This is a genomic window from Nitratireductor sp. B36 (assembly GCF_020833685.1).
Lineage (GTDB): Bacteria > Pseudomonadota > Alphaproteobacteria > Rhizobiales > Rhizobiaceae > Nitratireductor.
The window spans coordinates 262,997-375,569 of record NZ_JACKZY010000003.1 but is presented as its reverse complement, the minus strand read 5'-3'; the positions used below and the strand labels follow the sequence as shown (position 1 = coordinate 375,569).

General features: G+C 60.3%; 112 protein-coding genes and 1 tRNA gene. 52 read left to right on the top strand and 61 right to left on the bottom strand.

The genetic code is table 11. The features are described from left to right. Positions 1-169: 169 nt before the first annotated feature. A complete protein-coding gene (locus H7H48_RS13535; protein WP_229449587.1) occupies positions 170-1,063 on the bottom strand; it encodes a LysR substrate-binding domain-containing protein in 894 nt (297 codons plus the stop codon). Positions 1,064-1,176: 113 nt separating this feature from the next. Further along, positions 1,177-2,208, bottom strand: a complete 1,032-nt coding sequence (locus H7H48_RS13530; protein ID WP_229449586.1) for a sugar-binding transcriptional regulator — start codon at positions 2,206-2,208, stop codon at positions 1,177-1,179. A gap of 130 nt (positions 2,209-2,338) precedes the next feature. Between H7H48_RS13530 and H7H48_RS13525 the strand changes: the two genes are divergently transcribed. Further along, positions 2,339-3,097 carry a hypothetical protein gene (locus H7H48_RS13525; protein ID WP_229449585.1) on the top strand — a complete coding sequence of 253 codons (759 nt, stop codon included), beginning with the start codon at positions 2,339-2,341 and terminating at the stop codon, positions 3,095-3,097. A gap of 9 nt (positions 3,098-3,106) precedes the next feature. Here the strand turns inward: H7H48_RS13525 and ptsP are convergent, their stop codons facing one another. The 5 genes from ptsP to H7H48_RS13500 all read right to left on the bottom strand — a co-directional run bounded on the left by ptsP (position 3,107) and on the right by H7H48_RS13500 (position 7,976). After that, complete coding sequence (gene ptsP / locus H7H48_RS13520) at positions 3,107-5,095, bottom strand: phosphoenolpyruvate--protein phosphotransferase (RefSeq protein ID WP_229449584.1); 1,989 nt, start codon at positions 5,093-5,095, stop codon at positions 3,107-3,109. A 37-nt stretch (positions 5,096-5,132) separates the two neighbouring features. Further along, positions 5,133-5,516, bottom strand: coding sequence for a PTS glucitol/sorbitol transporter subunit IIA (locus H7H48_RS13515; protein ID WP_229449583.1), 384 nt, complete (start codon positions 5,514-5,516; stop codon positions 5,133-5,135). Between the two features lie 174 nt (positions 5,517-5,690). Continuing rightward, on the bottom strand, positions 5,691-6,701 hold the full coding sequence (locus H7H48_RS13510) for a PTS glucitol/sorbitol transporter subunit IIB (RefSeq protein WP_229449582.1): 1,011 nt from the start codon (positions 6,699-6,701) through the stop codon (positions 5,691-5,693). Positions 6,702-6,715: 14 nt separating this feature from the next. Further along, positions 6,716-7,456 carry a PTS glucitol/sorbitol transporter subunit IIC gene (locus H7H48_RS13505; RefSeq protein WP_007009751.1) on the bottom strand — a complete coding sequence of 247 codons (741 nt, stop codon included), beginning with the start codon at positions 7,454-7,456 and terminating at the stop codon, positions 6,716-6,718. A gap of 82 nt (positions 7,457-7,538) precedes the next feature. Beyond that, a complete protein-coding gene (locus tag H7H48_RS13500; protein ID WP_229449581.1) occupies positions 7,539-7,976 on the bottom strand; it encodes a transcriptional regulator GutM in 438 nt (145 codons plus the stop codon). 180 nt (positions 7,977-8,156) lie between these two features. Here H7H48_RS13500 and H7H48_RS13495 point away from each other — a divergent pair, with 180 nt between their 5' ends. Both H7H48_RS13495 and H7H48_RS13490 read left to right on the top strand, forming a co-directional pair. Further along, a complete protein-coding gene (locus H7H48_RS13495; protein WP_229449580.1) occupies positions 8,157-8,804 on the top strand; it encodes a hypothetical protein in 648 nt (215 codons plus the stop codon). Positions 8,805-8,861: 57 nt separating this feature from the next. Continuing rightward, a complete protein-coding gene (locus H7H48_RS13490; RefSeq protein WP_229449579.1) occupies positions 8,862-9,548 on the top strand; it encodes an HAD family phosphatase in 687 nt (228 codons plus the stop codon). A gap of 171 nt (positions 9,549-9,719) precedes the next feature. Here H7H48_RS13490 and H7H48_RS13485 read toward each other — a convergent pair whose 3' ends face one another. Genes H7H48_RS13485 through H7H48_RS13470 form a run of 4 tightly spaced genes read right to left on the bottom strand, consistent with a single transcriptional unit; the run spans position 9,720 to position 14,407 of the window. Beyond that, positions 9,720-11,030 carry a pyruvate dehydrogenase complex dihydrolipoamide acetyltransferase gene (locus tag H7H48_RS13485; RefSeq protein ID WP_229449578.1) on the bottom strand — a complete coding sequence of 437 codons (1,311 nt, stop codon included), beginning with the start codon at positions 11,028-11,030 and terminating at the stop codon, positions 9,720-9,722. Position 11,031: 1 nt separating this feature from the next. Next, positions 11,032-12,042, bottom strand: a complete 1,011-nt coding sequence (locus tag H7H48_RS13480) for an alpha-ketoacid dehydrogenase subunit beta (protein ID WP_229449577.1) — start codon at positions 12,040-12,042, stop codon at positions 11,032-11,034. Next, positions 12,042-13,076, bottom strand: a complete 1,035-nt coding sequence (locus tag H7H48_RS13475) for a thiamine pyrophosphate-dependent dehydrogenase E1 component subunit alpha (protein ID WP_229449576.1) — start codon at positions 13,074-13,076, stop codon at positions 12,042-12,044. The genes H7H48_RS13480 and H7H48_RS13475 overlap by 1 nt, the downstream gene beginning before the upstream one ends. Positions 13,077-13,090: 14 nt before the next feature. Further along, positions 13,091-14,407 (bottom strand): NAD(P)H-dependent oxidoreductase, encoded by a 1,317-nt coding sequence (locus H7H48_RS13470; RefSeq protein ID WP_229449575.1) that lies wholly within the window; start codon positions 14,405-14,407, stop codon positions 13,091-13,093. Between the two features lie 333 nt (positions 14,408-14,740). Here H7H48_RS13470 and H7H48_RS13465 point away from each other — a divergent pair, with 333 nt between their 5' ends. Further along, the gene (locus H7H48_RS13465) at positions 14,741-14,986 is read left to right on the top strand and encodes a hypothetical protein (RefSeq protein ID WP_229449574.1); all 246 of its coding nucleotides are present in this window, start codon (positions 14,741-14,743) and stop codon (positions 14,984-14,986) included. 98 nt (positions 14,987-15,084) lie between these two features. Here the strand turns inward: H7H48_RS13465 and H7H48_RS13460 are convergent, their stop codons facing one another. Continuing rightward, a complete protein-coding gene (locus tag H7H48_RS13460) occupies positions 15,085-15,960 on the bottom strand; it encodes a lytic transglycosylase domain-containing protein (protein WP_370633383.1) in 876 nt (291 codons plus the stop codon). 167 nt (positions 15,961-16,127) lie between these two features. Here H7H48_RS13460 and H7H48_RS13455 point away from each other — a divergent pair, with 167 nt between their 5' ends. Further along, positions 16,128-17,087: a DUF3137 domain-containing protein gene (locus tag H7H48_RS13455; RefSeq protein ID WP_229449573.1), complete on the top strand. Its 960-nt coding sequence runs from the start codon at positions 16,128-16,130 to the stop codon at positions 17,085-17,087. A gap of 23 nt (positions 17,088-17,110) precedes the next feature. Here the strand turns inward: H7H48_RS13455 and H7H48_RS13450 are convergent, their stop codons facing one another. Then, entirely contained in the window at positions 17,111-18,451 is a 1,341-nt protein-coding gene (locus H7H48_RS13450; RefSeq protein ID WP_229449572.1) for a hypothetical protein, read from the bottom strand. Between the two features lie 181 nt (positions 18,452-18,632). Between H7H48_RS13450 and H7H48_RS13445 the strand changes: the two genes are divergently transcribed. The 3 genes from H7H48_RS13445 to H7H48_RS13435 all read left to right on the top strand — a co-directional run bounded on the left by H7H48_RS13445 (position 18,633) and on the right by H7H48_RS13435 (position 22,259). Next, complete coding sequence (locus H7H48_RS13445; protein WP_229449571.1) at positions 18,633-19,208, top strand: LemA family protein; 576 nt, start codon at positions 18,633-18,635, stop codon at positions 19,206-19,208. Next, complete coding sequence (locus H7H48_RS13440; protein ID WP_229449570.1) at positions 19,205-20,230, top strand: hypothetical protein; 1,026 nt, start codon at positions 19,205-19,207, stop codon at positions 20,228-20,230. The genes H7H48_RS13445 and H7H48_RS13440 overlap by 4 nt, the downstream gene beginning before the upstream one ends. A gap of 211 nt (positions 20,231-20,441) precedes the next feature. Beyond that, positions 20,442-22,259 (top strand): serine aminopeptidase domain-containing protein, encoded by a 1,818-nt coding sequence (locus H7H48_RS13435; RefSeq protein ID WP_229449569.1) that lies wholly within the window; start codon positions 20,442-20,444, stop codon positions 22,257-22,259. A gap of 28 nt (positions 22,260-22,287) precedes the next feature. Here H7H48_RS13435 and H7H48_RS13430 read toward each other — a convergent pair whose 3' ends face one another. From H7H48_RS13430 to H7H48_RS13415, 4 genes are all read right to left on the bottom strand, one after another. Continuing rightward, entirely contained in the window at positions 22,288-23,322 is a 1,035-nt protein-coding gene (locus H7H48_RS13430; protein ID WP_229449568.1) for a hypothetical protein, read from the bottom strand. Further along, positions 23,319-25,277 carry a VWA domain-containing protein gene (locus tag H7H48_RS13425; RefSeq protein WP_229449567.1) on the bottom strand — a complete coding sequence of 653 codons (1,959 nt, stop codon included), beginning with the start codon at positions 25,275-25,277 and terminating at the stop codon, positions 23,319-23,321. The genes H7H48_RS13430 and H7H48_RS13425 overlap by 4 nt, the downstream gene beginning before the upstream one ends. A gap of 29 nt (positions 25,278-25,306) precedes the next feature. Next, a complete protein-coding gene (locus H7H48_RS13420) occupies positions 25,307-26,632 on the bottom strand; it encodes a hypothetical protein (RefSeq protein ID WP_229449566.1) in 1,326 nt (441 codons plus the stop codon). Between the two features lie 385 nt (positions 26,633-27,017). Continuing rightward, the gene (locus tag H7H48_RS13415; RefSeq protein WP_229449565.1) at positions 27,018-27,407 is read right to left on the bottom strand and encodes a RidA family protein; all 390 of its coding nucleotides are present in this window, start codon (positions 27,405-27,407) and stop codon (positions 27,018-27,020) included. 83 nt (positions 27,408-27,490) lie between these two features. Here H7H48_RS13415 and H7H48_RS13410 point away from each other — a divergent pair, with 83 nt between their 5' ends. From H7H48_RS13410 to H7H48_RS13375, 8 genes are all read left to right on the top strand, one after another. Continuing rightward, the gene (locus tag H7H48_RS13410) at positions 27,491-28,321 is read left to right on the top strand and encodes an ABC transporter ATP-binding protein (protein WP_229449564.1); all 831 of its coding nucleotides are present in this window, start codon (positions 27,491-27,493) and stop codon (positions 28,319-28,321) included. Then, positions 28,318-29,046: an ABC transporter ATP-binding protein gene (locus H7H48_RS13405; RefSeq protein ID WP_229449563.1), complete on the top strand. Its 729-nt coding sequence runs from the start codon at positions 28,318-28,320 to the stop codon at positions 29,044-29,046. Before H7H48_RS13410 ends, H7H48_RS13405 begins: the two co-directional genes overlap by 4 nt. Then, positions 29,046-29,954, top strand: coding sequence for a branched-chain amino acid ABC transporter permease (locus tag H7H48_RS13400; protein WP_229449562.1), 909 nt, complete (start codon positions 29,046-29,048; stop codon positions 29,952-29,954). The genes H7H48_RS13405 and H7H48_RS13400 overlap by 1 nt, the downstream gene beginning before the upstream one ends. Continuing rightward, entirely contained in the window at positions 29,951-30,895 is a 945-nt protein-coding gene (locus H7H48_RS13395; RefSeq protein ID WP_229449561.1) for a branched-chain amino acid ABC transporter permease, read from the top strand. Before H7H48_RS13400 ends, H7H48_RS13395 begins: the two co-directional genes overlap by 4 nt. Before the next feature lie 4 nt (positions 30,896-30,899). Next, complete coding sequence (locus H7H48_RS13390; protein WP_229449560.1) at positions 30,900-32,237, top strand: FAD-binding oxidoreductase; 1,338 nt, start codon at positions 30,900-30,902, stop codon at positions 32,235-32,237. After that, positions 32,234-33,496, top strand: a complete 1,263-nt coding sequence (locus tag H7H48_RS13385) for an ABC transporter substrate-binding protein (RefSeq protein ID WP_229449559.1) — start codon at positions 32,234-32,236, stop codon at positions 33,494-33,496. Before H7H48_RS13390 ends, H7H48_RS13385 begins: the two co-directional genes overlap by 4 nt. Positions 33,497-33,572: 76 nt before the next feature. After that, entirely contained in the window at positions 33,573-34,742 is a 1,170-nt protein-coding gene (locus H7H48_RS13380) for a pyridoxal phosphate-dependent aminotransferase (protein ID WP_229449558.1), read from the top strand. Positions 34,743-34,820: 78 nt separating this feature from the next. Beyond that, entirely contained in the window at positions 34,821-35,528 is a 708-nt protein-coding gene (locus H7H48_RS13375) for a GntR family transcriptional regulator (protein WP_229449557.1), read from the top strand. A 9-nt stretch (positions 35,529-35,537) separates the two neighbouring features. Here H7H48_RS13375 and H7H48_RS13370 read toward each other — a convergent pair whose 3' ends face one another. The 14 genes from H7H48_RS13370 to H7H48_RS13305 form a co-directional block, all read right to left on the bottom strand. Beyond that, positions 35,538-35,975 carry a hypothetical protein gene (locus tag H7H48_RS13370; RefSeq protein WP_229449556.1) on the bottom strand — a complete coding sequence of 146 codons (438 nt, stop codon included), beginning with the start codon at positions 35,973-35,975 and terminating at the stop codon, positions 35,538-35,540. Beyond that, positions 35,972-37,126, bottom strand: coding sequence for an aminotransferase class V-fold PLP-dependent enzyme (locus tag H7H48_RS13365; protein ID WP_229449555.1), 1,155 nt, complete (start codon positions 37,124-37,126; stop codon positions 35,972-35,974). The genes H7H48_RS13370 and H7H48_RS13365 overlap by 4 nt, the downstream gene beginning before the upstream one ends. Positions 37,127-37,137: 11 nt before the next feature. Continuing rightward, positions 37,138-38,430 (bottom strand): TRAP transporter large permease, encoded by a 1,293-nt coding sequence (locus H7H48_RS13360; protein WP_229449554.1) that lies wholly within the window; start codon positions 38,428-38,430, stop codon positions 37,138-37,140. Continuing rightward, a complete protein-coding gene (locus tag H7H48_RS13355) occupies positions 38,427-38,909 on the bottom strand; it encodes a TRAP transporter small permease (RefSeq protein ID WP_229449553.1) in 483 nt (160 codons plus the stop codon). The genes H7H48_RS13360 and H7H48_RS13355 overlap by 4 nt, the downstream gene beginning before the upstream one ends. Positions 38,910-38,911: 2 nt before the next feature. After that, positions 38,912-39,913, bottom strand: a complete 1,002-nt coding sequence (locus H7H48_RS13350; protein ID WP_229449552.1) for a TRAP transporter substrate-binding protein — start codon at positions 39,911-39,913, stop codon at positions 38,912-38,914. 551 nt (positions 39,914-40,464) lie between these two features. Continuing rightward, positions 40,465-41,238: an SDR family NAD(P)-dependent oxidoreductase gene (locus H7H48_RS13345; RefSeq protein WP_229449551.1), complete on the bottom strand. Its 774-nt coding sequence runs from the start codon at positions 41,236-41,238 to the stop codon at positions 40,465-40,467. Further along, positions 41,235-42,722 (bottom strand): FGGY family carbohydrate kinase, encoded by a 1,488-nt coding sequence (locus tag H7H48_RS13340; protein ID WP_229449550.1) that lies wholly within the window; start codon positions 42,720-42,722, stop codon positions 41,235-41,237. Before H7H48_RS13340 ends, H7H48_RS13345 begins: the two co-directional genes overlap by 4 nt. A 121-nt stretch (positions 42,723-42,843) precedes the next feature. Beyond that, positions 42,844-43,182, bottom strand: a complete 339-nt coding sequence (locus H7H48_RS13335) for a carboxymuconolactone decarboxylase family protein (RefSeq protein ID WP_229449549.1) — start codon at positions 43,180-43,182, stop codon at positions 42,844-42,846. Next, positions 43,175-44,431, bottom strand: coding sequence for an alpha/beta fold hydrolase (locus H7H48_RS13330; RefSeq protein ID WP_229449548.1), 1,257 nt, complete (start codon positions 44,429-44,431; stop codon positions 43,175-43,177). The genes H7H48_RS13335 and H7H48_RS13330 overlap by 8 nt, the downstream gene beginning before the upstream one ends. After that, positions 44,428-45,417 carry an alpha-ketoacid dehydrogenase subunit beta gene (locus H7H48_RS13325; RefSeq protein WP_229449547.1) on the bottom strand — a complete coding sequence of 330 codons (990 nt, stop codon included), beginning with the start codon at positions 45,415-45,417 and terminating at the stop codon, positions 44,428-44,430. Before H7H48_RS13325 ends, H7H48_RS13330 begins: the two co-directional genes overlap by 4 nt. 4 nt (positions 45,418-45,421) lie before the next feature. After that, positions 45,422-46,477: a thiamine pyrophosphate-dependent dehydrogenase E1 component subunit alpha gene (locus H7H48_RS13320; protein ID WP_229449546.1), complete on the bottom strand. Its 1,056-nt coding sequence runs from the start codon at positions 46,475-46,477 to the stop codon at positions 45,422-45,424. 10 nt (positions 46,478-46,487) lie between these two features. Continuing rightward, entirely contained in the window at positions 46,488-47,483 is a 996-nt protein-coding gene (locus tag H7H48_RS13315) for an ABC transporter permease (RefSeq protein ID WP_229449545.1), read from the bottom strand. Beyond that, a complete protein-coding gene (locus H7H48_RS13310; RefSeq protein ID WP_229449544.1) occupies positions 47,480-49,006 on the bottom strand; it encodes a sugar ABC transporter ATP-binding protein in 1,527 nt (508 codons plus the stop codon). Before H7H48_RS13310 ends, H7H48_RS13315 begins: the two co-directional genes overlap by 4 nt. An 81-nt stretch (positions 49,007-49,087) precedes the next feature. Continuing rightward, on the bottom strand, positions 49,088-50,044 hold the full coding sequence (locus tag H7H48_RS13305) for a substrate-binding domain-containing protein (protein ID WP_229449543.1): 957 nt from the start codon (positions 50,042-50,044) through the stop codon (positions 49,088-49,090). Between the two features lie 156 nt (positions 50,045-50,200). Here H7H48_RS13305 and H7H48_RS13300 point away from each other — a divergent pair, with 156 nt between their 5' ends. After that, positions 50,201-51,187, top strand: a complete 987-nt coding sequence (locus H7H48_RS13300; protein WP_229449542.1) for a sugar-binding transcriptional regulator — start codon at positions 50,201-50,203, stop codon at positions 51,185-51,187. A gap of 114 nt (positions 51,188-51,301) precedes the next feature. Here the strand turns inward: H7H48_RS13300 and H7H48_RS13295 are convergent. Next, positions 51,302-51,377, bottom strand: a tRNA-Ala gene (locus H7H48_RS13295). A gap of 249 nt (positions 51,378-51,626) precedes the next feature. Here H7H48_RS13295 and H7H48_RS13290 point away from each other — a divergent pair. Genes H7H48_RS13290 through H7H48_RS13280 form a run of 3 tightly spaced genes read left to right on the top strand, consistent with a single transcriptional unit; the run spans position 51,627 to position 52,913 of the window. Further along, positions 51,627-51,917, top strand: a complete 291-nt coding sequence (locus H7H48_RS13290; protein ID WP_229449541.1) for a YggT family protein — start codon at positions 51,627-51,629, stop codon at positions 51,915-51,917. A 3-nt stretch (positions 51,918-51,920) separates the two neighbouring features. Continuing rightward, positions 51,921-52,247 carry a DUF167 family protein gene (locus tag H7H48_RS13285; protein WP_229449540.1) on the top strand — a complete coding sequence of 109 codons (327 nt, stop codon included), beginning with the start codon at positions 51,921-51,923 and terminating at the stop codon, positions 52,245-52,247. A 54-nt stretch (positions 52,248-52,301) separates the two neighbouring features. Continuing rightward, on the top strand, positions 52,302-52,913 hold the full coding sequence (locus tag H7H48_RS13280; protein WP_229449539.1) for a hypothetical protein: 612 nt from the start codon (positions 52,302-52,304) through the stop codon (positions 52,911-52,913). 12 nt (positions 52,914-52,925) lie between these two features. Here the strand turns inward: H7H48_RS13280 and ppa are convergent, their stop codons facing one another. From ppa to H7H48_RS13255, 5 genes are all read right to left on the bottom strand, one after another. After that, complete coding sequence (gene ppa, locus H7H48_RS13275) at positions 52,926-53,459, bottom strand: inorganic diphosphatase (RefSeq protein ID WP_007010652.1); 534 nt, start codon at positions 53,457-53,459, stop codon at positions 52,926-52,928. 205 nt (positions 53,460-53,664) lie between these two features. Next, positions 53,665-54,171, bottom strand: a complete 507-nt coding sequence (locus H7H48_RS13270; protein ID WP_229449538.1) for a GNAT family N-acetyltransferase — start codon at positions 54,169-54,171, stop codon at positions 53,665-53,667. Positions 54,172-54,259: 88 nt separating this feature from the next. After that, complete coding sequence (locus H7H48_RS13265; RefSeq protein WP_229449537.1) at positions 54,260-54,904, bottom strand: TPM domain-containing protein; 645 nt, start codon at positions 54,902-54,904, stop codon at positions 54,260-54,262. Positions 54,905-54,906: 2 nt separating this feature from the next. Then, positions 54,907-55,746 (bottom strand): YgcG family protein, encoded by an 840-nt coding sequence (locus tag H7H48_RS13260; protein WP_229449536.1) that lies wholly within the window; start codon positions 55,744-55,746, stop codon positions 54,907-54,909. A gap of 13 nt (positions 55,747-55,759) precedes the next feature. Then, positions 55,760-56,398: a LemA family protein gene (locus H7H48_RS13255; RefSeq protein WP_229449535.1), complete on the bottom strand. Its 639-nt coding sequence runs from the start codon at positions 56,396-56,398 to the stop codon at positions 55,760-55,762. A gap of 128 nt (positions 56,399-56,526) precedes the next feature. Here H7H48_RS13255 and H7H48_RS13250 point away from each other — a divergent pair, with 128 nt between their 5' ends. The 3 genes from H7H48_RS13250 to H7H48_RS13240 all read left to right on the top strand — a co-directional run bounded on the left by H7H48_RS13250 (position 56,527) and on the right by H7H48_RS13240 (position 58,445). After that, positions 56,527-56,775, top strand: a complete 249-nt coding sequence (locus H7H48_RS13250; RefSeq protein WP_229449534.1) for a hypothetical protein — start codon at positions 56,527-56,529, stop codon at positions 56,773-56,775. Positions 56,776-56,783: 8 nt separating this feature from the next. Beyond that, positions 56,784-57,668: a pyridoxal kinase PdxY gene (gene pdxY, locus H7H48_RS13245; RefSeq protein ID WP_229449533.1), complete on the top strand. Its 885-nt coding sequence runs from the start codon at positions 56,784-56,786 to the stop codon at positions 57,666-57,668. A 132-nt stretch (positions 57,669-57,800) separates the two neighbouring features. Next, entirely contained in the window at positions 57,801-58,445 is a 645-nt protein-coding gene (locus tag H7H48_RS13240) for a carbonic anhydrase (protein ID WP_229449532.1), read from the top strand. A 9-nt stretch (positions 58,446-58,454) separates the two neighbouring features. Here the strand turns inward: H7H48_RS13240 and H7H48_RS13235 are convergent, their stop codons facing one another. Together H7H48_RS13235 and H7H48_RS13230 are read right to left on the bottom strand one after the other, a co-directional pair. Beyond that, positions 58,455-59,717 (bottom strand): multidrug effflux MFS transporter, encoded by a 1,263-nt coding sequence (locus tag H7H48_RS13235; RefSeq protein WP_229449531.1) that lies wholly within the window; start codon positions 59,715-59,717, stop codon positions 58,455-58,457. Next, positions 59,714-60,181: a MarR family winged helix-turn-helix transcriptional regulator gene (locus H7H48_RS13230; RefSeq protein ID WP_229449530.1), complete on the bottom strand. Its 468-nt coding sequence runs from the start codon at positions 60,179-60,181 to the stop codon at positions 59,714-59,716. Before H7H48_RS13230 ends, H7H48_RS13235 begins: the two co-directional genes overlap by 4 nt. Before the next feature lie 142 nt (positions 60,182-60,323). On the opposite strand from H7H48_RS13230, the gene H7H48_RS13225 reads away from it, so the two are divergent. The 6 genes from H7H48_RS13225 (at position 60,324) to H7H48_RS13200 (ending at position 68,749) form a co-directional block, all read left to right on the top strand. Then, positions 60,324-62,378 (top strand): M3 family metallopeptidase, encoded by a 2,055-nt coding sequence (locus H7H48_RS13225; RefSeq protein WP_229449529.1) that lies wholly within the window; start codon positions 60,324-60,326, stop codon positions 62,376-62,378. A gap of 104 nt (positions 62,379-62,482) precedes the next feature. Continuing rightward, positions 62,483-64,051 carry an alkaline phosphatase gene (locus tag H7H48_RS13220; protein ID WP_229449528.1) on the top strand — a complete coding sequence of 523 codons (1,569 nt, stop codon included), beginning with the start codon at positions 62,483-62,485 and terminating at the stop codon, positions 64,049-64,051. A 195-nt stretch (positions 64,052-64,246) separates the two neighbouring features. Continuing rightward, entirely contained in the window at positions 64,247-65,176 is a 930-nt protein-coding gene (locus H7H48_RS13215; RefSeq protein ID WP_229449527.1) for an MBL fold metallo-hydrolase, read from the top strand. 127 nt (positions 65,177-65,303) lie between these two features. Continuing rightward, positions 65,304-67,127: a translational GTPase TypA gene (gene typA, locus H7H48_RS13210; RefSeq protein ID WP_229449526.1), complete on the top strand. Its 1,824-nt coding sequence runs from the start codon at positions 65,304-65,306 to the stop codon at positions 67,125-67,127. Between the two features lie 394 nt (positions 67,128-67,521). Then, complete coding sequence (locus H7H48_RS13205; RefSeq protein WP_229449525.1) at positions 67,522-68,133, top strand: LysE family translocator; 612 nt, start codon at positions 67,522-67,524, stop codon at positions 68,131-68,133. A 4-nt stretch (positions 68,134-68,137) separates the two neighbouring features. Next, positions 68,138-68,749: a LysE family translocator gene (locus H7H48_RS13200; protein WP_229449524.1), complete on the top strand. Its 612-nt coding sequence runs from the start codon at positions 68,138-68,140 to the stop codon at positions 68,747-68,749. Between the two features lie 199 nt (positions 68,750-68,948). Here the strand turns inward: H7H48_RS13200 and H7H48_RS13195 are convergent, their stop codons facing one another. From H7H48_RS13195 to ccmA, 6 genes are all read right to left on the bottom strand, one after another. Further along, complete coding sequence (locus tag H7H48_RS13195; RefSeq protein WP_229449523.1) at positions 68,949-69,983, bottom strand: DUF2332 domain-containing protein; 1,035 nt, start codon at positions 69,981-69,983, stop codon at positions 68,949-68,951. A gap of 102 nt (positions 69,984-70,085) precedes the next feature. Further along, positions 70,086-70,670 (bottom strand): DsbE family thiol:disulfide interchange protein, encoded by a 585-nt coding sequence (locus tag H7H48_RS13190; protein WP_229449522.1) that lies wholly within the window; start codon positions 70,668-70,670, stop codon positions 70,086-70,088. Further along, positions 70,667-70,834 carry a heme exporter protein CcmD gene (ccmD, locus tag H7H48_RS13185; protein ID WP_007010672.1) on the bottom strand — a complete coding sequence of 56 codons (168 nt, stop codon included), beginning with the start codon at positions 70,832-70,834 and terminating at the stop codon, positions 70,667-70,669. Before ccmD ends, H7H48_RS13190 begins: the two co-directional genes overlap by 4 nt. After that, on the bottom strand, positions 70,831-71,619 hold the full coding sequence (locus tag H7H48_RS13180; protein ID WP_370633381.1) for a heme ABC transporter permease: 789 nt from the start codon (positions 71,617-71,619) through the stop codon (positions 70,831-70,833). Before H7H48_RS13180 ends, ccmD begins: the two co-directional genes overlap by 4 nt. 43 nt (positions 71,620-71,662) lie before the next feature. Continuing rightward, positions 71,663-72,328 carry a heme exporter protein CcmB gene (ccmB, locus tag H7H48_RS13175; protein WP_229449520.1) on the bottom strand — a complete coding sequence of 222 codons (666 nt, stop codon included), beginning with the start codon at positions 72,326-72,328 and terminating at the stop codon, positions 71,663-71,665. Between the two features lie 49 nt (positions 72,329-72,377). Further along, entirely contained in the window at positions 72,378-72,989 is a 612-nt protein-coding gene (gene ccmA, locus H7H48_RS13170) for a heme ABC exporter ATP-binding protein CcmA (protein ID WP_229450080.1), read from the bottom strand. Between the two features lie 282 nt (positions 72,990-73,271). Here ccmA and acnA point away from each other — a divergent pair, with 282 nt between their 5' ends. The 3 genes from acnA (at position 73,272) to H7H48_RS13155 (ending at position 77,816) form a co-directional block, all read left to right on the top strand. Beyond that, a complete protein-coding gene (gene acnA / locus H7H48_RS13165; protein ID WP_229449519.1) occupies positions 73,272-75,968 on the top strand; it encodes an aconitate hydratase AcnA in 2,697 nt (898 codons plus the stop codon). 173 nt (positions 75,969-76,141) lie between these two features. Beyond that, complete coding sequence (locus H7H48_RS13160; protein WP_229449518.1) at positions 76,142-76,906, top strand: thioredoxin family protein; 765 nt, start codon at positions 76,142-76,144, stop codon at positions 76,904-76,906. Between the two features lie 526 nt (positions 76,907-77,432). After that, on the top strand, positions 77,433-77,816 hold the full coding sequence (locus H7H48_RS13155) for a DUF2794 domain-containing protein (protein WP_229449517.1): 384 nt from the start codon (positions 77,433-77,435) through the stop codon (positions 77,814-77,816). Between the two features lie 7 nt (positions 77,817-77,823). Here the strand turns inward: H7H48_RS13155 and H7H48_RS13150 are convergent, their stop codons facing one another. The 4 genes from H7H48_RS13150 to H7H48_RS13135 form a co-directional block, all read right to left on the bottom strand. Then, positions 77,824-78,396, bottom strand: coding sequence for a GNAT family N-acetyltransferase (locus H7H48_RS13150; protein ID WP_229449516.1), 573 nt, complete (start codon positions 78,394-78,396; stop codon positions 77,824-77,826). Between the two features lie 86 nt (positions 78,397-78,482). After that, positions 78,483-79,223: a Bax inhibitor-1/YccA family protein gene (locus H7H48_RS13145; RefSeq protein ID WP_007010679.1), complete on the bottom strand. Its 741-nt coding sequence runs from the start codon at positions 79,221-79,223 to the stop codon at positions 78,483-78,485. 203 nt (positions 79,224-79,426) lie between these two features. Next, positions 79,427-82,000 (bottom strand): ABC transporter permease, encoded by a 2,574-nt coding sequence (locus tag H7H48_RS13140; RefSeq protein ID WP_370633380.1) that lies wholly within the window; start codon positions 81,998-82,000, stop codon positions 79,427-79,429. Further along, a complete protein-coding gene (locus H7H48_RS13135; RefSeq protein ID WP_229449515.1) occupies positions 81,997-82,698 on the bottom strand; it encodes an ATP-binding cassette domain-containing protein in 702 nt (233 codons plus the stop codon). The genes H7H48_RS13140 and H7H48_RS13135 overlap by 4 nt, the downstream gene beginning before the upstream one ends. An 80-nt stretch (positions 82,699-82,778) precedes the next feature. Between H7H48_RS13135 and H7H48_RS13130 the strand changes: the two genes are divergently transcribed. After that, positions 82,779-83,450 carry an arylesterase gene (locus H7H48_RS13130; RefSeq protein WP_229449514.1) on the top strand — a complete coding sequence of 224 codons (672 nt, stop codon included), beginning with the start codon at positions 82,779-82,781 and terminating at the stop codon, positions 83,448-83,450. Between the two features lie 79 nt (positions 83,451-83,529). Further along, on the top strand, positions 83,530-84,129 hold the full coding sequence (thpR, locus tag H7H48_RS13125) for an RNA 2',3'-cyclic phosphodiesterase (RefSeq protein ID WP_229449513.1): 600 nt from the start codon (positions 83,530-83,532) through the stop codon (positions 84,127-84,129). Here the strand turns inward: thpR and H7H48_RS13120 are convergent. Continuing rightward, complete coding sequence (locus H7H48_RS13120; RefSeq protein ID WP_229449512.1) at positions 84,078-84,551, bottom strand: low molecular weight protein-tyrosine-phosphatase; 474 nt, start codon at positions 84,549-84,551, stop codon at positions 84,078-84,080. The genes thpR and H7H48_RS13120 overlap by 52 nt on opposite strands. A gap of 58 nt (positions 84,552-84,609) precedes the next feature. On the opposite strand from H7H48_RS13120, the gene H7H48_RS13115 reads away from it, so the two are divergent. The 4 genes from H7H48_RS13115 to rlmN all read left to right on the top strand — a co-directional run bounded on the left by H7H48_RS13115 (position 84,610) and on the right by rlmN (position 87,441). Then, a complete protein-coding gene (locus H7H48_RS13115; RefSeq protein ID WP_229449511.1) occupies positions 84,610-84,906 on the top strand; it encodes a 4a-hydroxytetrahydrobiopterin dehydratase in 297 nt (98 codons plus the stop codon). Between the two features lie 72 nt (positions 84,907-84,978). Next, on the top strand, positions 84,979-85,359 hold the full coding sequence (locus tag H7H48_RS13110; RefSeq protein WP_229449510.1) for a YkvA family protein: 381 nt from the start codon (positions 84,979-84,981) through the stop codon (positions 85,357-85,359). A 216-nt stretch (positions 85,360-85,575) separates the two neighbouring features. Beyond that, positions 85,576-86,076: an invasion associated locus B family protein gene (locus H7H48_RS13105; RefSeq protein WP_229449509.1), complete on the top strand. Its 501-nt coding sequence runs from the start codon at positions 85,576-85,578 to the stop codon at positions 86,074-86,076. Between the two features lie 138 nt (positions 86,077-86,214). Then, positions 86,215-87,441, top strand: a complete 1,227-nt coding sequence (rlmN, locus tag H7H48_RS13100) for a 23S rRNA (adenine(2503)-C(2))-methyltransferase RlmN (protein WP_229449508.1) — start codon at positions 86,215-86,217, stop codon at positions 87,439-87,441. A gap of 12 nt (positions 87,442-87,453) precedes the next feature. On the opposite strand, the gene H7H48_RS13095 is transcribed toward rlmN, so the two are convergent. The 3 genes from H7H48_RS13095 to H7H48_RS13085 form a co-directional block, all read right to left on the bottom strand. Beyond that, the gene (locus H7H48_RS13095; RefSeq protein WP_229449507.1) at positions 87,454-88,095 is read right to left on the bottom strand and encodes a LysE family translocator; all 642 of its coding nucleotides are present in this window, start codon (positions 88,093-88,095) and stop codon (positions 87,454-87,456) included. Between the two features lie 94 nt (positions 88,096-88,189). Beyond that, a complete protein-coding gene (locus tag H7H48_RS13090) occupies positions 88,190-89,221 on the bottom strand; it encodes an SIS domain-containing protein (RefSeq protein WP_229449506.1) in 1,032 nt (343 codons plus the stop codon). Positions 89,222-89,259: 38 nt separating this feature from the next. After that, positions 89,260-90,150 carry an N-acetylmuramic acid 6-phosphate etherase gene (locus tag H7H48_RS13085; RefSeq protein ID WP_229449505.1) on the bottom strand — a complete coding sequence of 297 codons (891 nt, stop codon included), beginning with the start codon at positions 90,148-90,150 and terminating at the stop codon, positions 89,260-89,262. Positions 90,151-90,393: 243 nt separating this feature from the next. Here H7H48_RS13085 and H7H48_RS13080 point away from each other — a divergent pair, with 243 nt between their 5' ends. Beyond that, positions 90,394-91,185, top strand: a complete 792-nt coding sequence (locus tag H7H48_RS13080) for a GntR family transcriptional regulator (RefSeq protein ID WP_229449504.1) — start codon at positions 90,394-90,396, stop codon at positions 91,183-91,185. Here the strand turns inward: H7H48_RS13080 and H7H48_RS13075 are convergent. The 8 genes from H7H48_RS13075 to H7H48_RS13040 form a co-directional block, all read right to left on the bottom strand. Beyond that, positions 91,182-92,702 (bottom strand): di-heme oxidoredictase family protein, encoded by a 1,521-nt coding sequence (locus H7H48_RS13075; protein ID WP_229449503.1) that lies wholly within the window; start codon positions 92,700-92,702, stop codon positions 91,182-91,184. The two genes, H7H48_RS13080 and H7H48_RS13075, sit on opposite strands and share 4 nt — an antisense overlap. Before the next feature lie 58 nt (positions 92,703-92,760). After that, the gene (locus tag H7H48_RS13070; protein WP_229449502.1) at positions 92,761-94,017 is read right to left on the bottom strand and encodes an imelysin family protein; all 1,257 of its coding nucleotides are present in this window, start codon (positions 94,015-94,017) and stop codon (positions 92,761-92,763) included. A 140-nt stretch (positions 94,018-94,157) separates the two neighbouring features. Beyond that, complete coding sequence (locus H7H48_RS13065) at positions 94,158-95,372, bottom strand: beta-ketoacyl synthase (RefSeq protein ID WP_229449501.1); 1,215 nt, start codon at positions 95,370-95,372, stop codon at positions 94,158-94,160. Continuing rightward, positions 95,373-95,648 (bottom strand): acyl carrier protein, encoded by a 276-nt coding sequence (locus H7H48_RS13060; protein WP_223022149.1) that lies wholly within the window; start codon positions 95,646-95,648, stop codon positions 95,373-95,375. A 146-nt stretch (positions 95,649-95,794) separates the two neighbouring features. Further along, complete coding sequence (locus H7H48_RS13055; RefSeq protein WP_229449500.1) at positions 95,795-96,292, bottom strand: hypothetical protein; 498 nt, start codon at positions 96,290-96,292, stop codon at positions 95,795-95,797. Between the two features lie 79 nt (positions 96,293-96,371). Further along, entirely contained in the window at positions 96,372-97,055 is a 684-nt protein-coding gene (locus H7H48_RS13050) for a D-lyxose/D-mannose family sugar isomerase (RefSeq protein ID WP_229449499.1), read from the bottom strand. Between the two features lie 78 nt (positions 97,056-97,133). Continuing rightward, positions 97,134-97,370 carry an Lrp/AsnC ligand binding domain-containing protein gene (locus tag H7H48_RS13045; protein WP_007010700.1) on the bottom strand — a complete coding sequence of 79 codons (237 nt, stop codon included), beginning with the start codon at positions 97,368-97,370 and terminating at the stop codon, positions 97,134-97,136. Between the two features lie 55 nt (positions 97,371-97,425). After that, a complete protein-coding gene (locus H7H48_RS13040; RefSeq protein ID WP_229449498.1) occupies positions 97,426-98,256 on the bottom strand; it encodes an alpha/beta hydrolase in 831 nt (276 codons plus the stop codon). A gap of 205 nt (positions 98,257-98,461) precedes the next feature. On the opposite strand from H7H48_RS13040, the gene H7H48_RS13035 reads away from it, so the two are divergent. The 13 genes from H7H48_RS13035 to H7H48_RS12975 all read left to right on the top strand — a co-directional run bounded on the left by H7H48_RS13035 (position 98,462) and on the right by H7H48_RS12975 (position 111,852). Beyond that, on the top strand, positions 98,462-100,753 hold the full coding sequence (locus H7H48_RS13035; protein ID WP_229449497.1) for a bifunctional salicylyl-CoA 5-hydroxylase/oxidoreductase: 2,292 nt from the start codon (positions 98,462-98,464) through the stop codon (positions 100,751-100,753). A 166-nt stretch (positions 100,754-100,919) separates the two neighbouring features. After that, entirely contained in the window at positions 100,920-101,678 is a 759-nt protein-coding gene (locus tag H7H48_RS13030; protein WP_229449496.1) for an SDR family NAD(P)-dependent oxidoreductase, read from the top strand. Continuing rightward, complete coding sequence (locus H7H48_RS13025; RefSeq protein ID WP_229449495.1) at positions 101,672-102,148, top strand: MarR family winged helix-turn-helix transcriptional regulator; 477 nt, start codon at positions 101,672-101,674, stop codon at positions 102,146-102,148. The genes H7H48_RS13030 and H7H48_RS13025 overlap by 7 nt, the downstream gene beginning before the upstream one ends. Then, on the top strand, positions 102,145-102,957 hold the full coding sequence (locus H7H48_RS13020) for an enoyl-CoA hydratase family protein (protein WP_229449494.1): 813 nt from the start codon (positions 102,145-102,147) through the stop codon (positions 102,955-102,957). Before H7H48_RS13025 ends, H7H48_RS13020 begins: the two co-directional genes overlap by 4 nt. Next, positions 102,957-104,096, top strand: a complete 1,140-nt coding sequence (locus tag H7H48_RS13015; protein ID WP_229449493.1) for an acyl-CoA dehydrogenase family protein — start codon at positions 102,957-102,959, stop codon at positions 104,094-104,096. The genes H7H48_RS13020 and H7H48_RS13015 overlap by 1 nt, the downstream gene beginning before the upstream one ends. Before the next feature lie 10 nt (positions 104,097-104,106). Beyond that, positions 104,107-105,726 carry an AMP-binding protein gene (locus tag H7H48_RS13010; protein WP_229449492.1) on the top strand — a complete coding sequence of 540 codons (1,620 nt, stop codon included), beginning with the start codon at positions 104,107-104,109 and terminating at the stop codon, positions 105,724-105,726. A 2-nt stretch (positions 105,727-105,728) separates the two neighbouring features. Beyond that, the gene (gene kynA, locus H7H48_RS13005; RefSeq protein ID WP_065816803.1) at positions 105,729-106,562 is read left to right on the top strand and encodes a tryptophan 2,3-dioxygenase; all 834 of its coding nucleotides are present in this window, start codon (positions 105,729-105,731) and stop codon (positions 106,560-106,562) included. 185 nt (positions 106,563-106,747) lie between these two features. After that, positions 106,748-107,884 (top strand): ABC transporter substrate-binding protein, encoded by a 1,137-nt coding sequence (locus H7H48_RS13000; protein ID WP_065816802.1) that lies wholly within the window; start codon positions 106,748-106,750, stop codon positions 107,882-107,884. Between the two features lie 175 nt (positions 107,885-108,059). Continuing rightward, positions 108,060-108,980 carry a branched-chain amino acid ABC transporter permease gene (locus H7H48_RS12995; RefSeq protein ID WP_229449491.1) on the top strand — a complete coding sequence of 307 codons (921 nt, stop codon included), beginning with the start codon at positions 108,060-108,062 and terminating at the stop codon, positions 108,978-108,980. A gap of 10 nt (positions 108,981-108,990) precedes the next feature. Continuing rightward, positions 108,991-109,962: a branched-chain amino acid ABC transporter permease gene (locus H7H48_RS12990; RefSeq protein WP_229449490.1), complete on the top strand. Its 972-nt coding sequence runs from the start codon at positions 108,991-108,993 to the stop codon at positions 109,960-109,962. Continuing rightward, positions 109,955-110,704 carry an ABC transporter ATP-binding protein gene (locus H7H48_RS12985; RefSeq protein WP_229449489.1) on the top strand — a complete coding sequence of 250 codons (750 nt, stop codon included), beginning with the start codon at positions 109,955-109,957 and terminating at the stop codon, positions 110,702-110,704. Before H7H48_RS12990 ends, H7H48_RS12985 begins: the two co-directional genes overlap by 8 nt. After that, a complete protein-coding gene (locus tag H7H48_RS12980; RefSeq protein WP_229449488.1) occupies positions 110,701-111,387 on the top strand; it encodes an ABC transporter ATP-binding protein in 687 nt (228 codons plus the stop codon). Before H7H48_RS12985 ends, H7H48_RS12980 begins: the two co-directional genes overlap by 4 nt. 57 nt (positions 111,388-111,444) lie before the next feature. Continuing rightward, positions 111,445-111,852, top strand: a complete 408-nt coding sequence (locus H7H48_RS12975; RefSeq protein WP_007010714.1) for a RidA family protein — start codon at positions 111,445-111,447, stop codon at positions 111,850-111,852. Positions 111,853-112,573: the final 721 nt, after the last annotated feature.

Below are 112,573 nucleotides of genomic sequence, written 5' to 3'. Positions count from 1 at the left end.
TGGGTAAGCTTTTCTCGAGACGCGGATGATTGCCGCGCGGCCTGACCGGCCCCTGCCGGGAATGTAGGGAGGGCCGCTCAGGAATGGAAATGGAAAAACGGACTGTATTCATGATGTAGGGTCATGCAAAACAGCCAGAACGGGCGCAAAACGACACAGGACCGTGCCGCTAAACCTGGGCGAGGATCCATGAAACGAAGGCATCCGCCGAGGGGTTCTCTACACCCAACGGCCGCACGATGAAGTAGCTGTTCTGCGTCTTGAGAGCGGTATCCCCCACCTGAACCAGCACGCCGGAGCGCAGCTCCTCTTCAATCAGGTAGGCTGGCACCAGACCAGCCCCAAGCCCTGCCGCAGCCCCGGCGATGACCATGGTGAACTGATCAAACTGCTTGCCGGGAAGCGCCGGGACGTCTTGTAGCCCCGCCTCGTGCATCCAGTCTCCCCAGGCACCGGGTCGGCTCTGGAGATGAAGAAGCGGCGCATTGAGAAGATCTGCCGGGCCATGGACTCCGTTTGTCTCCATGAATTGCGGCGATGCTACTGCAATCATCTCCTCATCGCAGAATTTGGTGAGCTGCGCATCCGGCCAGTTATCACGCCCGAAATGAATGGCGACGTCGAAACGTTCGTGAGCCAGGTCGAAGGGATTAATGCGTGCGGTCAGATTGATCCCAATTCCCGGATGCGCCTTTTCAAATCCCGGCAATCGCGGAATGAGCCAACGGCTGGCGAAGGTCGGGAGGCTCGCCACATTGAGTGTGGCCCCCGACATCCCGGCTGCAATGGCTCGATGCAGGGTCTGGGTAATGCGGCTGAGATCGTCTTCCAGTGCATCGGCGAGATTTTTGCCGGCTGGCGTCAGAACCACACGCCGCCCCACGCGCCGAAACAGACTGAACCCGAGCGCCGTTTCCATGTCGCGAATATGGCGACTGACGGCGCTCTGCGTCAGATTGAGTTCCTCCGCAGCCAGGGTAAAGCTCTGATGCCGCGCGGCGGATGCGAAGCTGCGCAGAACCGAGAAGGACGGCAAAAAGCGCCGCGCAAACCTGTCCACCATCGTCGAATAATGCTCCCCTGTGCGACCCGCCGCAGACCTGAACGCTTTTGATCTTATAGCCGCGTGGACAGCGAATTCACACATCCAGCAGGAAATTCATAGACGTGCGCCGATCAGGCATAAGCGAGGATGCTGCGAGCACTCTCCTCGTCCGTGATGAACACTGTCGGCTCAACCAGTTTCATGGCTCCGACGAGCGCCTCGATCTTGTCTTCACCACCTGAGGTCAGGATTCGCATCGGCGCCCGCCGCAGACGATCGACATCGACAGACATCACTCGGTCGTTGATCGGGTGATCCACCAATTGGCCCTCAATGTCATAGAAGTGGTAAAGTATGTCTCCGACCGCGCCCTTCTCCTCCAGGGCTGCCCGAACGGCCTCAGTGAGGTAACCACCTCGATAAAAGGTGGTGGCCGAAGCCAGACCGCCAATGGAAACGATGACCGCATCGAGCGTATCAGCCAAAGCCAGGATCTCATGCAAACCGCATCGCTCGATCAGGGCCGTCTTGGTTTCAACGCTGTCGACGACTGCAGGTGCTGGAATGAGATAACCGTCCCCCTGAAAGGCGCGCGCAAAACGCCAGGCAAACTCGGCCGGATTGAACCGTCGCGCCACGCCGACGCCACCCAACAGTGAGATCACTCTGAAATCCGCCAGTGGTCGAGCGCGAATGAACGGCAAGGAACCGAACAACGTTCGGCCCCAGCCGACACCAACCGACATGCCCGTTGCCATCACATCCGAGACAAAACTTCCAGTAGCCGCACTGATGGCCGGTATCGGGTCTGCATCAGGATCTGAGAGCGGCGCGACCACTGCACGTTCCAGACCAAAGCGTTTCTCAAGCGCCCGCTCGATACGCGTTATCTCTGCAAGATCACCTTCGATTGTGATCTTCACCTCGTTGCGGGCGCGCGCATCGGCAAGCATGCGCACCACGCTGACCCGACCAATGCCGAGGATCTCCGCGATTTCGTTTTGTGTCTTCTGCTCAACGAAATACATCCATGCGGCGCGCACACGCAGTCGATCCGTCTTGCTGGTCACGCCTCCCCTGCCCGGTACGATCGCAAGCTCTCCAGAACTGGTCGTACCGGCGGGCTGCCCAGCGGACTGTTTGTGCGCTTTGGCCTTGGTCATATAGTCTTCCTGCGTTGTCCCCGGGACGGATACAAGCATCTCGCTTGATTTCCGGGAAGACCAAAACAATGATGTCGCCATCGGGTCAATGCCCGGTAGCGGAAAAGTGCTTACCTGAGGATACTACTTTATGCTTCGTGATGCCTCGCAGGATATGGCGATTCACCTTAAGGACCGCTTGCGGGACATACGCGATTTTCTGCGTTCTCATAGGCATGAGCGGCAGGCGACAGCCGCCACAGGCAGAAATTTCAGCGATATGGAGACGCTTCTGGCACGCGCTGCGAGCATGCTCGATGACACGCTGACACTCGCCGAAACCACGTCTCGGACTGTTCTGCCTGGAGCGCAGCAGCACGAACTGGTCTTATGGCCGCTCGGCGATTACTTCACTGACTCCGGCGCGGGTGAACGCGCTTTCAGACGTCACATGTATCGCACAGCAAAAATCCTGGCGGCCACCCTCGAGCCTGCCGAGCCACCAGTGATTCGCGAAACCGGGTTCACCGCGGCCCATGAGGCGCTACGTCAACGGCAGGGCCACATGGTTCTGGCTCTGAAGAATGCCACCGGACATGAAACGAAGCGTGCACTGATCGCGGGCATGCTTGCACACCTCGTTCAGGACATTTGCCGCAGCGCTTTGAACGATCCGGCAGCGTCGCCTTCCACCCGGGATGCGAAAGCAGTCCTACTTGTCTTTGCACCGGGGCTCCTCGCCTCGGCGCTGATCGGGTCCGACGAGAGTCTCCCCGCTTCGGATTTGCTCGACATCGCCACGATGGCCATTTCAGCGCGTCGGGACCGGATGGCCCGCAGCCTTGCGGCGGACCAACCGATCACCGACCTGACGGCCGTCTTTGAGAGCCTGCTCACCCATCTTCCATAGACGGTTTGATCAGGCAGCGGTCTCCAGCAGCTCCGAAAGCTGTTTCTTGGTTGCCTGAATGGACGCCGGGCTCATGCTGAGCTCCGTCAGCCCCATGCGAATGAATTCCGGTATGAGATCTGGGCGCGCGGCGGCCTCACCACACATGCCAATCTCGATCCCTGCTTCCTCCGCAGCCTTTGCAGCCTGCTCAACGGCTGCCATCACGGCCGGATGAGCCGCGTCGTTAAGATTGGCGACCGAGGGATTGAGGCGATCCGCAGCCATCACATACTGGGTCAGGTCATTGGTGCCGATCGAGAAGAACGAAACCTCCTTTGCCAGTGCTGCTGCACCGAAGACCGCAGCCGGCGTCTCGATCATGACCCCCAGCGGAAATTCGCCGCAGGCGACCCCCTCAGCTTTCAGCTCGGCTGCGCATTCTTCGATGAGGGCGCGTGTGCGGCGCACTTCCTCAACATCCGAAACCATCGGCAGCATTACGCGCAGATTGCCGTGAACGGCGGCGCGCAGAAGCGCCCGCAGCTGCACCTTGAAGATATCCGGCCGATCAAGGCACATGCGAATGCCACGCCAGCCAAGGAAGGGGTTCTCTTCTTCCGGAAACTCCACGCCGGAGATCGGCTTGTCACCGCCGATATCGAGTGTGCGCACGATCACCGGATGATCCGGAAAGGCACGGGCGAGTTCCGCATAGGTTTCCGCCTGCATGTCCTCGGAAGGCAGATGCATGTGACGCATGAAAAGCAATTCGGTACGGAACAGGCCAACGCCCATCGCACCGGCCTCCTGGGCGGCTTCGACCTCTTCCAGCGAACCGAGATTGGCGGCAACCTGGATGACCGTTCCATCCGCCCGACGCGGCACCACATCCTTGTAAGCCTTGAGGGCTTCCTTTTCACGCGCGGCGGCTCCGATCATCTCCGCAAAACGGGCACGGGTCTCCGCATCCGGCTCGACCACAACCTGCCCTGTATGACCGTCGATGGCTGCTTCCTTGGCTTCACGCAACTGGTTGACTGCCTCACCAAGACCGAGCACTGCCGGTATGCCATGGGTGCGGGCGATGATCGCCACATGCGAGGTAGCGCCGCCATGTCCGCATACCACACCGCCAAGACGCTTGAGTGGTGCACGCGCCAGGTCCCAGGCTCCGATGTCCTCGGCAACCAGAATTGCACCTTCGGGAATGTCATCAAGGCGGGCGTCTTCCTGCCCAAGAAGCGTCAGGCATATCTGCCGCGCGATGGACTCCATGTCCTCTGCGCGGGCCGCCATATAGGCATCATCCAGCTTGCGGAACTCGTCCGCGAGATTTGACGAGGCCGCGATAACGGCGGAAACCGCATCAAGCCCACCGTCTATGGCGGCAAGCGTCTCATCGCGCAGCGCGTCATCAGACGCAATATCACGCAAGGCCGCGACAATTCCACGGTCACTTTCCTGCATACCGTCGGATGCAAGCGAGCGGTCGAGCTTTTCCTGGAGCCGCACCACAGCATCCTCAAAGCGTTTTTTCTCCGGGCCGACTTCCTCGGCTGAAAGCGTCTTGTTGGCAGGCACGATCTGTTGCGGGAAATGCGCAAAGACGGGGCCAAGCCCGAGGCCGGCGCTGGCAGCGACACCATGCAACCCTGCCTCAGCTACCGGGCTTTCGGCACTCGTGGCCGCTTTTTGAGGCGCGGCCTCTTTCTGAGGTTCAGACGGCTGCGCCGAAATCTCGCCGGCACCCTCTTCAATCCCCGAAAGCGGGTTTTCCAGATAGGCGATGAGTGCATCGACGGCCTCTATGGCATCGGCACCTTCGGCGCGGATGGAGACTTCGTCATTTTCCTTCACGCCAAGCAGCATCAGCTTGACCGAACTCTTGGCACTAACGGCCTTCTCTCCCTTTACGATCTCCACCTCACTCTCGAACCCCTTGGCGAGGCGTACAAAGCGGGTGGCTGGTCGGGCATGCAGGCCATCCTGCACTCGGACGATGGTCGAGCGTTCCATACCGGTCTCGTGTCTTTTCTTCGATTTCGTAACGGCGTCAGGCGCCGATGGTGATCACGGCATCCGCCTTCAACGCCGCGACAAGCTTGTCAGGCTCTACTACAGACGCGCAAATCTCACCAGGACGCTCCACGGCGGTCGCACCGTTAAAATTCACCACAACATGCCCGATCTCGCGCACCTTGTTCCAGGCTGCATCGCCCATGGCGGTAATCTCTGCAGATACACTGTCGCCAACGCTGACACGCGTGCCGGGCACCGGTGCATCGGTAGACGGTCCATCCTGAACCGCATGAAGAACGGAAACCTCGGCAAGTTCCTCCGGCGCACCATCAGCGAACAGAATCAGGACACCACCTTCCGCCAGATCCGCAACTTCCGGACCGACTGCGGTTATGCGCGTTTTGAGAAACACCGACATTCAAGAAAACTCCATGCAAACCGGAGCATCGGACCGAAAAGTGGAATCCGGTTTTCGGGCTATTCCGATGCTCCATCAATAGTTTAGATCGTCCGTTGTGCGTCCGGATGGACGCGCGGCGATCTGGTAATCGAGAGGCAGCGGCCGCCCCAAGGCAGCCGCCGCCTCCGAGGGTTACAGCACCACCAGGCTGACAGCCCAGGCGAGTGCCACGGAAACGGGACCCATGATCTGGCGGCTGATCAGCACCGCCGGGACGCCGATTTCGATCGTTTTCGGCTTTGCTTCACCCAGCGCGAGGCCCACGGGCACGAAGTCACAGCCCACCTGTGTGTTGTAGGCAAACAGGGCCGGCAACGCCATGGCGGGCGAAATCGTGCCATTGGCAATCTGCGGGCCGATGATCGCCACACCGATCACCTGCGCAATAACCGCACCCGGCCCGAGAATGGGTGACAGGAACGGCAGGCCACAGATGGCCGAAATGATGAGCAGGCCGATAATGTTGTTGGCCAGCGGCCCCATGGGCTGGGCAAGCACATCGCCGATGCCCGTGTAGAGGATTAGACCGATCAGCATGGTCACGAAGGCCATGAATGGCAGAACGTTACGAACCACCTGGTCGATGGTGCGACGGCCGGCGTTGAAGAAGATGCCCACCACGCGGCCCATCACGCGGCCAACGCTGCTGATAAGACCGACAAGACCACCTTCGTTGGACGGTGCAGGTGCCGCCGCGGAGGCAGTGGCCTGTTCGCCAGCTTCTGCGCCGCTGGCAGCGCCGCCAGCAACGGTCGCCGCCTCGCTACCGTCCGCCATCTCAATGTTCTCCGGCTTCACACCGGACACATAGATGTCCTCGGTGATGAACTGGGCGAGCGGCCCAGCCTGGCCGACGGGTGTGAGATTGACGGTCGGAATGCGCTTGCGCGGATACACACCGCAACGCGCCGTGCCCCCGCAATCGACAACGACCACCGCCATCTCGCTCTCAATCGGCGGGCTCTTGAAGCCGTCGACAACTTCGGCGCCGGTCATGTCCGCAATGCGCTGTGCGACCGGATGGATGCCACCACCGGTAACGGACACAACCTTGTTGCGCTGTGCCGTCGGTTCGATGACCAGCGGGCCACCCCAACCGGAGGAACCCTTCGTGATCTTTACTGCTTTGTATGTTTTCGCCATGTCCTGCCCCTCCCCTAGAGCTCAACGCCCTGGCGGCGCGCCATGATGGCGGTGATCTTCTCGGTCAGCATGCCCTTGAGCAGGATGACGACGAGGCCGACGAGCGCATACCAGATGGCCACGGTGATGTGGTAACCACCGGGAACAACGCCCTGGCTCTCAAGCTCGAGCAACGCGACAAGAATGCCGCCCCAGACAAAATACTCACCTGGATTGATATGCGGGAACAGGCCGAGCGGCGGATGCACATAGGACACCGCAGCATCATAGAATGCCGGCTTGTGCTTCTCTTCCAGGAATGAACCGAACGTGTACGCCATAGGGTTGGTGAGGAAGAAAACCGCAAGCACCGGAAGAACCGTGTAACGCGTGAGCGCAATCCGGCCCGCGCTCTGGGCCAGGCCGTGAACGCGCTTCTCGCCCACCAGTTCGGTGATGGCGTAGAAAGCCGTCATCAGAACAACCAGTGTCGGAATGATTCCGGTGACGAAGCCGGCGAACACTTCGCCGCCTTTCTGGAAAATGCCGATAAAGTATTTGCCCGCGGCTGTGAGCCAGCCGAGTTGCTCTTCCTGGGCGACCGAATCCAGCTTCTGCCGGAATTCCTCGACCGAGATGTCGCTGCCCGCCTGGGCCAGAACGACGAGATCATTTGCTGCCGCCTTGGCGGCCAGCTTGCCGGTAAGTGCGGCATCACCGGCCACAGCACCAGCCATATGCAGCCCCTGCATAGCCGTATCGGCATGCTGGGCCATTAGTGAAATGACAGACATAGTCCTCCCTCTCTCTTCTGCTCACCCCGGTGATTGAGCCCCGGTGAGCGTGCAGTCCCGTATGTCATGCGTTTGCTGCGGCCAGGGATTCCCGCAGCGGCGGTTCATCGCCCGCGCGCGTACGGTCTATCTGTGCCACCGCCTGGGTAATCGCCGCAGTAAGCCCCGGCTTGTCTTCGCCGAACAGCGCCGGCTCGGCCCGCAGCTGATCGAGGGACATGCCCTCGAACTCTTGATGTCGTTTGAACTTTGCAAAAACGGAGCGACCGCTCATGGTCAGAATGCGACGAACGGAAAGATCCGGAGCAACAACGACGATGGCAATCGCTCCACGCTTCAGAAAGCGCCCGTGAAAGGCGCCCGTCCCGACGAACCCGTCCGTGTATTTGTGGGTAATGCCCTTGAAGACATCGGAGTAGTGTCGCATCTGCAGCCACACGCCGTAGGACTGCAATGCCCATACGACCGCGAGGAGCAAAAGCCCCCATTGCCATATTGCCATCAGGCCGTTCCTCCCGAAACGCTCATCCCAAGCGTACGCACTGCAAACACCTCAATCCTGAAACTAAGAACATTTGTTTTTTGAAATGTCAAATTGTATATTCCTCCGAGCCCGAACGCGCCGCTTATTTGATTGGAACCAGCCTGCGGCGTGCTATTGTTCAGGCCAAGGAGTTCACCGTTGGATCTGGATTTCAAGAACGAACTTGCCGTCATGCCCGATCTGCGCCACCGGCTGCGCCAGTTGCGCTGGTTTCGCGCCACGTTTCGCGGCAATGCGAGAGCCGTAACGCAGCATTACGGTGTCGCGTTTGAGGTGAACGAAGAGAAGCTGACCCGAGTCTTCCTCGATTGGGTGGAAATGGTCGATGCCCACAAAGCCTACGCCCAGCTCGATCGAGCGGATTTCATCATTTATTCCGCAGGCCTCGCTCTCAAGGAGTTGATCCGGAACGCACCGGTCACCGTCGCGGACGGGAGCAGTGTGTCTCGCGGTGCCGACAACGCAGACATTGTGAAATTCTGGCCCGAGGGCTTTCTCTATACAAACTATTGTGTCTGCGCCATCGCAGCCATCTTTGAGCAAGAATTCGGCCAGGCGCCAAGGCTTGACCACTGCGCCGACGATCTGCGGACGTGGTGGTCTTACCGTGAAAACACGCGTGAGATGCCCGCCACAGCGGTTGCCTTTCTCGACCGGTTTCTCGGAGCAGAGCCGAACTGGGTCGCCCCTGACCTCGTGGAAGGGAGACACGCCATGCGCTCCGCGGTCGAGGCCGGGCGGAAAAGCATCGCCGCTCCCTCCATCTTCCCCGACCCGGCCAGCTGAAATTCAGCACCGGTCATCTCCCTTTCACACCAGCTCTACGTCAATTCTGGAGTTTCCATGAGCAAGCCCCTGATCATATTCGATTGCGACGGCGTCCTCGTCGACAGCGAACCGCTGGCCGCGATCGCCTATGAACGCGTCTACAACAAACATGGCCTCGCACTGACCCGCGATATCGTTACCCAGTGCATCGGCATGAAGCAGGCCGACATCATTGTCCGCATCGAGGAACTCACCGGTCACGCTTTCCCTGCCCATGCCGAAGGCGACATCTGGCTGGAGACCAGAGCCCTTCTGGAAGAAGAGCTAAAGCCGACAAGGGACATATTGCCGTTTCTTCGTAACCTTGAAGCCGCCCGCTGTGTTGCCTCATCATCATCGATGGAACGCATTGCCCTCAGCCTTGAAGTGACTGGCATTGCAGATTTCTTTGCCGACAATGTCTTCAGCACCTCAATGGTCCAAAACGGCAAGCCGGCACCTGACATTTTTCTGTTCGCAGCGGAAAAGCTGGGTAGCGAGCCTGCTTCTTCGGTGGTGATCGAGGATTCCCCCTTCGGCGTACAGGGTGCCGTTGCAGCCGGTATGACCGCCATCGGCTTCACGGGAGGAAGCCATACTTTCGAGGGTCACGCCGAAAAGCTGCTGGCCGCCGGTGCCCATGCAGTATGCACAAGCTGGAACGCGGTGGAAGCCGAGTTGACCCAGCGCGGCTTCATCCGTGAAACCGTGGCGGACATGTAAAGAAAATGGCGCTGCCCGTGATGATCCAGGCAGCGCCAGTTGACGCGGTCAAAGTTCCAGGGCTGTCCCCCGGTTACCCACCCCAATAGCGTCCCTCATCCCACAAGGAATGCCGGACGCTCCCCCTCTGCTTCCCCGGCAACGAGCCCCTCTGCGAACCGGGGATGCATATCAGACGAGCATTGTCATCGGATTTTCGATGACCTGTTTGAAGGCGGCGAGGAGTTCGGCGCCGAGCGCGCCGTCCACCGCGCGGTGATCGGTCGACAGCGTCACCGACATCACCGTTGCCACCTTCACCTCGCCATCCTTCACCACCGCCCGCTGCTCGCCAGCGCCAACCGCAAGGATCGTCGCATGCGGCGGGTTGATGACGGCGGCAAAGTCCTTGATGCCGAACATGCCGAGATTGGAAACGGCCGTGTTGCCGCCCTGATACTCTTCCGCCTTCAGCTTGCGCGAGCGCGCCCGTGTGGCCAGATCCTTCATCTCGTTGGAAATCGCCGACAGCGTCTTCTCGTCGGCGCGGCGGATGATCGGCGTGATCAGGCCGCCAGGGATCGACACGGCAACGCCCACATCGGCATGTTTGTGCTTCACCATGGCGCTCTCGGTCCAGGAGACATTCGCCTCCGGAACCATGGCGAGCGCCTTCGCATGGGCCTTGATGACCATGTCGTTGACCGACAGCTTGTAAGCCGGCTTCTCGCCATCCTCGGTCTTCACCTTCGGCGCGGCATCGTTCAACTGCTTGCGCAGCGCCAGAAGCGCGTCGATCTCGCAGTCGAGCGTCAGGTAGAAATGCGGGATGGACGACTTCGCCTCGACCAGACGGCGGGCGATGGTCTTGCGCATGCTGTCATGGGGGATGAGCTCGTAGGAGCCTTCCTCGAACAGTTTCATGACCTGATCGTCGGACATGGCCGGCTGTGCGGACGGAGCGGCAGAAGGTGCTGCATCGGCGGCTTTCGCACCACCATCCTTGCCAGCGGCTTCCACATCGGCCTTGACGATCCGGCCTTTCGGGCCGGAGCCCGAAATCGCCGCAAGATCGAGACCGGCTTCCTTCGCCAGACGGCGCGCGAGCGGAGAGGCGCGAACGCCTGAAGACGCTTCCACATTTGCTGCCGGTACAGCCGCAACGGGCGCGGCGGCCTCGACGGGGGCCGGCGCTTCAGCCTTTGCGGGCGCTTCGGCTGCGGCTTCGGCGGGCGCAGAAGCCGGTGCATCGGCCACCGCCTCGCCCTCCTCATAAATCCAGGCGACAACCTCACCGACGGCAATATCGACGCCTTCCTTGCCGGTGATGTTTCGAACGATGCCGGCGGCAGGAGAGTCGATCTCCATGGCCGCCTTGTCGGTCTCGATCTCGAACAGGAGATCGCCCTTCTTCACGGTCGCGCCTTCTTCCACATGCCAGGAGGAGATGCGGCCGGTCGCCATGTCCATGTCGACCTTGGGCAGGATGACTTCAACGGCCATGTCAGCGCGCTCCCGTGACAAGATCGCGGGCCGCCTTGACGATGCCGTCGACCTGCGGGACCGTCGCCTTCTCCAGCTCCGGATTGTACGGGATCGGCGTTTCCGCGCCGCCCAGACGGACAACCGGTGCGTCGAGATAATCGAAAGCCTCGCTTTCGGCGATCATGGCGGAGATTTCCGCGCCGACGCCGAGCGTTTTCACGCCTTCATAGACGCACATCAGACGGGACGTCTTGCACACGCTGTCGATGATCGTCTGGCGATCCATCGGGCGGATCGTGCGCAGATCGATAACCTCGACGTCGATATCCTCTTCGGCAAGCTGCTTTGCAGCGTCCAGCGCCTTGTGCACCATGATCGACGTGGCGACGATGGTGAGATCAGCGCCCTCGCGCCGGACCTCGGCCTTGCCGATAGGCACGGTGTAATAGCCTTCCGGCACCTCGCCCTTCATCTTGTAGAGGAGCTTGTGCTCGTAGATCATCACCGGATCGGGATCCTCGATGGCCGCGAGCAGCATGCCCTTCACATCGTGCGGGGTTGCCGGCTGGATGACCTTCAGACCCGGCACATGGCCGAGCCACGCTTCAAGGCTCTGGCTGTGCTGTGCGGCAGCACCCGTGCCGGAGCCCGCCGGAAAGCGCATGACGACCGGCACCGAAACGGCACCACCCAGCATGTAGCGCATCTTGGCGGCCTGGTTGACGATCTGCTCCATGGCGAGCGTCGCGAAATCGGAGAACTGAAACTCGAAGATCGGGCGCATGCCGGTGACAGCGGCACCGACTGCGACACCTGCGCCGCCCAGTTCCGAAATCGGCGTGTCCATGACACGGTCGGTGCCGAAACGCTCGACCAGATCGCCGGTGACCTGAAAGGCGCCACCGTAAACGCCGATGTCCTCGCCCATGAGGAACACGCGCTCATCACGCTCCATGGCTATGGCCATGGCTTCCTGGATGGCCTGCGCGTAGCTCAGTTCACGCGTGGCTGTCTCGACTTGCGCGTCCATCAGGCCTGCTCCGTGTAGACGTATTTCTCAAGATTGGCGACTTCGGGCATCGGGCTTTCCTTGGCAAACTCGATACCGGCCTCGATTTCCTTGCGGACGGATTCGCGGATGTCCTCGATGCCTTTCTGATCGATGACACCGAATTCCATCAGCTGGGATTCGAAGGCCTCGATCGGATCACGCTCGGTCATCCACTCCTCGATCTCTTCCTTGGTGCGGTAGCGGTTGCGGTCGCTCTTGGAATGGCCGCGATAGCGATATGTCTTGCATTCGATGAGCGTCGGACCCTCGCCATTGCGCGCGCGCTCGGTTGCCTCGTGCATAGCCTCGGCCACATCCGACACGACATTGCCGTCGACGATCACACCGGGCATCGCATAGGCGGAAGCGCGGTCGGCAATGTTGGGAACCGCTGTCGCACGGGCGACGGAGGTCGACATGCCATAGCCATTGTTCTCGCAAACGAAGATCACCGGAAGCTTCCAGATGGCCGCCATGTTCAGCGCCTCGTGGAACGCGCCCTCATTGTTTGCACCGTCGCCGAAGAAGCAGACGACCACATTGCCGGTCTTCATCTTCTTTGCGGTCAGCGCGGCACCAACGGCAATCGGCAGACCGCCGCCGACAATGCCGTTTGCGCCAAGATTGCCCGTCGACACATCGGCGATGTGCATGGAACCGCCGCGGCCGCGGCAATAACCGGTGATCTTGCCGAAGAACTCGGCGAACATGCGCGAGACATCCGCACCCTTGGCAATGCAGTGACCATGCCCCCGGTGCGTGGAGGTGATCTGGTCTTCATCGGTGAGGCCAAGACAGATGCCGACGGCACTTGCTTCCTGCCCGATGGAAAGATGCATCGTGCCGTGGATCAGGCCGCGCATATAGCTTTCTTCCGCGCCTTCCTCAAACTGGCGGATCAGATACATCTTGCGCAGCGCATCGCGCAGCTTTTCCTGATCATAGTGCCTGTAGATGAAAGGCTGGTTGGCGCCGTCTTTTTTTGCGGCGCCCTTCTTGGCCGTGGCCGACATATTCATGCTCCTGTCTAGCCGTAAACGAGCTTGTCCTGACGCGCGCGCAGCTCGGCGATCTTGGAACCGGCCGGCGGTGCAGCATTCTCGGACGTGATGAGTTCACCCTTCTTGATGGGTTTGGTGACCGTGCCACCCTGAAGCAGGCCGCATGGGATCGCCTTGGAAGCGCGGGCTTCGGGAACCGTCATGATCCATGCGCGGTAGCAGTATTCGCCGATCGCATCGAGCGTATCGCCCGGCTGCATGTCCTTCTTGGCAACGGCGCAGACTTCCGCCACCGGCTTGTCCAGCGGGACCATGTCGGCCTTGCCATAGAGCACCACTCGGGCGCAGGTGAGCGGCACTTCAAGAGAGGTGAGATGATAGGGACGGTGGAAGGTGAAGTAGGGCCCCTTGCCCATCTTCAGGTCTTCCATGCGCTCGGAAATGCGCGGATGCGACATGTCGGCCACAACGAAGACGCCGGGCGCAACACCCTTGCCGATGGAATAGTCCACCACGCCGACGCGCGACAGCACACCGCCATCCTTTTCGGGCACGAGCACCGAGGACAACTCATCGAGCGTCGCCTTGGGGCCATGCATGCCCGGCTTATCCGGCACGAGGCCCGTGGCATTGGCGATTGCCGCCATCTCGACCATGGTCTTGGAACCGTCGACAAACTCGACCAGCATGCGCACATTCATGTTGCGGCGCGCTGCTTCCTCGGCATAGTCGTCCGGGATCGCATCGATGTTGAGCGGGTTGTTCTTGCCCTTGCCGGCAGCGACGATGGGATGCCCCATGGCCGAAACGAACTCGATCAGCTCCATACAGGAAGACGGCTCGTCGCCAGCGCCGAGCGAATAGGTCACGCCCAGACGATCAGCTTCGCTCTTGAGATAAGCGCCGATGGTGACATCCGCCTCGACATTCATCATGACAAGATGCTTGCCATGTTCCATGGCCTTGAGACCGATCTCCGCGCCGACAGCCGGAACGCCGGTTGCATCGATCACAACATCGATCAGATCGTTTTCAAGAAGAAGATCGGCATTGTTGGTGACGGCCACCTTGCCGCCTTCCATGGCCGTGGTCATAGCCGACTGGCTGTCCACTTCCTTGGCATGGCCTTCTTCCTGATAGGCGATATCCACGGCACGGCTGGCCGCAGGCAGGTTCAGCTCCGAAATGGCGCCGATTTCGATACCCGGCATATGAGCCACGCGGGTAACAATATCGGTTCCCATTTCGCCAGAGCCCACAAGGCCGATACGGATCGGCTTGCCGGATTTGGCCCGATCCTCGAGATCCCGGGCAAGACCGGTAAGCGCAACATTGGCAGACATTTCTGACCACTCTCCCAGATGGACGTTTCCTCGACCCGAGGCTTATTGAACATCTGTTTTGGTGTCAATACGAATGTCCACTCATTTGACCCGCTGCGAGAGTGCCATGACCTGCCGCTCGTGGCTGCTGGTTCACGAGACAGACAGTCCTGCAAACTTGATCGTAACATTCCAACATTTGTGAACGCTCTGTTTCAAAATTCCGATCTGACAGAACGAACAACCACTCCCTAAATGAGGAACCAGCAAGGGATCACCCCATGCTGATAGTAATATCATGATTTCCCTGACGGGAATGTGAATGGCTTGTTGAAAGCTATTAGGAGTTTTAAAATGAAAACTGTTCTTTCTGCCCTCGTTATTTCGTCTTTCGTTGCCGCTCCCGCATTTGCAATTGAGCCAATCAAGGGGAGCATCAATTTTGATGGTCCTTCTCAGGAAACTCTCAGCAAAACCCCGGTTGGCTCAGTTCTTAAGCACCAATTTACTTCGAACGGAAATGATTACGTTGAGATTTATGTGGTTGGCGCGGACGGTCGTCCGGAGCTCGTAAGCCGCACAATCTCGAACAACAGCTAATACTTGCGAAATCAATTTAGAAAAGGCTCGGAGATTATCCCGGGCCTTTTCCTTTACGTCTCAAATTTACGACGCGACCGAGTAGTTTTTTGGAAAGACTATTTGTTTCGCAAGACCACACAGGGCAGGCCGCCTTTGCGGAACTGATCACAGACCTTGACCGCTTCCCCACGGCTGCCCGCACCGATGCGCACGGCATAAATTCCACGCCACCCTCGAGAGGAGCGCACTCTCGTGATGACGGGCTCATGATTTCTCAAAAGTGTTGAATGTCGACGCAACACCATCTGCCACAACCTGATCGCCACATCACGGCGAAAATGCCCTGCCACCTGTACCCCCCAAGGTTGCGTATGGGTGCTGGTCATGGCCATCACGGCACGAGCTGAAACAGGCAGTTCGCGACAAGCCGCCTCAAAAGACTTTTCCGGGTGTAGAGGTTCGACTTCAATGACAACCTGGCGGTTGGAAAACGTATCGGCCGGCGCACCCAAAATCGCCATGACGTAGTTCTCGGTTTCCAACGGCAGAAACCCGCCTTTGTCGAGCCAGCGGGACACGCGCCCTTCCCCGGCATTGTATGCTGCAGCGGCCAAGCCCAGATTTCCGAACTTTTCTCTCAACTCCGCCAGATACGCGGCCGAGGCCGGTATCGCCTTCTCAATGTCGAATGCATCGTCCAGCCCGCGCAGCGCCGCAGTGCCCGGCATGAACTGCGCCACGCCTTCAGCCCCTTTCGGGCTGACAGCATTGGGATTGAAGCGGCTCTCCTTCCATAGAAGCCGCGCCAGAAATGCTGGATCCAGCAGATTTTCTCGGGCATTGACCTCTACCAGCCGACAGATCGAGGCAATCAGTCGGTTCTTCTCGGTCTCGCCGGATGCTTCCTCGGCCCCTACGGCAGAGATCCCCAGCAGAAACAGCCCAAAACAGGCAAACAGCCTGAACTTTCTGCAAGGACGCGGATACCGCATCGCCAACCCCTCTCTTCAAGAAAAGCCTATGCCCCGCAATGCAGTCGGACAAGGTCTCGATTCGCCCCGTCATCTGGCTCTCCAATTTGGGAGAGGCAGAAAATTAGCGGCCCGGGAAATGTCAGGGGACAGCCAAGCCCAATCCGTGCAGACAAAGTCGGGATCCCATGAACATCTCCTCGCCGATGAACAATACCAATGAAGAGTTCGACCGATATTACGCCGATGAAATCAAGCCGGGCCTCGTCCGCGCAAACCAGCGGCGGAAAAACAGGATGCGGGTTGTGATCGGCCTGGCCGCTGTCGGCGCCATCGGGTTCTGTGCCATCGCAGCCCTCGCATCGTTGGGCCTGGCCAATCATCCGGGCGCGTTGGCCGCCTTTGTCGTGGGGTTCGGCGGTCTATTGGGGGCAGGGCTTTTATATCGGGGCCTTACCAACGAGTATAAGCGGGTTCTAACAGGAGGCGTCTGCTCCTATCTGGGTTTTGACTACAAACTTGGTGGCTTCGATTTTCCGCTGGCTCGCTTCCATCCACTTCTCCCGCGTTTTACAGGGGCCAAACTGGAGGACCGGATAAGCGGCCGAGTAGGAGATGTGAACTTCGAGCTATGCGAGGGGAAGCTCTCCAGAAAAGACGCCAAATGGCGCAGCATCATGCTTGCCTACAGCTTCTCAAAACCATTCAAGGGCAAGACCTGCGTGGTCGCAGACACTGATTGGATCGGCAACGCAATCGAGCGATTGCGTCAGACTGGTGAAAAGGTCCGACTTGAAAACCCGGAATTCGAAGAGCACTTTGAGGTGTTCTCCACCGACCAGCTTGAAGCCCGATATCTTCTCACGCCACGTTTCATGGAGCAGATCCTTGAGCTCACCCAACATTTTAACAACAAGCGCGGTGTGGCACTGGCATTTCAGGAAAGCCAATTACTGATAACCATACGGATCGGGTCGATGGCCCGCCGTTTCGAGATCGGAAACGTGTTCGGTGAAGTCCGGGACGGTAAAGAACGGGCCTATAAAATTCTGGCCGAGCTCAATCTGGTGGCCGACATAGTCAGCATCCTTGGTTTGGCCGGTTCCAGACCAGCAAAGACCGTCCAGGGCAAAAGCGTGGACAGTTGACCGCGCAACCTGCAAAGCCTCTCTTATTGGCTATCGGTGCTGATTGAACGCTCGAGATTTGCCTGCGGCCGCATGCTTTTGCGGAGCGGCCACGCCCAGGCAACAGCATATGCCACAAGCGCAACTCCAAAGCCGAGAAAGGCAGCATAATTCAAATCGATTCCCACCAGGATAAGGCTGACCGCTACGCCGAGATTCAATGAAAGAACCGCCGATGCAGAGCGAAGATTACGCAAGAGCAACGCGGCTAGCACAGCAGGCAGGAACACCACGAGTGAGCTGAATGCAGCGATGATGGAGTTGAGAAGAGGTCCCAGCGCGTAGGCGACGACGGCAAGCAGGACAAACAACATCAGTACCATCAACTGGAGCTGTCGCAAGGTATAGCGTGTCTGCTTCAGACTGGTAAGCAACGGCATGACGAATGTGTCCATTGTGGACATGAGCACCGCAATAAGCATGACATCAGCCAGCCAGGCCCAATTAGCCGGCATGGTTTCGCGCAGCACTGTGAGAACCTCTTCACCGGCATGGCCTTTGAGCCCCAACCAGACGATACCCAAATAGCAGAAAAGGCACAGCGGGGCGGCAAGCAGAAAGGCTCTTCGCGCGACGCCCGGGGCTCTGGCCGTGGCCATTCTTTGCCAATTGTCGATCGCAAGGACAGCACTGACCGGAATGAAGAGCCAGACGCCAACAAGCAGCGGAAACTTATAGGGTCCCAGATCGAAGGGGTTTTCGATATGCGGTGCGCCACCGGCATTTGAAACCGTGAGCACACCGAGCCCTAGAAGAATGACGCCTGCCTGAAAGACATCCGTCTCTGTTGCCACACGATACCCGCCAATGGCGGTATAAATCCCAGTGAACGCGCTCGCCAGAACCAACGCACCCAGGTTCGAAACCGGCATAATCGCGGATAAAATGGCGGCTAGCGCCAGAAGCTGCACCGCCGTGCGCAACAGGAAGACGAAAGCGATTGGGATCCACACCGCCAGCGGATGACGAACCCTGTGCGCTGCAACGATCAGGTCAACCAGCCCGTGAACGCCGTATTCTTGTGACTGCCGGTGAACACGCGGAGCAATGGCGCCACAGATTACGAGTCCGAGTGCATACGCAAACGCAAGGGATACGCCGAGTATCGGGCTTGCGTCCGAAAACAACAGAAGCGCTACAAACGTGCCTGCACCGATATTTCCACACACGATTCCGGCGATGGTCGCAAGCAATCCGGTTCGTCCTGAATTGAAGATGAAGTCATCCCGTGTGGCGTTGCGTGCGCGCATGAGCGCATAGACGAGAGGCGCAAACAGGACAAAGACGATCGGGGCGAGTTCAAACAGGTCGGAAGGCGAATGCATTTGAGATGGGTATCACTCATCAATACGAGCTAGCCAGTTTTACTGCAGTTTAAATGTGGTTCCCACCCATTCCGGCAGATTTGCATGCTCCCTCATTTGGGGGACGCGATCACGCCCGCGCGCGGCTAGGTCTGACTGCACAATACCAGGCACCGTGGCTGGAAAGGCATTCGGAACAGGCATGATCACAACCATTCTTATAATAGCAGCAGCTATACTCTTGTTCATTTACCTGCAGAACCGTCTGGCAGCAGCGAAGAACGCGGTGGCCAACGGTTACTCAGGCATCGATGTTCAGCTCAAGCGCCGTCACGACCTCATTCCTGCTCTGGTTGACGCGGTGCGGGGCGCAATCTCGCAGGAGAATCGAGTATTCGACGCACTGCTGGAAGCCCGGCAAACCGCAATGCATGCGCGTTTGAGCGACATCGAAACCGTCCAAAAAGCAGAAAGCGGCTTATCCGCCGCGCTCCACGCCTTCCTTGCATATTCTGAAGACACCCCGGAGATCAGCTCAACGGAAAATGTGCGGGAACTTCAAAGGCAACTGGAGGAGACGGAAGACCAGATCAGCGCGTCAAGGCGGCTCTACAACGCCAATGTCGAGCGCTACAACACGCTTCTCGACGCGATCCCATCGAATTGGGTTGGACGTGCGATGGGGCTTGAACATGCAAAGCCTTTTTCCCTCACCGCCACGGAAAGTGAAGCCGTCCGTGCGATGCCCGAAATCAGTTTGCCAGGCAGCCGTCCATGAGTGCTCGCCGGCACTGGGATCCGTTTGAAGGGGAGATTTTGGTCGAGACGCCAGATGCTTCCAACACCCGGCAGGGCGTAGTGCTTCCGATATGGCTAAAGCGTCTCCCCCTCCCATTCGCGCTTCTTGGTATGGTCTGGACAATGGTGGCGGGCGTCATGAGTGACAGCTTTCCCATTGTTCCCGTCGCCATCACCACGCTCGCTTTTGGCTCGATATTTCTGGTCGAAATCTTGGAGAACGCTGATGGCCGTCGGCTCGTTCGCCGTGTGAGCTTTGCGCGAGAAAAAGGCTGGTCCTACACTGGAAAGTTTCTCGAATGGCAGATGGCGCGAACCCCTGTTCGCGACTCCGAAGGCAATTACGAACGCCGTTCGCAACGTGTGAAACCGCCGAGACTGGAGAAGATCGAGGCGCGCATACCCGAACTGACCAGGTTACAGGCGGGATCCTTTATGGGAGTTCGGCTCGATGGTGAGTTCTGGGGCAAGAGCGAACAGGATCATATGCCTTTGTGGGTTGCGGTGGGCGCCATGCAGATGGAGGCCGGGCTCGGCACGCCTGAAATGCGAAGGGATGCACGCGGCGGCAGAGGCGGCTTTGGCCAGTTCTTCTCGCTACTGGGTGCCTATTGGATCGATCGGAAAACCGGGATTCGCGCTGTGATCCGCCCGGAGAACATTGTCAACAAGGGACCGCTGGATCGCGACATCAAGACGGAATCGATACAGTTCAACGAGAGATTTCATATCTCGGGCCGACCGCTATCACCCGGCAATGGGCACGACATTGCACAGGATGTCTTGCGCATTCTCACACCGGCAACCCAGGCCACAATGCTTGATCTGGAAACCCGTTTTCACAATGTCGGTTTCATCGTGGACGATGATGTGCTGTTCTTCATGGCGCAGGATACCCTGGTTGGAGAAAATGCTTCCGAGGGTGGCATTGATCGCCTCTTGCCTGGCATGTTGGAAGAATTCGAAGCAGCCAAGCTTTCAATCAAGCGCTATGTCGAGTGATCTCGCCATCGCGCCCTGCCCCATCAGCGAAGCAAGCTCCTACCGCAGTGTTGTGGGGCCGCTTTCCTCCTCAGCGGACCTTTTCTATAGTCCTCCCCAGATGGCATAAGGGCTGACAGCGCCATTCAGGTGCAGTTCACACGAGCACGGGTAAACAACCTCAAAGTTGTTTCAAGTGCTGCGGATGTCTGAGTGGCTTGGGGGATGAAACATGGATGCCGCCTTTCTGGTTGGAGAAGACAACCAGCCCTTGCTTTTGCGCAAGTGGGTGGTCGACCCGGGGCATAGGTCCACGGGGGGCGTCAAAGCGGTTTTTCTTGGCCATAGCCAGCCCACCCACTCAGGCATGCTCTCTGATCTGGGGTCAGCTTTCCAGAAATTGGGATGGAATGCTTATTCAGGAGATGTGCGCGGACATGGCAAGTCCACGGGCCGCCTGAACCCTCTGGGCCACCTGGACTATAAGGACGGGTGGCAGCGCGCCGTGGCCGATATGCGGCTTTTCTATGAAGCAAGTTTCGCCGATATCCCATGGGAGCATCGCCTCGTCGTCGTCCCTAACATCACCGCTCTTCTAACACTCGAAGTGCTCAAAACCTGGCCGGACCTTGCGCGCCACATCGTGCTGATATCTCCGCCACCGAACCAGCGTGCCATCGCCATGTTCGGCAAAACCTTCTCACAGACACGCTGCAAGCTCGGTTCCGCGGATACGCCTGACGAGCAGTCGCTACATCATCTCTACGCCTTTCTTGGCTCACATCTGAAGGAGCGTCGGCATCCAGCAGACGTGATGAGCGCGGACCGCGCCTTGATTGATTCCGTGATCGCCGACCCTTTGGGATGGCCCACGCCTACACCTTCCTATTGGTACAACATCTTCTCGGGCATGCTCTCGGCCTGGAAGTGGCCAAAAGGCGCATCGGTTGTTCCCGGTACACGTGGGCTGATCTTGTTTGGTGGCGAAGACGCCATGTTGCGAGACGGTGGCTTTCTCCCGCCTGTCGAACGCTTCCTGGAACGGGTGGGTTTTGACGATATCGCCTCAGCGCGCATCGAAGGAGCTCGCTCAGCTCTTTTCCTGGAAGAAAAACGCTTCGGGATTGCGGAACGCATCATCCAGTGGGTCGGCGAGGAGTGGCACCCGGAAGAAGGGAGCGACGAGATCGGCGTCGCAGAACTCACATCCGAGTTGCTCGCCATGACCGGGAGCCTCGGATCAGCCGAAGACATGAACCCCGGCGAACTCGTTGAACTTTGCTACAATGCAATAGACGACGAAAGCCGCTGGAATGAGATCATCTATCGCATGATTTACGAGGCCGAACGCTCCGGCGATCTGGCCGAGGCCGCTTTGCACAAGCGTATACTTTCGTTGATGCCCCACTGGGAGCGTTCATTCAATCTCAACCGCCAGGTCATGATGAACGCCACGCTAGGCGTGCTGCTGCAATCGGTCATTGAACGACTTCAGATCGGTGTCGCAATACTCGACAGCGAAGGGGGATTGCTTCATTCCAACCGAACCTATTTCGAGGCACTGTCCCGATTGTTCCCCACCAGCGGACTATTGGAGACCGATCAACGCAGCCTGAATCAGCTCACCCGGGAGCTATTGACCGGGGAGTTGATCGATACCGCCAGCCGAAAGGGCAATCGCGAGACGCTTATCGTTCACGATGATGTCCCGGTTGGTTTCCGCTTTCATCCGGACGCCCTGAAGCAAACAAGTCTCCAGCGGCAGGGGCCCGCTTCCGTCCTGGTGCTTCGCACAAGCGAAGAGCGAAAACTCGCTGCGGATTCGCGCCTCGCGCTGGTCGAGCTTGCTTATGGTTTAACAGGCAAGGAAGCCGAAATCGTGCTTCTGATCGCCGGTGGAAAATCCCCCGAAGAAGCCGCCGAAACCCTTGGCATTCTGGTAAGCACCGTGCGTGGACATTTGAAAAAGGCATTTTCGAAAATGAACGTCCACACCCAGTCGGAGCTGACCTCTCGGATATTGTCTGGACCGGTGGGCTGGCTTGGTTAGAGCCGGGTACCAGGCGGCAGCGCGTCATTCACCGGTTGGGGTTGGCCAGATGCGACATGATCCGAAGCGCATCGTTCAGTGAGATCCCCATTTCGTCACAGGCGCCGGGCGCATTGGTGGCGCATGCCGCCAGCGGCCATTCATAGGAGTATTCGGGCAGACCCAGACGATGCAGCGCCTCATGCGGCGTGAGGCCCGAGGCAGCCCCCTTGCAACCAAACGCCGCAGCGCATGCCCACAGCTCATCCTGCTCTCGCGTGAAAGAAGCGATTTCCGCATTCGTGAATTTCTCGCCGGACAGTCCGCTGTCTTCATCGCTGCCGACCTCTTCCTCGGTGAACGACATATCCCCGCCGCCGTCGGTAGCCTCATCCTCGGTGAACGACATGCCTCCGTCTTTCACGTCGACCGAGAGATCCTGTCTTGCCCCCTCCTCTTCGGATTCGGGCTCTGGATTTCCGTATACCTCCTGATAGGCTTCACGGGCATCTTCTGCAGTGTTGTGCCCTGTCAGGACAAGCGCTTCATCCTGCGAAACCGCCAATCCCTCGCACCCGAGGCCCGCCGCGCACGCCAGGGCGTCGTGTTCCGCCACAGAAGCCTCGTCGAACTCCACTGCCTTTTTGCCGCTTTCGGACCCCTCCACCCGCTCGAACAGGCTGTCTTTACCCTGAGGCACATCGCCTGCGCTATCAGCCCCCCCTTCGCCTGCCTCATTCGAAGGTTCCGGCTCCAGAGCATCTGCATCTCCGTATTGCTCTATGTAAGCCTCACGTGCGCCTTCGGCGTCATTGTGCCCCGTCAGGACAAGCGCTTCATCCTGCGAAACTGCCAATCCCTCGCACCCGAGGCCCGCCGCACACGCCAGGGCGTCGTGTTCCGCTACAGAAGCCTCGTCGAACTCCACTGCCATTTTGCCGCTTTCGGAGCCCTCCACCCGCTCGAACAGGCTGCCTTCCCCTTCAGCAGACGGATCAACTCCCTGCGCCTGGACCGGAGACATCGCCACCGCCCAGCAGGTGAGCATCATGCATGCGTGAACGAGGGCAGGACGGCGCCTCATGATTTTGGAACCTCTATGGCGAACCGATCAAACTCAAAATGGCTCTCCCCGGGTACGGCCTTGTGCCCATGGCCACCCAGCAGACTGGCTGCTCCCGACAAACGAAGCATGGTGATGGATTCGGTGGTGTAGCCCAGCGATTCCCCAGTGGCAGGGTCGCGCATCTCCAGAGAAGCAGTGATTTCCCGGCCGCGACGTTTCAGGAGCAACCGCGCCCCATCCTGCCCCAGAGCTTCCACGATGGCGTCCCCGCGCGCCCGTCCCTCCGCATCGCAAACACCGTCGACCCATGGTCCACCAAAGAGGTTGGTGTCGAAAGACGTTTTTTCGGGGTCTTCATCAGTTCCCGAAATCCGGAAAAGCGAAAGGTTCAGCAGAATGCCGCAGCCCTTTGGGTCCAGCCACATATGTGCGCCTACCTGATCATGGGCGGCGTTGAACAGCGACAACGTCACCCCCTCACGCATGGTCTGCACATTCAGCTTGAAATCGAGAACAAGATCGAAATCACCCTCAGGCAAAGGATGGTCCAGAACGAAACGGTTGGTTGCCTCGGCCTTCTGGAAATGCGGTGCCTCTCCAATTGCGGCGACGAAAAGGGAGCCCGGAGGCGTGAACGCCGTGAGCTCGGGAATGGGGTTTTCCACCCGCCATTCCGCCTTCAACGCCGGGCCGTCAAACGTCTCTTCAAATACGGTTTCGACGGTTGGCTGCGAAACAGGTGTAGGCACAGGCGCCACGGTCTCGGATTCCCGAACCGCCTCCTTGACCGCCGCGACGAAACTCTGGGCGTCATTTGCGGGATAGTAGGTGCCGTTGCCGTTCTCGGCGATGCATTGCAGCGCCGAATGTTCTTCCTCATTCAGATCGAAGCCCACCACGTGAACCCGCGTATCGATTCCAGATTCTGCCAGCCGGGCAGCCGCGGCACAGGGATCGCCCCCACAGGTTTCCAATCCGTCCGAAATCAAAAGAACACTCGAGGACCGGCCGGATTTCGGCATCACGGAGGCCGCCTGCTCCAGTGCGTTGGCGATCGGGGTTTTCCCGAGTGGTGAAATTCCTTCTATGGCGGGAATGAGCCGGCCCGCCGCATAATTGGCGACAGGATAGAGAACTTCCGTATCCGAACAATCCCCTTCACGCCGATGGCCATAGGCCATGAGCCCGACATTTGTCGATGGATCGAGATCGCCCACTATTCCAGCCAAGGCCTGACGGGCTGTCGTTATCTTGGCAACGCCTTCCATCTGACCCCACATCGAACCCGACGCATCGAGAATAAGCAGGAGGTTGCGTCCATCGGGATTGATGCCATTTCCGGGCAGGTCACCTTCTTCCATTCCGGGGACGATGACCGCTTCCTGGCCCTCCTCAGCGTCGGCGGCCGTAGGGTTCCCGCATGCGAAAGCGCACGGAATGGGAAACCCCGCATTCTGGAGCGTGACCTCGCTTCCTGTATCGCGCCTGAGGTCTATCCCGAGATCGGCCGCCATATCGGCCAGCGACCAGTCATTATTTTCCGAGTAAATGTCGGAAATCTGCCAGACATTGTCGGGCTGTACTGGAACCAGCGTATAAAGGAATTTCTGGCGCTGCCCGAAATTAACGAGTTCGACCCACACCTGGGCCGCCCCGCGCAGGATAGGTGCATCGGCGTCTGCGAAGACCTCGATACTGGAAATATCGTAGTCCTGAGCATTGTATACAGGATCGAAGCCAAGGCGGCCCTGCAGCCCGTCGACCGCCAGCACATCCACCACATAAGGTGCCGCCGCCCGCGCATCGTTGAGCAGCGGACCTTGCATGCTGTCGAGATGCGTCTTGTGCGCGGTGATGAATTGCTCCACCAGAGCAACGGCAGCGTTGACGTCCTGAGCGTGGGCATTTCCCCCAAGGACAACCGCCAGGGTGGTGGTCAGTCCGCAGAGAGCGATTCTTGATTGTCGAAACATGGCCGGAATTCCCATCATGATGGCCGCGGTCAATTGACTGGCGCCGATATCGAGAAGCTGTCGAATTGTGCGACCGATTCCCCGTTTCGGGCGCGCTGAAGCTGACCCAACATGAAAGCGGGGCTGCCGGCGCTGGTTGTGCGGGCGACTTTGCGTGTCTTGAAGCTCACGGGTCCGCCCGGATTGTCGCCAAATGCCGGCAGATTGATTTCGGCTGTCGCGAAATATTGCAGCCCCCGCCGGGAAAGGGTCAGGGAGAAACCGCTCTCGTTGAGACGTTGCAGTATGGCGTCGCCGATGTCCCGGTTGCCGGCACTGCAGTAGTCGGAGAGAATGGGCCCCTTGTCGAAAAGATTGTCGTAAAACTCACTGGTCAGGGGCTCTTCGACGCCCGCGACATGCTGCCGATTGACGATCCTCAAGGTCAGGTAGGGACCACACCCACTCGTATAGACGTGAAGAGTACCTGCAAGGAAGCTGGTGGAATCTTCATAGAGGCCCAACCAGACGCCCTCCCTCCCCGTCTTGGCTTCGAGAAGCCCCTTCAAGGTCATATCGAAGTCCCCTTCCGGCACCTTGCCGAGCCGGAAGATGTTTTCGCTCCCCTCGTTGCGGAAACTGTCGTCGCCACCCGTGGCGATCTGGTAGATGACACCGTTTTCCAAGACGAACTTGTCAGCGGCTTCCCCGATCACGCTCCATTGTGGCCCCAGCGTTTTTCCGTCGAATTCATCCTGAAACGGAAGCTCCAGCGTTGCGTTGGAACCTGAAGGAGCACCTGCTCCGGTGTCGTTCTCATCCGCCGCCGCAAGCGCTTTCTGTCGTTCTTCGCTCGGAGAGTGTTTGCCCGAGGGGGCGCGCGCGGCGCTCCCGCCGCCCATGCCAAGGGACCAGCCATCTCCCCATATCCGAACGATCAGCGGATGCCCGCTCGTCCTTGCAAGCGCAAACGAAACCAATCGGACCTTCCCACCAGACTCAACCGCTGCCTCCACGACGGATCCTTCTCCTGGCTGAACCGTCGCCATCCGCAATTCATAGTTCTCGACAGTGCCCTCCTGTGCTCCGACCAGAGGACGGAATCCTCCGCTTCCCGTGGCAATCTCCTCAATGAGTTCCGGTGCCAGAAAGGCGCGGAAGGATGTCATGACTTGCTTTCCCACCTCGAGCCCCGCGCCTTGCTGCTCAAGCATGGAATTAATGGTGTAGAGAGACAGGACCACACTTCTGGCGGCAATCTCGTCAGAGGCTTTGCTTTGCGCACTCGCCCCCACCATCGACCCCAAAACAAGCACTGCGCTCACCACCAGTGAGAAAACCAGGCAGGTTGCCCTGCTTACAAACTGCCGGATCATCTAGCGTCATCTCCATCCATCGTATCGGTCGGCAACTGGCAGATACATTGCCTCGTCACGGCTGCCGTCCCTCATTTGGGGGAGGCTGCCTCGAGGGATGGTTTTCAAGAGACCTTGAGAGGCCCCTGGCTGATGGGCCCTGCCGCGATCCCACGACTTCACCACTGGATGAAATAAGCGACTTCGTTCGCCGAAGAGGGAAGGTGGATTTTTCTTACATAGACACCAAGGCGCGTGCTTTACGCGAGGCGATACAAGGCTCACATACGGGCAAACGCACCTCGGCAGGGTCGGCCGTCGGGGGGTGCTGTCCCGCCTGCGATGGTCATCAGCAATCACGAAGGCTTTGCCGGCCGCACTCGTTCTTGAGACGGACGGCAAAAACTCACTGTTTCAAGGCAGTCACTTCCAATTCAACCTTCATCACTTCCTCAGCGAAACCGCAAATGATGGTTGTATTGGTGGGGCGTGGATCAGAGAACGTCTTTCCAAGCACTTTGGACACCGCAACCACATCCTCGCGGTTGGATAGATAAACTCGGACGCGAACGATGTCCGACATGGCCGCACCAGCCTTTTCAAGCGTCGCCTCGATGGTGCGCAGCGCCTGCCGTGCCTGCTCCGCCGCATCGTCGGAGATCGAGCCATCCTCGAAATTGAAGCCCGCCGTGCCGGAGACGAAAATCCAGTTTCCCTCGATCACCGCACGGGAATAGCCGGCCAACTCCTCAAAGCGGGAGCCGGAGTTGATCGTCCACCTTTTCGTGTCGCTCATAAATTTTAACCTCAAAATGTCTTGACGTGATCACGTGATCACAAATAGGCTCTTGGGTCAAGAAGCAACAAAAAGGGGAACCCATGAGCGAAAGCCTACCCCCAGGGGGCAGCGCAACCGGACCGTCGACCGGCGCGGACGGTGCGCGCCGTGGCCGGCTGGAAGCCGCTGGCGTGGTGAAGACATTTGGCGCCAACCGCGCCGTCGACGGCGTGAGTTTCGTGGCCGAAGCTGGAAAGATCACCGGTCTCATCGGTCCGAACGGTGCCGGCAAGACGACACTGTTCAACGCCATTGCCGGCGAATATGCGCTGGATGGCGGCTCCGTACGGCTCGATGGCACGGAGATTGGTTCGCTTCCGCCCTACCGCGTGTTCTCGCACGGGCTGGCCCGCACCTTCCAGATCCCGCGTCCCTTCGCCGGCATGACGGTGCTCGAGAACGTCATGTTCGTGCCTGAACGCCAGGCGGGAGAGCGTTTTTGGAACAGCTGGGTCCGCCCCGGCACCGTGGCACGCGAGGAACGGCAGAACCGGGAGCGTGCCCGCGAGATCATCGAGTTTTGCGGTCTCTCCCCGGTGGAGCGGCAATTGGCGGGCTCCATCTCCGGTGGACAGCAAAAGCTGGTGGAGCTTGCACGCGCCCTGATGGCGGACCCGAAAGTGCTCCTGCTCGATGAGCCGGGCGCGGGCGTGAACCCCGCTTTGCTCGACACAATCGTCGATCGCATCGTCGAACTGAACAAGCGCGGTCTCACCTTCCTCATCATCGAGCACAATATGGATTTCATCATGTCGCTCTGCGACCACATCGTGGTCATGGCCACGGGCCGGGTGATCGCCGAAGGCACACCGAAAGAAGTGATCGCGCAGCCGCAGGTGATCGAGGCCTATCTCGGCGGAGCCGTGGCATGAGCGCGCTTCTCGACGTCAAGGACGTGGTCGCCGGCTACAAGCCGGATCTGCCGATCATTCACGGGCTGTCGCTCACCGTCGCACCGCAGGAAATGGTCACCATCATCGGGCCGAATGGTGCGGGCAAGTCCACCCTCATCAAGACGTTGGCCGGTGTGTTGACGGTCTCTTCCGGCACGGTACGGCTCGATGGCCGCGACATTACCAACCTGCCGACCCACCGCATGGCGGAGGCCTCCATGGCCTATGTGCCGCAGGTGGCCAATGTCTTCACCACGCTCACCATCAACGAAAACCTGCTGGTCGGCGCCTCCGCCCTGCCGAAGGCGGAAGCGAGAACCCGCATCGAGCGGGGCTATGAGGCCTTCCCGGATCTGAAGCGCTATCGCGACAAGAAGGCCGGTGTTCTTTCGGGTGGTCAGCGACAGATGCTGGCAGTCGCCCGTGCGCTTCTCACCGGCCCACGCCTTCTGATGCTGGATGAGCCAAGCGCTGGCCTGTCCCCGCTCATGGTGAGCGAGGTGTTCGAGCGGCTGAAAGCGCTGGTCGAAGACGGCGTGGCAATCCTGATGGTCGAGCAGAACGCCAAGGCGGCGCTTGCCATCTCCCACCGCACCTATGTCTTCGCCGAGGGACGCAATCGTATCGACGGACCTTCCGCCGCTCTGGCCGAGGATCCCGAAGTGACTTCCATCTATCTGGGCGCCGGGGGGCGCAAACGCTGATGCTGCAAGCCATTGCCGACGGCATATTGAGCGGGTCCATCATCGCGCTTGGCGCGATCGGGCTCACCTTGACCATGGGGATATTGCGCTTTGCCAATTTCGCCCATGCCGAACTCGTCACCTGGGGCGCTTATATGGCGCTGGGCGTTCTCTCGCTTACCGGAGCCTTCATGGGGCCGCTTGCGCCCTTCTCCTTCGGCGTGCCGCTTCTCATGGCAACGCTGGTCGCCATGGTGGCAACGGCGCTTCTGGCGCTCGCCATCGACTGGCTGGTTTATCGCCCCCTGCGCGGCCGGGCCAATCATCTGACCCTGGTGTTCGGCTCCTTCGGCGTGTCGCTTCTGGTGCGCATGGTGATCCTGCTGCTCTTTGGCGGCGCGGCGCAGTATTATTCCAGCACGCTGCAGATCGCCATGAAGGTCGCGCCGGGCCTGCGCATCATGCCCGACCAGATCTTCACCCTTGGCCTGACGGCTGTGATCGTTGTGGCGCTGCATCTCTTCCTGCAGAAGACACGGCTGGGCCTGTCGATGCGCGCCCTTGCCGAAAACCCGGAGCTCGCCCGCGTCAATGGCATCGACACGCGCCATGTGGTGCGCTGGACCTGGATCATCGGCGCCTCGCTCGCTGCCATTGCCGGCGTGCTTTACGGCCTCACCGTGCAGCTGCGGCCCGAGATCGGCTTCCACCTTCTCCTGCCACTCTTTGCCGCCGCGATCCTTGGCGGTGTGGGCAATGTGTTCGGCGCGGTGATCGGCGGCCTGATCGTTGGACTTGCCGAATCCATCTCCGTCCTCTTCATCCCCGCAGGTTACAAGCTGGCCGTGCCCTTCATGATCCTGCTGCTGGTTCTCTACATCAGGCCCACCGGCATCTTTGCCGGCACAGTCGGGGGAGGCAAATCATGACCGGCTTTGCTGCCTATCTCGTTTTCTTCCTCATCGTCGCACTCACCTATTCCATCGTGGTGATGGGGCTCAACATCCAGTGGGGCTATACGGGCCTGTTCAATGCCGGCGTGGTGGGCTTTTTCGCCATCGGTGCCTATGGCACGGCGATCCTTGTCGGCCCGGACCGCACCCATCTCATCGGCGGGTTCGGCCTGCCCTTCCCGCTTGCCGTTCTTGGCGGTATGGCACTCTGCGCGCTAGCGGCGCTGATCGTCGGGCTCGCCACGCTACGATTGCGCGAAGAGTATCTCGCCATTGCCACATTCGGCATCGCCATCTCGATCCAGCTCGTTGCCCTCAATTTCGAGAGCCTGACGGGCGGCGCGCAGGGGCTCGTCGGCCTACCGCGCCCACTCTTTGGCCTCTTTGACAGCCCGGCCAGCTACAACCTCTTTTATCTCGGCGTCGTGGCCGTGATGGCCGGTCTCGTCTACTGGGCGCTGGAAACGGCGGTGCGCTCGCCATGGGGCAGGCTCTTGAAAGCCGTGCGCGAGGATGAGACAGCTGCCCGCTCTCTGGGGCGAAATCCCGCACGGGTGCGGTTGGAGGTCTTCGTGCTCGGCTGCGTTCTGATGGGCCTTGCCGGTGGTCTCTATGTAGGTTTCATCGGCTATGTCAGCCCGCTCGATTTCCTGCCCATCCTCACCTTCCAGATCTGGGCCATGCTCATCGTCGGCGGCAGCGGCAACAATCGAGGCGCGATTGTCGGCGCGGTGGGTGTGTGGGCGCTGTGGGCCATGAGTGGACTCGCCATCAGCCGCCTCTTGCCCGTCGCCTACCAATCGCAGGGCGGGGCGATTCAGGTGATCCTGATCGGTCTCCTGATCGTGCTGACGCTGATCTTCCGCCCGCGCGGCCTGATCGGCGAAGCCGAATCCGTGTCGAAACACGCGGATTGAGCCGATGAGAGCCACTCACCCCGACACATTGTGGCGCCAGACTGCCGGGCCCAAACCGGTTTTCCCCACAGCCACGGGTGTGCGCAAGGCAGATGTTGCCGTGATCGGAGGCGGCATTGCCGGCCTCACAACGGCAATGCGGCTTGCAGAGCGCGGGGTGAGCACGGTTCTCCTTGAAGCCGAGCAAATCGGCTTCGGTGCCAGCGGGCGCAATGCCGGTTTCGTGGTGCCGAATTTCTCCAAGGCCGATCCCGAAACAGTGGCTCGACGCCTCGGTGATGAGAAAGGCAGAGCCCTGCTGGACCTCGTCGGCAAGGGTGGCGAGCGCGTCTTCTCCCTGGCAAACGCCATGGGGCTTGGCAAACAGGCAGAGCAGACCGGCTGGTTGCAACCGGCACACTCACAAGCCGCAGCGAGGGATCTGCAGAAACGCGTTGCCGCCTGGCAAGCACTTGGCCGACCTGTCACGTGGCTGGACGTTCCGGAAGCGGCCGCCCGCACCGGTATGTCGGTCTATCATGGCGCATTGCATGACGCCTCCGGCGGCATGATCAACCCGCTGGCCTTTGTCCATGGCCTTGCCCGGCTGGCCTTGGCTGCCGGCGCGACGATTGTCGAGCAGGCACCGGTCACCGGCATCAGTCAGGAAGGGCAGGGCTGGCATTTGCGCACACCGCATCTCACTGTCGAAGCCGAGCGCGTGGTGATGTGCACCAATGCCAGCGAAACGGGCATTGCCTCCCGGCTTGGCCGCGCTATCCTGCCGTTGACCGTTTTCCAGATGGCCACAGAGCCTCTGCCGGAAGCAGTCACTCGCCGTTTCGCGCCACATCGTGAACCCGTCTCCGATACCCGCGCCAACATCTTCACCTACCGGCTCGATGCGGAAAACCGGCTGATCTCCGGCGGCATGGCGCTGAGCCCCCTCACCGGCGAAAAGCGCATGGGGCGCAAGATCATTGATCGGCTGGTGCAGGAGCTTGGCCTTTCCGAGCGTCCGCGCCTTGCCCATGTCTGGCGCGGCACGGCGGCTGTGACCACTGATTTCCTGCCGCATCTTTATGCGCTCGGCCCCAATTTCATTGGCGCCATTGGCTGCAATGGCCGCGGCGTTGCCTTCACCACCATGCTCGGACAGGTGCTTGCCGATGCTGCGACGGGAGCTGATCTGGAATCGCTGCCCGTACCGCTCGCGGCTGCCCGCGCGCTTCCCTTCCGCCGCCTCGCCGGCCTCGCCCCGCGCTTTTATCTCGCAAAGGGGATGCTGGACGACCGGAGGACAATGAAGAACAGGCCGAAAGGCCACGCCACAACCAGCACAATGAAAGGGGAACTGACATGAAATCACTGATCGTTTCCGGCCTGATGGGGGCCGGGCTCATATTGTCCGGAGCAGGAACCGCTCAGGCGCAGGATTGCGAGATCGCCGTCGGCTCGGTGCTCTCCATCACCGGCTCCATGGCTGCCATCGGCTCGGCCATTGGTGATGCCGGCAAGCTCGCTATCGACCATTTCAACGAGGCCGGCGGCGTGAATGGTTGCGAGGTCAACTTCATCCTGCGCGATGATCAGGGCTCGCCCAATGTCGGCGTCGATGCCGCAAAGACCCTCGTCGAGATCGAGAAGGTGCCGGTGCTTCTGGGGGCCATCCAGTCCGGCGTTTCGCTACCGATTCTCACCTCGGTCACGGTGCCGGCAAAAGTCACCCAGATTTCCTGCTGCTCCAGCGCGCCAAGCTTCACCGAACTGGCCAAGGAAGGCGGCACGCAAGGCTATTGGTTCCGCACCCTACCGACAGACCGCCCGCAGGCGGCGGTGCTGGCCACCATCGCTGCGGAGAAGGGCTACAAGAAGATTGCCGTCATTCATGTCAACTCTGACTATGGCGTCAGCCTCGCCACCCGCTTCAAGGAAGATGCCGAGAAGCTGGGCATCGAGGTGACCGGCGTCACGCCCTACAATCAGGAACAGGCCTCCTACCGCGCCGAGGTGAATGCCGCGCTTCAGGCTGAACCCGATGCCCTCTTCCTTGTCGCCTTCCCGGCGGATGGTGCAACTGTGGCCCGCGAATGGATTTCCTTCGGCGGCAGCCAGAACCTGATCCTCAGCAATGCGCTTCGTGCGGATGAATTCGTGGAATCCGTCGGTGCGCAATATCTCGAAAATGCCTATGGGATCGACAATGCGCAGGTTGAGGGCGAGTCGGTGGAAGCCTTCAACACGAGCTGGAAGGACGCCAAGGGCTCCGATCCCAACGGCCCCGGCCTCCACGTTATGTATGACGCTGCCGCCGTCGCTCTGCTGGCGATGGAACAGGCCGGCGAAGCCGATGGCACGGCCATCCGCGACAATATCCGCAAAGTGACCGGCGGCGAGGGCGAAGCCATCTATCCCGGCGTCGAGGGCTTCAAGAAGGCCAAGACACTGATCGCTGAAGGCAAGCCCATCCGCTATGTCGGCGCGACCGGGCCCATCACCTTCGATGAAAATGGCGATGTGACCGGCCCTTACCTCATCTACGGCGTCAAGGACGGCGAACTGGCCACGCTCGACCGCTGGGACAAGGCCCGCGTCGATGCCGCACTCGAAAAACTGCAATAGCAGACAGGGGCTGGCCGCCGCTCTGGAAGCCCGGCCAGCCCATATTTCAAAGCCCCAATGACAGGACAGAAATTCCATGCCGAGTTTCGCAAAACGCATTACCCACACGTCCAAGAAGAGCTACGGCATGGTTGCCAAGGCGGCCGCGCTCCCCACCGAGGGGCGGGACATCATTCATCTGGAGCTCGGCCAGCCCATTCACGACACCCCGCCGCATATCAAGGACGCGGCCATTCAGGCGCTCAGAGACGGGCACGTTCACTACAGCGATCTACAGGGCATTTTGCCTTTGCGCGAGGCCATGGCGGATAAGGTGCGAACCTATAATGGCGTCGATGTTTCGGCCTCCGAGATCATTGTCACCAATGGCCTGACACAGGCCTCGTTTGCTGCCTTCATGGCGCTGCTCGACCATGATCAGGAATGCATTCTTCTCGAACCCTATTACCCGCAGCATGTGGGCAAGATCGAAATGGCCGGCGGCAAACCGGTCATGGCCCCGCTCGACCGGGAGAACGGTTTTGCCATAAGGCGCGATCTGATCGAGAAGCACATCACCCCGAAGACGCGCATGATCGCCATCGTCAATCCATGCAATCCGACAGGCCGCGTTTACACCCATGCGGAATTGCAGGTGGTGGCCGACCTGGCCATCGAGCATGACCTTTGGGTGATCGCAGACGAAGTCTACGAGCAGATTCTTTTCGACAATGCCAGACACATCAGCATCGCCTCCTTGCCGGGCATGAAGGAGCGGACCGTGACCATGTTCGCCTTTACCAAGGCTTACGCCATGGATGGGTGGCGGCTTGGCTATATCGCCGCCGATCAAAGCCTGATTGCAGCCCTGATGAAAATCACCACAACGGAGGTGACCCACGTCAACACCTTCATTCAATACGGCGCCATCGCCGCGCTTAAAGGCCCTGCATCGGCCCTGCAGGACATGGTGGACGACGATTGCCGCAAACGCGATATGGTGGTCAGCCGCCTGAACCAGATGCCGGGCGTGAAGTGTGCCCGCCCCGAAGGCACGATCTATGCCTTTCCCGACATCAGCGGAACAGGGCTAAGCGCACAGGCGGCCGCTGATGCCATTTTGGAAAGAGCGGATGTGGTGGTCGAAGCCGGCAGTTTCTACGGTCCGGCCGGAGAACACCATCTGCGCGTGTGCTTTGGGTCGCAAAGCCACGAGCGCCTTGAAGAAGCGATGGACCGTCTTGGACGCTTCTTCAACGATCTGTAGAGCTGGAATCCTAGATATGGACCCTCGCCCTCTGTACGGCTATCAAGGGGCCGTGCGGCAGAAAACGAGGAACCGGCGATGAGTGAATTGCAACTGGGGGAAGGCCTGCAGCCCGTCTCCACTCGGGTCACCATCGGTGATGGTGTCTACCATCAGTTGCGCAATGCGTTGATTGTCGGCCGGTTCGATCCGGGTCAGATCATGACCATCAAGGCTCTTGCAGCCACTTTCGGCACGAGCCCCATGCCGGTGCGTGAGGCGCTGCGGCGTCTTGGCGCCGAAAACGCGCTGGAGATCGCGGCCAACGGTTCAGCGCATGTGCCACCCGTCTCCGCCCAGAGGCTCGACGATATTTGTCAGGCACGTGTCGCCCTTGAGGGATTGGCCACCGAGCAGGCTGCCCACCGGATCACCGACGCGGAAGTGTCCAATCTGGAACAGCTTGTCGAGGCGCATGAATCGATCCACGCTGCTGGCGATGTTTACGAAATGCTGCTCAAGAACCGCGATTTCCATTTCGCCATCTACGCGGCATCGCGCTCCGATGTGCTGATGCAGCTGATCGATTCCTTATGGCTGCGCTACGGGCCCTATATGCGGATGCTGTCTTCCTATATCGCACCGAAGCTCGGCACCGGCCTGCACGAGCCTTTCTCGAAACATCACCATGCCATTGTTGCTGCGCTCAAAGAGCGCAATGCGGAAGAAGCACGCACCCACATGATTGCCGACATCACCGGCACGCAGTCCCTCTTGCGCAAATTGTGCGAGGGCGAAGCGGTTTAAACGTGCGGCTCAGGCAAAATGCCGTTCGCACTGGCTCTTGATGAGCAGGATCTCGGCCTCGTGGGCCCGGCAAAGCCTCTCCCAGCGCGCTTCGTCCATTCCGGCTGAACGCCATGCATCGAGCGTCAGATAGCAGGTGCCTTTTTCCAGCCCGCAAACGTCAGCAGGGATAATCCGTGCTGAAATGCGCGGCTGGCGTTGCTCAAGATCGCCCAGCCGGAAATCGATGATCAACCGCTGTTCATCCGCATCGATCTCGAAGAAGCCGGTGCCGCCGTCAAACAGCGATGTGCCGGTATAGATACCTTCCACCTCGGTCGGTTTGGTATCCATGCAGCCAAGCGACCAGCGCCCCAGAAGCAGCGGGTCTTTCATGAAGGCAAAGGCCTTGTCTGCAGAAACCTCGATCAAGGCCGTGACGGAATGGCCAAGGGCAGCGCTTGTCATCGCCCAAGCCCCTCCGCATCGCGCAAATGCCGGAACAGCGCCTCGATCCCTTCCGGCCTGGTGACGATGCCCGGCGAAAGCCGCATGATCGGCCCGCGGCAATCGGTGAAGACACCGATTTCGCGCAGCCGGTCGATCAGCCCCGCACCATCGATAGTCTCCGGCAGACGCACCATCAGGCTGCCGCCGCGCCTCTCGTCTTCGCGCGGGGTCACCAGATCGAGCCCCAGCCTGTCGGCCTCGGCAATGATCATCGCACCCAGTTCGCGGTTCTGGGAAAGCAGTGCCGTCTGGTCCTGCTCCGCATGCCATTCCAGCGCCGGCACGGAGCCGGCGCAGGCAAGAACCGATGGCGTGCCGTGGTCGAACCGCCGCGCATCGCCCGCATATTGGAAGGCGTCGAGATCCCAGGAGAAAATATTTTCCTGGCTGAACCAGCCGCGCAGCTCCGGACTGCACGCTGCAATCAGCTGCGGCTTCATGTGCAATATGCCCGCCCCCGGCGTGCCGCAGAGCCATTTGAGCGTGGTGGAAACGGTAAAATCCGCATCGCTCTCCTTTACGGAGTAAGGGACAAGCCCCGCTCCCTGCGTGATGTCGACGCCCACGAGACTGCCCATCTTTCGCCCATGAGCGATGAGCCGCGTGACATCACTGCGATGGGAAGAGGTAGAGGTGACGAAGGTCAAAAGCGCGACACCGACGCGCTCATCCCATGCGGCAAGCATGTCTTCATCACGCACCCAGTTTTCGCCCGCGCGCAGTGGCACGGTCTTCAGCGTGAAGCCAAGGCGCGGCGCAAGACCTGCCAGAAGAAAATGCAGGCTCGGAAAACAGTCGCCTGCCACCAGCAGCGTTTTACCCTTCAGATGTTTCTCCGGCAGGCTGCCCACAACGCTGTAAAGCGCCGTGGTCACATTCTCCGCCGAAGTCAGTGTGCCGGGTTCGGCATCGATCAGGTCGCGCCACAGATCGATGAAGCGCGCGCGCAGGGTCAGCGCCTGCATCCACTGCCCGTCATCCAGCGCCGCCCAGAGATTGGAGAAATCGGCAAAGGCTTTCGCCATGGCCGCGCCCTTGCCCGGATACATGCCGATGGAGTGATAGAGCAGATAGCCCGACCCATCCGTGGGAAGCGGTGTCGCAGTCATGAAACCATCCTTCAAAAGCCGAGTGCGCGCGGCAGCCAGAGGCTGAGGCCGGGAAAGGCCACTATGATCGCCAGCGCAATGAGATTGACAAGGAGAAAGGGCAGCGTGGCGCGCAGCAGTGCCGCAAAGCCGCAATTGGCAATGCGTTCGGCTGCAAAGAGACACACGCCGAGCGGCGGAGTCAAAAGCCCGATATTGAGATTGAGAATTGCCACCACGCCGAAATGCAACGGGTCGATGCCCGCAAGGGTAGCCGCCGCCGAAAGCAGCGGGCCGAACAGGATGATCACCGTGGTCGGATCGATGAACATGCCAAGCACGAGCAGGATCACGTTGAACACCAGCATGGTGCCGATCAGGCCGAGATCCCAGGTGGAGATCATCTCGCCCACCATGCGCGGCACATTTTCCATGCCCATCACCCAGGAAAAGGCCGCGCCGCAGCCCACAATGATGAGAAGCTGACCGGAGAAAAGCGCCGAGCGATTGAACACGGCGGCAAGCGACGAGAGCGTCACGCTGCGATAGAGCACCAGCGAAACAATCAGCGCATAGACCGCCGCCACGCCGCCGGCTTCCGTTGGCGTCATGATGCCGCCCAGCATGCCGGCAAGGATGATGACCGGGATCATCAGCGGCACCAGCGCATGGCCCGTGGCCGAGACGACAGCGGCCGGGTTGCGGTCCGTCTCGATGCGCGGGAAATTGTTGATCCGCGCCTGAATGGCGACAAGGATCATCTGCGCCAGCCCGATCAGCAGACCGGGAATGAGCGTCGCCGCCATCAGCGCGCCGATGGAGACCCCTGTCATCGACCCATAGATCACCGCCACCAGAGAGGGTGGCACCATGGGGCCAATAATGGAGGACGAGGCGGTGACAGCCGCCGCATAGGCGCTTGAATAACCCTGCTTCACCATGGCGGGGATGAAGACGCGCCCCAGCGAGGCAATGTCGCCCAGCGCCACGCCGGTGATGCCGGCAAACAGGATCGATGCGCCGATATTCACCTGCGCCAGCCCGCCGCGCATCCAGCCAAACAGCACATTGGCGAAATGGATCAGCCGGTCGGTGATCTTGCCTTCATTGACGAGCTCGCCGGCCAGGATGAACAGCGGGATCGCCATCAGAACGAAGGAATCCATGCCCTGATAAAGCCGCTCCGGCACGATCGGCAGAAAAGCCCATTGGCCGGTAAAGGCCATCCACGCGATCACCGCCGCGATCATGCCCCAGGCGATTGGAAGCCCGGCAATGATCAGCCCCAGAAAGGTGATGAGAAGAACGGAAAGGGACGCGCTCATGACGGGCTGATGCGCTCCTTGAGGCGCAGAAAGGCAAAGAGCGCTGCAAAGACAAAACTCACCGGCACTGCGAGATAGGGATAGGAAAGCGGCAGGCGCAGCCCTTCGCTGGTCTGGCCGGCGGCGAACATCACCATGTCCACGCCATACCAGATGAGCACCAGAAAGACGGTCAGCGAAACAAGATCGAGCACCGCCTCAAGCACCAGACTGAGGCGCGGTGCGAGGCTTGAAAGCAGCCCCGGCACAAAGTCGATGCGGATATGGCTTGCCTCGCGCACGCCAACGGCGGCAGCCAGCAGAGCCATCCAGATCATGGCATAGCGCGCCACTTCCTCGGTGAAGATCGGCACCGAGCCGATGCCATAGCGCGCCACCACCTGAAAGGTGACAAGAAGCGTCAGGCCGGCAAGGCAGAGCGCGGCGACGACGCGCAGCGCCGTCTCCACGCCCCTGACCAGCCTTGAGCCAAACCCCATGTTCACTGGTTTGCAGCAGCCTTGACGGCGGCTTCCGCAGCGTCGATCAGATCGGGACTGTCGACATTTTCTTCAAGCCATGCCCGTGCCGGCGGCTGCATGACACTTTTGAAGGCTGAACGCGCTTCATCGTCGAGCTCGATGATCTCCACGCCCTGCTCCTTGGCAAAGGCTATGGCATTGGCCTCGATCTCGCGTGACTTCTGGCGATTGAAGGCTATGGCCTTTTCCGCCGCATCGGTGATCACCTTCTGCTTGTCCTCCGAGAGACCCGAGAAGAAGGCATCGTTTATGCCGAGCGGTCCAAAAGCATAAGTGTGGCCGGTCAGCGCCAGATGGGGCTGGACCTCGTAAAGCTTGACGAGGTTGAAGACCGAGACGGAATTGTCCTGCCCGTCGACAACGCCGGTCTTGAGCGAGGTGTAAAGCTCGCCAAAGGCAATGGGGGCGGCTGATGCGCCGAGCGCCTCCACCGGAATGGTGGCGAGCGGCCCGAGCACTCGCATTTTCAGCCCCTTCATGTCATCGGGGCTGGTGATCGCGCGGCTGGCGCTGAAATGTTTGAAACCACCCGATTCCCACCAGCCAAGAACGCGCACGCCGGTCTTCTCGCGGATGGATTCAGCAAGCTCGTCGCCGAAGGGACCATCGAACACGGCCCACGCCGTTTCCTCATCCGGGAAGAGATAGGGCATGTTGAGGATCTGCACATCGCTGTGAATGGTCGCGAAATTGCCGTCTGCCGCATCGCTCATCTGGATGACGCCGCGGCGCATCTGGGCAAGGCGTTCATTGGGCGCGCCCAGCGCACCGGCATAGACGAGATCGACCGTCATGTCGGAATTGGCTTCCACCTCGGTCTTGAAGGTCTCATACATGCCGTTGACGAAGTCGAAGCCGGGCAGATCCTGCGGCAGCGAAAGGCCGACCTTGATCTCCTGAGCTTCAGCGTTGCTGAAAACGGCAAAGCCCGCCAAGGCCAACGTCGCAATGAGCTTTTTCAAGTTTTTTCTCCCTGATTGTCGCGATCGACACTGCTCTCACCATGCGCAAGGCGTCGAGGCGCTCGAAAAACGCCGGTCGTCCGCCCGACCCATGCCAAAAAACACGCCCCGTCATCGCGGCTAAGAATTCCCCATAGTCTAATGATCATATGATCACAGAACGGGAAGCCGATCAATCATGTCTTTCAAACTTGAAATATCGCCATCCTGTCCGGCCGGTCCTCGCGCAACCCTTGTTGGCGTACGGAGCGCGAATGTGCGAAGGCAATTCCTCTTTCTTCCTCTAACCTTAGGGATATTGGAGATAGATGTGTTCGTTTTAGCCGGACTGCATCCGGACCCAGCAAGGTCTTGTAAACAAGCCTGATACGAGTGATCTCAGATCAGATCATCGGCCCATACGCAGGGCGGGCCTCCTCTGCATAACACGATGCAAAAGCCGAGGAGGAAAGAGACGCGTCAGAGCAGCTCACAGCTTGGTGGGACACCCAAATGACAGCACCTGGGGGGCGCGCAGGCGCGACCCCGCCGACACTGCACGCGTCACGAAATCACGAGAACACGATCCCGCCGTCGACATTGAGCGTCTGTCCGGTAACGAAGCCCGCGTCATCGGATGCGAAGAACGCAACAGGACCGACCACATCTTCGGGGTCGCCTATGCGGGCCATCGCCGTTTTGGATTTCCAGGCGTCGCGCACCAGAGGATCATCCAGATTCACTCGCCCCATATCGGTCAGGATGATCCCGGGACACACACAGTTCACGGTGATCCCCAGCGGCCCGACCTCCTGAGCAAGAACGCGTGAAAATCCCATCACCGCAGCCTTGGAGGCAGAGTAGTGCGCCTGTTCCGGTGCACCGTGCTTCCCGCCGATGGAGGCGATGTTGACGATACGACCATAGCCGCGGTTCTTCATTGAGGGCAGGAGCGCCTGGATCACCATGAACGCGCCTTTCGCATTCACGTCCATCACAGCGTCCCATGTCTCCTCGGGAAGGCCATCGACTTCACCGGCAATGAGGATGCCGGCATTGTTGACGATCACGTCAATCTTGCCGAAAGCTTCCAGCGCCTTCTGGGCCATGGTCTCGACTTCAATTTTGCTGCTGACATCCGCATAGAGGGGCTCCGCGCGTTGACCCAGAGCACGAATGTCTTTTGCCACCCCCTCGAGATCGCTTTCTTGCCGCTCAATATCATTGAGCGCCACATCATACCCGCGCTTTGCCAACCCTCGGGCGATCGCCGCCCCGATGCCACGGCTTGCTCCTGTGACAAGAGCCGTTCTGCCGGCAGAGCCGGGATTTTCATGAGCCGTCATGCCAAAACCTCCTTCAAAGCCGGATAGAGCGCGGCGTATTTCGCGTAAATTTCATCGTATCGAGCGACACTGTCGGCGCGAGGCTCGATCAACCTGCCCGCATGGACCATCGCTCCGATACCCTCATCGATGGTTGCGAAGTGCCCGGCCCCCACGCCGGCAAGAACCGCCGATCCTGTCGACGGCGCATCGGTCGAGGCTGGCACCCGCACCGGAATGCCGGCCGTATCCGCATGGATTTGCAGCCACAAGTCCGACCCGGTAGCGCCACCGCCCACGGTCATCTCCTCCCCGGCATACCCGGCCGAACGGAAAGCATCTAGAATGGAACGGGTCCCGAAGCCGATGCCCTCCATGATAGCGCGGAAGAGGTGGTGAATTTCATGGCCGAGCGTCAGTCCAACAATCGCACCACGTGAAAGCGGGTCGGTATGTGGCGTGCGGTTGCCCTGAAAATGATCCTGAACGATGAGCCCGTCACAACCCGGCTCGAGCGCAGCGGCCCTGCGGTTGAGGTCATCGAAATCGAGTGGGGCGCCCTTCAGGCGCGAAAGCCAGTTGATGATGGAGCCGGTGGAAGTCTGACCGCCCTCCACTATCCAGCGGTCGGGATACACAATGTCGGCGTAGCTGCCCCACACGCCGGGCGCATGTATAGGGCTTTCAGTCACCCCGAACTGAAGATGGGACGAGCCCGTGATCATGGCCAGCTGTCCAGGTTTGTGAACCCCCAGACCAATCATGCCGATGAGCGCATCCGCGCCACCCTGAACCACTTTCACATTCGCCGACAGGCCCAGCTCGTTGGCTGCAGCCGAGGTGAGCGTTCCGATCACCTCGCCCGGCGCCACCACCCGCTCGGGCCATTTCTGTTCAAGCTCCGACAGGTCCAGTGTGGCGAGCAAGCTGGAGGCCCACCCGCCCGAGCGCGACCGGTAGTGCCAGCGCAGTCCGGCATTGTCGAGGCTTGCCGCCCACGTGCCTGTAAGGCGATAGGTAAGAAAGTCCTGATACTCGCAGATCCTGTGGGCATCCGCAAAGGTCTGCGGTTCGTTTCGTTTCAACCACAAGGCTTTCGGGATCATCCACTCTGCGGAGACCGGACCTTGCCCAGCTCCGTTCAAAAGCAGGGCTTCATCGCCCGTGGCCAGCACGTCCTGAGCCTCCTGATGCGCGCGCACATCCATCCACATGATGGCTGGGCGCAAGGCTCGGCCGTTTTCATCGAGAGCGACAACGGTACAGCAGGTGGTGGCGTAGCAAATGGCCTCGATCCCACTTGGGTCGACGCCTGCCTCGCGGATAGCTTCGCGTGCGGCACGAACGAAATTCGCCCACCAATCCTCCGGATTTTGCTCCACCCGTCCGGGCTTGAAATCGGTCTGGTAAGGAACTGCACTGGTTCCAAGGCAGTTTCCCTTCAGATCGTAGACACGCGCTCGTATGCTCTCGGTCCCGCCGTCTGCCGTCAGGAAATAAGCCACGCACTCCTCCTCCCAGTTGCCCCGCCTCAATGAACCTTCAGCTCGATCAGGCAGCTAAATCTTGTTCGTTCGGAAACTCCGAAAGCAATCTTCGCTTGGACGAACTGTCCCCCACGCGGCTCTAAAGCTCCCTGAACGCCTCCATCGCCCTGCCGGCATACATGACAGCAGGACCACCGCCCATTTCGACCGCCACCTCCAGCGCCTCGACAAGAGCCGCTTCCTCCGCGCCATGACGCTTCGCAGCATCCACATGATAGAGAATGCAGTCCTCGCAGCCACTGGCCACGGCAATGGCTGTCGCCAGCAATTCACGGTCTGAAGCGGAGAAATGACCTTGCCTGGTCGCCACAGCGGAAATGGAAGCGAAACCTTTCATCAGCTCCGGTGCAGATTTTGCAAATCCCCCCATCCGCGCTCTTGCAGCCTTCAACTTCGAACGGACATCCACCTCAGTCATCGGGCACCCCCTTTTTGATGATCGCCACCGCCTCGGCTGGTGCATCCCAGTGGGGCATGTGACCAGCACCTGGAAAAACATGCAGTGCGATGGCCGGCGAGACATCCAGAGTGTCGCGCCAGTTCAGAATTCGATCCTCCGTACCCACAAGGATACGCACCGGGATTTGATTGGCGAGCGATGCAAGGGCGCTTCGCACATTGACCAACTGTCTGCCCTCGCGGCAAATATCGTCTGCCAAGCGTAGCAAACGGCCACGCGAGAGGGCGGCGTGGATCTGCGTTACCAGAGCCGGCGAAAATGCATCGGCGCGGTTTGAGAGCCTTCGCAGCAAATGACCCACCGCGCCCACACTGTCGGCGCGAGCCATACCGGAAACAAACTCAGCATCGATATGCAATCCGAGACCGGCCGGTGCGATGAGGGTGAGCGAGGAGACACCGCCCTTACGGTGGGCCGCAGCGATTGCGGCGGCCGCCCCGAGTGAATGGCCGACCAATGCGACCGGACGGGACGGGTTCAGCTCACCGCACAATGCGTCGACAAGATCATCGAACGACTGAGCCTCCGCCTCCGTTTCTCCGTGGGAAGGAAGATCAATCGCTCGCACTGAAAGCTGCGCCCGCCCCAGCGCCCTGCCCAGCTGATCGAAGGTCTGGCGATCCCCCGCAAAACCGTGAACGAGGAGCACGGGCGAGCCGGTCTCGGAACCCCAGCTTTCCGCTGCAAGTGCGGAGACAACCGAGCCGGCGATGGAACGCTCGACGTCAGAGAGCTCCACACGCCCTCTGCGCCCTGTTCCGGGAACCGTCTCTATGCTGACCCCCGCACGGTTCGCCGCACGGCGGGCCAGGGGCGTGGCGCGTACGCGCCCCTCCTGGCCGGACGAAGTCATTGGAGGCTTGGCATGCTTGTGTGCATCCGTAGCCTCTTCAATGCCGGCATCTTCCGGCTCATCGCTGGCGGCAGACTGATCCTCCTGCCCACCCGAAACCCAATCCTCGCCTCCCATCAGGTCGATCTCGGCAATCGGGTCACCCACCTGAACAAGATCTCCCTGGGTGACCAGTGTGCGAACCAACCGTCCGGACCCGAGCGCGGGATATTCGACAGCAGTCTTGTCAGTTTCGAACTCCACCAGAGGCGTCCCGCGCTCGAAGGCCTGCCCTTCGGGCACAAGCCATTCAGAGACGGTACCTTCTTCCATCGTCTCGCCCAGGCGAGGCATTGTGAGCATGACGGTGCTCATGCTGCAGTCCTCAAACCCACAAGCTTTTCACCCGCCGTCTGGATAAAGGCTGCAGTGGGCACAGAGTTCTTTTCGAGCTCGACGGAAACCGAAATCGGAATATCTTCGCCACAGACGCGGATCACCGGCTCGGCCAGGAAATCGAAACATTCCTCGTGAATACGGGCCGAGAGTTCCGCCCCAACGCCAGCGGTCATCACACCCTCGGAGACAACCATCACCCGGCCCACACGCTCAACATGTGTCCGCACGGTATCGAAATCGAGCGGATTCAGGGAGCGGAGATCGATCACCGTCGCTTGCACGCCTTTCCGGGCCATTGCCTCTGCGGCTGCGAGCACATGGTGGAGTTGGCGGGAATAGGTCACGATCACCAGATCGTCTCCCGTTCGGTGAACCCGGGCTTTCCCCCACTCCGGCGCAGGCGCGGCCAGATCCACATCTTCCTTCATCGTGTAGAGCGCCTTGTGCTCAATGAAGACGACCGGGTCCGGTTGCTTCAGCGACTGCCGCAGAAGATGATAGGCATCCGAGACGGTTGCTGGCATGACGAGCCGAAGACCGGGCGTATGCATCACATAGGCTTCGAGCGATTGGGAATGCTGGGCACCGGCCGAACGGCCTGTTCCGCCCTGGGTCCGCAGCACCATGGGCACACCCACTTGACCACCGAACATATAGCGGATTTTCGCTGCCTGATTTCCCAGCTGATCCATCGTCATCCCGATGAAGTCCACATACATGAGTTCAGCAACAGGTCTCAGGCCGGACATGGCGGCACCCACTGCAGCGCCAACGATCGCCGGTTCGGAAATCGGCGTGTCGATCAAGCGGTCGGGACCGAACTCCTCGTACAGGCCTTTGGTAACACCGTAGGCGCCACCGTAGCGACCCACCTCTTCACCGATCACCATCACGGTATCGTCCTCGGCCATAGCATCGCGCAGAGCCTGTTTGAGCGCGTCTCTATAGGTCATCTCTGCCATAGTCTCAGTCCCCTGCCAGAATGCGGTCGATGCGGGCAGCCACGGATTCCGGCTCCGGCTCACCAGGCGCATAGACGTCGCGGAACATCGTCTGAAGTGCCGGCTCACGCGCGGCGACCGTGAAGTCGATGGTCGCGTCCATTTCCTGCGCGATCTCGGCGTCGAGGGCATCGAGGTCAGCCTCGCTACTCTCTCCGCTTTCAACCAGAGCTTTGCGAGCAAACCCAACCGGGTCTTTTGCGCGTCCCTGTTCTTCATCCTCAGGCGTACGGTAGGGGCTCTTGTCCATGCGGGCATGACCAAAGAAGCGGTAGCATTCGACCGCAAGAAAACCGGGTGTGCCTCCCCGGGCACCGTCGATAATCCGGCCCGCCGCCGCACGCACGTCGCGTACATCCAGCCCGTCAACGGTTTCCGAATTCAGCCCAAACGCCAGTCCGCGTTCATGAAGCGCACGGCCTTTTGTTGCCTGCTCGATGCGTGTCCCCATACCGTACTGGTTGTTGATGCAGACGAAAATGACCGGCAGGTCCCACAGCGCAGCCATGTTCATACTCTCGTAGAGAATGCCCTGCTGCATCGCGCCATCACCGAAGAACGCGATGGAAACCGCACCCCTGCCCTCGCGCTTTGATGCTAGACCGGCACCGACAACAGCAGGGATGCCACCGCCCACAATGGCGTTGGCGCCAAGGTGTCCAAGCCCCATGTCGGCAATGTGCATGGAGCCGCCCTTCCCGCGGCAATAGCCCTCTTCCTTGCCGCCGATCTCTGCCATCATGCGGTTGGGATCTGCACCCCGGGCAAGGAATATGCCATGGCCCCGGTGGTGAGTGGTGAATGTGTCTCCATCCCTCATCAGAGAGGCGACGCCCACCGCCGCCGACTCTTCGCCGATGGACAAATGCAGCATGGAGCCTGCCGATTGCCCGCGAACGAAAAGCTCGCCAACCCGCTCCTCGAATGTGCGCACCCGGCGCATCTGCCGGTAGAGCGCAAGAAGCTCGGTGTTCGAGCGCGGCACTTTTTCCGCAACTGCCGTGTCGATGGGTGCAGTCATATTGCCTTCCTTACAGGAGATTGAGTTTGGTGGTGCGCGATACGATGGCGACCGCGACGAGAATGATCACACCCTTCACGATGTTCTGGATGTAAGTGTCCATTCCAATGAGGTTCAGGCCATTGTTGATCACGCCGATGAAGAGCGCGCCGCAGAGTGTTCCAAGCACCGTGGCAGTGCCGGGTCGAAACATGGTCATGCCGATGAATACGGTGGCGAGCCCATCAAGCAGATAGCGTTCGCCTGCATTAGGTTGCCCAGACCCCAGCCTCGCGGCCAGCAAAGCGCCGGCAATAACCGCGAAGACGGAGACCAGCACCAGCGCCGCCATCCGGTAGAGCGTGATATGCACACCCGAAAGCTCTGCTGCCTTCTGGTTCCCGCCAACAGCGTAGACATAGCGGCCGAACACCGTTCGCTCCATGACGAACCAGGCAATCGCCACGGCGATGACCATGAAATACGCCAGGTTCGGTATTCCGAAGATCCGCCCCTGGCCAAGCATGAGATAAGCGTCAGGCAGACCGCCATATATTGCGCGCCCCCCGGTCATCAGAAAGTTCACGCCGAAGAGGATGGATCCCACAGCCAGAGTGGCGATGAGCGATGGGATACCGATTTTCGTGACAAGCAGTCCGTTGACGAGACCAACCCCGATGCCCGCTGCCAACCCGGCGCCGAGAGCGACGGCAAGTGGATATCCCATGGTGAGAAGCAGCGGCACCAAGATGCCCGAAAGGCCCACCGTATAGCCCACTGAAAGGTCGATTTCCCTAGCCGCGAAGCCGAAGGTCAGCCCGGAACCGACAATCGTCAGGATGGCGATTTGCTGTAGAATGTTTGTCAGGTTGAACGGCGTCAGAAAGCGATCAACGAAGAGGGAGAACCCGAGGAACATGAGAATCAGAACCCCGAGCGTCGAATAACGCTGGATGAAGTCTGAGCGGACAGATTTGCTTTCGGCGGCAGCAGATGCCTTACCGAGGGAGCCGGCTTGCGGTGTCATGCGGCATCTCCAGTGATGGCTTGGATGAAACGGCTTTCGGAGAATTCGGCGGCCGGTATGTCATCCCCTGGCCTGCCGTGAACAAAGGGGACGGCGCGATGGCACAGTTCCGCAACCTCGCCCAGATCCGACGAGGCGATGAGGATTGCCGCCCCACGCTCTGCAAGCCGGCGCAGATGAGCATAGATTTCCATCTTCGCCCCGATATCGACGCCTTCGGTCGGTTCAACGAAAATCAGGACGCTGTACTTGTCGTCGGCACCATACAGCCATTTGCCTATGGAGACTTTCTGCTTGTTTCCGCCCGAGAGATTACGGATCAGCTGGCGCTGACTCGGTGTCTTGACGTTCAGAAGTTCGATGATTCGAGCCGCTTCTTGGCTTTCCCTGCGGCGGCTCAACACACCACCCCGCGCAGCAAACTGCGAGTGAACCATGGTCAGGTTCTCAACGACGCTCCCCTCGCCGGCGAGTGCGTTCTCCATGCGCTGGTCCGGAACCAATGCTACGCCGGCTCTTTGCATGGCGCGGATTCCCCCAGCGCGGACCTCGCTGCCGTTAACGGAAATCGTCCCGCGCAATTTACCCTGACGCGTGTAGAGCGAGCGCGCAAAGCCGAAATGTCCGGCCCCTGTCAGCCCGATCAACCCGACAATTTCGCCCCGCCGCAGCACGAAACGATCTATTTCGACTGCTCCGGTCTTCCAGTCTTCAACGGACAAGACCACTGGTCCTGCCACCGCCGGCGATGGCCGAACATCGCGCGTGCGGGTTTCGGGCATATCCGAACAGGCGTCCTGTTCCCGCCTCAGCATGAGATTTGTGAGATCGGCTTCTGTGGCGTTCCCCTTGTCCAGTGTCCCGACATGCCGGCCGTCGCGCAAGACGGTGATCCGATCGCAAAGCGCCACGACCTCAGTCAGGAAATGGGAGATCAACACGACACCCACACCCTTTGAAGGCAGGGACTGGATGATGTCCCAGAGCCGCCTCTTCTCCCGCGCTTCCAATGTCGCCGTGGGCTCATCGAGAATGAGAAGCCGAATGTCCCCCCTGAGCGCCCGCACGATCTCGATGACTTTCTGATCGGCCATCGCAAGGTCCTTGACCGGCCGGTGAAGATCCATCTCCAAGCCTGGAAACCATGTCGACATCAGGCGTTCGGCCTCACTTCGCAGCGTGCGCCGGCGCACGATACCGAGAGGACGGCGCGGTTCTGCTCCGAGCATGATGTTTTCCGCACCGGTCAGCGAGGGTACGAGGCTCCCCTCCTGGCTCACATGCGCAATGCCATGGCCAAGCGCGACGCGCGGGCTGGAAAGGACCACCGCGCTGTCATTCACGGTGATGGATCCCCCCGTGGGCTGGAGTGAACCACCGAGAATGTTGACGAATGTACTTTTCCCGGCACCGTTCTCGCCGACAAGACCGTGCACTTCGTCATAGCGGAATGTCACATCGACGCGATCCAGTGCTCGCGTGCCCGGAAATTCCATGAGGATATCGGCAAGATGCACCGACATGCACGGTCTCCTGTCGAGATTGGTGAAATGGGACAGCGCGGGACGGGCCGCCAGATGCGCCCCGTCCGCAAGCTCGTTTGACTACATAAAGTCCTTGCAGTTCTGCTTCGTCACGAGAGGCGCGTCCATGTAGACGATGTCGCTCGGAATCACCTCGTCGCGCGCCTTGCCGTCCACCACGATGGATTTGATCCACTCGCCGACCTGTGCCCCCATGCCCTCAAAGGGCTGGCTCACAGTTGCAATCATCATGCTGTCCGGCTTGCAGACCTCGGCAACGGCCTGAGGGTGTCCGTCGATGCCGATGACTTTCACATCGGTCAGCCCCGCAGCTTTCATGACGTTGATGGTCGCTTGCGCCGGTTCATCCCAGGGCGCCCAGACAGCGTCAATCTCGTCACCGAAGCGCGCCACATAGTCCTGCATCGAAGACGTCGTGTCCTCGAAGAAGGCCGTGTAATCGATATTGTGCTCGGCCAGCACTTTCACATTGCCGTATTCCTGAAGGACCTTCTCCATGACGTCGCCGCGCTTGCGTGTTCCATGGTGCTCGGCCATGCGGAAGAAGACGAGATTGCCCTCGCCGCCAATCTGATCGAGAAGATACGGAGAGACATCGGCCGACATCGCCCAATTGTTGGTGGTGACATCCACCTGAATGCCTTCAACGAAACCACTATCGACTGAGAAAACCGGAATTCCAGCCTCGATGGCCACGTCGATAGCTGCCTTGGATGCGCGCAAGTCCGACATCGTAATGATGATCGCGTCCACACCGCGCGAAACAGCATCCTGAAGATTCGACGCGGTGGCCTCGCCCGAGCCCTGGCTGTCGAGGAAACTGACATTCCAGGAATTTCCGCTCTCACCCAGCCATTCCTCGAACCCCGCCTTGACCCGCTGCTCGGACTGAGCGGCAGCATTTGAATGAACCCACGCGATTTCCAGCGCATCCTGCGTGAAGCCGACGGCAGTGGTGGCTGCGATTACAGCGCCTGCGGCCACGCAGCGTCCCAGGCTCTTTGCAAACTTGTTCATGATTTCCTCCCTGAACTGAAGATGCCCACGGCCCTCCCGATGGCATCCACAAGCCAAACGTGACGCGGCTTGATACATTTGTCAAGCATCGATACATTTGTAATTCGATGCCGATATTCGATTGTCAGTCCAAGCGCCACCGTTTAGGAGATCATCATGATCGAGAGTGACGACCACGAACTGATGAGCCGTGCGGCATGGATCTACTATGTTGGGGGGCTCAATCAGGAAGAGACCGCAAACCGCCTGGGCACCACCAGAGCGCGCGTGAACAAGCTGCTGCAAAGCGCCAAGGATGCCGGCATCGTGTCGATCTCGATCGATTCACGGAGCAACGGTCTCCTGGAGGTGGAGGACGAGCTGCGCCAACGCTTCAATCTCGAACGGTGCATCTGCTCCCCCGCTCTGGGCCTCGGCAGAGACGTTCAATTACCAGGTGCTCTTTCCGAATACCCACGTCGCGCCGTTGGATCGCTGGCGGCGACGCTGGTGAGAGAACTGATCACACGCAAGGGTGACGCCGTGATCGGCACGGGCTGGGGCCGCACCCTTGACCACATCACGCGCAACATGGCCGGCGTCAGCGCACCCGGAGCGCGCTTTGTCAGTCTTATGGGCTCACTCACCGCCAACAGCGCCTTCAATCCATTTGAAGTGGTGCAGGCACTGGCAAGGGCGACCGGCGCCGAAGGCTATTTCCTGCCGGTGCCGTTCATTGCCAACACTCCGGAGGACCGCGATATACTGTTGTCGCAGACCACCGTGCGCTCCGTTCTCGAAATGGCCAGGCAGCCGGATATGGCCATCATCTCTGTCGGCGAACTCACGGAGCACTCCTTGCTTCGTCGTTCAGGCATGATCTCGCAAGTCGAGCTCAACGAGCTTCACGAGGCAGGCGCGATTGGTGATACGAACGGAATTTTCTTTGACGCCCACGGGGCGCCTGTCCAGCATGTGCTTAACCAGCGGACCCTGGCAGTGGGTTTTGAGGCGCTGCGCGCTACCCATACAGTCCTGCTGTCCGGCGGCATCGAAAAAGCGGAAGCCACCTGCGCCTTGCTTGAAAGCGGCATTATCAAAACACTTGTCGTGGATGGCGATACGGCGCGCGCCATTCACGAGATCGCCGGCTGCAAGAATTAAGACCCGCAGCACCCCGATTTCCTGTGCCAAGCGGCTCACCGGATGGTCGGAAAAGGCGAAAAGGCCAATGCCTTCTAAAAATCAATGGGCAAGGAAACTCAACCGGCGGGTGGTTGGTGGAGCTGAGGGGAATCGAACCCCTGACCTCGTCATTGCGAACGACGCGCTCTCCCATCTGAGCTACAGCCCCATTCGCCGGTGACCCGCATTTATGTCCGCTAAAGGCAGGCTGTCAAGAATCCAGATCACCTGCTTCAATCTCTCCGTAGACGCAAACATCCGCCCCCAATTTCCCGCCCCGATCCGGCAAATGACCGCGTCAGACTTGCCGCATCCATCGGCAATGGCTACATGTCGCAAAATTCGCGGCTGAGGAAGCGAAGGTTGTTATCGCCGCCGCTTCCCGACCGCCGCGCTTAACACCGCCCAGGAGACCGGCATGCTCGCGCTTATCCAGACCATCATCATGGCGCTCGACATTTATTGGTGGCTGATTATCGGGTCAGCTGTTTTTTCCTGGCTTTACGCGTTCAACGTGGTCAATCCCCGCAACCAGTTTGTGGGTTCGGTCGGCAATTTTCTCTTTCGCGTCACGGAGCCTGCGCTACGACCGATACGGAATCTTTTGCCCGATCTCGGCGGCATCGACATCTCGCCGATCATCCTGCTGCTGATATTGTTCTTCGTTCGACAGTTCATACTGACGACCATCGCTCCCGCTCTTTTGTGAAGCATGGTCGAGGTACCGGCCTTCTGTCGGTTATCTGACCAAGGGCTGACGCTTCTCGTGCGCCTGACGCCAAGATCCGCGCGCGACGCGATCGAAGGCCCTGGCGAGACCGCGGACGGCCGTTGTCATCTGAAAGCGCGCGTGCGTGCCGTTCCAGAGAATGGCAAAGCCAACGCCGCACTGGAGAAGCTGCTCGCCAAAGAGTGCGAGGTTCCCCCAACCTCGGTTTCGGTTACCGGTGGAGCCACGGCGCGGCTCAAGACAGTGGAAATCCAGGGAATGCCCGAGGAGCTCCTCGCGCGCATTGGGGCGGTCGTCACACGCCGATAGGCGTTGTCATGAAATGCGTCTATGCTCACTTCCCTTAAGGAAGGAGCATGGCTTATGCGACTGGCAATAGCGGGAATTCTGGTAGCAGCGCTTGGGGGCCTGGCACAAGCCAGCGAGATCGAGAGCGCCTACACCGAAATAAACACACAAGAGAATTGCGCGGCATTTGCCGCCCCTGCAGCCGATGATCCAGGTGAATGGATGAATTTCGTCTGCGAGGGTTGGCGTGGCTACCCGGTGCTCATTTACTATGGTGATGCGCGGGAATCGATCTTTTACGGCTTCCCGCCAGATGGGGATCTCGCGCCAGAATGGGAAAGCTTTGCCGGCTTCAATTCCACGGGATCGACCATAGAATGGCGCATTATGAGCGATGGTGACCGCAAGTGGCCCTTCGCAACGATCCACCGATGGTTCATTGACGATGGCGAGGGTGTAGGCGACAAGATCGAAGTACTTGCCGTAGAAAAGGTCGGGCAGGTTTTCGGGCGGGAAGGCTGCGTCATCGGATATGTTGTCGCCACCGGCAACGAAAATGCCAATGAAAAAGCCCGCCGCATCGCCGATGGGCAGGCTTTCGATTTCGCGTGTGGCGCGGATCAGCCGGTGATCGACGCCGGCGATGTGCCGCTGCCCATGACGACAGGCAGCGATGGCGGCGGTTGAGCGCCGCCCCTCTTACTTGCTCGCCTTGGCCCGCTCGACGGCCTCGACGATCAGCTTTCGGGCCGCCGCTGCATCCATCCAGTCGCCGATCTTCACCCACTTGCCGGGCTCCAGATCCTTGTAGTGCTCAAAGAAGTGCTGGATCTGCTGGAGCGTGATTTCCGGCAGGTCTGTGTAGTTCGTCACGTTTTCATAGCGGCGTGTCAGGTGCGGCGATGGTACGGCAATGATCTTCTCGTCCTGGCCGGAATTGTCTTCCATTATGAGCACGCCGATCGGCCGGACGTTGATAACGCAGCCGGGGATGAGCTGGCGTGTGTTGCAGACCAACACATCAATTGGATCGCCATCGTCGGACAGTGTGTGGGGCACGAAGCCGTAATTGCCCGGATAGGTCATCGGCGTGTACAGGAACCGGTCAACGACCAGCGTCCCGGAGTTCTTGTCCATCTCGTATTTGATCGGCTGACCGCCGACCGGCACTTCGATGATGACGTTCACGTCTTCTGGCGGATTGTCACCGGTGGAGATGGCGTCTATGCGCATGGGAAAAGCAACCTCTGTTCTGACAGTTATGGCTGCCGGATACCGGCATGACGACGGTGGAGTCAGCCAGACGGAGCAGCCCGGAAACGGATGGCTGCCGCTTTATCGCGTCATAAGCCGCATGGCAATGCAGCGAATGGTGCAGTGCGAAAGTTTTGCCGCTCAGCTTGGCTATATGAATGCGTTGAAAACGCGAGGCCAGGCCTTAATCCCAGACAAAAGCCAGCTTGCGGAGCGCACGGTGCTCAAACACTTCTACACCCTCTGCGATATCTCGTCCGCCAGCACCCGAATAAAATGCGAGAGCCGGTTCATTGTCCTCGAGCGCCCAGACGACAAGCCCTTTAAGGCCATGGGCTTCCAGCATATCGCGCGCTGCCTGGAAGAGCCGGCGACCAAGCCCGACACCCTGATATTCAGGCCGGAGGTAGAGCTCGTAGATCTCGCCTTCCTGACTGAGTTCTCGAGCACGGTTCCGCCCGAGCGTTGCATAGCCAGCAATCTCGCCACCTATCTCGATCACCAGAACGGTAGCGGAGCGGCGTATCGCGTTGGCCCACCAGCGCGGCCCGCGACGGCCAATCATCCGTCCAAGAGCCTGATAGGGGATAATGCCGGTGTATGCGCCGCGCCACGCGCTGTCATGGACCTCGGCGATAGCCTCGGCGTCGTACGGCTCTGCTCGTCTGATATCGATCGTCAGCGTGTTCATGGTTTCTTAACCATAGCTGCGTCGGGTCGACATGCGCAAGCATTAGAGCACGCATCTTTGCAGTCACACACAAATCGCCGAAAAGCTCTCAGATTTCGGTCAAACGGTCCGCGATTTCATTGGAATTACGTCGTCCGGCGGGAAAATGCCGAGAAAGCACCTCGCCTGTATATGCTACCGTTTCCACGAAACCATCAGCCAGGGTCCCGCGCCGCGCGTGCTCCAGCATCAGCGCAACGCCCTCGTTCCAGACTGTCTGCTCAACGCGGGCATCGATCTCGGAATCGGCCACGATTTCCACATAGCGTTCCGCCAACGAAACGAAAATGAGAACACCGGTCCGACCTTCGGTAACGTGAATGTTGTGGGCAAGGAACTGGTTTTGCGCGTTTGCGTGCGCGCGTCTGTATTTCAGCGCTTTTGGCACCAGCGCCACACGCAGTCCCTCGAACGCTGTCACCAATCCTGCAGCGGCGCCGAAAGCAGCAAGCTGAGCCACCGCAAAAATCATCGTATCGATGGATATCCACCAGTAGCTGAGCGCAAAGGCGAGGAACGGCCCCAAAATGAGGATGGCAAGCGCCACAATCAGGCAGGCAGGATAGAGATAGGCATCACTCGAACGCGCGAGCACGCAATATATCTCACCCGATGTCTTCTTCTCGGCTTCGCTGATTGCCCGGGCGATGCGCGCATGTTCGGCCTCGGAAAGCCGTTTGATGTGTCGTGTCATTTCTACCAGCTCCCCGATGCACCGCCGCCGCCCGATGAGCCACCACCGCCGGAAAAGCCCCCACCGCCACCGCCGGAAGACCAGCCACCCGATGACCGTCCACCGGATGAACCGCCACGCGACTTGGTGTAATCCACCGTCATGCCGAGCCATTTGTAACGTCCAGGACCGATCTTGCGGCCGAAAATCGGCGGCAGGAACGCCATCGCGATACCACCAAAAAAGAACGTGGCCCAGACGAGGAAGAACAGTATGACCGGCCAGCCAGACCCCTTGTCACTCTGTTGGCTGCGCTTCGCGCGCGCTTCCAGTTCGGCTGCATTGCCTTCCAGAACCATGATGATGTCATCGACCGCACCACTGATGCCTGTCGAAAAATCGCCGGCACGAAAGGCAGGCACCATGGTGTTTTCGATAATGAGTTTTGAATGCAGGTCTGTGAGCGTTCCCTCAAGACCGTAACCCACCTCTATGCGCATCTTGCGATCATCAAGCGCAACGAGGAGCAGGACGCCATTGTCTTCGCCTGCCTGCCCCAGTCCCCAGGCGCGAAACAGCCGGTTGGCAAACGGTTCCAGCGCCTCTCCATCCAGACTACGAATCGTGGCAACCACGATCTGATCTGAAGATCTGGCCTCGAAAGCTTCAAGCCTCGAATTGAGGGCCGCTTCGCTGGCTGCATCAATGATCCCTGCATTGTCGACCACCCGTCCGGTGAGACGAGGCAATTCGGCAGCAGCGACTGCGGATGCCGCCGCAATCCAGATAAATCCCGCAACCAACGCAAGCCAGATACTGCGGTGACCAAACGTGGTCAGAGCCCGCGAAACAGCCTCCCCCATGGATCAGTCTCCGTCAGCCGCCGCTGCTTGTGCCGAAATTCACAGACGGCACATCCATCTTCTCTTCTGAGATTGTGAAGGTCTCATAAGGTTCATTGCCGGTGAACCAGAACATGGCCCAAAGCATGGAGGGCAGCGTTTTCAAGGAGGTGTTGTAGAGCCGGACCGCCTCGATATAGTCACGCCGCGCCACGGCGATACGGTTTTCCGTACCCTCGAGTTGTGCCTGCAGAGCAAGAAAGTTCTGGCTCGATTTCAGATCCGGATAATTTTCAACCACGGCAAGAAGGCGGGACAGCGCGCCGGAGAGACCGGCCTGGCTTTCCTGAAATGCCTTGAAGGCCTCTGGGTCGGTCAGCATATCCGGCGAAATCTGAACCTGGGTCGCTTTCGCGCGGGCTTCGACAACGCCTTCAAGCACCTCGCGCTCCTGAGCGGCATAACCCTTCACGGTCTCGACGAGATTGGGGATCAGGTCGGCGCGACGTTGATACTGGTTCAGCACTTCGCTCCAGGCGGCTTTCGCCTGCTCTTCGCGAGTCGGGATCGTATTAAAGCCGCAAGCCGACAACAGCGGCAGCATCAGGCAAAGCGCCAGTAGGGAAAAAAGGCCGCGTACGGGCATGGCGGCGAGCGGCTTGGCAATCGGCATGAAGGGACACCTCCGGAAAATTGGCTCTCTCGACATTAGAACATGGTCCACTGATAGGAAACCAATTCCGAACAATGGATGCATGATGTACGGTCAGGCTTGAACAACGGCAACGGGTTTTTCGTACAGTGTCAACACAGAAGCGCAAGGAACAGGCCGAAGCGGAATCGCGGCGGATCCTCGACCGGGTCAGCCGTGAGAGCGAAGGCAGCTCCATGATGACCCGCGCGCGCGATCACATTTCGGCCAGGGACGCGGAGCAGAACGATCCGATTGAACTATGGGGAACACGGATCGGCAGAGCCATCGCGGTGACCACCCTGACCGCCCTCATCCTTTGGATTCTCCTTTACGTTTTCGGCATCATCGGCGGGTGAATGACAACATGACCAGAGAAGAAAACCGGCGCGGAACCCGCGCTGTCATTGTCATATCCAGCCATGTGGCCCGAGGCAGTGTTGGAAACCGCGCCGCCGTTTTCACGTTGGAGGCGCTCGGTTTTCCGGTATGGGCAGTGCCTACGGTAATCCTTCCGTGGCACCCGGGCCATGGCCCTGCCACGCGCATTGTGCCCGAACCCGACCAGTTCGCGCGTTTCGTAAGCGACCTTCAACATGCGCCATGGCTGGGCGAAGTCTCAGCGGTTCTCTCCGGCTATCTGGGCGACCCCGAACAGGCAAATGCGATAGCCGGCCTGGTGGAAACCCTGAAAAGCCGCAATCCAGAAGCGCGCTATGTCTGTGATCCGGTGCTTGGAGATCGAGGCGGCCTGTATGTGCCTGAGCCGACGGCTGCGGCCATCCGCGACAAGCTGCTGCCTCTGGCCGATATCACAACGCCAAATCGATATGAGCTGGCTTGGCTCACGGGCGTCGATACTGACGGCACCGATTCTGCGATCCGTGCCGCGCGAAAGGCAGCCCCTGCCGAGGTGCTGGTAACCTCCGCCCCTGCAAGCAGCCCCGACCGCCTGGCAAATCTGCTGGTGGGCAGAAGGGAAGTGCTGCGCGCGGCTCACGACAGCATTCCCAAAGCTCCGAACGGAACCGGCGATCTCACCGCGGCGCTCTATCTTGCCCGGCTGCTTGCCGGCGAGTCGGAGGAGGAAGCGCTCGCCAAGACCACCGGTTCCGTGGTCGCAATCCTCAACAGGGCGACCGAACGTGGGTCGGATGAGCTGATGCTGGAAACCGACCGGCAGATTCTGACGCGGCCGCAAATGATGATCGAGATCGAGCGTGTCGCTGGCTCCGTTTCCGCTCAAGGTTGAAGCCACCAAAGTTTCCGGGGGCAGGTTGAACAGACTGCACACTGATGAGGCTTTCAGGAACAATGCACAGCGGTGTTGCAGGTGGATCAAACCGGATTGCACGCCACGCATTTTCTCGCTATTCGAAAGCTCATGACGCACCTTCCTGAACGCCTTATCTCCGGCTACCGCAATTTCATGGCGGGCCGATACAGCTCCGAGAGTGAGCGCTACCGCAAACTGGCCAACGAAGGCCAGTCACCGCAAACCATGGTTATCGCATGCTGCGATTCACGCGCGGCACCGGAAACCATCTTCGACTGCGGCCCGGGTGAGCTTTTCGTCGTGCGCAATGTGGCCAATCTTGTGCCGCCTTACGAGCCTGACGATCACCATCACGGCACCTCAGCCGCGCTCGAGTTTGCTGTGCAAAGCCTGAAGGTGAAGCATATTGTCGTGATGGGGCATGGCCGCTGCGGCGGTATCGGAGCCGCACTCAATCCCTCGGCAGAGCCACTTTCTCCGGGCGATTTCATCGGAAAATGGATGGGGCTCGTCGCACCGGCAGCCGAAGCTGTGGCCGGCAACGAGCTGATGACCCAGTCTGAGCGTCAGACCGCACTTGAGCGCATTTCAATCCGCTATCAGCTTCAGAACCTGCGCAGCTTCCCCTGCGTGAAGATACTGGAAGACAAGGGAAAGCTCTCCCTTCACGGCGCCTGGTTCGATATTTCAAGCGGCGAGTTGTGGGTGATGAATCCCCAGACCGGCGATTTTGAGCGGCCGCAGCTTGATTGACGGCTCTTGTTAGACCGGACCCGGCGGGCTTGGCCGTAGCGCCGTTGCCAATGCCGGTTCCGGCAGCCTGTTCCAGATCAGCCACGAAATAATTGCCACGCTTCCGAGCGTCGGGATGATCAGCACCATGGCCAGCACCGGATCGCCAATCAGGGCGGCGATGCTGCCTCCGGCGAGCCCGGTGCCCATCTGCAAAAATCCCGTGAGCGAAGAAGCTGAACCCGCAATGCGCGGAAAAGGCGCGAGCCCGGCCGTCATCATCGCGGGCATCACAAATGCGATGCCGAATGCATAGATTCCAACGGGGCCCATCACCCCGATAAAGCTCGGTTCGAACTGGGTCAGGGTGATGATAAGAAGCAGGCTGCCTGCCCCGATGGCTGCAAGACCGATGGGCACGAGCTTGTAAGCTCCTAGCGACCTCATCAGAAAACGCGCCACGAGCGCGCCGGTGAAATACATGCCTGACTGCGCCAGCATGCCGATACCGAACTCGGCAGGAGTGAGACCAACCCGGCTCATCAGAATAAAAGGCAGCACCGTGGCCTGGGTATAGAGAGCGCCAACCGCGCCTGCGATGACCATACTTGAAAGCATGAAATAGGCGTTGCCAAGCAAAAGACCGTAGGAATGGATCAAGGCTTTCGGACTGATCCGCGACAGATCACGTTCGACCGTTTCCCGCATGCAGAAATGGATCACGAGAGAAATCACAACGCCTGCTACAAGCATCAGCCCAAAGATCGCATGCCACCCCGCAAGCTGCATGGTCAGCCCGCCGAGGGTGGGCGCGAAGGCCGGCCCTATCGCAAGGATGATGCCGATCAGGTTCATGATGCGAGCAGAGCTCTCATGGGTGAAGAGATCGCGTACGACCGCGCGCGATACCGCGACGCCGACGGCCGCGCCAAAACCCTGCAAGAATCGGGCGGCGATAAGCATCTCTATGTTGGGTGACATCAGTGCGGCAAAGCTTGCCACCACGTAAATGCCGATAAAGCCGAAGGTGACTGGTTTGCGCCCCAGCCCGTCCGAAAGCGGGCCGCAAAAGAGTTGCGCCAATGCAAAGCCGGCAAAGTAAAGCGATATGGTCATCTTGACCGCGGCTTCCGTTGTGCCGAACGCTTCGACGATCTGAGGCATGGCAGGCGTAAAAAGCGCCATTGAGACCGGTCCGAGCGCCACGAGCATCGCCCCGATGATGCTGACACGCCGCTCGCTCATCAGTGGCGATGCGACAACCTCACTCGATGTTTCGGCACGCAGGTTCATAAACCTGCCTCCGCGGGCTTTTCAGAAGCCATCGCCAGGTTGGCGCGAACGAGCTTTAACTGCTCAAGCAGGCTCTCCCACTCGGACTGGCTGAGCGATCCTGCCGCCTTCTTTCGCATTTCCGCAGCCATCGCACCAATCGCTTCCAGCACGCTATCGGCTGCGTCGGTGAGTTCGACCAGTTTGGCGCGTCGGTCCCTCGGGTCATTCAAACGCCGAACAAGCGCACGCGCTTCCAGCCGGTCGAGATAACCGCTCAGCGTCATGGCCTCAACACCCATGCGCTCCGCCAGAACATTCTGCCGGACGGCCCCCGCGCGCGCCGCATGGACCAGCGTTCTCGCTTCACCAGGTGTTACACCGAGACCAGCCTCCGCTATGGCACGGTCCATCGTGCTGCGGAACAAACGATGGATATCTGCGACCAGAAAGCCGAAGGAATCAGGATTGACGGAATGCGTCACAACAGGACCCTTATTATAAGGCAAGCTTAATATAAGCATTACATATAGTCATGATGAATGACCGTCAACGCCCACCATTGCACCCCTGGCGCGCAACGCTTACATCGCTAAGAGTTTTCTCTCCCAACCTCCCGGAACCGCCATGCAGAAATCCGCGCCCATTGACCTTGCAACCCACCCACTGACGAACTGGACGGGCCCGCATGGCCTCCCGGATTTCACCGCTTTTGACGACGCAGCTTTTGCCCCCGTGTTCGAGGCAGCGTTGACCGCGCACGAAACGGAAATTGCCAGGATTGCCGGCAACACCAAGGCGCCCGACATAGAGAACACGCTGACCGCATTGGAGCTTGCAGGAGATGCTCTGTCGAAGGTTTCCGCCATATTCTGGTGCCGTGCCGGGGCGCACACGAATGAGACCATCCAGGAACTGGAGCGTGAGATTTCGCCGCGCATGGCTCGGCACGTTTCTGCAATCTTCATGAACGAGATGCTCTTCTCCCGCATCGACCGGCTCTATCAGGATCGAGCGAGGCTGGGTCTCGATGCCGAAACAAGCCGCGTTCTCGAAAAGACCTGGAAGCGCTTCGTGCGTGGCGGCGCACAGCTCGACCAGACCGACAAGGAGCGCCTTGCGGCGATCAACGAGGAGCTCGCTGGCCTTGGTGCGCAATTTGGGCAAAACGTGCTCGCCGACGAAAGCGGCTGGGCGTTGTTTCTCGAGGAGAGTGATCTTGGGGGGATCTCCGATGCGGTGAAGAGCGCCATGTCAGAAGCTGCAGAGGCCCGTGGCAAAAAAGGCCTGTATGCGGCCACGCTGTCGCGCTCCATTGTCGAACCGTTTCTCGCCTCATCGGAACGGCGTGACCTACGCGAAAAGGTGTTCAAAGCCTTTGCCAAGCGAGGCGAGAATGGCGGGAAAACAGACAATACGGATGTGATCGCCAAAACCTTGAAGCTGCGCGCCAAGAAAGCGAAGTTGCTTGGATATGCATCCTACGCAGCGTTGAAACTCGATGATACCATGGCCAAGACCCCTGATGCCGTGCAGGATCTGTTGCAGCCTGTCTGGCAGAAAGCGCGCGAGAAGGCCGCAGAAGACGAGAAAGAACTGGCCCGCCTTGCCGCACAGGAAGGGCAAAACCACGCCATTGCCCCCTGGGACTGGCGCTATTACGCCGAAAAGCGGCGCGCAGAGCGGTTTGCATTCGATGAGAGCGCACTCAAACCCTATCTCGCTCTGGAGAATGTCATCGCTGCCGCATTTGACGTGGCACACCGGCTGTTCGGCCTTACCTTCGAAGAGCTGAAAGGGGTGCCTGCATGGCACGAGGATGTGTGCACATTCGCCGTGTGCAACGCTGATGGCACAAGGCGTGGTCTTTTCCTGGCCGATTATTTCAACCGGCCTTCCAAGCGCTCCGGCGCGTGGATGAGCGCTCTCCAATCCGGCTATCGCCTGGGTGAGGGAAAATCGCCGATCATCTACAATGTGATGAATTTCGCGAAGCCGCCAAAGGGCCAGACAGCCCTGCTGTCCGTGGACGAGGCGCGCACCCTGTTCCATGAATTCGGCCATGCGCTGCACGGCCTCCTGAGTGATGTGACCTGGCCGTCAATTTCCGGCACTTCCGTCTCCCGCGACTTCGTCGAGCTGCCCTCGCAGCTCTTCGAGCACTGGTTTACCGTGCCTGACGTGCTGCAGAAATTTGCAAAGCACCATGTGACCGGCGCTCCCATGCCTCAGGAATTGGTGGAGAAAATGCGCGCCGCCCGCACGTTCGATGCCGGCTTTGCCACAGTGGAGTTCACCGCATCAGCGCTGGTCGATATGGCCTTTCACAGCCAGGCTGAAGCGCCGGACGACCCACTGCGCTTTGAAGCGGAAACGCTGGAAAAGCTCGGGATGCCAGATGCCATCGTCATGCGCCACCGCACCCCGCATTTCCTGCATGTATTTGCCGGCGATGGATATTCAGCCGGCTACTACTCCTACATGTGGTCGGAAGTTCTCGATGCCGATGCCTTCCGCGCTTTCGAGGAGAAAGGCGATCCCTTCGATCCAGAAACGGCACAGAAGCTGCGTCAGCACATCTATTCTGCGGGCGGTTCAGCGGATCCTGAAGACCTCTACAAAGCCTTCCGCGGCCGCATGCCCACCCCGGAAGCGATGATGGAGAAGAAGGGGCTTGCCTGAAAGAGCTTTTGACAGTCACGGATGTGTCATGTGAGCGATAACTCACTGCAACATTGAACCACCAGATTGCCTCCCGAGAATCAACCAGATTGAGGGAGACTGTCATGAAGTCCTTTGCAGTGAGTACCCGCCGTAAATTCCTCCTTGGAACCGGCGCAACCGCACTCGCCACCGCCGTGGGCGGGGTTTCCATGCCCGCCATCTCGCGGGCCTCTTCGCGCCCGATGTTCACCCATGGTGTTCAGTCCGGCGATGTCGACACGACGAGCGGCATGATCTGGACGCGGGCCGACCGACCGGCTCGGATCGAGTTCGAGGTTTCCTCCACGGAGAGCTTCTCGAACGCCACCCGACTGCCCACTATGGATGCGCTGCCGGAGAGCGACTTCGCGGTGAAGCGGCTTCTGACGGATCTCACGCCGGACCAGGAGATCTTCTATCGCATGCGCGCTGCCGATCTCAGCGACAGCAACGCCACTTCCGAGTGGATCCTCGGCCGCTTTCGCACGGCGCCCTCGGCCCGGCGCAACATCCGCTTCGCCTGGTCGGGTGACACGGCCGGACAGGGCTGGGGCATCGACGAAGCCGGCATGAAAACCTATGCCACCATGGAGAAGCACCGGCCAGATTTCTTCCTCCATTCCGGTGACACCATCTATGCCGATGGCCCGATGGAGGACGAGGTCACGCTGAAAGACAGCAGCGTCTGGAAAAACACGGTTCTCATCGACGAGAAGCGCAAGGTGGCAGAAACGCTGGACGAGTTCCGTGGCCAGTGGAAGTACAACATGATGGATGATCATGTGCGCGCGCTGAACGCCGTCTGCCCAACCTTCTTCCAATGGGACGACCATGAAGTGGTCAACAACTGGTCGGCCTCCAAGGATCTTTCCGAAGACGATCGCTACACCGAAAAATCCGTGCCCCTGCTGCAGGCCCGCGCGGCCCGTGCGTTCCATGAAATGACGCCGATCCGCTATACCCCCGCAGAGCCGGGCCGGGTCTACCGCAAGATCGCCTACGGGCCGATGCTCGACGTCTTCTTCCTCGACATGCGCTCCTACCGCGCCGCCAACTCCGACAGCCTGCAGGAAACTGCGAGCGAGGAAACCCGCTTCCTCGGAGACGAGCAGATCCGCTGGCTGAAGCGCGAGCTTGCCAACTCCCGCGCCACATGGAAGGTCATTGCCGCCGACATGCCGATCGGCCTGGTGGTACCGGATGGCGACAAGATCGAGGCCATCGCCAATGGCGACAATTCCGCCCCGAAAGGCCGTGAATTCGAGATCGCCGATCTCCTGCGCTACATCAAGAATGCCGGCATCGAAAACACTGTCTGGTTCACCGCCGATGTGCACTACACGGCCGCCCATTACTATAATCCCGACAAAGCAGCCTTCCAGGACTTCAAGCCTTTCTGGGAATTCGTTTCCGGCCCGCTTCACGCCGGCACGTTCGGCCCCAACAAGCTTGACGGCACGTTCGGCCCGGAACTCAAATATGTGAAGGCCCCAAGCGAGGAACAGGGGGCAAATCTGCCTCCCTCCGCCGGCTTCCAGTTCTTCGGTCTCGTCGACATCGACGCGAGCACAGAACAGATGACGGTACGCCTCATGGATCGCGACGACAACGAGCTCTACAAGGTGACGCTCGACCCCGTGCGCTCTGCCTGAACGGGTTTGACGAACCATCAACCGGGGTCTCTGGCCCCGGTTTTTTCTTGCGCGTCTTTAAAAGAATAAGCCAACTGTTGGCTCAAACCACCAATTTGTTAGAACGACATGCCCAAATGGTCGCAGTTGGGAAAATTGAATCTTCTTCCCATCGGCACTATCTAGCTTGCATCGCAAGCACTCACGGAGAGCACGATGGACCATACGCAGGCGCCTCAGCAAGCCGATTCGGCGGTGAGAACTGCTTCCGCACGGCCGGATGTGACCGTCTTCTTCGACAAGCGCACCTTTTCCGCCCAATATATCGTTGCCGACCCGGCAACCGGAAAATGCGCTATTATCGACCCGGTTCTCGATTTCGACGAAAAATCCGGCAACACCTCCACGGAGCACGCGGACAAGCTTCTGGCATTTATTCATGAGAAAGGCCTGGAGCTTGAGTGGATTCTGGACACGCATCCCCATGCCGACCATTTCTCTGCCGCAGGCTATCTCAAGGAGAAGACGGGTAAACCCACGGCCATTGGCGAGAAGGTTATCGAGGTCCAGAAGCTCTGGAAGACGATCTACAACTGGCCCGACTTCAAGGCAGACGGCTCGCAATGGGACAGGCTGTTTGCCGATGGCGAGACTTTTTCCATTGGGACGCTGCCAGCAAAGGTGATGTTCTCGCCCGGTCACACCCTGGCTTCGATTACCTATGTGATCGGCGATGCAGCGTTCGTTCACGACACGCTGTTCATGCCCGATTCTGGGACCGCCCGCTGCGATTTTCCCGGCGGCAGCGCCGAACGGCTCTGGAAGTCCATTCAGGAAATTCTCAGCCTGCCTGACGAGACCCGCATCTTCGTCGGACACGACTATCAGCCCGATGGGCGCGAGCCGCGTTTTGAAAGCACCGTTGCCGAGCAACGGGCCACCAACAGCCATATTTCCAAGTGCAAGACGGAAGCAGAATTCGTCGCGATGCGTGAGGCGCGCGATAAAACCCTGCCCATGCCCAAGCTCATCCTCCATGCCTTGCAGGTAAACATGAATGCAGGGCAACTGCCGGCGCCGGAAGCCAATGGCAAGCGCTATCTGAAGTTTCCTCTAAACGCGCTGGAAGGCGCAAGCTGGGGCTAAACACGGCCGGCTCTCGCCCGGCATTGGCACTGCGCACTTTCGCAATTGCGAAAAAACCTGTATGAGCGCGGCAACGCAACTGGCCGCGCCATGCCTTTCGCGCGCCTACCGACCCCAAAGAGCACATATGAAACTGCGCAATATTGCGATCATCGCCCACGTTGACCATGGGAAAACGACACTCGTCGACGAGCTTATGAAGCAGTCCGGCGCCTTCCGCGACAACCAGCGCGTCGCCGAGCGGGCCATGGACTCCAACGACCTCGAAAAAGAACGCGGCATCACCATTCTTGCCAAGGCCACTTCGGTGGAGTGGAAGGACACCCGCATCAACATCGTCGACACGCCCGGCCACGCCGATTTCGGCGGCGAGGTGGAGCGCATCCTCTCCATGGTGGATGGCGCCGTGCTTCTGGTGGACGCGGCCGAAGGCCCGATGCCCCAGACCAAGTTCGTTGTCGGCAAGGCGCTCAAGGTCGGCCTGAAGCCGATCGTCGCCATCAACAAGATCGACCGTCCGGACGCCCGTGCCGACGAGGTGATCAACGAGGTGTTCGACCTCTTCGCCGCGCTCGACGCCACTGACGAGCAGCTCGACTTTCCGATCCTCTACGGTTCGGGCCGCGACGGCTGGATGAACTACGAGCCCGAAGGTCCCAAGGATCAGGGTCTCGCCCCGCTGTTCGACCTCGTGCTCAAGCATGTGCCCGAGCCCACCACCGAGCCCGGCCCTTTCCGCATGATCGGCACCATTCTGGAAGCCAACCCCTTCCTCGGCCGCATCATTACCGGCCGTATCGCGGCCGGATCCATCAAGCCGAACCAGGCCGTGAAGGTGCTGCATCACGACGGCACGCTTCTGGAAAACGGACGCATCTCCAAGATCCTCGCCTTCCGCGGGCTCGAGCGCCAGCCCATCGAGGAGGCCCATGCAGGCGACATCGTCGCCATTGCAGGTCTCTCCAAGGGCACCGTCGCCGACACGTTCTGCGACCCGTCGGTCACCCAGCCGATGGAAGCTCAGCCGATCGACCCGCCGACCGTGACCATGAGCTTCATCGTCAACGACTCGCCGCTGGCCGGCACCGAGGGCGACAAGGTGACGAGCCGCGTGATCCGCGACCGCCTCCTGAAGGAAGCCGAGGGCAATGTGGCACTGAAGATCGAGGAAGCCGACGACAAGGATTCCTTCTACGTCTCCGGCCGTGGCGAACTTCAGCTCGCCGTTCTCATCGAAACCATGCGCCGCGAAGGCTTCGAGCTCGCCGTCTCGCGCCCCCGCGTGGTGATGCAGAAAGACGAAAACGGCCAGCTTCTCGAGCCCATCGAGGAAGTGGTCATCGACGTGGACGAGGAGCATTCCGGCGTCGTCGTGCAGAAGATGTCGGAGCGCAAGGCCGAGATGATCGAGCTGCGCCCCTCTGGCGGCGACCGCCAGCGCCTCGTCTTTCACGCGCCCACGCGCGGCCTGATCGGCTATCAGTCGGAGCTTTTGACCGACACGCGCGGCACGGCCATCATGAACCGGCTGTTCCACGATTATCAGCCCTACAAGGGCGAGATCGGCGGCCGCGTGAACGGCGTCCTGATCTCCAATGATGACGGCGAGGCAGCGGCCTACGCCCTGTTCAACCTGGAAGATCGCGGCCCGATGGTGATCGATGCCGGCGTGAAAGTCTATCAGGGCATGATCATCGGCATTCACTCCCGCGACAACGATCTGGAAGTGAACGTGCTGAAGGGGAAGAAGCTCACCAACATCCGCGCCGCTGGCAAGGATGAAGCGGTGAAACTGACCCCGCCGATCCGCATGACGCTGGAGCGCGCGCTTTCCTGGATCCAGGAAGACGAGCTGGTGGAAGTGACGCCGAAGTCGATCCGCCTGCGCAAACTCTATCTCGACCCGCACGAGCGGAAACGCTTCGAGAAAAGCCGCGCCGGCGCGGCTTGAGGTTGACTGGCACATGAGCCCGCACTTGCCTTGCGGGCCCTAAACCAGCGAGAATGCGGCGTCATCATCCTCTTTTTAAGTTGTGATACTGTGCGTCTTGAGAGCAACATCGACGTTGTTGCCCAGCACCCTCGCCCTTCGACAAGCTCAGGATGAGGGTTACTGGGACGTGGCAGTGGCTCGAAAGGTTTATCGTCCGCGAGGATCAACCGCCCACCGCTCTGTCACCTCGACATTTCAATGGTGAGCTTACTGGCCGTCTTCAGTAGCCCTCATCCTGAGCTTGTCGAAGGGCGAGGGTGCCAGGCTCAGCCGTCAATACATCCCGCCATCCGGGTTGACAGTTTCCATACATGGCGCCCTAATCTCCGTACCTTTGTGGAGGAGCCCCCCAATGGATCCCACATTCCTGCTCACGGCGCTTGTCGTCGTGCTCATTCCAGGCACTGGTGTGATCTACACACTGGCCATCGCGCTTGGCCGCGGCGGGCTGGCATCCGTTTCGGCCGCGTTCGGCTGCACGCTCGGCATTCTGCCCCATATCGCAGCCGCGATCCTCGGCATCGCCGCCCTGCTGCATGCCAGCGCGATGCTGTTCCAGATCGTGAAATTCGCCGGGGTGCTCTATCTCCTCTGGATGGCATGGGGCGCGCTGAAGGAGAGCGGCATGCTGAATGCCGAGCCAGACCGCAGCGCGATCCCGCATCGGGCAATCATCCGCCGCGGCTTCCTGATCAACATTCTGAACCCAAAGCTCTCGATCTTCTTTCTCGCTTTCCTGCCCCAGTTCATTCCCGCTGAAAGCGCCCTGCCGGCGCTCAACATGGCGTGGCTGGGCTTCATCTTCATGGCGATGACCTTCGTCGTCTTCGTGCTCTATGGGCAGATGGCCTCGCTCGTGCGCGGCCGGGTCCTGTCGAGCCCGACCATCATGAAATGGCTGCGGCGCTCGTTTGCGGCAGCCTTTGCCGCGCTCGGCCTGCGTCTGGCGCTCTCAGCAAGGTAGAACAATGGATATCTCCGCCCTCATCATCTTTGCCGGCGCCCTGCTTGTCGCGGCCGGCTCTCCCGGCCCCAGCATCGCGGCACTGGTTGCCCGCGTCATCACACGCGGCTGGCGCGATGTGTTGCCGTTCCTGGCCGCCATGTGGATCGGTGAGGGTATCTGGCTCTCCTTCGCCATTTTAGGCCTCGCCTATGTGGCGGAGACCTTCCACATGGCTTTTGTGGCGATCAAATATGCGGGCGTGGCCTATCTGCTCTATCTCGCATGGAAGATGTGGACCGCGCCCGTGGAAACGGGTGGCGAAGCCCTGCCCAATGCCGGCTCGCGCCTGCGTCTCTTCTTCACCGGCATGGCAGTGACCCTCGGAAATCCGAAAATCATGATGTTTTACCTGGCGCTGCTGCCCACCATCATCGACGTCGCCTCCGTGACGCTGATGGGCTGGGCGGAGCTGACGCTCACCATGGTGGTTGTTCTGGTGGCGGTGGATGCCGTGTGGGTGCTTGCCGCCACGCAGGCACGCAGGCTGCTGAAAAGCCCGCGTGCCATGCGGATTGCGAACCGCACCAGCGCCTCGATGATGGCCGGTGCTGCGGCGGCCATCGCAACGCGCTAGAGCATCGGACCGAAAAGTGGAACCCGGTTTTCGGACTATTCCGATGCTCCATCAATAGTCTGGATCGCCATGCGTCCGGATGGATGCATGGCGATCTACAGCGCCGCGCGTCTTATAAGACGCGCAAAGGACGCTGTAACACTTTCAAATGATGCATGTTCTTTGTCTTTCAAATGAATTCATTTGAAAGCGACATGCATTAGAGCAACCACTCGATCCAGCGGCCATGGAAGTCGCAGCGCGCAAGATCGCGGCGCTCTCCGGTTGGCCACAGCGTGAGCGAAACCAGCGCGAATGGCTCATTCGTGTCCGAGGGTTCCATGCGCAGCCATGCGATGGGTGGACCGCCTGCCCGGCCAGCCGTTTCAAGCGCGGTCTCTATACGGGTCCGCGTTTCATGGCGAAGGTATTGCCACATGATCGAATGGAACAGCACCGTGACGCGATCAGACCGGCGGGCGGCAAGCGCGGCATCCACAAAGTCAGCGGCATCCGCCTTTTCCAGTGCGAAAGGCGTCTCGTTTGCCAGCTCCATTGCCGCGCGCAAGCGGGAAAGCCGCGCCTCCTGATCCGCCCACACATAGAAAGTCAATCGCAACCGCTGATCATCACGGGACACGTCGATGGGCGCGATGTCGCTGCCCTGGCGCGTGGCGATATCCAGCGCCCCCGACAGGTCCGGGGCTGCCCCCCGCGTCTCGGGCGCCAGCCTCACGGGTGAAGCGGCGTCGCCCCATACGCTATCGCCATAGCGGTAGTGAAAGCGGTCAAACAGAAGGTTGAGCCCTGCACTCGAGCCGATTTCATAAAGATCGAGCGGCAGGCCTGTGTCGCGCGCGATCTGGAGAAAACCCGGCAGGAGCATCGCAGAACGACCGATCTCGTTGGTCTGTGGTGCGCTGTCCAGATTGGCGCAAAGACGCTCATCATGGCGGGCGATGGCAGAACTCACGGCCTTTCGAAGCGCCTCAGGCGAAGCCGCGTTCGGTGGATAGACACCGGCAAGTGCGGCATCTTCACCGGCAAGCACAAGCGCGTGGAGCCCGCCACACAGACGCAGCGCCAGCGCATCCTCCCCGGCCTCGCCCGGCCAGCCGAGCACGCGCGCACCGGTGGCGGTCTCGCGGTCCAGTATGTCAGGCAGGAGACGGCATAACTGCGCCGTAAAGGGAGAACCCATGCGATCGCAGGCCTGCGCCTGCTTCTCGAAATGCGCGCTGATATGGGTCGTCATACATCCCTCCTGTTCGTTGGGAGGAAAACCCTAGCATGCGTTTCACGGCACTTTTGCTGCAGTGCAGCATTTTATCTGGGCCAGAGAATATGGTGTGGCCAATCAGCCCGCCGGGCGCTCCGCCAGAGCTTTTTCAATCTCGGGCATCAGACTTTCCCGGATACTCTCGGGCGTGAACGGCCCCACATGCTTGTAGCGAATCGTGCCATCAGGTCCGACGAGAAAGGTTTCAGGAACGCCATAGACACCCCAGTCGATCGCCGCGCGACCATTCTGGTCGACACCGATGGCATCGTAGGGATTGCCGAGATCGCCCAGAAACCGGCGGGCGTTTTCCGGCTTGTCCTTGTAGTTGAGTCCCGCAATCACGACGCGCTCATTCGTGGCGAGCTGCATCAGCAGCGGGTGCTCCTGACGGCATGGCAGGCACCAGGAACCCCAGACATTGACCAGCGTGACCCGGCCGCTGAAGGCCTCCGATGACAGACCAGGCAGGTTCATCCCCTCGAGCGGTGGAAGATCGATCTGCGGCGCGGGGCGGCCAATCAGTGCGGATGGCACCACAGACGTGTCCTTGCCGGAGATCAACTGAACCAGAAAGACCCCCGAAAGCGCCAGAAAGAAAAGAAGCGGCAGCAGGAACAGAAGCCGCCGCGAGCGGGCCGGCTTTTCGCTTGTCACGCTCATTTCTTCGGCGCCTTGCGGTCCGAGCGGCGGCGAATGCCACGCTCCTCAAGCTCTTTGAGCTCTCGCTTGCGGCCGGCCTGATCGATCAGGATCCAAAGGCCGAGCCCCGCGATCACCAACGCCGAGATTCCATAGGCGGCAAAGACATAGGCTGCGTGGGTCATCGGGCCGCCCTTTCCGCCGCCCGCGCCGAAAGCCGGCGCATGGCAACCACACGACGGCGCCAGATGTCCGCCCGCATCGCCATCAGATGCAGCGTGACGAAAAGCAGTGTGAAGCCCAGCGCGCAGATGAGCAGCGGCCACAGCAGCGAGGTGTGGATCGTTGGCCCATCGAGACGGAACACCGAGGCCGGTTGATGCAGCGTGTTCCACCAGTCCACCGAGAACTTGATGATCGGTATGTTGACGAAGCCGACGAGCGTGAGAATTGCCGCCGCCCGCGCCGAACGGCCGGGATCATCCATGGCCCGTGTCAGGGCGATGATGCCGAGATACATCAGGAACAGGATGAACACGGAGGTCAGCCGCGCATCCCAGACCCACCACGTGCCCCACATGGGCTTGCCCCAGACGGAGCCGGTGAACAGCGCCAGCGCCGTGAATGCCGCGCCGATGGGAGCGGCGGACTTGAGCGCCACATCGGCAAGCGGATGTTTCCACACCAGTGTTCCAAGCGCGGATATGGCCATCAGTGAATAGCAGAACATGGCAAGCCAGGCGAACGGCACATGGATATACATGATCCGCACGGTGATGCCCTGCTGGTAGTCCTCCGGGGCGGAGAACGCCATGTAGAAGCCGGCAGCGAGAACGGCCAGCGACAGGCCGCCGAACCATGGAACAAGCGTGTCGGCCAGCGCGAGAAAACGCGTGGGATTGGCGAGCGCCGTCAGGCGACCGGAGAGCGTGGAGGCTTGCGGCGTGGCGTTTGTCATGCCTGAACCCATAGCGTTGCATGTCCTGTTCCGCAATCGAATCGATTGCCGCACATCAGTCGCCGCCCCAGCGCAGTGCAAGGGAAGCGGCCAGCGGCCCGATGACGGCAAAGAACAGCATCAGCGCGGCAAGAATGAGGAAAGGCGGCAGAAAAGGATCGGGGTCGGCCACCGCGCCGCGCGCCGCCGCCACACCGAAGATCAGAACCGGGATGGTGAGCGGCAGCACGAGCACCGAAACCAGAAGCCCGCCCCGCGGCAGCGCCACGGCGAGGGCCGCCCCGACCGCGCCAATGAAGGTGATGGCCGGCGTGCCGACGGCCAGCGTCGCGGTCGCCGCGAGAATGCCCGCCGGCTCGACATTCATGAAAAGGCCGAGCAGCGGCGTCACCACCACGAGCGGCAGGACGTTGACCGTCCAGTGCGCGCAGCATTTTACAAACACGGTCAAAGCCATCATGTGCCGGCTGTCGGCCAGAAGCATCAGGTCCAGAGAGCCGTCCTCACGATCAGCCTGGAACAGGCGTTCAAGCCCGAGAAGGCCGGCAAGCAGAGCACCGATCCAGAGAATTGCCGGGCCGAGGCGCGCCAGAAGATTGAGATCCGGCCCGACGCCGAAAGGTATGACGGCGACAACGGCAAGAAAGAAGAGCACACCGGTCAGCGCCCCGTTGCCGGTGCGCACGCCAATCTGCAATTCGCGTCGGAAAAGCGCTAGCATGGTGCAAACCGGGATGGTTGCTGTTTGAGGGGGCGCACGTCCAGCATCGTCAACCCGCAGCCTCCCCCATTCTCAGCTCCTGCGCGCCCTTCAGGCCAAGCGGCAGATGCGTGGCAGCCACGATCATTCCGCCATCTTCAAGGTGCACGCCCATGAGGTCGGCGAATTGCGCTTCGGATGCCTTGTCGAGGCCGGATGTCGGCTCATCGAGCAGCCAGACGGGCCGATAGCTCACCAGAAGCCGCGCGATGGAAGCGCGCCGTCTCTGCCCCGTGGAGAGATAGCCGAACGGCAAATGGCCGATATCGCCGAGCCCCACCATCTCCAGCGCTTCGAACGGCGGCAGATGGGCCTCGCCCATGAATTCCTGCCAAAACCGCAAATTTTCCTCGACGCCAAGCTCTGCTTTCATCGCATTGCGGTGGCCGAGATAGTGGCAGGCGGACGCCACATCCGGAAACGCCTCCCCTCCACCGAAAAACTGCACCTTGCCCTCCAAGGCTGGCAAAAGGCCGCAGATCACGCGCAACAGCGTCGACTTGCCGGCGCCATTTGGCCCCGTGACCGTCAGCGCCTCGCCTTCACCGAGCGTGAAAGAGATGCCGGAGAACACGGTCTCGCCGCCGCGCTCACCGCCAAGCCCCTCGGCAGCAAGCCGCATCATGTGGTCGTCCTTCGGCAAAGATATGGTCCTGAATTTTTTACGACATGGCAGATTTGCCATTTCTCACTCTAGAACTCTTCTACAAAATTCTCTATATCCGCCTCAACCACGCCAGCGGTCGGCGTGTAACTCTTTGTGCCGATACCCGCGCGCGCGCCGCCTTGAACGGCCGGGACGCTTGGGGGCGGACAGCGGAAATGACCGTACCCGCACCTTTTGCGCGTGATGCCTCGAGGAGTCCGTTCCCGTTTCGGATAGCAGAACAGGATAGGATCGCCCGTGACCAAATCTCTAGACAGTTTCAATTGCCGTCGCACCCTCCAGGTGGGGGATGCGGAATATGTTTATTTCGACCTCAAGGAGGCCGAGAAAAACGGTCTCGAAGGCATTTCCCGCCTGCCCTTCTCCATGAAGGTGCTGCTTGAAAACCTGCTGCGAAACGAAGACGGACGCTCGGTCACCAAGTCCGACATCGAGGCGGTCGCGGCTTGGCTCGACGACCGCGGCACGGCCGGTCACGAGATCGCCTACCGCCCGGCCCGCGTGCTGATGCAGGATTTCACCGGTGTTCCCGCCGTGGTGGATCTGGCTGCCATGCGCGATGCCATGGTTTCGCTCGGCGGTGACCCGCAGAAGATCAACCCACTTGTTCCGGTTGACCTCGTTATCGACCACTCGGTTATTGTCGATGAGTTCGGCACGCCGAAGGCCTTCGCGCGCAATGTGGAGCTGGAATACCAGCGCAATGGCGAGCGCTATCGCTTCCTCAAATGGGGTCAGAAGGCGTTCAAGAACTTCCGCGTCGTTCCGCCCGGCACCGGCATCTGCCACCAGGTGAACCTCGAATATCTTGGCCAGACCGTCTGGACGAAGGATGAGGACGGCAAGACGATTGCCTATCCTGACACCTGCGTCGGCACCGATTCGCACACGACCATGATCAATGGTCTCGGCGTGCTTGGCTGGGGCGTTGGCGGCATCGAGGCGGAAGCGGCCATGCTCGGCCAGCCGATCTCCATGCTCCTGCCGGAAGTTATCGGCTTCAAGCTCACCGGCAAGCTGAAAGAAGGCGTGACGGCCACCGATCTGGTGCTCACCGTCGTGCAGATGCTGCGCAAGAAGGGCGTGGTCGGCAAGTTCGTCGAGTTCTTCGGCGAGGGCCTCGACCATCTGACACTGGCCGACGCCGCAACGATCGGCAATATGGGCCCGGAATACGGCGCGACCTGCGGCTTCTTCCCGGTTGATTCGGAAACGCTGAACTATCTCAATGTCTCCGGCCGTTCCAAGGAGCGCATCGCGCTGGTGGAAGCCTACTGCAAGGCGCAGGGCATGTTTCGCGAGACGGGCACCGAGCATCCGGTCTTCACCGACACGCTCGAGCTCGACCTTGGCGACGTGGTTCCCTCGATGGCCGGCCCGAAACGTCCGGAAGGCCGCATCCCGCTCGAGAACATCGCATCCGGCTTCGCCGAATCGCTCGAGAAGGAATACAAGAAGGATCCGTCCACGCTGGAACAGCGCTGGCAGGTTGAGGGCGAGGATTACGATCTTGGCCATGGCGACGTGGCGATTGCCGCCATCACGTCCTGCACCAACACCTCGAACCCGAGCGTGCTGATCGGCGCCGGCCTGCTGGCCCGCAACGCCAATCGCCTGGGCCTCAAGCAGAAGCCGTGGGTTAAGACGTCACTTGCTCCGGGCTCGCAGGTGGTTGCCGAGTATCTGGAGAATTCCGGCCTGCAGAAGGAGCTCGACCAGATCGGCTTCAACCTAGTCGGCTTCGGCTGCACGACCTGCATCGGCAACTCCGGCCCGCTTCCGGCCCCGGTCTCCAAGACCATCAACGACAAGGGCCTGATCGCTGCCGGCGTTCTCTCCGGCAACCGCAACTTCGAAGGCCGCATCTCGCCGGATGTGCAGGCCAACTACCTGGCCTCACCGCCGCTGGTGGTCGCCTATGCGCTCGCCGGTTCGGTGACCAAGGATCTGACCAAGGAACCGATCGGTCAGGACAAGGACGGCAACGACGTCTATCTGAAGGACATCTGGCCCTCCAACCAAGAGATCCAGGAATTCATCCAGAAGAACGTCACCCGCGATCTCTTCGAGAAGAAATATGCCGAGGTCTTCAAGGGCGACGAAAACTGGCAGGCCGTGCAGGTGCCGGAAGGCGAGACCTATGCATGGGACGACAAGTCGACCTATGTGCAGAACCCGCCCTACTTTGTCGGCATGAAGAAGACGACTGGCGATGTGAGCGACATCAAGAATGCGCGCATTCTCGGCCTGTTCGGCGACAAGATCACCACCGACCACATTTCACCGGCCGGTTCCATCAAGGCGCAGTCCCCAGCCGGCAAATACCTGATGGACAATGGCGTGGGCGTGGCCGACTTCAACCAGTACGGCACACGGCGCGGCAACCATGAGGTGATGATGCGCGGCACCTTCGCCAACATCCGCATCCGCAACCACATGCTGGGCGAAAACGGTACCGAAGGCGGCTACACGATCCACTATCCCTCCAAGGAGGAGATGTCGATCTACGACGCAGCCATGGAATATCGCAAGGAAGGTGTTCCGCTGGTGGTTTTCGCTGGTGGCGAATACGGCAACGGTTCTTCCCGCGACTGGGCTGCCAAGGGCACCAACCTGCTCGGTGTCCGCGCCGTCATCGCAGAAAGCTACGAGCGCATCCACCGCTCCAATCTGGTGGGCATGGGCGTCATTCCTTTCGTCTTTGCCGACGAAGGAACGAGCTGGGCAAAGCTCGGCCTGAAGGGCGATGAGACCGTCACCATCGACGGGCTCGAGACCATCAAGCCGCGTGCAACCGTGAACGCGAAAATCACCTTTGCCGACGGTTCGGTCAAGGAGGTTCCTCTTCTGTGCCGCATCGACACGCTGGATGAGCTTGAGTACTTCAAGAACGGTGGCATCCTGCAATACGTGCTGCGCGACCTGGCCGCCTGATAGGGCCACGCAAACACACTGATCAGACCGCCGGTGGAGACGCCGGCGGTTTTTTTTGAGTTCAAGGCGCTCAGTTAATCGGCTCACCTGAACGTGACTTCTTGTTGAGGTACGCTCGCTCCTATAGTTCTGAATCAAAGCAATGTTCGCTTCACATTCCAAACGGAGAGCGTATGTTCCGGCTCTGGACACCAGGCCATATCCTTGCCCTGGCTTTAGGCTTTCTCGCCCTTATCGGTCCTGCGGGAGCCGAAAACACGGTTCGCCCAATTGGCGTGGTAGAACTCTTTACGAGTCAGGGCTGCAACTCGTGCCCTCCAGCGGACGCGGTTCTTGACGAGCTCGCCTCCCGAGAAGATGTGGTCGCCCTTGCCTATCATGTCGATTATTGGGATTACCTGGGTTGGCGAGACGCATTGGCGCACCCGGCCAACTCTGAACGGCAGAGGAAATACGCAGGTACTCTTCAGAAGAGTTCGGTTTATACACCTCAGGCTATCGTCAATGGGCGCCAAGACATGAACGGCGCCAACCGAACCAAGGTGGTGTCGACCCTTGAAGCGCTGGCGGGCACCGCGGCGGGGCTTCAGGTGGATCTGTCTTTAGAGGACAGAGGTGACAGCATAATCGTAAGCGTCGGCGCATTGCCCGAAGGCCTTGATGGTGAAGACCTCAGCGCGCATCTCGTCTTTGTCGACTATACACCGAGAACCACAGTGGAGATTCGGGCCGGGGAGAATCGCGGACGCACTATCGAGTATCGAAACGCGGTCAACCGGATCCAGACCATCGGCATGTGGGACGGCGCCGCGAAGAATTTCGAGATGCCCAGATCGGAACTGATCCAGAAGGGCAATGGCTGCGCCTTGTTGCTCCAACGGGTCGATGAGAACGGTTTGCCTGGCGCCATACTTGGAGCCATTGCCCTCAACCCATAACACCCGCTCGACCCCCCTCGAACCCCAATGTCCGAGGAGCTGGTCCCAAAAGAAAAACCGGTGCTGACTCATTCAGCACCGGCTGTATTCCTTTGGGACCGTTGCCTCGCTCGGGCGTCCGAGAGTTGGTTCGATCCGGTCATGACCCCGAGGGCGGGGGGGCTTGGGGTTTTCGGGATCCGTGTCCGGACCGAACCGTCTCAGGCAACGTTGGGATCGTTGCGGCACAATGGGGCGTGAGCTTGAACAAATTGCGGCAAGAAAAAGGCAAGCCATCACCAATTCCGACAATCGGTCCCGATTTGTGACTACCGGCTAAGAAATGAGGGTTGCAGAGCTCGAACACATACGTCGGCAAAAGATGTGCACGGATGTAACCACTCTGATGTTCATGCCATCAAGAAGGATGACAGCCCTCGCAGTCTCATGCGGGTGGTGAAATATGGATTGAGGCAATGCGGGCTTGCAATTCGGCCTATGGCAGGCGAACCTTCCATTGTCACCAAATCGTCATGAGGTACAGCCGATGACCGATTACGGCAGCGCCGGGGAGGATAGGGACGGGTCCGGAATACTGATCCCGCTGCACGAGGCACGCAGGGCACGTTCGGACCTTCCCGTAACCTTCGAGCGGCGCGAACTGGATCAGATCCTACGCATTTATGGCCACATGGTTGCCGCGGGCGAATGGCGGGACTATGCCATCGACCATCTGAAGGACCGGGCCGTGTTCTCCGTATTCAGGCGGACCAGCGAAGTGCCGCTTTTTCAGATCGTCAAAGACCCTAAGCTGACACGAAAGCAAGGTGCCTACAGTGTCATTGCGGCGACCGGTGCAATCCTGAAACGCGGACACGAATTGGCGCGTGTCTTGGCGGTGTTCGACAAGAAGCTGAAACTCGTTACCTGACGCGACATCAGGACAATCTCTCTCCCCGGAACAAGCGTTCGGGGACGGAATTGGGATCAGGTGGCCTATCGTCACCTTCATTCAGCGCGCGCTGCATAAACACCGTATCGAGCCAGCGCTCATGTTTATAGCCACTGCCGCGAAGCATGCCGGCATCGCGAAACCCCATGGAGCGATGCAATTTCACCGAAGCGCTTTGCGGCGAGCCGTCGCCAATGACGGCGACAATCTGACGGAATCCGCACTGCTCGCACGCATCCACCAGAGCCTGGAGCAAGAGCCGACCCAGCCCACGCCCCTGGGCTTCGGGCGCGAGGTAGACCGAATCCTCGACCATGAAACGATAAGCCCGCCGCGCGCGAAACGGTCCCGCATAAGCATAGCCGAGAATATTGTTTCCCTCCTCGACAACGATATAGGGATAACCATTTCCCACAAGCGCATCCATGCGTTCGCGCATCTCGGCCTCGCCAGGCGGTTCCAGCTCATAGCTGGCTGTCCCTTTCGACACGGCATGAGCATAGATTCGGGTAATCGCGGGAACATCATCCGGATGAACAGGGCGAATGGTGGCTGTCATGGAAACTCGACAAGGCTTGTGGCGGCAAAAGAAAAGGGCGGCTCGGAAGCCGCCCTTACTTAACACTGTTTCAGTGTCGGTGTGCACTACTCGCGATTACCGAGGAACTGCAGCAGGAACATGAACAGGTTGATGAAGTCAAGATAGAGACGCAGAGCGCCCATGATCGCCTTGCGACCGGATACGGTGGCGTCGTCGCCCTCGTAATACATCTCCTTGATCTGCTGGGTGTCGTAGGCCGTAAGGCCGGCGAACACCAGCACACCGATCACCGAAATGGCGAACTGCAGCGCCGACGAGCCGAGGAAGATGTTCACGATCGAGGCAATGATGATGCCGATCAGACCCATGAACAGGAACGACCCCATGCCCGAAAGGTCACGCTTGGTCGTGTAACCCCAGAGCGACAGTGCGCCGAACGAAGCGGCGGTGATGAAGAACGTACGGACGATGCTTTCACCCGTGAAAACGAGGAAGACCGTCGAAAGCGACAGCCCCACCAGAGCTGAATAGACCCAGAAGGTTGTCTGCGCCGCTCCCACGCTCATGTTTTGAATGCGGAAGCTCAGGAAGAACACCAGCGCAAGCGGTGCAAGAATGACAACCCAGCGGAAGGCGCTGGCATAGATGAGCTGGCCGAAAGCCGTGAGCTGGCCGTCGGCAATGGCAAGGTTGAACGCGCCAAACGCTGCAAGGCCGGTGATCGCCAGGCCGAGCGCCATAAGGTTGTAGACGCGGATCATATAGGCGCGCAGGCCCTCGTCGATGGCCGCGTCCGCGCGCACGCCGGGCGTTGCGCGGGCCTGATAGTTACGAAGGTCAGCCATAATTACCCCTTTCTGGCTTAAATCCCGTCCGGTGACGGCCTGAAAGACCGTGCGCCGCTGGCGGGATACCAGCATGCGTAGATCAAATATGATGTCAGTTTGTGTTCAGGACAAGACCTCTTCGCACCGGAAACGCGCCTGCGGCAACAGTTCGCGGGCGGAATCGCGCCTGTCCGCGCCGGAGGGTTAACCGTTTTTCACGCTCACAAATTGCGCAGAACCGGTGCGGCCTTGTGTCCGAGAACCCGCCATGTGCCGATCAGGCCGAAGCCAACCGTCATCACCAGCGCCACCACAACGGTGGTGAACGCCACCTCCGGCAGGAAGCTTGAGGGCAGGCCCATGACCTTTGCCACCACAAACCAGGCAGCAACCCCGCCGGCCAGCAGCGCGAACACCGCAGTCGCAAGCCCGATCAGCAGATATTCGAGCGAGAAAGCGGCGATCAGGGTACGCCGCGTGGCGCCAAGGGTCTTCAGAACCACAGCATCATGCACCCGCGCCCGGTTGCCAGCCGCCAGTGCACCGGAAAGCACGAGAACCGAAGCAATCAGCGCGACGGCGGCTGCCGCACGGATCGCCGTGGCCAATTGCTCTACAAGCCGGTTCACCACATCGAGAGCATCCTTCACCCGCACGGTGGTCACCGTCGGGAAGGAGCGGGTGACAGCGTTGAGGATCTTCGATTCGTCGGCCTGCGTGGCGTTTGCATCCGTAAGCGTCGCCAGCCAGGCGTGGGGTGCGCCGGCAAAGGTGTTGGGCGAAAACACCATCACGAAGTTGATGGCCAGCGATTCCCATTCTACGGCGCGGAAATTGGCTATCCGGGCCGTGACCTCGCGACCAAGCACATTGACGGTGATCGTGTCGCCAATCTTGAGACCAAGCTCTCCACCTTCTTCCGCCGTGAAGGACACGAGCGGCTCACCGTCATAATCAGCCGGCCACCAATCCCCTTGTGTCAGTGTGGTGTTCTCCGGCGCGTTGCGGGCATAGGTAATGCCACGGTCGCCCCGCAGCACCCAGCCACCCTCCGGCGGAATCTCCATGTCCCGCACATTGACATCGTTGAGCGCGGTGATGCGCCCACGAAGCATCGGCACCTGAATGAGCTTTCCGTCTGGCGCTTCCTGTTTGACCAGATCGGCAAAGGCCTCCACCTCGCCGCTCTGGATGTCGACAAAGAAAAAGTTCGGGGCGACCTCCGGCAGATTACCGGTGATCTGCCGTCGCAGATTGCCGTCGATCAGCGCCAGTGTGGCGAGCAAGGTGAGGCCGAGCCCCAATGACAAGACCACGGACGGTGTCAGCGCACCTGGGCGGTGGATGTTGCCCAGAGCGAGGCGCAGCGGCGTGGACGTGACGCGCGGGCTGCGCCGTGCCAACCACTCGATGCCAAGCGCCACGACCCTCAGAACTATAAACGCGAACACGGTTGCACCAACAAAGATGGCCGCCATGCGCCGATCGTCGGAGAACCAGACAGCGAACCCGGCGAGGCCGGCCGCGATAGCTACCGAACGGGTGATATAGACTGGTCGCGGCCAGCCACGTCCGTCGACACCCATTTCGCGGAACAGCGCTGTCGCCGGCACATCACGCGCCCGGCCAAGCGGCATCAGCGCAAACACGAGCGTGATCATGACGCCGAACAGCGCGGCCACAAAAAGCGCAGCCGGATAGAACCCACCCGTCGCGGGAACCGGCAGGACACTCGCCAGAACCGCCGACGCGCCGAACGGCATCAGCGCGCCAATCGCGAGGCCGGCAAGAATACCGATGCCGGCGATCATCAATATCTGCACGAGATAGACGGTAAAGACGAACCCACCCGAAGCGCCAAGGCTCTTGAAGGTCGCGATCACGGCACGCTTGCTGTCGAGATAGGCGCGCACCGCATTCGCCACACCCACGCCCCCGACGACAAGAGCTGTCAGCCCCACCAGAGTGAGAAACTGCGAGAACCGCTCGATATTGCGTGAAAGAGATGGGGCCGCATTGCTGCGGGTACGGATGCTCCATCCGGCCTCCGGAAACTCCGCTGCGGCGCGTGCCTGCACGGTTTCCAGGTCGCTCTCTTCGCCATCGAGCCGCACCTTGTAGACGTGCTCGACGAGACTGCCCGGCTGAATGAGCCCGGTCGCCTGAAGCGCATCCAGCGAAATCATCAGCCGTGGGGCAAAACCGAACCCGTCGGACACGGCATCCGGCTCCGTGACAAGAACAGCGCGAAGCTCGATGGTCTCGCTGCCCAGCATGATACGGTCGCCAATGCCAAGACCCAGACGTTCGAAGAGCAAATCCGGTGCCGCCGCCCCATAGGCGCCATTGATTTTTTCAAAGAGCGCGTCATGCGAGAGCTGCGGCTCCGTCACCCGCGCCCCATAAAGCGGATAGAGCGCATCGACGGCCTTAACCTCCACCAGTGTCTGGTCCGAACCGTCGGCAAGCCGTGCCATGGAACGCATATTCGCGCTCTCGGCCACATCCCCCAGATCCGACAAAAAGGTTTGCTCAGCTTCGCTGGCGCGCCGCTGGTTCAATTCAAAGCGCAGATCGGCGGCCAGCAACGACTGGCCTTCCGCTTCCACAGCTTCGGTAATGGCGGTGGCGACCGAATTGACACCGCCAATGGCGCCCACACCCAGCGCGATGCAGGCCAGGAAGATGAAGAAGCCGGAAAGTCCACCCCGCATCTCTCGCAGCGAGAAGCGGATCGCCAGACCGATCATGCGGCCAAAACTCATGCCGGTCGAACGTGTGCTGCCCGCACTCATGCCATCGCAGCCTTCTCCAAGGCAGCGTCCTGCTCGATACGGCCGGAGCGCATCGCCACCTGACGCTCACAGCGAGCGGCAAGAGCCGGATCGTGGGTGACAAGCACCAAGGAGGTGCCGCGTTCCCTTGCCTTGGCGAAAAGCATGTCCGAAATCTGCCTGCCGGTTGCCTGGTCGAGATTTCCGGTCGGCTCATCGGCGATCAGGATCGCCGGCCCCGGCGCCAACGCACGAGCAATAGCCACGCGCTGCTGTTCACCGCCCGAGAGTTCTCCCGGATAATGTGTCAGGCGCTGCGAAAGGCCGACAGCCGCCAGTTCCTCCTCGGCTGCGCCAAACGGATCGGCGTGCCCGGCCAGTTCCAGCGGCACGGCGACGTTCTCCAGCGCCGTCATGTTGGGAATGAGGTGAAAGGACTGGAAAACGATGCCGATCGAACGGCCGCGAAAGGCAGCAATCGCATCTTCGCTCAGCCCGTTGATCTGCGTCCCGCCAACGCGCACGATACCCTCATCGACGCGCTCCAGGCCCGCGATCACCATCAGCAGCGTGGACTTGCCCGAACCGGACGGACCGACGATCGCCGTGGAACGCCCCCGCTCGACGGAGAGGCTGACACCTTTGAGAACATGCACCGAGGAGGCACCCTCACCCAGTGTAAGCGACACGTTCTCAAGTTCGATCACGGCTTCTGTCACGGAAAAGACATCCTATATTGGGAGAAAGCGACGCTGGAATCGGACCACTGCACGGTTTTGGCAAATATGGGTTATCCCGCATGGCATTCAAATTCTTTCGTCCTGTCGGTCAGTTCACAAAAATTTCATCGGCTGCTGCAGCACTCATTCTGGCGCTTTCCATATGCGTCGCCGCGCGTGCCGAAACCATCCAGATTGTTGGCTTCGGCGATAGCCTCATGGCGGGCTACAATCTTGGGCCGGACGAGGGTTTCCCTGAACAGCTCGAAAACGCGCTCAAGGCTGAGGGCTATGATATCTCCATCGCCAATGCAGGCGTGTCCGGCGATACGACGAGCGGCGGGCTCTCTCGTCTTGAATGGTCTGTTCCCGAAGAGGCGGACATTGTGCTTCTGGAACTCGGCGCCAACGACATGCTGCGTGGCATTCCACCCGCATCCACCGAACAAAATCTCGACCGGATGATCGCCACACTGAAGGAACGCGGGCAGCAGGTGATCCTGGCTGGCATGCTGGCAGCACCCAATCTCGGTGAAGATTACGCCGCCGCCTTCAACCCGCTCTATGAGCGGCTGGCGGAGAAACACGAAATCCCGCTGATCCCGTTCTTTCTCGACGGGGTGGCCGCCGAGCCGTCTCTTCTTCTGGAAGACGGCATGCACCCCAATGCCCAGGGCGTAGAACGCATGGTGGAGCGTATTCTGCCCACCTTTCGCAAAGTGCTCGATGAGCGATCCCAAGAAGGCGCGTAAAACTTGATGAAGAAACCGCTTGCTCACGATGGCAATCGGTGATTCGCTGTAATCGACACTGCGATTCGAGGAGGTTGCCATGCCGCGACTTTTCACCGCCCTCGAGATCCCGCGTGACGCCGCCTTGTCGTTGTCACTTCTCCGCGGGGGCCTCCCAGGAGCTCGTTGGATCGATGTCGAAAACTATCATCTGACATTGCGGTTCTTCGGTGACGTTGAAGGTCATACGGCAGACGAGATCGCCAATGCGCTCGATAGGGTTCGACGGCCAGCCTTCACGATGAAACTTTCCGGTGTGGGGGCATTCGGACAGAAAAAACCGCACTCCATCTGGGCCGGTGTGTCTGCCTCGCCCGACCTCTACGCACTACAGGGAGAAATAGATGGCATCTGCCGGCGCTTACGCTTGCCACCGGATCCCAGAAAATTTACGCCGCACGTCACCCTGGCCCGCCTTAAAAATTCCAATCCGCGCGATGTGGCAGGCTATCTTTCCGCCCGCGGCAACTTTGCCTCGGTACCCTTCTCCATAGGCCGTTTTGTACTGATGTCGTCGCGCGCTTCCTTTGGGGGTGGCCCGTACATCATTGAGGAGACCTGGCCACTGGTGGGCGCGGAGTATGATCGTCAGTCGAACTTCGAAAGCAGCGCTTCAGAAGCCTCACGGATCATCTGGTAAACCGACGCAAAGCCGTCCTCGCCTCCATAATAAGGATCGGGGATATCGATGACGCGGTCGTTCGCATAATCGAGAAAAAGGTGAATCTTCCCGAGCGTCCCGCCTGCAGCGCGCTGGCGCAGTGTTTGTACATTGTTGCGGTCCATGCCCAGGAGAAGATCGTAGCGGTTGAAATCCGCCGCTTCCACCTGTCGTGCCCGCTGGTGAGAAATATCGACACCGAATCTACGGGCGATGTCGATCGAACGCGGGTCTGGCGGGTTGCCCACGTGCCACGCGCCCGTACCAGCCGAACCGATCATGAAATCCGCCGCTCGCCCATGCTCTGTTACGACACTGCGAAAGACACCCTCTGCGAGTGGAGAGCGGCAGATATTGCCGAGGCAGACGAAGAGTATGGAGATACGAGGCTTTGCGTTCATGGCTGGTGCGCTATCATCCCGATGAAGACACCAACAGGCGATACCATGGAGAGACGCGATGGCAAGGGCAAAGCTCGATCCGGCTGCATTGGAACAAGCGCTCAAAACCCTCGACGGATGGGATCTAGGAGAAGATGGGGACTCCATCCAGCGGCGCTTCGTCTTCGCTGATTTTTCCCAAGCATTCGCTTTCATGACCCGCTCAGCGCTGATGGCCGAAAAACTCAACCACCATCCGGACTGGTCGAATGTCTACAAGATCGTCGATGTCAGTCTTTCCACGCATGATGCAAGTGGGGTGACTGAACTTGATCTCAAGCTCGCCATGGCGATGGATGAATTTGCCAAGAGCTGATTTTGGTTGGATTCCGCGCAAACATTGAATTTCGCCGGCTGATTCCCACATCTTCATCAGCAGGAGCACACTATGGACGATGTGAAAATCGGGGAAATTCTGGAACCGGTCGGTCCCCGTGAAAACCGGAACCGTGAAGAGCGCGTACGTGCGAAATTCTGGCGCACGGTGAAGAAGGCGGCACGTCAGGTGCCCTTCATGGAGGATCTGGTAGCGGGATATTACTGCGCGCTCGATAACGACACCCCACCGAAGGTGCGCGGCCTGCTCCTCGCTGCCTTGGCTTATTTTGTGCTTCCACTCGACGTGGTGCCGGACTTTCTGCTTGGTTTCGGCTTTACGGATGACATCGCCGTACTGGCAGCCGCCTTGAACGCTGTCCGCCGGCACATCACACCGGCGCATCGTCTCGCGGCCAGACGAGCCCTCGCCGAAACGACCCGCGACAGCTAGCCAGTCAAATTCTTGCCTCTTTCATTCGTTTCAACCGCTGGTGAAGGGGTGTTCGGACGTTGGCGCATTTCTTTCGCGGCAACGGATATCGGGGTTGACCGCATGAAGAATCCGTCGATTTGCTTCACGCTTTGGTAACCCAGATTAAATAAAAATGAAGTGATCTAGAGGGACCAGCCGGTCTCCAAACACTGGCAAAAAAAGACGGTCAAGACGATGCGCGTACTGATTTCGACACTGATGCTCATTTGCGGAATGGCGGCGGCAAGCCCCGCGCTGGCCCAGGCAACGGCGGTGGGACAGCATCGCGACTGGGGCGTCTACAGCTACCAGTCCGGAAACGGCAAGGTGTGCTACGCCATGAGCGTGCCAAAGGAAAAGCAACCGGCCAGCCTCGATCATGGCGATATATTCTTCTTCGTCAGCCAGAAGCCCGGTCAGAACGTGGCCTCCGAACCGCAGTTCATCGCTGCCTACAATTTCCAGACCAATTCCAAGGTGATTGTCACGGTGGGCAACAAGAGCTTCACCATGTTCACACAGGGCAAGTCCGCATGGCTTGAGAACGCAGCTGAAGAGCCGCAGTTAATCGCGGCGATGAAGGGCGGTTCAGACATGAAGGTTGCAGCGAAATCTGGCCGCGGCAACGACACCAGCTACACATTCTCGCTGAGCGGCGTCACTGCTGCGATCAACGCCACCCAGAACTGCAAATAGCCATCGTAGAAGCGGCTGCCGGCCGCAACAGGTGACGGCAGCCTTCAGGCGTGCTATGAGCGCGGCGAATGAAGGGCATCCGCTGAATTCGAGAGACGAATCCGCAAGGCGCTGCCCGCAACGCACTTCAAGAACGCCATGGCACTGACACTCGATCTATCGACGCCCGAGGGGCGCGCTGACCTGCGCCCCGCCACGAAAACCGAAAAGCAATCGTTGATCGGCCTTTCGCGTGACGAACTGGCAGAAGCGCTGCTTTCACTGGGCGTGCCGGAGCGGCAGACACGCATGCGCGTGCGCCAGCTCTGGCACTGGCTCTATGTTCGCGGCGTTTCCGATTTCTCGCAGATGTTCAACATCTCGAAGGACCTGCGGGCAAAGCTCGACGCACATTTCACCATTGCCCGTCCGGAAATCATCGAAGAGCAGATTTCGAAGGACGGCACCTGCAAGTGGCTGATGCGCTTTCCAGCACGCGGCGCGGGTCGCCCGGTGGATGTGGAAACGGTCTACATTCCCGAGGAAGGCCGTGGCACGCTGTGCATCTCCAGCCAGGTAGGCTGCACGCTTACCTGCACCTTCTGCCACACCGGCACACAAAAGCTGGTGCGCAACCTGACACCGGGCGAAATTCTCGACCAGCTTCTCGTCGCGCGCGATCGCCTCGGCGATTTTCCCGATGCCGACACACCCGACGGGGCCATCGTGCCGGCGGAAGGCCGCAAGGTCACCAACATCGTCATGATGGGCATGGGCGAGCCGCTCTACAATTTCGAGAATGTGAAGCAGGCGCTTCTCATCGCCTCCGATGGCGAAGGCCTTTCTCTCTCCAAGCGTCGTATCACGCTTTCAACCTCCGGCGTGGTTCCGGAAATCTATCGCACCGGCGAGGAAATCGGCGTCATGCTGGCGATCTCGCTGCACGCCGTGCGCGATGAGCTGCGCAACGAGCTGGTGCCGATCAACAAAAAGTATCCGCTGAAGGAGCTGTTCGACGCCTGCCGCGCCTATCCGGGCCTCTCGAACGCGCGGCGCATCACGTTTGAGTATGTGATGCTGAAGGGTGTCAACGACTCGCTCGACGATGCCCGCGAACTGGTGCGGCTTCTGAAGGGCATCCCTGCCAAGATCAACCTGATCCCCTTCAATCCATGGCCGGGCAGCGACTATGAATGCTCCGACTGGGAGCAGATCGAGGAGTTTGCGGATCTGGTCAACAAGGCCGGATACGCCTCGCCCATCCGCACCCCGCGCGGGCGCGACATCCTGGCCGCCTGCGGTCAGCTCAAATCCGCATCGGAGCGGATGAAGAAGGCCGACCGGCTGAAGCTGGAAGCCATGATGATCGCCGGCCACGGCGAATAGGGCAATTCTGGCTCACCGCGCCTGCGCTGTCAGGATCTTCAGCGCGAAGGCGGAGAAAACGCCTGCGAACAGATAGTCGACCACGCGGGTGACACGCGGGCTCTTCTTCAGAAGCTTGGAAAAACTGTCTGCCGCGATCACCATCGGCGCGACGATGGGCAGCGCCAGCGGAATGAACAGAAGCCCAAGAAAGAACAGCTTGCCCGGGGCGTGCGGATCGCTGGCCGACACGAACTGCGGCAGAAATGTCATGAAGAACAGGATGATCTTCGGGTTCAGAAGATTGATGCCGAGCCCCGTGGCCCAGTTCTTCAAGAGCGACCGCCCCGCCCCGCCCTTCTTCTCCGGCGAGAAGGCGGAGCCTTTGCGGATCGCCTGAATGGCCAGCCAGATCAGATAGCCCGCACCGAACACCTTGAGCGCAAGGAATGCCTCGGGCGAAGCGACGATCAGCGCCGAGAGCCCCAGCGCCACAAGCGCCGTGTGGATCATGATCCCGGTCATCGCACCGAACATGCAGGCGAAGCCGGCCGCCCTGCCCTGGCTCAGCGCCCGGCCGACGAACAACGTCATATCCGGACCCGGCGTGATCGAGATCACGAAGGTGGCGAGGGCAAACTGGAGAATGGTGGCGGAGTCGGGAATGAAGGTCATGGAAGTGCTTCCGGCACGGCGTTGATCTGCCGGAAGCTAACGCAGGATCAAAGCTCACGCCAGCGGCACATTTGGCAGACCACTGGTGCAGGCTTCAGATTGTTTCCGTCACCTTCTTGAGCTTGTCCGGTGTATCCGGATTGAGCCCACGCTCCCGCGCGACCCGCTCGATCAGGCGATAGTAACCGACGAGCGAGACCAGCGGGTCCACCTGGCCATGGCCGGTGGACGGCGTTCTGATGGTGCATTCTCCGAGATCGCGCGAAGAGAAGCTCGCAATCTGCGCACCGAAGCCGCGCAGCTTTTCGAGTGACTGCGCGCTTGAAGCAAGCGCTGCGTCTTCCGGCACAAAGGCTAGAATGGGAAAGCCCTTGTCGACCAGCTGCATGGGCCCGTGCATCAGCTCGGCGAGGGAGAAGGCTTCCGCATGAAGCTGAGCCGTCTCTTTTGCCTTTAGGGCCGCTTCCAGCGCGATGGCGAAGCCCGGCCCACGACCGGCAGTGTAGATCGACCCGGCATTTGTCAGGAGTGGCAGCGCCGGCTCCCAGTCCACGTCGCAGGCGGCGGCCAGCGCCCCGGGCAACCGACCGAGCGCGTCCTTGAGCGCTGCATCGCCCGAGGCTGCCTGCGTGACACCGGCAAGTGCTGCTGCAGATGCGATGAAGCTCTTGGTCGCCGCGACGCTCCGCTCCGGTCCGGCATGGATCGGCAAGACGATGTCGGCCGCCTTCGCAAGCGGGCTGTCGGCCACGTTGACCACAGCGAGCGTCACCGCGCCGCCCTTCTTGGCCGATGCCTGCGCGGCAACGATGTCAGGACTCCCGCCGGATTGGGAAATCGTGATGTGAAGCGCGCGCTCCAGCTTTAGCGACGCATCATAGACGGAGGCCACCGAAGGGCCGATGGAGGCCACGGGAATGCCCGTGTGGATCTCGAACAGATATTTGAAGAAGCTCGCGGCATGATCCGACGAGCCCCGCGCCGACATGCTCACCACGGCGGGCCCGCGCTCGGCAATCACCCGGCCAAGTTCGGCGAAGGTCTTTGCCTCATGCGCAAAAAGCCGGTCTACCGCCTCGGCGGCCTCAGCGGTTTCCTGAAACATCAGGGAAGGCGTATCTGTCATTTCGGTGTTCCGTGGTTGATAAAAGAGTGTGACGTCATTCAGCCCAGTGCCGCAATTGCACGATGCAAATCATCACCGTTGCGATCGAGCGTGGCGCGCGCTTCCTCGGGCGAGAGCCCCCGCACGACGAGAACCGCCGGCTTTACATGAAAGTTCGTTTTCTCGAGCGCGGCGCGCGCCGACGCTTCATCACACCCCTCCACCTGCATGAGCATTTCGACGGCGCGACGCACCAGCTTCTTGTTCGATGGCTTCATATCCACCATGCGGCCGCGATAGACCTTGCCAAGCCGCATCATGACCGCTGTGGAGAAGAGGTTGACTGCGATCTTCTGGCTCGTGCCGGCCGCCATACGCGTAGAGCCGGCAAGCACCTCTGCTCCCGTTTCCAGGAGCACCGCGCAATCAGCACGTTCCAGAAGCGCAGTACCGGGATTGTTGGCGATACCGATGGTCAGCGCCCCGCGCGCCTTCGCGGTCTCGATTGCCGCAAGCGTATAGGGCGTGCTTCCGCTCGCGGCGAGCCCCACCACCACATCGAGAGGCCCGCAAGCCAGCGCGTCAATCTCGTCTCGGCCCGCGACCTCATCATCTTCGGCGCTTTCACGCGCTTCAGCCACGCTGATGCTGCCGCCGGCCAGCAGAAAGAGACTGCGTTCCTCAGGCCAGCCAAAGGTAGGGTAAAGCTCCACCGCATCCAGCATCGCCACACGGCCTGAAGTGCCAGCCCCCACATAGATGAGACGGCTCTTGGGGTTCCCCAGACGCTGCGCCGCGGCTTCGACAGCCCCTTCCAGCGCCGGGAGGGCGGCAGCGACCGCATCCACGGCGGCCCGCTGACCATCAAGCATGGCGCTCAGCATATCCGCGGTCGAAAACCGCTCAATGTCACGATACGCCTGGCTTGCTGTTTCAGTTGAAGTTCTCATCGACGGCTCTCAGATTGCAAAACGCCTGCGTTCTCTAGACCAATTTAATACCAAATAGCTTATACCGTCATTGCCGAAAAAATCCATTCCCGCACCGAAAAAATCTCGTTGGGCAAATTTTGAAGCTGTTTACGCGGTATGACAGCGCTAAACTCCTCCGAATTTCTTGCAAAGCTTGTTCGTCCCATTCATAATTGGACTCACAAATTATATACCACTTTTCTCAGCGAGCCTGACTGAACGATGACAAACGCTCTTCCGGGACCGAAGGAAGACCTTGGCACTTTGCTCGCCCGGGAGATCCAGTCGGGCGCGGCAGACGCCACGCCGCGATACATCCGGCTCGCCAATGCACTGCGACAGGTGGTTGAGAGCATGGTTCTGGCTACCGGCGCAGCACTGCCCTCAGAGCGTCTCCTGGCTGAAATAACCGGTCTTTCGCGCGTCACGGTGCGACGTGGCATCGAGCTTCTGGTGCGCGAGGGTGTTCTGGAACAGCGCCGGGGCTCGGGCACCTATGTTCTCGCACCGGTCGAGCGTTTCGAGCAGCCGCTGGCAGCGATCACCAGCTTCACGGAGGATATGCTGTCCTACGGCCGCAAGCCCCAAACACGCTGGCTGGCGCGCGAATATGCAAGCCCTTCGGCACAGGAGGCCATGACGCTCGGTCTCTCGCCCGGCGATCGCGTTCTGCGCCTGCATCGCCTGCGTCTTGCCGATGCCCTGCCGCTTGCGGTCGAGCTGGCCATCGTGCCGGCAGACCTTCTGCCGGACCTTTCGGCCCTGGGGACCTCGCTCTACGAATCCATGGCATCAGCCGGGGCGCGGCCGCACAAGGCGTTGCAGCGCATGCATGCCTGTGCCCTGCCGGAGTTCGAAGCGCGCCTTCTCGAAGCCGAGGCCGGAGAGCCAGCCCTTTTTCTGGAACGCATATCCCGCACGGTCGAAGGGCGCGTGGTGGAGTTCACCCGCTCCCACTTCAAAGGTGATCGGTTTGACTTCGTCGCCGAACTCAATCTGCACCGGGAAACTTAAAGCGATTCCAGGAAACGGATCAGATTGTCCCGATCCTGCTTTGCCATCTCGACCACGCGATCACGCGCCGCCTGCGCCTCGCCGCCGTGCCAGAGAATGGCCTCAAGCAGTGTTCGCGCACGACCGTCATGCAGGAAGGTCGCTTCCGCATTCACCGTCGCGGTAAGGCCGATGCCCCAGAGCGGCGGCGTGCGCCATTCATAGCCATCGGCCAGCCCCTCGCCGCGACCATCGGCCAGCCCCTCGCCCATGTCATGCAGCAGCATGTCGGTATACGGCCAGATCAGCTGGAAGCGCAGGGCCGGATCGTCCACATCGAGCCGGGTCACATATTTCGGCCGATGGCACGAGGCACAGCCGCTCTCGTAAAAGACCTTCTTCCCGGCAAGCACCGCAGCGTCGTCCACATCACGCCGCGCGGGTACGGCGAGGTGGCTCGAATAGAAGGTCACGAGGTTCAACAGGTCTTCCGGCACCTCCTCGGCGCCCAGTCGCTCCTGCGCGCCATGCGGCAGGGCCCGGCATTCGGTCTGCGCCTCGGTGCAGTCACCCCAATGGTCCGGCGCAAGCGGGGTCGAAAGCCCCATATCGCCGGAAAACGCGTCTGCGGTCTGTTCGGCGATGGTGGGCGCGATGGCCTTCCAGCCGAAGCGGCCCAGCTTCCAACGGCCCTCCGCATCGCGCACTCTTGCCGCGCGTCCGGAAATGCCGTCGCCGTCTTCATCGTCGGGGTCGGCCCAGGCGAGAATGTCGGCCTCATGCACGCTTTCCAGAAGACCGAGCCCGATCATAGGCGGCGCGACGCGCGCCGACATCATCAGATCATCGCGCATCGGGCCGAAACCGGGATCGGCGACCCGAAGCGTCGGCTTGCGCAGTGTGACCGTCTCGCCCCCGGAAAGCGCCACGGGCACGTCCTCATAGGTAAGCGCGACGCGACCCTCGGGATTGAGCCCGGCCACCGCATGGTCCTGAAGCTGCAACCCGTAAACAGGGTCAGGTGCCGCCGGCAAACGACCGTCTGCAATCGCCGCTTCCTGCTCATCGTTCGCTGGAACGGACAGGCGCACGAGCAGCGACACCGCCGCATCCTCCGGCCGCGCCGGCGCATGACCGCGCCCGTCCTTGATATGGCACGACTGGCAGGCCCGCGCGTTGAACAGCGGTCCAAGCCCGTCCGAGGCCTGCGTTGACGACGGCGAGGAAACCCAGTCCTTGCGGAAAAGACCGTTGCCGAGCAGGAAGCGCTCCAGTTCGGCAAACTCCAGATTGGCCGAGGAGTGCGAGAACGCGTCCGCATTAATCAGCTTCGTCGACGTGGCTGCCCCGGCGGACATGCGTTCGAAACGTTCGGGTTTGTCAAAAGTGATCGCGGGCCGGGTCACTTTTTCCACCCGCTTGCGATCCTTCTCGCTCAGATCATCACGGACACCTTGTGACAGGTTATCCGCTTGAGCGAACAACGCCACGAGAGAAAACAGGCCGGTCAGAAGCGCGGCGCGGACAGAAATGCTCATGGAAAGGGTCTATACAAACGGACACCGGGCCGACAAGCGGCCCGGTGCAGAATTGGTGTCACTCAAAAACAGCGTCTGGATTGTCGAGACTGTCAGAGCCTTCAAGCTCGATCCCCGAAAGGTCGAGCGCCACAACCACCCGTTCAAGGGAACGGGTCTGGTCTACAAGACCGTCGATAGCCGCCTGCACGACCGCATTCCCTTCCTCGTTCCCCTGGCCGATCATCTGGTCATAGGCTTCGCCGCCCTCGGCGCGTTCCTTCATCGCCGTCATCGCTTCCAGGGTCGCGTCGAGTTTCGCCTTCATCTCCTCCGCCAGCGCCGGGTCCTTCTCCGACACCAGGTCCGCAAGGCTCGGACCTTCGACCTTGGAGCCATCCACGCGCTCATAGGAACCGAAATAGACATTCCGGATGCCGACGAGATCATAATAATGACTGTTGTGCGTGTTGTCGGAGAAGCAGTCATGCTCCTCTTCGGGATCGTTCAAAAGCAGTCCCAGCTTCATGCGCTCACCGGCCAGTTCGCCATAGGAAAGCGATCCGAGCCCCGTCAGCATGGCGGTCAGGCCGGCCTTCGGGTCAGCCGTCACCTCCGCGCGCGCCTCACCGTCGGTCTGCCAATTGGCCACCATCTCTTCCAGATCTGTGACCAGGAGATCGGCAGCGGCCTGAAGATACTGTCCACGGCGGTCACAATTGTCACCGGTGCAGTTCGCCGTATCAAAATCGGTATAGGGCCGCGCTCCGGCGCCAGCATCCGTTCCATTAAGATCCTGCCCCCAGAGGAGAAACTCGATGGCATGGTAGCCCGTGGCCACATTCGCCTCGATACCGCCTACCTCATGAAGCGACTGGATCACTTCGGGCGTGATCTCGGAGACATCGATCTCCGTACCGCCGGCGCTCACCTTGTCATTGGCGACCACATTGACCGTATAGAATTCGTTGGCATCGGATTCCGTGCCGTAGCTGGCGTCGACATAGTCGATCAGGCCCTCATCGAGCGGCCAGGCGTTCACCTTGCCTTCCCATTCATCGACGATGGCATTGCCGAAGCGATAGGCCTCACTCTGCTGGTAGGGAACACGCGCCGCGAGCCAGGCTTCACGGGCGGCTGCCATCGTTTCTTCAGACGGCGCCTCCACCAGCCGGTTCACCGCTTCGCGCAGCGTCTTCGCGGTCTCAAGGCTGTCTTCATAGGTGGCCAGCGCAATGTCTGCATAGGTGGAAACCACCTCCTGCGGCTCGGCTGCAACAGCCGGCGAGGCCATGACGGCTGCGAGTGCGGTACCGATGAGTAAACGACGCTTCATGTGACTTCCCCTCTCGTCCAATCCAGATCACCGGCAGCGCAAGAAAACGCTGCCGGACAGCGGCCGACAACCGCCACCAAATAATGTGGATTTAGATTATCAGGTTTATGAAGGCAAGCCCGACGCCACTTTTGCGGGCATTACTCCATTGCCTTGACCGCGATCACTGCATTGGTGCCGCCGAATGCAAAGCTGTTGCTCAAAGCGACACGCACGTCTCGCTTGCGCGCCTCGTTGGGCGTCACGTCCAGATCGCAATCGGGGTCGTTTTCCCGATAGCCGGCGGTGGGAGGCACCACCCCGTCCTGGATTGCCATCACACCGGCGATCAGTTCAAGGGCACCGGATGCCCCGAGGCAATGCCCATGCATCGACTTGGTGGAAGACACGGAGAGCCTTGGCGCGTGCTTTCCAAACACACGCTTGATCGCCTCCGTCTCGATCTTGTCGTTGGCTTTGGTGCCGGTGCCATGCGCGTTGATGTAATCCACATCCTCGACCGAAAGGCCGGCTTCGTGCAGACACGCTTTCAGGGCTGAGACCGGACCCTCCACCGTGGGAGCCACAATGTCAGAGGCATCGGCCGACATGCCGCCACCGGCCAGTTCGGCAAGAATTCTCGCACCCCGCGCCTGAGCATGCTCCAGTGTTTCGAGCACCGCGATGCCGGCGCCCTCCCCTAGCACCAGACCATTGCGATCGGCTGAAAACGGGCGGCAGGTCTCGGGCGCGAGAACCCGCAGCGCTTCCCACCCTTTCAGAATCCCGTAAATGAGAGGCGCATCAGAACCGCCAGCAAGCATCACGTCCGCACGGCCGAGCCTGATTTGGTCGGCAGCCGCCAATATCGCATGGTTGGACGAGGAACAGGCGGATGTGGCGCCAAAAACAGGACCACGCAGACCAAGTGTCATGCTGACCTGTCCGGCGGCGGCGCCTGGCATTACGCGCGGAACGGTAAAAATGCCGGTACGCGGTTTTCCTTCCAGAAGGATGGCGCGGTAGCTGTCTTCGATGGCTTCCCAGCCGCAAACTCCCGTGCCGACCACAGCGCCCACGCGATGTGTGTTCCCGTCATTCACCGCAAAACCCGACTGCGCGAGAGCCTCCTGCGCGGAAATCGCCGCAAGAAGGCTGAATCGGTCCATTGTCACAAGCCGCTTGCGGTCAATCCCGTGCTCGGGCAATTCCTTGATTTCAGCGCCTATCCGAACTTTCAGTTCATGAAGCGGAGCAGTGGTTATCGGCCCGATAGCCTGTCGCCCGGCCTGCATTGAAGACCAGATGGACGGGACGTCGGTTCCAAGCGCACAGATGCCGCCGATGCCGGTTATGACGATGCGCGGCGCTGTCATTTATTTTTTGGCATCCACCAGTTCGCGAACGGCGGCGACAATATCTTTCACCGTCTCCATGCTCTCCCAGGCCTCAGCCGTGTTCATCTCGACTTCGATGTTGAACTCATCTTCCACATCAAAAATGATCTCGGTGAGCTCGAGAGAGTGAATGCCGAGATCAGCCAGGGGCGTGTCCAGCGTGATGGTCTCGACATCATCCTGTGCATGCGTCTTGATCTTTTCCAGGATTGTCTTGCCGATTTCATCGGTGCTCAAACTGGCTTCAGCATTCATGAACCATCTCCTCGGACCACTTTTGCGCTGGCTGGGATGCCATGGGCAAGGCGTCCGCGCTTTACTCTCAACAATTTGGAGCCATAAGAAACCAAAGCGCGGCGTGCGGCAAGTGTATGTGGTGCATATCCGCCGATGCCGCACAGTCAGTTTCCGTTGGCACCACCCTTCACGAAGATCGTCACCCCACCGCGTTCGGCATATTCCAGGGCAACCACATCCCTCAACGGGATGGAGCGCGAATCGACGGCGTGAAAAAAGAGGGCACTTCCCTCTATGGCTTCCCGCAACATCGCTATCTGCTCTTCGTTCTCGGCAATGGCGGAGGAAATGCGGCTATCCTTTTCTTCCAGATCTGGAAGAAAAACAATGTCAATTTCGTCGAGCGAGAAGGTCTTGCGCACCCGCTCGGCATTCGCGGCAGTGGCGTCTATCGCCGCCAAAATGCGGCTGCTCGCCGACTCCGCTTCCACCTCCTCGGTTTTCACCTCGGAGCCGACGATTGCGTCGATCGCTTCTTCCCGCTGCAAGCCTTGTGCGAAAAGCGGAGTCTGCAGGACAAACGCCGCCACGAGCGCCACAGCGGTAATCAAGTGAATTCTGGCTTCGCCCGTTGTCGGCCGAGCCATGATGCTCAAATTCATGGTTCAATCCCGTCTCGTCGTCGCGCAGAAAACATGTTCTGCCACGGAAGGCAACGGGCACACCGCCGTGCAGGTTCCCTCAGAGCCAGCGTGGGTAATCGGAGACCAGCAGTCGATAGGGGTCTTCGTCTTCCTCAATGTCGGAAAAACGCGAAACCGGATCAGCAAAGATATTGTCCGTAACGTCATCGTTGACGGTGGAAACCTCACCGATCAGCACATCCTTCTTCTCACCCCAGAAGGCATGCCATGTGCCAGGCAACAGCGTTACACTTTCACCGGGCTCCAATCGCAAGACACCGCCAGCATCCAAGCGGCGCATCACGCCATCCGTCGGCACACTGACAGGTGCTGTCCTATCAATGTTTCCCTCGGCATCCGAGGCAAACAGTTCCAGGCAAAGCGTACCGCCGCCGCGATTGATGATGTCTTCAGCCTTGATCGCATGCGTATGCATCGGTGCGAGCTGGTCCCGCCGGGAGATCATGATTTTCTCGGCATAAAGCATGCCTCGCCCGTGCTTCAAATCTTCCTGATTGCCGTTGCGAACCGTGAACAGGAAAAGTCCGCATCGATCAAAATCGCCACGGCCATAATCGGTAATGTCCCAGCCAAGGCTTGCGTCCACGATCCCGCCGATCGAATCGCGCCTCCGCTTCATCTCATCGGGAGTCCAATCCGCGAAGGGCGGCATCACGTAGCCGAACGAGCGGATGAATGCATCGCCCTCACGCAGAATCTCATTGACTTTCGACCGTTTCACCGACGCCTCCCAGATGCGAACCGATTTAGATTGTTGGTTCGTATCGCAAGAGAGACCCCGCGCCAAGGCGTTTGTTTTCTAGAACGCCTTGAAGGTCAACGTGGTGAGCGAGCGGCGAATACCCGGCACGTTGGCAATGTTCTCACTGACGAATTTGCCGATATCCACGCCATCATCGATATAGACCTTCATGAGGAGGTCGTAATCGCCACTGGTGGAGTAAAGTTCGGAGGCGATTTCGCGCTTGTAGAGTTCATCGGCCACCTCATAGGTCTTGCCGGGCTTGCAGCGCAATTGAACGAAAACAGGTCTCATAGGGGCTCCATGGAGCGGATTCTAAACAGGATCTGGCCAGACTTGGCCCACAGACTTACGCTGTCAACAGACAGCGGACGATCTGATGGTCGGAATCCGCGAGGCCGTCAATGACATCGAAATGATGACGGTCTGGTTCTTCCACAGCGGCCGTGTTTGCGCCAAGACCGATCCAGACATTCGCAAGCAACGCATTCTGGCGCAGGAATTCGCTTCGCTCCGAAGCTCCGACCCAGCAAGTCAGCCTGACGCCTGGCAAAGGCGCCAGCAAGGCCGGGCTTTCAGCCCGCGCCTCTTCAGGCGTGATCTTAAGATTCTCGTTCATGGCGGTGTTGATCATCGGACGCAGATCATGCACCCCGGAAATGGACAGAACATGACGAAGGCGTGCCTGCACCTCTGCGGGCAGGGGCGACGTCTCACACGCCATGCGGGATGCGAGATGACCGCCTGCCGAATGTCCGGTCAGGATGAGGGGGCCATCAACGCGTTTCGCCGCGGCGCGCACGGCATCGCCGATCTCGCGCACAATGCCTGAGATCGAATTTTCGGGACACAGCGTGTAGGACGGCATGGCAACCGCGTAACCACTATCCACCGCGCCGGCAGCCAGATGCGACCAGTAGCTTTTGTCGAGCTTCAACCAAAAGCCACCATGGATGAAGACCACGAGCCCGGCTGGCTTACCCTCCGGTAGGAAAAGATCAAACCGATTGCGCGCACCATCGCCATAGGGCAGGTCGAGTTCGGCGCGTCCTGCAGCCGAAAGCCCATCGCGGTAGGCCTGCGCAGGTTCTACCCAAACGCCAGGCCATCGGTCTCCTCGTGGGATGTTTGCTCCATTGGCATAAGCATCGTCCCAATCGTTGATCTGATGATAGAACACACGCCCCTCCATCTGCCGATGCCGAAACACCCTGCTTGGCCTTGCCGGGGTATTCTGTCATCATCACACTGCGTCGTGTAGACTGCGTCCAGACCGGATATATTTCAACCTTAAAATTTCATACTTGAAATATCGTTTCTCCGGTGCAATGCTCCGAGCTTATAAGGCCAGGTGTTAAGCGATCCTGGGAGGAAGGAGCGCGAGCATGAAAGTTGCTGTTCTCGGCGGGGGCCCGGCAGGCCTCTACTTCGCAATCTCGATGAAGCTGCGGAATGCGGCTCACGACATCACGGTTTTTGAACGAAACAAGCCAGACGACACATTCGGCTGGGGCGTGGTTCTTTCCGACGAGACCCTCGACAATCTGGCTGAAAACGATCCGGTAAGCGCCGAACGCATCCGCGAACATTTCGCCTATTGGGACGACATCGCCGTGGTGCACCAGGGCGTGCGCACCCTCTCAACGGGACACGGTTTCTGTGGCATCGGCCGCATGCGCCTCCTCATCCTCCTGCAGGAACGCGCCCGTGAGCTTGGCATCAATCTCCAGTTTCAGACTGAGATCGACGACCCCCGCCCCTTCATGGCCGAATACGACATGGTGCTGGCGGCCGATGGCTTGAACTCCAAGACCCGCACCACATTTGCGGATGTGTTCAAGCCCGACATCGACGTGCGCAAGTGCAAGTTCGTCTGGCTCGGCACGCATCAGAAATTCGACGACGCCTTCACCTTCATCTTCGAAAAGACCGAGCATGGCTGGGTCTGGGCACACGCCTACCAGTTCGACGACGACACCGCGACCTTCATCGTGGAATGCGGCCCGGAGACCTGGGAGAAATTCGGCTTTGGCGAGATGAGCCAGCAGGAATCCATCGCCGTCTGCGAGCGGATCTTCAAGGATCATCTGGGTGGCCACAGCCTGATGACCAATGCCAACCACATTCGCGGGTCAGCGTGGATCAACTTCCCGCGTGTCCTTTGCGAGCGCTGGTCGCATGAAAACATCGCGCTGATGGGCGACGCCGCCGCCAGCGCCCACTTCTCCATCGGCTCAGGCACCAAGCTGGCGCTCGAGAGTGCCATTGCCCTGGCCGAATATCTCCACACCGAGCCGACGCTGAAGGAAGCCTTCGACAAATACGAGGATGCAAGGCGTCTGGAAGTCCTGCGTCTTCAGTCGGCGGCACGCAACTCGCTGGAATGGTTCGAGGAGGTGGAGCGCTATCTCGATCTCGATCCGGTGCAGTTCAACTATTCGCTGCTCACCCGCTCGCAGCGCATCAGCCATGAGAACCTGCGCCTGCGCGACCCCGAATGGCTCTCAGGCGCCGAAAGCTGGTTCCAGCAGCAGGCCGGTGCCGAAGACAATACCCCCCGCCCGCCCATGTTCGCGCCCTACAAGCTGCGCGGTCTTACGCTGAAAAACCGCGTCGTGGTCTCACCCATGGCCCAGTACAAGGCTGTCGACGGCTGCCCGACCGACTGGCACATGGTGCATTATTGCGAGCGCGCCAAAGGCGGCGCAGGCCTTGTCTATATTGAGATGACCTGTGTCAGCCCCGAGGGGCGCATCACGCCCGGATGCCCTGGCTTCTACAAGCCCGAGCACGAAGCCGCGTGGACACGCATCGTCGATTTCGTTCATCGGGAAACGGATGCGAAGATCTGCGCGCAGATCGGCCATTCCGGTCCGAAGGGCTCCACCCAGCTCGGCTGGGAGGAAATGGACGCGCCGCTGAAAGAAGGCAACTGGCCGCTTCTGGCTGCTTCCGATGTGTCCTGGTCAGAAAAGAACCAGACACCCAAGGCCATGGATCGCGCCGATATGGACATGGTGCGCGACCAGTTCGTTTCCGCTGCAGAAATGGCCGAGCGCTGCGGGTTCGACATGCTCGAACTGCACTGCGCCCATGGCTATCTCCTGTCGTCCTTCATATCGCCGCTCACCAACCGGCGCGAGGATGAATATGGCGGAAGCCTTGAGAACCGCATGCGCTATCCGCTGGAGATCTTCCATGCTGTGCGGGCTGTCTGGCCAGACGACAAACCCATCTCGGTGCGCATTTCTGCCAATGACTGGGTCGGCGATGAAGGCGTGACGCCGGAGGAGGCCGTCGAGATCGCCCGCATGCTGCAGGATGCGGGTGTGGACATTTGCGACGTCTCGGCAGGCCAGACCTCGAAGCGCGCCCGCCCCGTCTATGGACGCATGTTCCAGACGCCCTTCTCCGACCGCATCCGCAACGAGACCGGCATGGCGACCATGGCCGTCGGCAATATCTACGAGCCGGATCACGTCAATTCGATCTTGATGGCCGGCCGCGCCGACCTCGTCTGCCTCGCCCGCCCGCATCTGGCCGATCCCTATTGGACGCTCCACGCTGCGGCAACCCTTGGAGACAAGAGCGTGACCTGGCCCGATCCCTATCTGCCAGGCCGCGATCAGCTCTACCGGCTCGCCGAGCGGGCCGAACAGATGACGGGGAAGGTTTGACGATGTTTTCCGAATGCCTGCTCTGCCCCTCATCCTCACCTTCTCCCCGCCCAAGGGGAGAAGGGGGTATAGACGTCGCCGCTTCGTCCTTCTCCCCGCGTGCGGGGAGAAGGTGCCGGCAGGCGGATGAGGGGCATCGCCAGACTTCAAGGAAAAGGCCAGCACAATGACCAGTTCACGCCACGCACTCGTGACAGGCGGCGGAACGGGCGTCGGCGAAGCGATCGCGCTCTCCCTCGCGGAAGCCGGCATCGACGTCACCATATGCGGGCGGCGTGCCGAGCCGCTGGAAAAAGTCGCCGCTCGCCACGAGCGCATCCACGCGCAGACCGCCGACGTGACCGACGAAGCCTCCATGCAGGCGCTCTATGAAACGGCAGAAGCCGCACGCAGGCCCTTTGACATTGTCATCGCCAATGCCGGCACGGCATCCAGCGCGCCGGCCCATCGCACGAAGCTCGAAGACTGGAACCGCATCCTCGACGTCAACATGACCGGCGCGTTCCTCACGGTGAAGCCCGCGCTTTCTCCGATGGCAAAGCGCGGCAGCGGGCGCATCATCTTCGTCGCCTCCGTCGCTGGCCTCAAGGGCTATGCCTATGTCGCGCCCTATGTCGCATCCAAGCACGGCGTCATCGGGCTCATGCGGGCGCTTTCCGTGGAACTGGTCAAGACCGGCGTCACGGTCAATGCCATCTGTCCCGGTTACGTGGAAACCGAGATGCTGGAAGAATCCATCGAGCGCGTGGTCGAGAAGACCGGGCGCAGCCACGAAGAAGCCCGCAAGGGTTTTGTCGAAGCCAATCCCCATGGCCGGCTGATCCAGCCGGATGAAGTGGCGGCGGCGGCATTGTGGCTCGTCAGTCCGGCCGCCTCGTCGGTCACCGGCCAGTCGATTTCCATCTCTGGAGGTGAAACATGGTAAGCGCCCCCCTGGCTTCCGTCCGCAGCGGAGCTCCGGCAAAGGAACGTCTGCGCCTGTGGATCAGGATCCTGCGTGCCTCGCGCCTCATCGAAGCCGTTCTGCGCGAAAGGCTCAAGACCCGCTTCGACACGACCCTGCCCCGCTTTGATGTGCTCTCGGCCCTCGACCGTGCACCCGAAGGTATGGCGATGAGCGACATATCGCGCTTCCTGCTTGTTTCGAACGGCAATGTGACCGGCATTGTCGAGCGGCTGGTGACCGATGGTCTGGCCAGTCGAACCAAGCGCGATGGCGACCGCCGCACCTCCATCATCAAGCTGACACCGGCCGGCAAGGAGGCTTTCGCGGCGATGGCCGAAGCTCATGAGCGCTGGATCGACGAACTTCTCGGCAATTTGCCGGAAGATGAGGCGCGCGCGCTTGCCGGCACGCTCAAGACATTCGAAAGCAATTGGGAGGGCGGCGTATGAGCACCATGGCCAACCTGAAGCCGAAGCATTTCATATGGCGCATGGAAGGCAGCGTCGCGCTGATCCAGCTCGACCGCCCGGACCGCAAGAATCCGCTCACCTTCGATTCCTATGCGGAGCTGCGCGACACGTTCCGCGCCCTGCCCTATGCGGATGATGTGGACGCGGTCGTGTTCCTGCCCAATGGCGGCAATTTCTGCTCGGGTGGAGATGTGCACGACATCATCGGCCCGCTGGTCGATATGGACATGAAGGGCCTGCTCGCCTTCACCCGCATGACCGGCGATCTGGTCAAGGCCATGATCGCCTGCAACAAGCCGATCATTTCGGCGGTCGACGGCGTGGCTGTCGGAGCTGGCGCGATCATCGCAATGGCTTCGGATATGCGGCTCGCCACACCAGAAGCGAAAACGGCTTTCCTGTTCACCCGTGTCGGGCTTGCCGGCTGCGACATGGGCGCCTGCGCCATGCTGCCCCGCATCATCGGTCAGGGCCGTGCGGCGGAGCTGCTTTACACCGGCCGCTCCATGAGCGCCGAAGAAGGCGAGCGCTGGGGTTTCTATAACCGGCTCGTGGCCGCCGACGCACTGGAAACAGAAGCGTTGTCCATGGCCTCGCGGATCGCTGCCGGGCCGACCTTTGCGCACGGCATCACCAAGACGCAGCTTAATCAGGAATGGTCGATGGGTCTCGAACAGGCCATCGAGGCAGAAGCCCAGGCCCAGGCCATCTGCATGCAGACAAAGGATTTCGAGCGGGCGTACCGGGCGTTCGTCGCCAAGGAAAAACCGGTATTTGAGGGGGATTGATGCCTGACCGCTCCTTCCTCGACTGGCCCTTCTTCGAACAGCGCCACCGCGACTGGGCCGATAAACTCGACGCATGGTGCGCCCAAAACCTCCCCGTCGACCACAGCGATGTGGACGCCGCCTGCCGCGACCTCGTTGCGCGGCTCGGCGAAGCCGGCTTCCTGAAGCCCACCGCGCTCGACACCGCCAATCCCGGCCCGCTCGATGTGCGCACGCTTTGCCTGACGCGCGAAACGCTGGCCCGTCATGACGGGCTGGCCGATTTCGCCTTCGCCATGCAGGGGCTCGGCACCGGCGCGATCAGCCTGTTCGGCACGCCCGAACAGCAGCAATGGCTCGACAGGACCCGCGCCGGCAAGGCTATATCCGCCTTCGCCCTTTCCGAGCCACGCTCCGGTTCGGACGTCGCAAACATGGACATGACCGCCACCCGCGATGGCGATGATTATGTGCTTTCAGGCGAAAAGACCTGGATTTCCAATGGTGGCATCGCCGATCTCTACACGGTCTTTGCCCGCACCGGCGAAGCGCCGGGCGCGAAGGGCATCTCCGCCTTTCTCGTCCCTGCGGACACGCCGGGGCTGGAGGTCGCAGAACGTCTGGACGTGATCGCGCCGCATCCGTTGGCGCGGCTCTCTTTCAACGATGTGCGCGTGCCGGCCTCCGCACTGATCGGCAAGCCGGGCGAAGGATTCAAGATCGCCATGTCGGTGCTCGACGTGTTCCGCTCGACCGTGGGTGCGGCCGCACTCGGCTTTGCGCGTCGCGCGCTGGACGAGACACTGGACCGGGCAGGCAGCCGCGAGCTTTTCGGCGCACCGCTGTTCGACCTGCAGATGGTGCAGGGCCACATCGCGGATATGGCGCTTGATGTCGACGCTGCCGCTCTCCTCATTTACCGCGCCGCATGGACCAAGGACATGGGCGCGCCGCGCGTGACCCGCGAGGCTGCCATGGCAAAACTCTTCGCCACCGACCGCGCACAGCAGGTCATCGACAAGGCAGTGCAAATCCACGGCGGTGATGGCGTGCGCCGCGGACATATCGTGGAGAGCCTTTACCGGGAGATCAGGGCTCTGCGCATCTATGAGGGCGCATCAGACGTCCAGAAAGTCGTCATTGCACGGCAGATAAAATGAGGGTGAACATATGCTCGGACCGACGGGTCACACAGACACATTCGCGCGGGACAATCTCCCGCCGCAGGACCAATGGCCGGAATTCCTGCTCGACGGTTTTGAATACCCCGACTATCTGAATGCCGGCGTCGAACTGACCGACCGCATGGTCGAGCGTGGTTTTGGCGACCGCGTGGCGCTGATCGGCAATGGCCGGCGACGCACATACAAGGAACTGGCAGACTGGACGAGCCGCCTCGCCCATGCGCTGGTGGAAGATTACGGCGTCAAGCCGGGCAACCGAATCCTCATCCGCTCGGCCAACAACCCGGCCATGGTGGCGTGCTGGCTGGCCGCCACGAAGGCAGGCGCAGTTGTCGTCAACACCATGCCGATGCTGCGCGCCGGCGAACTGGCCAAGATTGTCGACAAGGCAGAGATCGGCCTTGCGCTGTGCGACACCCGCATCAAGGACGAGCTCGTCGCCTGCGCCAAGGACAGCAAATTCCTCAAGAAAGTCGTCGGCTTCGACGGCACCGCCAATTTCGACGCCGAGCTAGACCGCATCGCCCTCGACAAGCCTGTTCAGTTCGATGCCGTCAAAACCGGTCGTGACGATGTCGCGCTTCTGGGGTTCACCTCCGGCACCACCGGCACGCCCAAGGCGACCATGCATTTCCATCGCGATCTGCTGATCATCGCCGATGCCTATGCGAAGGAAGTGCTTCAGGTCACGCCTGACGATGTGTTCGTCGGCTCGCCACCGCTCGCCTTCACCTTCGGGCTTGGCGGTCTGGCGATCTTTCCCTTGCGTTTTGGCGCAACGGCGACGCTGCTTGAAAGCGCCACCCCGCCCAATATGATCGAGATCATCGAAAAATACCGTGCCACGGTGAGCTTCACTGCTCCCACCGCCTACCGCGCCATGATGGCGGCGATGGACGAGGGGGCGGATCTCTCCTCGCTCCGCGTTGCCGTCTCGGCGGGCGAGACCCTGCCCGGCCCGGTGTTCGAGGCGTGGACGGAAAAGACAGGCAAACCGATCCTCGACGGTATTGGCGCAACCGAGATGCTGCATATCTTCATCTCCAACCGTTTCGATGATCGTCATCCCGCCACCACGGGCCGCCCGGTGACGGGCTATGAAGCGCGGATCGTTGATGAAGACATGAACGAACTGCCGCGCGGCGAAACCGGCCGACTGGCCGTGCGCGGCCCGACCGGCTGCCGCTATCTCGCCGACGAACGGCAGAAGGAGTATGTCCGCGACGGCTGGAATCTGACGGGCGACAGCTTTTATCAGGATGAGGACGGCCGCTTCCATTTCGCAGCCCGCTCCGACGACATGATCGTCTCTGCAGGCTACAACATCGCCGGTCCCGAGGTGGAAGCGGCATTGCTTGCCCATGCCGAGGTCATGGAATGCGCCGTCATCGGTGCACCGAGCGAGGAGCGCGGACAGATTGTCGAAGCCCATGTGGTGCTGGCCGAAGGGGTCGCGCGCGATGAGCTCACGGTGAAACGGCTTCAGGACCACGTGAAGGCAGCAATCGCGCCTTACAAATATCCACGTTCCATCAAGTTTCTGGACGCTCTGCCGAAGACCGAGACGGGCAAGATCCAGCGTTTCCGCCTGCGGGAGAAAAACTGACCATGGCAAGCCAGCCGGAGCTCGACGACGACAGGGCAGCGGATATCAAGCCGCCCATGTCCTACAGCGACTATCTGCATCTGGAAAAGATCCTCGATGCGCAGGAACCCCTGTCTGAAGCGCGTGATGAGCTGCTGTTCATCATCCAGCACCAGACCTCCGAGCTCTGGATGAAACTCGCCATCACCGAGATCCGCTCCGCACGCGCGGCCATCGCCGAAGACCGCCTGCGCCCGGCCTTCAAGATGCTGACCCGCGTGGCACGCATCTTCGAGCAGTTGAACAGCGCCTGGGACGTACTGCGCACCATGACGCCCAGCGAGTATTCCACCTTCCGCGATGCGCTTGGCCAGTCCTCGGGCTTCCAGTCGTGGCAATATCGCTCCATCGAGTTTCTGGCCGGCAATAGAAATCTTGCCATGCTCAAGCCGCACTCCGATCTGCCGCAGATTACGGCGCGGCTTGAAGAAATTCTGGCCGAGCCCAGCCTCTATGACGAGGCGCTGCAGCTTCTGGCGCGCAACGGTTTCGACATTGGCCCCGATGCGGAGCGGACGAGCTGGCGTGAGAAGCGCGAGTCCAATGAACAGGTTCAGGCCGCATGGAAGGCAGTCTATGCGCGGCCCGATGCACATTGGGCGCTTTACGAGCTGGCCGAAAAACTGATTGATTTCGAAGACTATTTCCGCCGCTGGCGCTTCAACCACGTGACCACCGTCGAACGGATCATCGGGCTGAAACGCGGGACCGGCGGCACATCCGGCGTTTCCTACTTGCGCAAGATGCTGGATGTGGAACTATTCCCCGAGCTCTGGAGAGTTCGAACGGACATGTGAGGAGATGATGATGAACCGCCGCACCAGCCCCTCACCCTTACCCTCTCCCCGCAAGCCGGGCGAGGGAGGCATAAACGTTGCATTCAGCCCCCTTCTCCTCGCTTGCGGGGAGAAGGTGCCGGCAGGCGGATGAGGGGCAAACACCTGCCCAGCAGATAAACGGGAACAAAAAAGGGAGAACACACATGAAGAAGCTACTTGCAGCAAGCCTGCTTGCCCTTTCGGCAAGCGTCGCCGGAAACGCCTTCGCCGAACCGATCAAGATCGGCATGATCACCACGCTTTCGGGCGGCGGCGCAGGCCTTGGCATTGATGCCCGCGACGGTTTCATGCTCGCCATCGAGCAGTCCGGCAACAAGGAAGTCGATGTCGTTATTGAAGACGACGCCCAGAAGCCGGAACTTGCGGTCCAGATCGCCGACAAGATGATCCAGAGCGACAAGGTGGACCTGATGACCGGCATCATCTGGTCGAACCTGGCCATGGCGGTCGTGCCGTCGGCCACGGCGCAGGACGTGATCTATCTGTCAGTCAACGCCGGCCCCTCGGCCCTTGCCGGTGCCGGATGCAGCCCGAGCTATTTCAACGTCGCCTATCAGAACGACAATTTCCACGAGGCGATGGGCGAGGCCGCCAACAAGGACTACAAAAAGACCTTCATCATGGCGCCCAACTATCCGGCCGGCAAAGATTCGCTGACCGGCTTCAAGCGCTTCTACAAGGGTGAACTGGCGGGTGAGGTCTACACCAAGCTCGGTCAGACGGACTATGCCGCCGAGATCGCCCAGATTCGCGCTTCGGGTGCGGATTCGGTGTTCATCTTCCTACCGGGCGGCATGGGCATTGCCTTCACCAAGCAATATGCCCAGTCGGGCGTTGGCCTGCCGCTGCTTGGACCTGCTTTCTCCTTCAGCCAGGACGTGCTGCCCGCCATTGGCGATGCGGCGCTTGGGGTGAAAAACACCGCTTCCTGGGCCTATGATCTCGACAATGAGGCCAACAAGGCTTTCGTCGAAGGCTTCAAGGAAGCCTATGGCCGCCTGCCCTCCGTCTATGCCGCGCAAGGGTATGACACGGCAAACCTCATCCTTTCTGCCGCCGAAAAGGCAAGCGTGAAGGATAAGGACGCCTTCCGCGCGGCGTTGAAGGAAGCGGATTTCGATTCCGTTCGCGGAAAATTCTCTTTCAACACCAACAACCACCCGATCCAGGATTTCTATGTCCGCGAGGTGGTGAAGGATGGTGACACGCTGACCAACAAGATCGTGGCCACCGCATTCACCGATCACAAGGACGCCTACGCGGCCGAGTGCAAGATGTAGGACAGCCTCCTTCTCCCCGCTGGCGGGGAGAAGGTGCCGGCAGGCGGATGAGGGGCGGGCGCCCATGTTTGCAGATCATGGCGCAGCCCCTCACCCTCACCCTCTCCCCGTGAACGGGGAGAGGGAGGCGTCCACGCAGCGCTCCTCCCCAAAAACCAGACGGTGAAAATTCCCCGTGTCCCTGACCCTTCTCATAGAGCAAATCCTGAATGGCCTGCAGTTCGGCGTGATGCTGTTTCTGATGGCCGCCGGCCTGACGCTGATCTTCGGCGTCATGGGGCTCATCAACCTTGCGCATGGTTCGCTCTTCATGGTCGGCGCATTTGCCTGCGCGACCGTGGCCGCAGCGACCGGCTCCTTCTGGCTCGGCCTCGTCGCCAGTCTCGCTGCCGCCGCCGCCGCTGGCGCGCTGGTCGAAATCCTCGTCATAAGACGGCTTTACGAACGCGACCATCTCGATCAGGTGCTCGCCACCTTCGCGCTGATCCTCATCTTCTCCGAGGGCACGCGCTGGGTTTTCGGCTCCTTCCCGCTCTATCTCGACATTCCGCAGCTTCTTTCCGGCGCGGTGCACCTGCCCGGCGGCGCGCAATACCCCATCTACCGTCTCGCGGTGATCGGCGTCGGCATCGCGGTTGCCATCGGGCTCTATCTCCTGATCGGCAAGACGCGCCTTGGCATGCGCATCCGCGCCGGCGAGTCCGACCGTGAAATGATCGGCGCCCTCGGCATCGACATCGGCACGCTCTACACGCTCGTTTTCGCGCTGGGCGCTGCCCTTGCCGGCCTTGCCGGCGCGATGGTCGGCGCGCTTCAGTCGGTGCAGGTGGGCATGGGCGAGCCGGTGCTGATCCTCGCCTTCGTGGTCATCGTCATTGGCGGCATCGGCTCCATCAAGGGCGCGCTGGTCGGCTCCATACTGGTGGGGCTGACAGAAACGCTTGGCCGCTTTCTGCTGCCGCATGTCTTCGGCCTGTTCATGCCCAATTCCGAAGCCGCAACCGTCGGCGCAGCGCTTGCCTCCATGCTGATCTACATCGTCATGGCCCTCATCCTCGCTTTCAGGCCGCAGGGCCTGTTCGCGGCGAATGCATGAGGGACAGGCCATGACACGCGAAACAACCATCAGCATCGTCATCGTCGCCGGCCTTCTCGCTGCAGCCTTCATCGCGCAGGCGATGGGCGAGACCTTCTACATCACGCTTGCGACCCGCATGGCGATCCTCGGCCTTGCCGCCACCGGGCTCAACATCGCGCTCGGTCTCGGCGGGCTGGTCTCCTTCGGCCATGCCGCCTTCTTCGGCATTGGCGGCTATGCGGCAGGCATTCTAGCCACCCACGCCTTCAACAGCGAACCGCTTCTCCTCGGCCTGCCCGGCACCAACCAGATGATTGTCATCTGGATCGCCGGCGCGATCGCCGCCGGGCTCGTTGCCGTTCTGATCGGCCTGATTTCGCTCAGGACCTCCGGCGTCTACTTCATCATGATCACCCTCGCCTTCGCGCAGATGATCTACTATTTCGCCATCTCCTGGCCCGCCTATGGAGGCGAGGACGGTCTTTCGATCTATGTCCGCAACACCTTCCCCGGCACGAACACACTCGCCCCGATGAGCTTCTTCCTCATCTGTTTTGGCCTTCTGGTGATCGGCCTCGTCTTTTTCGCGCTGATACGGGATTCCCGCTTCGGTGCTGCACTTCAGGCCGGGCGACAGAACGATACGCGGCTTGCCGCCGTCGGCATCGGCCCGTTCAGGGTGCGTTTGGTGGCCTTCGTCATCTCCGCGATGATGACGGCGCTCGCCGGAGCGCTTTTTGCCGATCTCAACCGCTTCGTCAGCCCATCCATGTTTTCCTGGCACATGTCGGGCGAGCTGATCGTTTTGATTATCATCGGCGGGGTCGGCCGGCTTGCCGGGCCGCTCGCGGGCGCCATCGTCTATGTCCTGTTCGAGTTCGCGCTGGGCGGCATCACAGAGCATTGGCAGTTTTTCCTCGGGCTGATCCTGCTGGCCGTGGTGCTGTTTGCCCGCGGCGGCGTGATGGGCCTTCTGGCCGGGAGGGCGCGTCATGGCTGAACCCATTCTCGATATCCGTGACCTGAGAAAAAGCTTCGGCGCGCTGAAGGCGACTGATGGTGTGAGCCTCGATCTCAGGCCGGGTGAAATACACGCCCTGATCGGCCCGAACGGTGCCGGCAAATCGACCCTCATTCATCAGATTGCCGGCTCGCTGAAGCCGGACAGCGGCGAAATCCGTTTCGAGGGCCGCGATGTGAAACCGCTCGATGTGGCCGCCCGCGCGCGGCTTGGCATGGGCCGCACATTTCAGGTCTCGTCACTCGCCCCGGAATTTTCCGCCCTGCGCAATGTGATGCTCGCGGTGCAGGCGCGACAGGGTTCCAGCTTCCGTTTCTTCAAACCCGTCATGCACGACAGAAGCCTGACCGAGCCCGCTCATGAAGCGCTTGCCCGCGTCGGCCTGTCGGACCGCGCTGACGTGTCCGCCGCCGAGCTTTCGCACGGCGAACGCCGCCAGCTCGAAATCGCCATCGCCCTGGCGCTCGGCGCAAAGGCGTTTTTGCTGGATGAGCCCATGGCCGGCATGGGGCCCGAAGGCTCGCAGGCGCTCACAACTTTTCTTGACGGGCTTCGAGCCGAAGCGCCGATCCTCCTGATCGAGCATGACATGGACGCCGTCTTCGCCCTTGCCGACCGCATCTCGGTCCTCGTCTATGGGCGGATCATCGCCACCGGCACGGTGGACGACATCCGCAATCATCCCGCCGTGCGCGAAGCCTATCTGGGAGACGGCGCATGAAGCTGCTCGACATCCGGGATCTGAAAACCTTCTACGGCAAATCGCAGGCGCTGTTCGGCGTCGACCTTTCGGTCGAGGAAGGCGAGGCAGTGGCGCTGATGGGCCGTAACGGCATGGGCAAGACGACGACGATCCGCTCCGTCTGCCACCTCACGCCCGCACAGTCAGGCAGCATAAACTTTGCCGGCAAAGATATCATGCGCCTCAAGCCGCACCGCATCGCGCGGCTGGGTGTCGGGCTGGTGCCGGAAGGCCGCCGCTGCTTCCCGAACCTGACGGTGGAAGAAAACATCCTCGCCGCTGCCCGTCCGGGCAAGTGGACGCTCGATGGCGTGAACGCGCTGTTCCCGCGCCTGGCGGAGCGGCGCGATCAATATGCGCGCACACTTTCTGGCGGCGAGCAGCAGATGCTCGCCATTGGCCGGGCGCTGGCCACCAATCCGCGCCTGCTCATTCTCGACGAGGCGACCGAAGGGCTTGCCCCGGTGATCCGTCAGGATATCTGGCGCGCCATCCGCGCCATCCGCGCGGAAGGCCAGTCGATCCTGATCGTCGACAAGACTCTCAGCGAGCTTTTGCCCGTTGCGGATCGCTGCGTCATTCTCGAAAAAGGCCGCACCGCATGGACCGGTGCACCCTCCGCACTCACGGATGAGATCCAGGAGCGCTTTCTCGGCGTGTGACCACGCCTTTACGGTCAGGATCGACTGACCTTAGTTCCCAAGCACGAAGGAAATAGCATGACTGTCCCGCTTCACCAGATTCTCCAGCCCGCCGACTGGGTTCCGGCCAGAGGGTATTCCAATGGTGTTGTTGCAAGGGGGCGCACCGTCTTCCTTGGTGGACAGATCGGCTGGAACGGCAATCAGGTGTTCGAGACGGACGATTTCATCGCCCAGGTGCGACAGGCGCTTGAAAACATCGTCACGCTTCTGAAGGAAGCCGGCGCCGGCCCGGAGCATGTGGTGCGCCTCACCTGGTTCATCACCGACAAGCAAGCCTACGCCACCCGCCTGCGCGAGCTGGGCGAAGCCTATCGCTCCGTCATGGGCCGCAACTTCCCGCCCATGAGCGTCGTTCAGGTCACCGCGCTCATCGAGGACGAAGCGAAGGTGGAAATCGAGGCCACGGCGGTCCTGCCCGATTAGCCCAACGACGCTCGTCGCAAGCACTTTGCTCCGGAGCCAAGCGCCCTCGCCCTTCGACAAGCTCAGGGTGAGGGCTCTTTAACCCGCTCAGAAAAGCGGTAGCGCTACGTACGGTGTATATTTCTGCGTGCGCGTTTCACGTTTGAAGAAGGCACGGGGCTTCCAGCAAACCTCATCCTGAGCCTGTCGAAGGGCGAGGGTGCCTGGCGCCGTACCGGTCAGCTTCATCGCGCCACGCGTGGCATATGCTCCTGCATCCGCGTTTCACGTTTGAAGAAGGCACGGAGCTTCCAGTAACCCTCATCCTGAGCCTGTCGAAGGGCGAGGGTGCCTGGCGCGGTACCGGTCAGCTTCACCGCGTCACGCGTGGCATATGCTCCCGCATCCACATTTCACGTTTGAAGAAGGCCGGAGCTTCCAGCAACCCTCATCCTGAGCCTGTCGAAGGACGAGGGTGCCTGGCGCCGTACCGGTGAACTTCATCGCGCCACGCGTGGCATATGCTACTGCATCCGCATTTCACGTTTGAAGAAAGCACGGAGCTTCCAGTACCCCTCATCCTGAGCTCGTCGACGGGCGAGAGTGCCTGGCGCCGTACCGGTCAGCTTCATCGCGCCACGCGTGGCATATGCTCCTGCATCCGCATTTCACGTTTGAAGAAGGCCGGAGCTTCCAGCAACCCTCATCCTGAGCCTGTCGAAGGACGAGGGTGCCTGGCGCC

Bases quoted from the DNA above. Each gene is read 5' to 3' on its own strand.
- H7H48_RS13535 (WP_229449587.1), bottom strand. From the start codon at position 1,063: ATGGTGGACAGGTTTGCGCGGCGCTTTTTGCCGTCCTTCTCGGTTCTG.
- H7H48_RS13530 (WP_229449586.1), bottom strand. From the start codon at position 2,208: ATGACCAAGGCCAAAGCGCACAAACAGTCCGCTGGGCAGCCCGCCGGT.
- H7H48_RS13525 (WP_229449585.1), top strand. From the start codon at position 2,339: ATGCTTCGTGATGCCTCGCAGGATATGGCGATTCACCTTAAGGACCGC.
- ptsP (WP_229449584.1), bottom strand. From the start codon at position 5,095: ATGGAACGCTCGACCATCGTCCGAGTGCAGGATGGCCTGCATGCCCGA.
- H7H48_RS13515 (WP_229449583.1), bottom strand. From the start codon at position 5,516: ATGTCGGTGTTTCTCAAAACGCGCATAACCGCAGTCGGTCCGGAAGTT.
- H7H48_RS13510 (WP_229449582.1), bottom strand. From the start codon at position 6,701: ATGGCGAAAACATACAAAGCAGTAAAGATCACGAAGGGTTCCTCCGGT.
- H7H48_RS13505 (WP_007009751.1), bottom strand. From the start codon at position 7,456: ATGGCCCAGCATGCCGATACGGCTATGCAGGGGCTGCATATGGCTGGT.
- H7H48_RS13500 (WP_229449581.1), bottom strand. From the start codon at position 7,976: ATGGCAATATGGCAATGGGGGCTTTTGCTCCTCGCGGTCGTATGGGCA.
- H7H48_RS13490 (WP_229449579.1), top strand. From the start codon at position 8,862: ATGAGCAAGCCCCTGATCATATTCGATTGCGACGGCGTCCTCGTCGAC.
- H7H48_RS13485 (WP_229449578.1), bottom strand. From the start codon at position 11,030: ATGGCCGTTGAAGTCATCCTGCCCAAGGTCGACATGGACATGGCGACC.
- H7H48_RS13480 (WP_229449577.1), bottom strand. From the start codon at position 12,042: ATGGACGCGCAAGTCGAGACAGCCACGCGTGAACTGAGCTACGCGCAG.
- H7H48_RS13475 (WP_229449576.1), bottom strand. From the start codon at position 13,076: ATGTCGGCCACGGCCAAGAAGGGCGCCGCAAAAAAAGACGGCGCCAAC.
- H7H48_RS13470 (WP_229449575.1), bottom strand. From the start codon at position 14,407: ATGTCTGCCAATGTTGCGCTTACCGGTCTTGCCCGGGATCTCGAGGAT.
- H7H48_RS13465 (WP_229449574.1), top strand. From the start codon at position 14,741: ATGAAAACTGTTCTTTCTGCCCTCGTTATTTCGTCTTTCGTTGCCGCT.
- H7H48_RS13460 (WP_370633383.1), bottom strand. From the start codon at position 15,960: ATGCGGTATCCGCGTCCTTGCAGAAAGTTCAGGCTGTTTGCCTGTTTT.
- H7H48_RS13455 (WP_229449573.1), top strand. From the start codon at position 16,128: ATGAACATCTCCTCGCCGATGAACAATACCAATGAAGAGTTCGACCGA.
- H7H48_RS13450 (WP_229449572.1), bottom strand. From the start codon at position 18,451: ATGCATTCGCCTTCCGACCTGTTTGAACTCGCCCCGATCGTCTTTGTC.
- H7H48_RS13445 (WP_229449571.1), top strand. From the start codon at position 18,633: ATGATCACAACCATTCTTATAATAGCAGCAGCTATACTCTTGTTCATT.
- H7H48_RS13440 (WP_229449570.1), top strand. From the start codon at position 19,205: ATGAGTGCTCGCCGGCACTGGGATCCGTTTGAAGGGGAGATTTTGGTC.
- H7H48_RS13435 (WP_229449569.1), top strand. From the start codon at position 20,442: ATGGATGCCGCCTTTCTGGTTGGAGAAGACAACCAGCCCTTGCTTTTG.
- H7H48_RS13430 (WP_229449568.1), bottom strand. From the start codon at position 23,322: ATGAGGCGCCGTCCTGCCCTCGTTCACGCATGCATGATGCTCACCTGC.
- H7H48_RS13425 (WP_229449567.1), bottom strand. From the start codon at position 25,277: ATGTTTCGACAATCAAGAATCGCTCTCTGCGGACTGACCACCACCCTG.
- H7H48_RS13420 (WP_229449566.1), bottom strand. From the start codon at position 26,632: ATGATCCGGCAGTTTGTAAGCAGGGCAACCTGCCTGGTTTTCTCACTG.
- H7H48_RS13415 (WP_229449565.1), bottom strand. From the start codon at position 27,407: ATGAGCGACACGAAAAGGTGGACGATCAACTCCGGCTCCCGCTTTGAG.
- H7H48_RS13410 (WP_229449564.1), top strand. From the start codon at position 27,491: ATGAGCGAAAGCCTACCCCCAGGGGGCAGCGCAACCGGACCGTCGACC.
- H7H48_RS13405 (WP_229449563.1), top strand. From the start codon at position 28,318: ATGAGCGCGCTTCTCGACGTCAAGGACGTGGTCGCCGGCTACAAGCCG.
- H7H48_RS13400 (WP_229449562.1), top strand. From the start codon at position 29,046: ATGCTGCAAGCCATTGCCGACGGCATATTGAGCGGGTCCATCATCGCG.
- H7H48_RS13395 (WP_229449561.1), top strand. From the start codon at position 29,951: ATGACCGGCTTTGCTGCCTATCTCGTTTTCTTCCTCATCGTCGCACTC.
- H7H48_RS13390 (WP_229449560.1), top strand. From the start codon at position 30,900: ATGAGAGCCACTCACCCCGACACATTGTGGCGCCAGACTGCCGGGCCC.
- H7H48_RS13385 (WP_229449559.1), top strand. From the start codon at position 32,234: ATGAAATCACTGATCGTTTCCGGCCTGATGGGGGCCGGGCTCATATTG.
- H7H48_RS13380 (WP_229449558.1), top strand. From the start codon at position 33,573: ATGCCGAGTTTCGCAAAACGCATTACCCACACGTCCAAGAAGAGCTAC.
- H7H48_RS13375 (WP_229449557.1), top strand. From the start codon at position 34,821: ATGAGTGAATTGCAACTGGGGGAAGGCCTGCAGCCCGTCTCCACTCGG.
- H7H48_RS13370 (WP_229449556.1), bottom strand. From the start codon at position 35,975: ATGACAAGCGCTGCCCTTGGCCATTCCGTCACGGCCTTGATCGAGGTT.
- H7H48_RS13365 (WP_229449555.1), bottom strand. From the start codon at position 37,126: ATGACTGCGACACCGCTTCCCACGGATGGGTCGGGCTATCTGCTCTAT.
- H7H48_RS13360 (WP_229449554.1), bottom strand. From the start codon at position 38,430: ATGAGCGCGTCCCTTTCCGTTCTTCTCATCACCTTTCTGGGGCTGATC.
- H7H48_RS13355 (WP_229449553.1), bottom strand. From the start codon at position 38,909: ATGGGGTTTGGCTCAAGGCTGGTCAGGGGCGTGGAGACGGCGCTGCGC.
- H7H48_RS13345 (WP_229449551.1), bottom strand. From the start codon at position 41,238: ATGACGGCTCATGAAAATCCCGGCTCTGCCGGCAGAACGGCTCTTGTC.
- H7H48_RS13335 (WP_229449549.1), bottom strand. From the start codon at position 43,182: ATGACTGAGGTGGATGTCCGTTCGAAGTTGAAGGCTGCAAGAGCGCGG.
- H7H48_RS13330 (WP_229449548.1), bottom strand. From the start codon at position 44,431: ATGAGCACCGTCATGCTCACAATGCCTCGCCTGGGCGAGACGATGGAA.
- H7H48_RS13325 (WP_229449547.1), bottom strand. From the start codon at position 45,417: ATGGCAGAGATGACCTATAGAGACGCGCTCAAACAGGCTCTGCGCGAT.
- H7H48_RS13320 (WP_229449546.1), bottom strand. From the start codon at position 46,477: ATGACTGCACCCATCGACACGGCAGTTGCGGAAAAAGTGCCGCGCTCG.
- H7H48_RS13315 (WP_229449545.1), bottom strand. From the start codon at position 47,483: ATGACACCGCAAGCCGGCTCCCTCGGTAAGGCATCTGCTGCCGCCGAA.
- H7H48_RS13310 (WP_229449544.1), bottom strand. From the start codon at position 49,006: ATGTCGGTGCATCTTGCCGATATCCTCATGGAATTTCCGGGCACGCGA.
- H7H48_RS13305 (WP_229449543.1), bottom strand. From the start codon at position 50,044: ATGAACAAGTTTGCAAAGAGCCTGGGACGCTGCGTGGCCGCAGGCGCT.
- H7H48_RS13300 (WP_229449542.1), top strand. From the start codon at position 50,201: ATGATCGAGAGTGACGACCACGAACTGATGAGCCGTGCGGCATGGATC.
- H7H48_RS13290 (WP_229449541.1), top strand. From the start codon at position 51,627: ATGCTCGCGCTTATCCAGACCATCATCATGGCGCTCGACATTTATTGG.
- H7H48_RS13285 (WP_229449540.1), top strand. From the start codon at position 51,921: ATGGTCGAGGTACCGGCCTTCTGTCGGTTATCTGACCAAGGGCTGACG.
- H7H48_RS13280 (WP_229449539.1), top strand. From the start codon at position 52,302: ATGCGACTGGCAATAGCGGGAATTCTGGTAGCAGCGCTTGGGGGCCTG.
- ppa (WP_007010652.1), bottom strand. From the start codon at position 53,459: ATGCGCATAGACGCCATCTCCACCGGTGACAATCCGCCAGAAGACGTG.
- H7H48_RS13270 (WP_229449538.1), bottom strand. From the start codon at position 54,171: ATGAACACGCTGACGATCGATATCAGACGAGCAGAGCCGTACGACGCC.
- H7H48_RS13265 (WP_229449537.1), bottom strand. From the start codon at position 54,904: ATGACACGACACATCAAACGGCTTTCCGAGGCCGAACATGCGCGCATC.
- H7H48_RS13260 (WP_229449536.1), bottom strand. From the start codon at position 55,746: ATGGGGGAGGCTGTTTCGCGGGCTCTGACCACGTTTGGTCACCGCAGT.
- H7H48_RS13255 (WP_229449535.1), bottom strand. From the start codon at position 56,398: ATGCCGATTGCCAAGCCGCTCGCCGCCATGCCCGTACGCGGCCTTTTT.
- pdxY (WP_229449533.1), top strand. From the start codon at position 56,784: ATGACCAGAGAAGAAAACCGGCGCGGAACCCGCGCTGTCATTGTCATA.
- H7H48_RS13240 (WP_229449532.1), top strand. From the start codon at position 57,801: ATGACGCACCTTCCTGAACGCCTTATCTCCGGCTACCGCAATTTCATG.
- H7H48_RS13235 (WP_229449531.1), bottom strand. From the start codon at position 59,717: ATGAACCTGCGTGCCGAAACATCGAGTGAGGTTGTCGCATCGCCACTG.
- H7H48_RS13225 (WP_229449529.1), top strand. From the start codon at position 60,324: ATGCAGAAATCCGCGCCCATTGACCTTGCAACCCACCCACTGACGAAC.
- H7H48_RS13220 (WP_229449528.1), top strand. From the start codon at position 62,483: ATGAAGTCCTTTGCAGTGAGTACCCGCCGTAAATTCCTCCTTGGAACC.
- H7H48_RS13215 (WP_229449527.1), top strand. From the start codon at position 64,247: ATGGACCATACGCAGGCGCCTCAGCAAGCCGATTCGGCGGTGAGAACT.
- typA (WP_229449526.1), top strand. From the start codon at position 65,304: ATGAAACTGCGCAATATTGCGATCATCGCCCACGTTGACCATGGGAAA.
- H7H48_RS13205 (WP_229449525.1), top strand. From the start codon at position 67,522: ATGGATCCCACATTCCTGCTCACGGCGCTTGTCGTCGTGCTCATTCCA.
- H7H48_RS13200 (WP_229449524.1), top strand. From the start codon at position 68,138: ATGGATATCTCCGCCCTCATCATCTTTGCCGGCGCCCTGCTTGTCGCG.
- H7H48_RS13195 (WP_229449523.1), bottom strand. From the start codon at position 69,983: ATGACGACCCATATCAGCGCGCATTTCGAGAAGCAGGCGCAGGCCTGC.
- H7H48_RS13190 (WP_229449522.1), bottom strand. From the start codon at position 70,670: ATGAGCGTGACAAGCGAAAAGCCGGCCCGCTCGCGGCGGCTTCTGTTC.
- ccmD (WP_007010672.1), bottom strand. From the start codon at position 70,834: ATGACCCACGCAGCCTATGTCTTTGCCGCCTATGGAATCTCGGCGTTG.
- H7H48_RS13180 (WP_370633381.1), bottom strand. From the start codon at position 71,619: ATGGGTTCAGGCATGACAAACGCCACGCCGCAAGCCTCCACGCTCTCC.
- ccmB (WP_229449520.1), bottom strand. From the start codon at position 72,328: ATGCTAGCGCTTTTCCGACGCGAATTGCAGATTGGCGTGCGCACCGGC.
- ccmA (WP_229450080.1), bottom strand. From the start codon at position 72,989: ATGCGGCTTGCTGCCGAGGGGCTTGGCGGTGAGCGCGGCGGCGAGACC.
- H7H48_RS13160 (WP_229449518.1), top strand. From the start codon at position 76,142: ATGTTCCGGCTCTGGACACCAGGCCATATCCTTGCCCTGGCTTTAGGC.
- H7H48_RS13155 (WP_229449517.1), top strand. From the start codon at position 77,433: ATGACCGATTACGGCAGCGCCGGGGAGGATAGGGACGGGTCCGGAATA.
- H7H48_RS13150 (WP_229449516.1), bottom strand. From the start codon at position 78,396: ATGACAGCCACCATTCGCCCTGTTCATCCGGATGATGTTCCCGCGATT.
- H7H48_RS13145 (WP_007010679.1), bottom strand. From the start codon at position 79,223: ATGGCTGACCTTCGTAACTATCAGGCCCGCGCAACGCCCGGCGTGCGC.
- H7H48_RS13140 (WP_370633380.1), bottom strand. From the start codon at position 82,000: ATGAGTGCGGGCAGCACACGTTCGACCGGCATGAGTTTTGGCCGCATG.
- H7H48_RS13130 (WP_229449514.1), top strand. From the start codon at position 82,779: ATGGCATTCAAATTCTTTCGTCCTGTCGGTCAGTTCACAAAAATTTCA.
- thpR (WP_229449513.1), top strand. From the start codon at position 83,530: ATGCCGCGACTTTTCACCGCCCTCGAGATCCCGCGTGACGCCGCCTTG.
- H7H48_RS13120 (WP_229449512.1), bottom strand. From the start codon at position 84,551: ATGAACGCAAAGCCTCGTATCTCCATACTCTTCGTCTGCCTCGGCAAT.
- H7H48_RS13115 (WP_229449511.1), top strand. From the start codon at position 84,610: ATGGCAAGGGCAAAGCTCGATCCGGCTGCATTGGAACAAGCGCTCAAA.
- H7H48_RS13110 (WP_229449510.1), top strand. From the start codon at position 84,979: ATGGACGATGTGAAAATCGGGGAAATTCTGGAACCGGTCGGTCCCCGT.
- H7H48_RS13105 (WP_229449509.1), top strand. From the start codon at position 85,576: ATGCGCGTACTGATTTCGACACTGATGCTCATTTGCGGAATGGCGGCG.
- rlmN (WP_229449508.1), top strand. From the start codon at position 86,215: ATGGCACTGACACTCGATCTATCGACGCCCGAGGGGCGCGCTGACCTG.
- H7H48_RS13095 (WP_229449507.1), bottom strand. From the start codon at position 88,095: ATGACCTTCATTCCCGACTCCGCCACCATTCTCCAGTTTGCCCTCGCC.
- H7H48_RS13090 (WP_229449506.1), bottom strand. From the start codon at position 89,221: ATGACAGATACGCCTTCCCTGATGTTTCAGGAAACCGCTGAGGCCGCC.
- H7H48_RS13085 (WP_229449505.1), bottom strand. From the start codon at position 90,150: ATGAGAACTTCAACTGAAACAGCAAGCCAGGCGTATCGTGACATTGAG.
- H7H48_RS13080 (WP_229449504.1), top strand. From the start codon at position 90,394: ATGACAAACGCTCTTCCGGGACCGAAGGAAGACCTTGGCACTTTGCTC.
- H7H48_RS13075 (WP_229449503.1), bottom strand. From the start codon at position 92,702: ATGAGCATTTCTGTCCGCGCCGCGCTTCTGACCGGCCTGTTTTCTCTC.
- H7H48_RS13070 (WP_229449502.1), bottom strand. From the start codon at position 94,017: ATGAAGCGTCGTTTACTCATCGGTACCGCACTCGCAGCCGTCATGGCC.
- H7H48_RS13065 (WP_229449501.1), bottom strand. From the start codon at position 95,372: ATGACAGCGCCGCGCATCGTCATAACCGGCATCGGCGGCATCTGTGCG.
- H7H48_RS13060 (WP_223022149.1), bottom strand. From the start codon at position 95,648: ATGAATGCTGAAGCCAGTTTGAGCACCGATGAAATCGGCAAGACAATC.
- H7H48_RS13055 (WP_229449500.1), bottom strand. From the start codon at position 96,292: ATGAATTTGAGCATCATGGCTCGGCCGACAACGGGCGAAGCCAGAATT.
- H7H48_RS13045 (WP_007010700.1), bottom strand. From the start codon at position 97,370: ATGAGACCTGTTTTCGTTCAATTGCGCTGCAAGCCCGGCAAGACCTAT.
- H7H48_RS13035 (WP_229449497.1), top strand. From the start codon at position 98,462: ATGAAAGTTGCTGTTCTCGGCGGGGGCCCGGCAGGCCTCTACTTCGCA.
- H7H48_RS13030 (WP_229449496.1), top strand. From the start codon at position 100,920: ATGACCAGTTCACGCCACGCACTCGTGACAGGCGGCGGAACGGGCGTC.
- H7H48_RS13025 (WP_229449495.1), top strand. From the start codon at position 101,672: ATGGTAAGCGCCCCCCTGGCTTCCGTCCGCAGCGGAGCTCCGGCAAAG.
- H7H48_RS13020 (WP_229449494.1), top strand. From the start codon at position 102,145: ATGAGCACCATGGCCAACCTGAAGCCGAAGCATTTCATATGGCGCATG.
- H7H48_RS13015 (WP_229449493.1), top strand. From the start codon at position 102,957: ATGCCTGACCGCTCCTTCCTCGACTGGCCCTTCTTCGAACAGCGCCAC.
- H7H48_RS13010 (WP_229449492.1), top strand. From the start codon at position 104,107: ATGCTCGGACCGACGGGTCACACAGACACATTCGCGCGGGACAATCTC.
- kynA (WP_065816803.1), top strand. From the start codon at position 105,729: ATGGCAAGCCAGCCGGAGCTCGACGACGACAGGGCAGCGGATATCAAG.
- H7H48_RS13000 (WP_065816802.1), top strand. From the start codon at position 106,748: ATGAAGAAGCTACTTGCAGCAAGCCTGCTTGCCCTTTCGGCAAGCGTC.
- H7H48_RS12990 (WP_229449490.1), top strand. From the start codon at position 108,991: ATGACACGCGAAACAACCATCAGCATCGTCATCGTCGCCGGCCTTCTC.
- H7H48_RS12985 (WP_229449489.1), top strand. From the start codon at position 109,955: ATGGCTGAACCCATTCTCGATATCCGTGACCTGAGAAAAAGCTTCGGC.
- H7H48_RS12980 (WP_229449488.1), top strand. From the start codon at position 110,701: ATGAAGCTGCTCGACATCCGGGATCTGAAAACCTTCTACGGCAAATCG.
- H7H48_RS12975 (WP_007010714.1), top strand. From the start codon at position 111,445: ATGACTGTCCCGCTTCACCAGATTCTCCAGCCCGCCGACTGGGTTCCG.